At 68.4% G+C, this 111,100-nt stretch carries 111 protein-coding genes, 4 tRNA genes and 2 pseudogenes (1 of these 117 cut by a window edge); 70 read left to right on the forward strand and 47 right to left on the reverse strand.

The window, feature by feature from the left end; translation table 11 throughout:
• On the reverse strand, nt 1–1,641 hold a 1,641-nt coding region (locus ACWIBS_RS12010), incomplete at its 3' end, for an LVIVD repeat-containing protein (protein WP_454137023.1).
• Nucleotides 1,642–1,870: 229 nt separating this feature from the next.
• On the opposite strand from ACWIBS_RS12010, the gene ACWIBS_RS12015 reads away from it, so the two are divergent.
• Nucleotides 1,871–2,527, forward strand: coding sequence for a DUF305 domain-containing protein (locus ACWIBS_RS12015; RefSeq protein ID WP_376128869.1), 657 nt, complete (start codon nt 1,871–1,873; stop codon nt 2,525–2,527).
• Between the two features lie 33 nt (nt 2,528–2,560).
• Here the strand turns inward: ACWIBS_RS12015 and ACWIBS_RS12020 are convergent, their stop codons facing one another.
• Both ACWIBS_RS12020 and ACWIBS_RS12025 read right to left on the reverse strand, forming a co-directional pair.
• Nucleotides 2,561–3,193 (reverse strand): YoaK family protein, encoded by a 633-nt coding sequence (locus ACWIBS_RS12020; RefSeq protein WP_376128868.1) that lies wholly within the window; start codon nt 3,191–3,193, stop codon nt 2,561–2,563.
• A gap of 169 nt (nt 3,194–3,362) precedes the next feature.
• Nucleotides 3,363–4,082, reverse strand: coding sequence for a helix-turn-helix domain-containing protein (locus ACWIBS_RS12025; protein ID WP_376128866.1), 720 nt, complete (start codon nt 4,080–4,082; stop codon nt 3,363–3,365).
• An 84-nt stretch (nt 4,083–4,166) separates the two neighbouring features.
• On the opposite strand from ACWIBS_RS12025, the gene ACWIBS_RS12030 reads away from it, so the two are divergent.
• The 4 genes from ACWIBS_RS12030 (at nt 4,167) to ACWIBS_RS12045 (ending at nt 6,384) form a co-directional block, all read left to right on the forward strand.
• The gene (locus ACWIBS_RS12030; RefSeq protein ID WP_376128865.1) at nt 4,167–4,364 is read left to right on the forward strand and encodes a helix-turn-helix transcriptional regulator; all 198 of its coding nucleotides are present in this window, start codon (nt 4,167–4,169) and stop codon (nt 4,362–4,364) included.
• 212 nt (nt 4,365–4,576) lie between these two features.
• Complete coding sequence (locus ACWIBS_RS12035; protein ID WP_454137031.1) at nt 4,577–5,635, forward strand: DUF3631 domain-containing protein; 1,059 nt, start codon at nt 4,577–4,579, stop codon at nt 5,633–5,635.
• A gap of 93 nt (nt 5,636–5,728) precedes the next feature.
• Entirely contained in the window at nt 5,729–6,115 is a 387-nt protein-coding gene (locus tag ACWIBS_RS12040; RefSeq protein WP_376128861.1) for a plasmid mobilization protein, read from the forward strand.
• A 65-nt stretch (nt 6,116–6,180) separates the two neighbouring features.
• Nucleotides 6,181–6,384 (forward strand): ParB family protein, encoded by a 204-nt coding sequence (locus ACWIBS_RS12045; RefSeq protein WP_375137390.1) that lies wholly within the window; start codon nt 6,181–6,183, stop codon nt 6,382–6,384.
• Here the strand turns inward: ACWIBS_RS12045 and ACWIBS_RS12050 are convergent.
• Nucleotides 6,311–6,751: a hypothetical protein gene (locus tag ACWIBS_RS12050; RefSeq protein ID WP_376128859.1), complete on the reverse strand. Its 441-nt coding sequence runs from the start codon at nt 6,749–6,751 to the stop codon at nt 6,311–6,313. The two genes, ACWIBS_RS12045 and ACWIBS_RS12050, sit on opposite strands and share 74 nt — an antisense overlap.
• Before the next feature lie 108 nt (nt 6,752–6,859).
• A complete protein-coding gene (locus ACWIBS_RS12055) occupies nt 6,860–7,417 on the reverse strand; it encodes a recombinase family protein (protein WP_120227538.1) in 558 nt (185 codons plus the stop codon).
• 477 nt (nt 7,418–7,894) lie between these two features.
• On the opposite strand from ACWIBS_RS12055, the gene trpS reads away from it, so the two are divergent.
• Complete coding sequence (trpS, locus tag ACWIBS_RS12060) at nt 7,895–8,929, forward strand: tryptophan--tRNA ligase (RefSeq protein ID WP_330194026.1); 1,035 nt, start codon at nt 7,895–7,897, stop codon at nt 8,927–8,929.
• Between the two features lie 118 nt (nt 8,930–9,047).
• Here the strand turns inward: trpS and ACWIBS_RS12065 are convergent, their stop codons facing one another.
• Nucleotides 9,048–9,713: a hypothetical protein gene (locus ACWIBS_RS12065; protein ID WP_376128858.1), complete on the reverse strand. Its 666-nt coding sequence runs from the start codon at nt 9,711–9,713 to the stop codon at nt 9,048–9,050.
• Between the two features lie 100 nt (nt 9,714–9,813).
• Between ACWIBS_RS12065 and ACWIBS_RS12070 the strand changes: the two are divergent.
• From ACWIBS_RS12070 to ACWIBS_RS12090, 5 genes and pseudogenes are all read left to right on the forward strand, one after another.
• Nucleotides 9,814–10,681: pseudogene (locus tag ACWIBS_RS12070) on the forward strand (IS5 family transposase); the annotation flags it as partial.
• A gap of 179 nt (nt 10,682–10,860) precedes the next feature.
• Entirely contained in the window at nt 10,861–11,235 is a 375-nt protein-coding gene (locus ACWIBS_RS12075; protein ID WP_167255895.1) for a VOC family protein, read from the forward strand.
• A gap of 427 nt (nt 11,236–11,662) precedes the next feature.
• Entirely contained in the window at nt 11,663–12,253 is a 591-nt protein-coding gene (locus tag ACWIBS_RS12080) for a hypothetical protein (RefSeq protein WP_376128857.1), read from the forward strand.
• Nucleotides 12,250–12,792, forward strand: coding sequence for an RNA polymerase sigma factor (locus ACWIBS_RS12085; protein ID WP_376128855.1), 543 nt, complete (start codon nt 12,250–12,252; stop codon nt 12,790–12,792). Before ACWIBS_RS12080 ends, ACWIBS_RS12085 begins: the two co-directional genes overlap by 4 nt.
• Before the next feature lie 239 nt (nt 12,793–13,031).
• The gene (locus ACWIBS_RS12090) at nt 13,032–13,343 is read left to right on the forward strand and encodes a hypothetical protein (protein WP_029153956.1); all 312 of its coding nucleotides are present in this window, start codon (nt 13,032–13,034) and stop codon (nt 13,341–13,343) included.
• Between the two features lie 229 nt (nt 13,344–13,572).
• On the opposite strand, the gene ACWIBS_RS12095 is transcribed toward ACWIBS_RS12090, so the two are convergent.
• From ACWIBS_RS12095 to ACWIBS_RS12120, 6 genes are all read right to left on the reverse strand, one after another.
• Nucleotides 13,573–14,103 (reverse strand): signal peptidase II, encoded by a 531-nt coding sequence (locus ACWIBS_RS12095; protein WP_227991983.1) that lies wholly within the window; start codon nt 14,101–14,103, stop codon nt 13,573–13,575.
• Nucleotides 14,100–14,711, reverse strand: a complete 612-nt coding sequence (locus tag ACWIBS_RS12100; protein ID WP_187250588.1) for a cadmium resistance transporter — start codon at nt 14,709–14,711, stop codon at nt 14,100–14,102. The genes ACWIBS_RS12095 and ACWIBS_RS12100 overlap by 4 nt, the downstream gene beginning before the upstream one ends.
• Complete coding sequence (locus ACWIBS_RS12105; RefSeq protein WP_376128852.1) at nt 14,711–16,627, reverse strand: heavy metal translocating P-type ATPase; 1,917 nt, start codon at nt 16,625–16,627, stop codon at nt 14,711–14,713. The genes ACWIBS_RS12100 and ACWIBS_RS12105 overlap by 1 nt, the downstream gene beginning before the upstream one ends.
• Nucleotides 16,624–16,983 carry a Cd(II)/Pb(II)-sensing metalloregulatory transcriptional regulator CmtR gene (gene cmtR, locus ACWIBS_RS12110; RefSeq protein WP_319031555.1) on the reverse strand — a complete coding sequence of 120 codons (360 nt, stop codon included), beginning with the start codon at nt 16,981–16,983 and terminating at the stop codon, nt 16,624–16,626. The genes ACWIBS_RS12105 and cmtR overlap by 4 nt, the downstream gene beginning before the upstream one ends.
• A gap of 269 nt (nt 16,984–17,252) precedes the next feature.
• Nucleotides 17,253–17,774 (reverse strand): hypothetical protein, encoded by a 522-nt coding sequence (locus ACWIBS_RS12115; protein WP_376128850.1) that lies wholly within the window; start codon nt 17,772–17,774, stop codon nt 17,253–17,255.
• 280 nt (nt 17,775–18,054) lie between these two features.
• Nucleotides 18,055–19,656 carry an ORC-CDC6 family AAA ATPase gene (locus ACWIBS_RS12120; RefSeq protein ID WP_376128849.1) on the reverse strand — a complete coding sequence of 534 codons (1,602 nt, stop codon included), beginning with the start codon at nt 19,654–19,656 and terminating at the stop codon, nt 18,055–18,057.
• 359 nt (nt 19,657–20,015) lie between these two features.
• On the opposite strand from ACWIBS_RS12120, the gene ACWIBS_RS12125 reads away from it, so the two are divergent.
• Nucleotides 20,016–21,146, forward strand: coding sequence for a tyrosine-type recombinase/integrase (locus tag ACWIBS_RS12125; RefSeq protein ID WP_376128847.1), 1,131 nt, complete (start codon nt 20,016–20,018; stop codon nt 21,144–21,146).
• A 65-nt stretch (nt 21,147–21,211) separates the two neighbouring features.
• On the opposite strand, the gene ACWIBS_RS12130 is transcribed toward ACWIBS_RS12125, so the two are convergent.
• The 3 genes from ACWIBS_RS12130 to ACWIBS_RS12140 all read right to left on the reverse strand — a co-directional run bounded on the left by ACWIBS_RS12130 (nt 21,212) and on the right by ACWIBS_RS12140 (nt 21,528).
• A tRNA-Phe gene (locus tag ACWIBS_RS12130) sits at nt 21,212–21,284 on the reverse strand.
• Between the two features lie 69 nt (nt 21,285–21,353).
• Nucleotides 21,354–21,427, reverse strand: a tRNA-Asp gene (locus ACWIBS_RS12135).
• A 28-nt stretch (nt 21,428–21,455) separates the two neighbouring features.
• Nucleotides 21,456–21,528: transfer RNA gene (locus ACWIBS_RS12140), tRNA-Glu, on the reverse strand.
• Nucleotides 21,529–21,763: 235 nt separating this feature from the next.
• Between ACWIBS_RS12140 and ACWIBS_RS12145 the strand changes: the two genes are divergently transcribed.
• Nucleotides 21,764–23,131, forward strand: coding sequence for a peptidoglycan DD-metalloendopeptidase family protein (locus tag ACWIBS_RS12145; RefSeq protein ID WP_376128845.1), 1,368 nt, complete (start codon nt 21,764–21,766; stop codon nt 23,129–23,131).
• Nucleotides 23,132–23,473: 342 nt separating this feature from the next.
• Here the strand turns inward: ACWIBS_RS12145 and ACWIBS_RS12150 are convergent, their stop codons facing one another.
• A complete protein-coding gene (locus ACWIBS_RS12150) occupies nt 23,474–24,007 on the reverse strand; it encodes an inorganic diphosphatase (protein WP_376128843.1) in 534 nt (177 codons plus the stop codon).
• Between the two features lie 65 nt (nt 24,008–24,072).
• Between ACWIBS_RS12150 and tilS the strand changes: the two genes are divergently transcribed.
• The 10 genes from tilS to ACWIBS_RS12200 all read left to right on the forward strand — a co-directional run bounded on the left by tilS (nt 24,073) and on the right by ACWIBS_RS12200 (nt 33,898).
• Complete coding sequence (gene tilS, locus ACWIBS_RS12155) at nt 24,073–25,104, forward strand: tRNA lysidine(34) synthetase TilS (RefSeq protein ID WP_376128842.1); 1,032 nt, start codon at nt 24,073–24,075, stop codon at nt 25,102–25,104.
• Nucleotides 25,105–25,297: 193 nt separating this feature from the next.
• The gene (locus tag ACWIBS_RS12160; protein ID WP_376128840.1) at nt 25,298–26,749 is read left to right on the forward strand and encodes an iron-containing alcohol dehydrogenase; all 1,452 of its coding nucleotides are present in this window, start codon (nt 25,298–25,300) and stop codon (nt 26,747–26,749) included.
• The gene (locus ACWIBS_RS12165) at nt 26,746–28,245 is read left to right on the forward strand and encodes a xylulokinase (RefSeq protein ID WP_376128838.1); all 1,500 of its coding nucleotides are present in this window, start codon (nt 26,746–26,748) and stop codon (nt 28,243–28,245) included. Before ACWIBS_RS12160 ends, ACWIBS_RS12165 begins: the two co-directional genes overlap by 4 nt.
• Entirely contained in the window at nt 28,238–29,092 is an 855-nt protein-coding gene (locus ACWIBS_RS12170) for an HAD-IIA family hydrolase (RefSeq protein ID WP_376128837.1), read from the forward strand. The genes ACWIBS_RS12165 and ACWIBS_RS12170 overlap by 8 nt, the downstream gene beginning before the upstream one ends.
• A gap of 54 nt (nt 29,093–29,146) precedes the next feature.
• Entirely contained in the window at nt 29,147–30,130 is a 984-nt protein-coding gene (locus tag ACWIBS_RS12175) for a thiamine pyrophosphate-dependent dehydrogenase E1 component subunit alpha (protein ID WP_376128836.1), read from the forward strand.
• Nucleotides 30,131–30,135: 5 nt separating this feature from the next.
• Nucleotides 30,136–31,149 carry an alpha-ketoacid dehydrogenase subunit beta gene (locus ACWIBS_RS12180; protein WP_454137024.1) on the forward strand — a complete coding sequence of 338 codons (1,014 nt, stop codon included), beginning with the start codon at nt 30,136–30,138 and terminating at the stop codon, nt 31,147–31,149.
• 24 nt (nt 31,150–31,173) lie between these two features.
• The gene (locus tag ACWIBS_RS12185) at nt 31,174–31,416 is read left to right on the forward strand and encodes a lipoyl domain-containing protein (RefSeq protein ID WP_376128832.1); all 243 of its coding nucleotides are present in this window, start codon (nt 31,174–31,176) and stop codon (nt 31,414–31,416) included.
• 51 nt (nt 31,417–31,467) lie between these two features.
• Nucleotides 31,468–32,346, forward strand: a complete 879-nt coding sequence (locus ACWIBS_RS12190; RefSeq protein WP_376128830.1) for a class II fructose-bisphosphate aldolase — start codon at nt 31,468–31,470, stop codon at nt 32,344–32,346.
• A complete protein-coding gene (locus ACWIBS_RS12195) occupies nt 32,343–33,011 on the forward strand; it encodes a 2-oxo acid dehydrogenase subunit E2 (RefSeq protein ID WP_376128828.1) in 669 nt (222 codons plus the stop codon). Before ACWIBS_RS12190 ends, ACWIBS_RS12195 begins: the two co-directional genes overlap by 4 nt.
• 125 nt (nt 33,012–33,136) lie before the next feature.
• Entirely contained in the window at nt 33,137–33,898 is a 762-nt protein-coding gene (locus ACWIBS_RS12200) for a lipoyl protein ligase domain-containing protein (RefSeq protein ID WP_376128826.1), read from the forward strand.
• Between the two features lie 84 nt (nt 33,899–33,982).
• Here the strand turns inward: ACWIBS_RS12200 and ACWIBS_RS12205 are convergent, their stop codons facing one another.
• The 4 genes from ACWIBS_RS12205 to ACWIBS_RS12220 all read right to left on the reverse strand — a co-directional run bounded on the left by ACWIBS_RS12205 (nt 33,983) and on the right by ACWIBS_RS12220 (nt 38,813).
• Nucleotides 33,983–35,032: an ABC transporter permease gene (locus tag ACWIBS_RS12205; RefSeq protein WP_376128825.1), complete on the reverse strand. Its 1,050-nt coding sequence runs from the start codon at nt 35,030–35,032 to the stop codon at nt 33,983–33,985.
• Between the two features lie 28 nt (nt 35,033–35,060).
• Nucleotides 35,061–36,581 (reverse strand): sugar ABC transporter ATP-binding protein, encoded by a 1,521-nt coding sequence (locus ACWIBS_RS12210; protein WP_376128823.1) that lies wholly within the window; start codon nt 36,579–36,581, stop codon nt 35,061–35,063.
• A gap of 66 nt (nt 36,582–36,647) precedes the next feature.
• Nucleotides 36,648–37,655 (reverse strand): substrate-binding domain-containing protein, encoded by a 1,008-nt coding sequence (locus ACWIBS_RS12215; protein WP_376128821.1) that lies wholly within the window; start codon nt 37,653–37,655, stop codon nt 36,648–36,650.
• A 174-nt stretch (nt 37,656–37,829) separates the two neighbouring features.
• Nucleotides 37,830–38,813 (reverse strand): sugar-binding transcriptional regulator, encoded by a 984-nt coding sequence (locus ACWIBS_RS12220; protein ID WP_376128819.1) that lies wholly within the window; start codon nt 38,811–38,813, stop codon nt 37,830–37,832.
• Between the two features lie 172 nt (nt 38,814–38,985).
• Here ACWIBS_RS12220 and glpD point away from each other — a divergent pair, with 172 nt between their 5' ends.
• The 16 genes from glpD (at nt 38,986) to lysS (ending at nt 55,542) form a co-directional block, all read left to right on the forward strand.
• Nucleotides 38,986–40,608, forward strand: a complete 1,623-nt coding sequence (glpD, locus tag ACWIBS_RS12225) for a glycerol-3-phosphate dehydrogenase (RefSeq protein WP_376128817.1) — start codon at nt 38,986–38,988, stop codon at nt 40,606–40,608.
• Between the two features lie 18 nt (nt 40,609–40,626).
• The gene (locus tag ACWIBS_RS12230; protein WP_376128815.1) at nt 40,627–42,129 is read left to right on the forward strand and encodes an FGGY family carbohydrate kinase; all 1,503 of its coding nucleotides are present in this window, start codon (nt 40,627–40,629) and stop codon (nt 42,127–42,129) included.
• Nucleotides 42,130–42,200: 71 nt separating this feature from the next.
• A complete protein-coding gene (locus ACWIBS_RS12235) occupies nt 42,201–42,470 on the forward strand; it encodes a hypothetical protein (RefSeq protein ID WP_376128813.1) in 270 nt (89 codons plus the stop codon).
• Nucleotides 42,467–44,365, forward strand: coding sequence for an alpha/beta hydrolase (locus tag ACWIBS_RS12240; RefSeq protein ID WP_376128812.1), 1,899 nt, complete (start codon nt 42,467–42,469; stop codon nt 44,363–44,365). The genes ACWIBS_RS12235 and ACWIBS_RS12240 overlap by 4 nt, the downstream gene beginning before the upstream one ends.
• Nucleotides 44,366–44,368: 3 nt before the next feature.
• Complete coding sequence (locus ACWIBS_RS12245; protein WP_376128810.1) at nt 44,369–44,872, forward strand: hypothetical protein; 504 nt, start codon at nt 44,369–44,371, stop codon at nt 44,870–44,872.
• A gap of 9 nt (nt 44,873–44,881) precedes the next feature.
• Nucleotides 44,882–45,433: a hypoxanthine phosphoribosyltransferase gene (hpt, locus tag ACWIBS_RS12250; RefSeq protein WP_376128808.1), complete on the forward strand. Its 552-nt coding sequence runs from the start codon at nt 44,882–44,884 to the stop codon at nt 45,431–45,433.
• Between the two features lie 249 nt (nt 45,434–45,682).
• Nucleotides 45,683–47,692 carry an ATP-dependent zinc metalloprotease FtsH gene (gene ftsH, locus ACWIBS_RS12255; RefSeq protein WP_376128807.1) on the forward strand — a complete coding sequence of 670 codons (2,010 nt, stop codon included), beginning with the start codon at nt 45,683–45,685 and terminating at the stop codon, nt 47,690–47,692.
• Between the two features lie 9 nt (nt 47,693–47,701).
• The gene (folE, locus tag ACWIBS_RS12260; RefSeq protein WP_376128805.1) at nt 47,702–48,292 is read left to right on the forward strand and encodes a GTP cyclohydrolase I; all 591 of its coding nucleotides are present in this window, start codon (nt 47,702–47,704) and stop codon (nt 48,290–48,292) included.
• Nucleotides 48,289–49,125, forward strand: a complete 837-nt coding sequence (gene folP / locus ACWIBS_RS12265; RefSeq protein WP_376128803.1) for a dihydropteroate synthase — start codon at nt 48,289–48,291, stop codon at nt 49,123–49,125. The genes folE and folP overlap by 4 nt, the downstream gene beginning before the upstream one ends.
• The gene (folB, locus tag ACWIBS_RS12270) at nt 49,098–49,475 is read left to right on the forward strand and encodes a dihydroneopterin aldolase (RefSeq protein ID WP_376128801.1); all 378 of its coding nucleotides are present in this window, start codon (nt 49,098–49,100) and stop codon (nt 49,473–49,475) included. Before folP ends, folB begins: the two co-directional genes overlap by 28 nt.
• Nucleotides 49,472–50,002: a 2-amino-4-hydroxy-6-hydroxymethyldihydropteridine diphosphokinase gene (gene folK / locus ACWIBS_RS12275; protein ID WP_376128799.1), complete on the forward strand. Its 531-nt coding sequence runs from the start codon at nt 49,472–49,474 to the stop codon at nt 50,000–50,002. Before folB ends, folK begins: the two co-directional genes overlap by 4 nt.
• Nucleotides 49,999–50,490, forward strand: coding sequence for a DUF3180 domain-containing protein (locus ACWIBS_RS12280; RefSeq protein ID WP_376128798.1), 492 nt, complete (start codon nt 49,999–50,001; stop codon nt 50,488–50,490). Before folK ends, ACWIBS_RS12280 begins: the two co-directional genes overlap by 4 nt.
• 196 nt (nt 50,491–50,686) lie before the next feature.
• Entirely contained in the window at nt 50,687–51,187 is a 501-nt protein-coding gene (locus ACWIBS_RS12285; protein WP_376128878.1) for a PH domain-containing protein, read from the forward strand.
• Entirely contained in the window at nt 51,184–53,172 is a 1,989-nt protein-coding gene (locus ACWIBS_RS12290; RefSeq protein ID WP_376128797.1) for a PH domain-containing protein, read from the forward strand. Before ACWIBS_RS12285 ends, ACWIBS_RS12290 begins: the two co-directional genes overlap by 4 nt.
• Nucleotides 53,169–53,846 (forward strand): DUF2520 domain-containing protein, encoded by a 678-nt coding sequence (locus ACWIBS_RS12295; protein WP_376128795.1) that lies wholly within the window; start codon nt 53,169–53,171, stop codon nt 53,844–53,846. The genes ACWIBS_RS12290 and ACWIBS_RS12295 overlap by 4 nt, the downstream gene beginning before the upstream one ends.
• Nucleotides 53,847–54,018: 172 nt before the next feature.
• Complete coding sequence (gene lysS, locus ACWIBS_RS12300) at nt 54,019–55,542, forward strand: lysine--tRNA ligase (protein WP_376131237.1); 1,524 nt, start codon at nt 54,019–54,021, stop codon at nt 55,540–55,542.
• A gap of 12 nt (nt 55,543–55,554) precedes the next feature.
• Here lysS and ACWIBS_RS12305 read toward each other — a convergent pair whose 3' ends face one another.
• Nucleotides 55,555–56,691, reverse strand: a complete 1,137-nt coding sequence (locus tag ACWIBS_RS12305) for a DUF4192 family protein (RefSeq protein ID WP_376131235.1) — start codon at nt 56,689–56,691, stop codon at nt 55,555–55,557.
• Between the two features lie 135 nt (nt 56,692–56,826).
• On the opposite strand from ACWIBS_RS12305, the gene ACWIBS_RS12310 reads away from it, so the two are divergent.
• The 5 genes from ACWIBS_RS12310 to ACWIBS_RS12330 all read left to right on the forward strand — a co-directional run bounded on the left by ACWIBS_RS12310 (nt 56,827) and on the right by ACWIBS_RS12330 (nt 61,692).
• Entirely contained in the window at nt 56,827–57,063 is a 237-nt protein-coding gene (locus tag ACWIBS_RS12310; protein WP_376131232.1) for a hypothetical protein, read from the forward strand.
• A gap of 94 nt (nt 57,064–57,157) precedes the next feature.
• Nucleotides 57,158–58,579, forward strand: a complete 1,422-nt coding sequence (gene cls / locus ACWIBS_RS12315; protein WP_376131240.1) for a cardiolipin synthase — start codon at nt 57,158–57,160, stop codon at nt 58,577–58,579.
• Nucleotides 58,580–58,716: 137 nt separating this feature from the next.
• Complete coding sequence (locus tag ACWIBS_RS12320; RefSeq protein ID WP_376131230.1) at nt 58,717–59,457, forward strand: hypothetical protein; 741 nt, start codon at nt 58,717–58,719, stop codon at nt 59,455–59,457.
• A gap of 24 nt (nt 59,458–59,481) precedes the next feature.
• On the forward strand, nt 59,482–60,237 hold the full coding sequence (locus tag ACWIBS_RS12325) for a hypothetical protein (RefSeq protein ID WP_376131227.1): 756 nt from the start codon (nt 59,482–59,484) through the stop codon (nt 60,235–60,237).
• Nucleotides 60,238–60,696: 459 nt separating this feature from the next.
• Complete coding sequence (locus ACWIBS_RS12330) at nt 60,697–61,692, forward strand: hypothetical protein (protein ID WP_376131224.1); 996 nt, start codon at nt 60,697–60,699, stop codon at nt 61,690–61,692.
• Nucleotides 61,693–62,222: 530 nt separating this feature from the next.
• Here ACWIBS_RS12330 and ACWIBS_RS12335 read toward each other — a convergent pair.
• The 3 genes from ACWIBS_RS12335 to ACWIBS_RS12345 are packed head-to-tail and all read right to left on the reverse strand — an operon-like array spanning nt 62,223 to nt 63,695.
• Entirely contained in the window at nt 62,223–62,453 is a 231-nt protein-coding gene (locus ACWIBS_RS12335) for a helix-turn-helix domain-containing protein (protein ID WP_376131221.1), read from the reverse strand.
• 37 nt (nt 62,454–62,490) lie between these two features.
• Nucleotides 62,491–63,093, reverse strand: coding sequence for a hypothetical protein (locus ACWIBS_RS12340; protein ID WP_376131218.1), 603 nt, complete (start codon nt 63,091–63,093; stop codon nt 62,491–62,493).
• Nucleotides 63,093–63,695 (reverse strand): hypothetical protein, encoded by a 603-nt coding sequence (locus ACWIBS_RS12345; protein ID WP_376131215.1) that lies wholly within the window; start codon nt 63,693–63,695, stop codon nt 63,093–63,095. Before ACWIBS_RS12345 ends, ACWIBS_RS12340 begins: the two co-directional genes overlap by 1 nt.
• Nucleotides 63,696–63,878: 183 nt before the next feature.
• Here ACWIBS_RS12345 and ACWIBS_RS12350 point away from each other — a divergent pair, with 183 nt between their 5' ends.
• Nucleotides 63,879–66,404: an ATP-dependent Clp protease ATP-binding subunit gene (locus tag ACWIBS_RS12350; RefSeq protein ID WP_376131212.1), complete on the forward strand. Its 2,526-nt coding sequence runs from the start codon at nt 63,879–63,881 to the stop codon at nt 66,402–66,404.
• 124 nt (nt 66,405–66,528) lie between these two features.
• Here the strand turns inward: ACWIBS_RS12350 and ACWIBS_RS12355 are convergent, their stop codons facing one another.
• Together ACWIBS_RS12355 and ACWIBS_RS12360 are read right to left on the reverse strand one after the other, a co-directional pair.
• A complete protein-coding gene (locus tag ACWIBS_RS12355; protein ID WP_376129677.1) occupies nt 66,529–68,526 on the reverse strand; it encodes a metallophosphoesterase in 1,998 nt (665 codons plus the stop codon).
• Between the two features lie 112 nt (nt 68,527–68,638).
• A complete protein-coding gene (locus tag ACWIBS_RS12360; protein WP_376129674.1) occupies nt 68,639–69,670 on the reverse strand; it encodes a COG1470 family protein in 1,032 nt (343 codons plus the stop codon).
• Between the two features lie 198 nt (nt 69,671–69,868).
• Here ACWIBS_RS12360 and ACWIBS_RS12365 point away from each other — a divergent pair, with 198 nt between their 5' ends.
• The 3 genes from ACWIBS_RS12365 (at nt 69,869) to ACWIBS_RS12375 (ending at nt 71,796) form a co-directional block, all read left to right on the forward strand.
• Nucleotides 69,869–70,372, forward strand: a complete 504-nt coding sequence (locus ACWIBS_RS12365) for an amino-acid N-acetyltransferase (RefSeq protein WP_376129671.1) — start codon at nt 69,869–69,871, stop codon at nt 70,370–70,372.
• A 51-nt stretch (nt 70,373–70,423) separates the two neighbouring features.
• Complete coding sequence (locus tag ACWIBS_RS12370) at nt 70,424–71,113, forward strand: hypothetical protein (RefSeq protein WP_376129668.1); 690 nt, start codon at nt 70,424–70,426, stop codon at nt 71,111–71,113.
• Nucleotides 71,114–71,385: 272 nt separating this feature from the next.
• Nucleotides 71,386–71,796 (forward strand): dehydrogenase, encoded by a 411-nt coding sequence (locus tag ACWIBS_RS12375; protein ID WP_376129665.1) that lies wholly within the window; start codon nt 71,386–71,388, stop codon nt 71,794–71,796.
• Here ACWIBS_RS12375 and radA read toward each other — a convergent pair.
• Entirely contained in the window at nt 71,793–73,160 is a 1,368-nt protein-coding gene (radA, locus tag ACWIBS_RS12380; RefSeq protein WP_376129662.1) for a DNA repair protein RadA, read from the reverse strand. The two genes, ACWIBS_RS12375 and radA, sit on opposite strands and share 4 nt — an antisense overlap.
• Nucleotides 73,161–73,230: 70 nt before the next feature.
• On the opposite strand from radA, the gene ACWIBS_RS12385 reads away from it, so the two are divergent.
• Nucleotides 73,231–73,734, forward strand: coding sequence for an SRPBCC domain-containing protein (locus ACWIBS_RS12385; RefSeq protein ID WP_376129659.1), 504 nt, complete (start codon nt 73,231–73,233; stop codon nt 73,732–73,734).
• On the opposite strand, the gene ACWIBS_RS12390 is transcribed toward ACWIBS_RS12385, so the two are convergent.
• Together ACWIBS_RS12390 and ACWIBS_RS12395 are read right to left on the reverse strand one after the other, a co-directional pair.
• The gene (locus ACWIBS_RS12390) at nt 73,731–74,684 is read right to left on the reverse strand and encodes an L-lactate dehydrogenase (RefSeq protein ID WP_376129656.1); all 954 of its coding nucleotides are present in this window, start codon (nt 74,682–74,684) and stop codon (nt 73,731–73,733) included. The two genes, ACWIBS_RS12385 and ACWIBS_RS12390, sit on opposite strands and share 4 nt — an antisense overlap.
• An 88-nt stretch (nt 74,685–74,772) precedes the next feature.
• Nucleotides 74,773–76,143 (reverse strand): MFS transporter, encoded by a 1,371-nt coding sequence (locus tag ACWIBS_RS12395; RefSeq protein WP_376129653.1) that lies wholly within the window; start codon nt 76,141–76,143, stop codon nt 74,773–74,775.
• Between the two features lie 80 nt (nt 76,144–76,223).
• On the opposite strand from ACWIBS_RS12395, the gene ACWIBS_RS12400 reads away from it, so the two are divergent.
• Nucleotides 76,224–76,313, forward strand: a tRNA-Ser gene (locus tag ACWIBS_RS12400).
• A gap of 237 nt (nt 76,314–76,550) precedes the next feature.
• Here the strand turns inward: ACWIBS_RS12400 and ACWIBS_RS12405 are convergent.
• Nucleotides 76,551–77,762: a Fic family protein gene (locus ACWIBS_RS12405; protein WP_376129651.1), complete on the reverse strand. Its 1,212-nt coding sequence runs from the start codon at nt 77,760–77,762 to the stop codon at nt 76,551–76,553.
• Nucleotides 77,763–77,967: 205 nt separating this feature from the next.
• On the opposite strand from ACWIBS_RS12405, the gene ACWIBS_RS12410 reads away from it, so the two are divergent.
• From ACWIBS_RS12410 to ACWIBS_RS12425, 4 genes are all read left to right on the forward strand, one after another.
• On the forward strand, nt 77,968–78,321 hold the full coding sequence (locus ACWIBS_RS12410) for a hypothetical protein (protein ID WP_376129648.1): 354 nt from the start codon (nt 77,968–77,970) through the stop codon (nt 78,319–78,321).
• 72 nt (nt 78,322–78,393) lie between these two features.
• Nucleotides 78,394–78,969 carry a TetR/AcrR family transcriptional regulator gene (locus ACWIBS_RS12415; RefSeq protein WP_376129645.1) on the forward strand — a complete coding sequence of 192 codons (576 nt, stop codon included), beginning with the start codon at nt 78,394–78,396 and terminating at the stop codon, nt 78,967–78,969.
• 132 nt (nt 78,970–79,101) lie between these two features.
• Complete coding sequence (locus tag ACWIBS_RS12420) at nt 79,102–80,244, forward strand: ABC transporter permease (protein WP_376129643.1); 1,143 nt, start codon at nt 79,102–79,104, stop codon at nt 80,242–80,244.
• Nucleotides 80,241–80,930, forward strand: coding sequence for an ABC transporter ATP-binding protein (locus ACWIBS_RS12425; RefSeq protein ID WP_376129640.1), 690 nt, complete (start codon nt 80,241–80,243; stop codon nt 80,928–80,930). Before ACWIBS_RS12420 ends, ACWIBS_RS12425 begins: the two co-directional genes overlap by 4 nt.
• Before the next feature lie 73 nt (nt 80,931–81,003).
• On the opposite strand, the gene ACWIBS_RS12430 is transcribed toward ACWIBS_RS12425, so the two are convergent.
• Nucleotides 81,004–82,146, reverse strand: a complete 1,143-nt coding sequence (locus ACWIBS_RS12430) for a DUF1611 domain-containing protein (protein ID WP_376129637.1) — start codon at nt 82,144–82,146, stop codon at nt 81,004–81,006.
• A 264-nt stretch (nt 82,147–82,410) separates the two neighbouring features.
• Here ACWIBS_RS12430 and ACWIBS_RS12435 point away from each other — a divergent pair.
• The 3 genes and pseudogenes from ACWIBS_RS12435 to ACWIBS_RS12445 all read left to right on the forward strand — a co-directional run bounded on the left by ACWIBS_RS12435 (nt 82,411) and on the right by ACWIBS_RS12445 (nt 84,770).
• Nucleotides 82,411–84,153, forward strand: a pseudogene (locus ACWIBS_RS12435) (alkaline phosphatase family protein).
• A gap of 79 nt (nt 84,154–84,232) precedes the next feature.
• Nucleotides 84,233–84,568: a DUF7882 family protein gene (locus tag ACWIBS_RS12440; RefSeq protein WP_376129635.1), complete on the forward strand. Its 336-nt coding sequence runs from the start codon at nt 84,233–84,235 to the stop codon at nt 84,566–84,568.
• Nucleotides 84,555–84,770, forward strand: a complete 216-nt coding sequence (locus ACWIBS_RS12445; protein ID WP_376129632.1) for a hypothetical protein — start codon at nt 84,555–84,557, stop codon at nt 84,768–84,770. The genes ACWIBS_RS12440 and ACWIBS_RS12445 overlap by 14 nt, the downstream gene beginning before the upstream one ends.
• Before the next feature lie 8 nt (nt 84,771–84,778).
• Here the strand turns inward: ACWIBS_RS12445 and ACWIBS_RS12450 are convergent, their stop codons facing one another.
• The 5 genes from ACWIBS_RS12450 to ACWIBS_RS12470 are packed head-to-tail and all read right to left on the reverse strand — an operon-like array spanning nt 84,779 to nt 89,879.
• Nucleotides 84,779–85,084, reverse strand: a complete 306-nt coding sequence (locus tag ACWIBS_RS12450) for a metal-sensitive transcriptional regulator (RefSeq protein WP_376129629.1) — start codon at nt 85,082–85,084, stop codon at nt 84,779–84,781.
• Nucleotides 85,081–87,228 carry a heavy metal translocating P-type ATPase gene (locus ACWIBS_RS12455; RefSeq protein ID WP_376129626.1) on the reverse strand — a complete coding sequence of 716 codons (2,148 nt, stop codon included), beginning with the start codon at nt 87,226–87,228 and terminating at the stop codon, nt 85,081–85,083. Before ACWIBS_RS12455 ends, ACWIBS_RS12450 begins: the two co-directional genes overlap by 4 nt.
• Nucleotides 87,229–87,232: 4 nt before the next feature.
• On the reverse strand, nt 87,233–89,506 hold the full coding sequence (locus ACWIBS_RS12460; RefSeq protein WP_376129623.1) for a heavy metal translocating P-type ATPase: 2,274 nt from the start codon (nt 89,504–89,506) through the stop codon (nt 87,233–87,235).
• Nucleotides 89,503–89,670 carry a hypothetical protein gene (locus ACWIBS_RS12465; RefSeq protein WP_376129620.1) on the reverse strand — a complete coding sequence of 56 codons (168 nt, stop codon included), beginning with the start codon at nt 89,668–89,670 and terminating at the stop codon, nt 89,503–89,505. Before ACWIBS_RS12465 ends, ACWIBS_RS12460 begins: the two co-directional genes overlap by 4 nt.
• Nucleotides 89,670–89,879, reverse strand: a complete 210-nt coding sequence (locus ACWIBS_RS12470) for a heavy-metal-associated domain-containing protein (RefSeq protein ID WP_376129618.1) — start codon at nt 89,877–89,879, stop codon at nt 89,670–89,672. Before ACWIBS_RS12470 ends, ACWIBS_RS12465 begins: the two co-directional genes overlap by 1 nt.
• A gap of 152 nt (nt 89,880–90,031) precedes the next feature.
• Between ACWIBS_RS12470 and ACWIBS_RS12475 the strand changes: the two genes are divergently transcribed.
• Together ACWIBS_RS12475 and ACWIBS_RS12480 are read left to right on the forward strand one after the other, a co-directional pair.
• Entirely contained in the window at nt 90,032–90,727 is a 696-nt protein-coding gene (locus ACWIBS_RS12475) for an ABC transporter ATP-binding protein (RefSeq protein WP_376129615.1), read from the forward strand.
• Complete coding sequence (locus tag ACWIBS_RS12480; RefSeq protein WP_376129612.1) at nt 90,724–92,034, forward strand: FtsX-like permease family protein; 1,311 nt, start codon at nt 90,724–90,726, stop codon at nt 92,032–92,034. The genes ACWIBS_RS12475 and ACWIBS_RS12480 overlap by 4 nt, the downstream gene beginning before the upstream one ends.
• Before the next feature lie 199 nt (nt 92,035–92,233).
• Here the strand turns inward: ACWIBS_RS12480 and ACWIBS_RS12485 are convergent, their stop codons facing one another.
• Nucleotides 92,234–93,370 carry a hypothetical protein gene (locus ACWIBS_RS12485; RefSeq protein WP_376129609.1) on the reverse strand — a complete coding sequence of 379 codons (1,137 nt, stop codon included), beginning with the start codon at nt 93,368–93,370 and terminating at the stop codon, nt 92,234–92,236.
• 120 nt (nt 93,371–93,490) lie between these two features.
• Between ACWIBS_RS12485 and ACWIBS_RS12490 the strand changes: the two genes are divergently transcribed.
• Entirely contained in the window at nt 93,491–95,983 is a 2,493-nt protein-coding gene (locus ACWIBS_RS12490) for a tetratricopeptide repeat protein (RefSeq protein ID WP_376129606.1), read from the forward strand.
• Nucleotides 95,984–96,206: 223 nt separating this feature from the next.
• On the opposite strand, the gene ACWIBS_RS12495 is transcribed toward ACWIBS_RS12490, so the two are convergent.
• From ACWIBS_RS12495 to ACWIBS_RS12525, 7 genes are all read right to left on the reverse strand, one after another.
• Complete coding sequence (locus ACWIBS_RS12495) at nt 96,207–96,827, reverse strand: TetR/AcrR family transcriptional regulator (protein ID WP_376129603.1); 621 nt, start codon at nt 96,825–96,827, stop codon at nt 96,207–96,209.
• Nucleotides 96,824–97,462 carry a TetR/AcrR family transcriptional regulator gene (locus ACWIBS_RS12500; RefSeq protein WP_376129600.1) on the reverse strand — a complete coding sequence of 213 codons (639 nt, stop codon included), beginning with the start codon at nt 97,460–97,462 and terminating at the stop codon, nt 96,824–96,826. The genes ACWIBS_RS12495 and ACWIBS_RS12500 overlap by 4 nt, the downstream gene beginning before the upstream one ends.
• A gap of 82 nt (nt 97,463–97,544) precedes the next feature.
• Nucleotides 97,545–98,780 carry a M28 family peptidase gene (locus tag ACWIBS_RS12505; RefSeq protein WP_454137025.1) on the reverse strand — a complete coding sequence of 412 codons (1,236 nt, stop codon included), beginning with the start codon at nt 98,778–98,780 and terminating at the stop codon, nt 97,545–97,547.
• 14 nt (nt 98,781–98,794) lie between these two features.
• Nucleotides 98,795–99,553, reverse strand: coding sequence for an amino acid ABC transporter ATP-binding protein (locus tag ACWIBS_RS12510; protein WP_376129594.1), 759 nt, complete (start codon nt 99,551–99,553; stop codon nt 98,795–98,797).
• The gene (locus ACWIBS_RS12515; protein ID WP_376129591.1) at nt 99,550–100,518 is read right to left on the reverse strand and encodes an amino acid ABC transporter permease; all 969 of its coding nucleotides are present in this window, start codon (nt 100,516–100,518) and stop codon (nt 99,550–99,552) included. Before ACWIBS_RS12515 ends, ACWIBS_RS12510 begins: the two co-directional genes overlap by 4 nt.
• Nucleotides 100,515–101,444, reverse strand: coding sequence for a transporter substrate-binding domain-containing protein (locus ACWIBS_RS12520; RefSeq protein ID WP_376129588.1), 930 nt, complete (start codon nt 101,442–101,444; stop codon nt 100,515–100,517). The genes ACWIBS_RS12515 and ACWIBS_RS12520 overlap by 4 nt, the downstream gene beginning before the upstream one ends.
• A gap of 32 nt (nt 101,445–101,476) precedes the next feature.
• Nucleotides 101,477–102,163: a FadR/GntR family transcriptional regulator gene (locus tag ACWIBS_RS12525; protein WP_376129585.1), complete on the reverse strand. Its 687-nt coding sequence runs from the start codon at nt 102,161–102,163 to the stop codon at nt 101,477–101,479.
• Nucleotides 102,164–102,240: 77 nt separating this feature from the next.
• Between ACWIBS_RS12525 and ACWIBS_RS12530 the strand changes: the two genes are divergently transcribed.
• The 4 genes from ACWIBS_RS12530 (at nt 102,241) to ACWIBS_RS12545 (ending at nt 105,109) form a co-directional block, all read left to right on the forward strand.
• The gene (locus ACWIBS_RS12530) at nt 102,241–102,999 is read left to right on the forward strand and encodes a sulfite exporter TauE/SafE family protein (RefSeq protein WP_376129582.1); all 759 of its coding nucleotides are present in this window, start codon (nt 102,241–102,243) and stop codon (nt 102,997–102,999) included.
• A gap of 115 nt (nt 103,000–103,114) precedes the next feature.
• Nucleotides 103,115–103,360, forward strand: a complete 246-nt coding sequence (locus tag ACWIBS_RS12535) for a hypothetical protein (RefSeq protein WP_376129579.1) — start codon at nt 103,115–103,117, stop codon at nt 103,358–103,360.
• Nucleotides 103,361–103,416: 56 nt separating this feature from the next.
• The gene (locus ACWIBS_RS12540; protein WP_376129577.1) at nt 103,417–104,019 is read left to right on the forward strand and encodes a hypothetical protein; all 603 of its coding nucleotides are present in this window, start codon (nt 103,417–103,419) and stop codon (nt 104,017–104,019) included.
• Nucleotides 104,020–104,440: 421 nt separating this feature from the next.
• The gene (locus tag ACWIBS_RS12545; protein WP_376129574.1) at nt 104,441–105,109 is read left to right on the forward strand and encodes a hypothetical protein; all 669 of its coding nucleotides are present in this window, start codon (nt 104,441–104,443) and stop codon (nt 105,107–105,109) included.
• 41 nt (nt 105,110–105,150) lie between these two features.
• On the opposite strand, the gene ACWIBS_RS12550 is transcribed toward ACWIBS_RS12545, so the two are convergent.
• Nucleotides 105,151–106,179 carry an alcohol dehydrogenase catalytic domain-containing protein gene (locus tag ACWIBS_RS12550; RefSeq protein WP_376129679.1) on the reverse strand — a complete coding sequence of 343 codons (1,029 nt, stop codon included), beginning with the start codon at nt 106,177–106,179 and terminating at the stop codon, nt 105,151–105,153.
• Nucleotides 106,180–106,330: 151 nt separating this feature from the next.
• Between ACWIBS_RS12550 and ACWIBS_RS12555 the strand changes: the two genes are divergently transcribed.
• Nucleotides 106,331–106,921 carry a hypothetical protein gene (locus ACWIBS_RS12555; RefSeq protein WP_376129571.1) on the forward strand — a complete coding sequence of 197 codons (591 nt, stop codon included), beginning with the start codon at nt 106,331–106,333 and terminating at the stop codon, nt 106,919–106,921.
• A gap of 75 nt (nt 106,922–106,996) precedes the next feature.
• Here the strand turns inward: ACWIBS_RS12555 and ACWIBS_RS12560 are convergent, their stop codons facing one another.
• On the reverse strand, nt 106,997–107,329 hold the full coding sequence (locus tag ACWIBS_RS12560; RefSeq protein WP_376130793.1) for a DUF7882 family protein: 333 nt from the start codon (nt 107,327–107,329) through the stop codon (nt 106,997–106,999).
• A gap of 163 nt (nt 107,330–107,492) precedes the next feature.
• On the opposite strand from ACWIBS_RS12560, the gene ACWIBS_RS12565 reads away from it, so the two are divergent.
• From ACWIBS_RS12565 to ACWIBS_RS12575, 3 genes are all read left to right on the forward strand, one after another.
• Nucleotides 107,493–107,768: a hypothetical protein gene (locus tag ACWIBS_RS12565; protein WP_376130796.1), complete on the forward strand. Its 276-nt coding sequence runs from the start codon at nt 107,493–107,495 to the stop codon at nt 107,766–107,768.
• A gap of 24 nt (nt 107,769–107,792) precedes the next feature.
• Nucleotides 107,793–108,113 (forward strand): DUF7882 family protein, encoded by a 321-nt coding sequence (locus ACWIBS_RS12570; RefSeq protein ID WP_376130799.1) that lies wholly within the window; start codon nt 107,793–107,795, stop codon nt 108,111–108,113.
• A 68-nt stretch (nt 108,114–108,181) separates the two neighbouring features.
• A complete protein-coding gene (locus tag ACWIBS_RS12575; RefSeq protein ID WP_376130802.1) occupies nt 108,182–109,063 on the forward strand; it encodes an SDR family oxidoreductase in 882 nt (293 codons plus the stop codon).
• A gap of 3 nt (nt 109,064–109,066) precedes the next feature.
• Here the strand turns inward: ACWIBS_RS12575 and ACWIBS_RS12580 are convergent, their stop codons facing one another.
• Complete coding sequence (locus ACWIBS_RS12580; protein ID WP_376130805.1) at nt 109,067–109,531, reverse strand: CinA family protein; 465 nt, start codon at nt 109,529–109,531, stop codon at nt 109,067–109,069.
• A gap of 229 nt (nt 109,532–109,760) precedes the next feature.
• Between ACWIBS_RS12580 and ACWIBS_RS12585 the strand changes: the two genes are divergently transcribed.
• Both ACWIBS_RS12585 and ACWIBS_RS12590 read left to right on the forward strand, forming a co-directional pair.
• Nucleotides 109,761–110,786, forward strand: a complete 1,026-nt coding sequence (locus ACWIBS_RS12585) for a PLP-dependent cysteine synthase family protein (RefSeq protein WP_454137026.1) — start codon at nt 109,761–109,763, stop codon at nt 110,784–110,786.
• Nucleotides 110,783–111,100 carry the 5' end (the start) of a cystathionine gamma-synthase gene (locus ACWIBS_RS12590; RefSeq protein WP_376130808.1) on the forward strand. The gene runs 843 nt beyond the window's last position, so 318 of the gene's 1,161 nt are visible here — the first part of the coding sequence; it begins with the start codon at nt 110,783–110,785; its stop codon lies beyond the right edge, outside the window. The genes ACWIBS_RS12585 and ACWIBS_RS12590 overlap by 4 nt, the downstream gene beginning before the upstream one ends.

Genomic DNA, 111,100 nt, shown 5'->3' on the forward strand with positions numbered 1-111,100 from the left:
ACGCACCGTTGCCAGAGCCTCGCCCGACAGCGTGCCCGCACGCTCAGCCTGATCCACGAACGACTTCGCCACGTTGTAGCTGGCGTCGTGCGAGATCTTCGGCTGGTGCTGCGGGTTGAACTCGTCGATCTGGTACTCGGCAGCAGCCGCCAGCTCGTTCGCGCTCAGGTGCTCGCTCGGCGTGAGTGCGAGGCTGTCGAAGCCACGACCGATCTCGGAACCGAAGACGTGACCGTTGTACCAGTACGCCGACCAGTACCCGGCCAGCGTCAGGGCGTTGGGGTTGATCGGGCCGCGGTCGAAGTAGCCGATCTCGACCGGGTTGGAGCTGTCGGTGAAGTCGAACACCGAGAGACCACCCTGGTACCAAGCCTGGACCATGATGTCGCGACCCGGAACCGGAACCAGCGAACCGTTGTGCGCGACGCAGTTCTCCTGCGCCGTCTGCGGTGCGGGCATCTTGTAGTAGCTGCGGAACTCGAGCTTGCCGTCCACGATGTCGAAGATGGCGTTCGCGCCCCAGTTGAGCGGGTCGATCGCGCGGCAGCGAGCACCGCTTCCGCCGCCCCACTCGTCGGTGAAGACGACCTTGGTGCCATCGTTGTTGAACGTGGCCGAGTGCCAGTACGCGAAGCGCGGGTCGGTGACCGCATCGAGGCGAACCGGGTTGGCCGGGTCGCTGATGTCGATCAGGATGCCGTTGCCCTCACAGGCACCGGCAGCGAGGCCGATCTCGGGGTACGACGTGATGTCGTGGCAGGCGTCCGCCGCGGAGGTGGACTGCATGCCCTCACCGTGGCTGCCGCCGGGCCACAGGCCCGCGGGGCTACCCGTCGCCGGGTCGCTGAAGATGCGGGCGTGGTTGACGATCGCCGCACCGGCCGGGTTGGCCAGCGGAACCTTGATGACCTCGACGAGGAAGCGCGCGCCCAGGATGGGGTTGCCCTCGGCGTCGAGCTGCGACTCGATCGTGTTGCCGGCGACGTTCGTGCAGCCGCCCTCGACGTTCGTCGTCGTCGTGCGGACGCCAGCGGTGCCCGAGACGTAGACGTAGACGTTGTCGGCGTCATCGGCATCCTCGACGACCGTGTGCGTGTGCGAGCCGCGGCACGTCTGAACGGCCGTCACCTGGAACGGGTTGTTGATGTCACTGATGTCGAAGATGCGGACACCGCGGAAGTTCTGCGGGTCGGTGACAGGAGTGTTGCTGGCCGATCCGCAGTCGAGGCGGCCGGGGGCCGATTCGACCGACATGAACAGCAGGTTGCCGTAGACGGAGACGTCGCCCTGTCCACCGGGACACAGGAACGAACCCGTCAGCGTCGGCGCTGCGGGGTTCGAGATGTCATAGATCTGGAAGCCGTTGTAGTTTCCGTTGATCGCGTAGTTTCCGGTGTACGCCATGTCGGAGTTGTAGTTGCCGAAGCCTTCGGGCTTGGCCTGCGTCGAGAGCAGATCGACGTTGCTGGCGGCGGTACCGGCGTCGTACAGGCCGGGGGCCAGCCCCTCGCGGGGGTCTGTCGGGGTGTCGGCCGTTGCGACGGTGGCGGTAGCCGTCACCATCGACATACCGAGGGCGACGGCGCCCACGGTGGCCAGTGCGCGCGCCTTCCAGCGTGCGCGTTCGGGTCGTGTGTTCATGCGGAGAGTAGGCCTTTCAATCGTCATCGATTTGTTGCGTCATTGCGTTGGCCGAAGAGCACTCCGCAACCCGAGACCGGATCGCGGTGTGCGCTTCGCATACTTCACGAATATGCAGTTATATGTAGGGGAATCTATAGGTCTGCTGGGAACAGCGCTACCCACAATGCGATTCCCTGTCATATAACCGATGATGAATCGAACGCTCGAAGACGAGAGGTGCAGGACGATGGCGCGATGGACCCGGCTGATTTCGACGGGTGCGGCGCTCATGCTCGCGGTCGGCCTCACCTCCTGCACGAGCGAGGCTGAGGCGGCACCGACATCGACGGCGCCGGTCGTGCAACTGGGGGGTCCGGGCGAGCCGAACCGCACCCTCTCGCCCGAAGAGGCGGCCGCGATCCAGGGCCCGCCCTATGTTGAAGAAGACGTCGTCTTCGTCCGCGACATGCTGCACCATCACTCGCAGGCGATCATCATGACCGACCTCGTGGCCGAGCGCTCCGACGACGAAGAAGTCAGGATGCTCGCGCAGCGCATGGCCATCGGTCAGGAAGAAGAGATGCGCCAGATGGAGTCCTGGCTGCAGGACCGCGGCGAGCCGGCTCGCGATCCGGATGCCGGACACGATGCGCACGCCGGCATGCCGGGCCTGCTCACCGAGGCCGAACTCGACGCTCTCGCCACCGCCGAGGGCAAGGCGTTCGACCGGATGTTCCTCGAGCTCATGATCAAGCACCATGAGGGTGCCGTCACGATGGTCGTCGACCTCTACGCGTCGGGCGGTGGCCAGGAAGTCGCGATCGACACGATCGCCCGCCACGTCGAGGGCGACCAGAACATCGAGATCAAGCGCATGCAGGGAATGCTCGCCGACCGCTCCTGACGGGTCCGGCCAGGGCGCGGCATCCGATAACGCTCAGACGTGAAGCCAGGCTCGAGTCTGGGGAATGGCCAGCGCCACGGCGAGCGCGATGACCGGAAGCCACAGGGCGGTGGCGCCGGCGAGTGAGAAGGCTCCGGCACCCGCGACGGCGCCCAGAGCGATCGCCAGCCACAGCACCAGGTGACGCGCCCATGCCCACGGGGGTCCGCCCTTGAGCGCGGCGACGAGGGCGGTCGCGAACTTGACGAGTGCGCCGGTCATATAGGTGATCCCGAACGTGACTTCGCCGCCGCGGGCGAAGACGGTGTTGAGCGCGCCCATCGCCGCAGCGAGCAGCGCTCCGGTCACCCACGTCCAGCCGGGGATCGAGGTGGCAGCTGCCGCGGTCATCCCGACCAGCACGAGGATGAGCACACGGGTCTCGCCGCGCATCCGACCGCCCGGAAGGCTGGTGCCGATCATCGCACCGACGACGAACGCCGCGATGAGGAGGAGGGCGGTCCCCGCGGCGACGAGGCTCGCCCCGGCGAGGTCGACACTCGCGCGCGTCGTGTTTCCGCTCATGAACGAGACGAAGTAGCCGCCGAGGTAGACGAACCCGAAGCCGTCGACGAACCCCGCGAAAGCGGAGAGCACCGCGGCTGCCGTGAACGTGCGACGGCTCAACGATCGGACCATGCGTTCTCTCCCCACCGGGCTTCCCTCAGAGGGGAAAAGCGAAACCCCCGCCATGTAGAAGCTAGGCGAGGGTTTCTAGAGTGACTGTAATGATCACCCGTGTGGCTCCGACGGGCGTCGATCCCGTGACCTCACGATTTTCAGTCAGATTTGCGCCTCATCGCCTGGATTCGTCGGCGCTCACACTCGTGCAGTTCCGGTGATCTTTGTGATCTATGTGATCACCTCGATCGTCGTTCGCGCCGGGAGTTGTGGTCAAACTGTGGCCAAAGGGGTCAGCCGGCACGCGAACGCCACGTTGTTCCAGGAAGCTAGCCATGCGTCGAAGCTCAGCGAAGGATTCGGCCACGCGGTTGCGGAGATGCCCCAGATCGTTGAAGCCGGCGAACTTACGATTGATCTGAAGCGCCCTCGCTAGCGATTCCGTATGGTGCGCCACTTCCCGTCGTTGCATTTCATAGCTTCGAAGCGCGACCAGGGCAGCGGTTTCTTCAGGCGTCTCCGCGTTCACATCCATGAATAGTTGGTGCCCCTCGAACGGGAGGGACAGCCATTCGAGGAAGTCGATCGCGGACATCGTCGCGATCTCCTCACTGACTCCTGGAATCCCTGTCGGCTCGTAGGGACGGTGGTGGTCGACGAGGATCTGCTGTGGTGCAACGCCCAATGCTCTGGACAGCTCGAGAAGCTCGACGACTGTCAGATCGAGCTTGCGCCCCAGCTCGATGTTGCTGACGACCTTCGCGCTGAGGCGTGCGTTAGGGATAGCGGCAGCTAGCTCGCGAACGGATCGGAATCCGCGACGCAGACGCAGATCTCGGATGCGCTCACCGATCGAGCGCGCAAACGAATCTTTCCCCGATTCGGACCAATCCATCCCTCCATGGTGTCTCACACTTCAGACGTTGTCATCGTCGAAGCAAGTGCTCACAGAGAACGAGCACAACGAAACGAAGGGGACATGATCATGGATGACTCACTACTCACGCCCGCGGAAGCTGCCCTCATCGCCGGAATGACGACTGGCGCGCTGGCCCAGCTTCGCTACCTCGGCAAGGGGCCCGACTTCTACAGGCTGGGACCTCGAACGATTCGCTACGCGCGTTCTGAAGTCGTGGAGTGGATCCGCCAGAGCCGCACCACGGCGAGCGGCAGGTGACCCGGTTGGTTACTCAGATACCTGAGCTCGCGGACGCGCTCGATTCTGCTCAGCGGGCTATTCGCCGATACTGCGTCCTGCCGGACGCGGCGTCGTATGACGCAGTGACGCTGTGGGCGGCCGCATCCCACGTGGTTCCCGCCCTAGATGTTGCACCGAGGTTGGTGATCCGATCAGCCGAGAAACGATCGGGGAAGACGCGCTTGCTCGAGGTGCTGAGCCTGCTGGTCAACGACCCTGTGCGATTCGCAGACGTCAGCGTTCCGTATCTCTTCCGACGCATCGAGAAGGCAGGGGACACCCCGCCGACGTTGATGCTCGACGAAGCGGACGCGATTTTCTCAGCGGGACGGCCGAGTGAACGCTCCGAAGCCCTCCGCGGGATCCTCAACACCGGATTCCAGCGGGGTTTCGTATACGGCCGGGTCGAGAAGCCAAACAATCAGCTGAAGGAGTATCGAGTCTTCGCCCTGGCAGCGATCGCTTCGATCGGCGCACTGCCGGACACTATCGAAGACCGAGCGATAGTACTCACTATGCGTCGGCGTTCGGGAACTGAACCCGTTGAGCAGTTCCGGCTTAGGGACGCAGGGGAGTACCTCGCCGTAGTGCGCCATCGCCTGCATCGTCTGCTCACCGACCACCAAGATGAGATAGCCGGTGTCCGCCCCGAACTGCCGGTGGAAGACCGCGCAGCTGATCTTTGGGAGCCGCTCGTCGCAGTGGCCCATCTCGCAGGAGACGAATGGATCAATCGCGCCTGGGCAGCAGCAATCACCATGGTCGAGCAAGCGCGGGAGGACGAGAGTTCCGCGAACGTCGGCTTGGCGCTTCTGGAAGCCACTCGCGAAGTACTCAACTCGTACCGCGATGGCGCATGGATCGGCAGCGTCCAGCTGGTCGAAGCCCTCAGCACGGTGCCCGAATACCGCGATTTGGCGAGCGCGCTGGGAGTCGCGGGAGTCGCTCGGGTACTTCGTCCATACGGAGTCCGACCCGCCAACCATCGTGTCGGGGAGAGCGTGCGAAAGGGATATCGACTCGTCGATCTTCGTGACGCATGGATGCGGTACCTCCCCTCTGCGCTTTCGCCCGCTACAGGAGCTACGCCGCTACTTCCGCAGAGAGATCAGGAGGAAGCAGCCACGCGACAAGCTACACAGCCGCTACGCACCGCTACCCACGAAGCGAATCGAGGGCAAGGGAATGCGGAGCATCCCGCGGCAGCCTCTGTTTCCCACATCGAAGAGGTGACGCATGTGCGGTCATGAACCCTGCGGAGCAAGCTATACGGTTAGGGCCCCTAACTCGGCTTGTCTGTCCAGTCGAAGTTTCTCCCGTTCGCTGCGCTGGGCATGGAGAGCATGATGGTCGACCGCGCAAGCCAGAACCGCCGACGGCCGAACGCACCCGCCTCGCGTCAGATTGTTCACAAGGTGAAAGTTAACGAGGAGGAAGAGGCCGCACTGGTCGCTCGCTCCACGGAGCAAGGCGTGACCGTTGCCCGACTACTCGTCGAGTCGGCACTTTCACCCGAGCCCGGCGAGACGGCCACCGATCGAAGGAATGCTCTGGAGATGTTCTTCCGTATCGAGCGACTCATCTCGAACATCGCAAGCAACGTGAATCAGATCACGAGAGTAGCGAACACTACGGGCAGCACCGATCTGTCATCTCTACGCGAACACCTTCAGCAAGCGAAGGCAGCGTACGAATCCATTGATCGATGCGTCGAACGGTTCTCCTTATGACCGGGACTGGGCGACCGAAGCCCAGGAAGGTCTCTTTCTACGTCGATCTATCGCTCGATGAGCGTATGCGGGCGGCCATGCTCAACACGATGGTCGCAGAAGGACACCGCTCCCTGTCGGACTTCTTGAGCAACGCCGTGCTCTACGAGCTTGCTCGTCTTGAGGCGCGGTACAACTCGGGGGAGCCATTCGTGGTCACTGCTTCGGGCTCGGTTCCTCGGGGCCGACCGCCGGCGCTTCGGGCGCGGTCGAGAAGTGTCGGCGATTGAACACGGTCTCGTAGATGTCGTCACTGATGAGGCCGCGGCGCGCCGCGTCGGCGATCTCCGACCAGGTGCCAGGCGGATCGACGATCAGCGAGTCATACCCGTCGGTATGGCCGCCTTGCACGTAGGGGAACCGCGTGAGTTCGTCCACGAGCTGCGCCCGATCGATGAACCTGGCGGCATAGCGCTGGCATATCTCGTACGGCGTCGCGCCGGAGAATCCGTCCAGAGGCATTGTCACCATAGCGGCCGTGCGGAGTGCGCTGAGCACTGACGGCTGGGCCATCCCGAGCCATCTGGCGATCTCGCGTTGGCTGTATCCGTGCTGGTCGAACCGGCGCAGCTCGCGCCGGTAGTCCAGCTCAGCCATCTCTTTCCGATGGCGCGCGGACACCGCCGCACGGGCCCAGTCCGGAACCTCTGAGATCGCCATATCTATCACCCCTGATAGGGAATTCTATCTCGTCCATAGTGATCACTATCGGACGAGTGCTCGTCGCACGCTAGAAGTTCCGACCCCGAGCACGCGCGCGATGCTTGCCCAGCTCTGCTGCCCGGTACGCATGCGCTCGGCCTCAGCAATCCGCTCGGGCGTCATCACGCTCGGACGGCCGCCGACACGACCCTGACTGCGCGCGTAGTCGAGACCGCGGAGGGTGTTTTCCCGGATGGTATCGACGCGGAGTTGCGCGAACACCGCGACGATGCCGTAGAGAGCTCGGCCCATCGGCGTGGTCGTGTCGATCATGGGCTCGGTGAGGCTGACGAGGTTCACCTGCCGCGCGTCTAGGTCCTGCAGCGTCTCGATCAGGATGCGTTCACTACCGGCGAGACGGTCGAGACGTCGCACTTTGAGAATGTCGCCCGCTCGCAAATAGTTCAAGCACTCGAGCCATTGCGGGCGGTCCGTGGAGCGGCTCGATTCGCCGTGGTCGACGAATACCCGTTCACAGCCGGCGGCGCGCAGCTCAGCCTCCTGAGCGTCGGGGTTCTGCTCGCGCTTGGAGACTCGGGCGTACCCGACTTCGTGTGCCATGCCGAAAACGCTACAGCCGAGGTATCGGGGCGTTTAGGTTTCGGCAGGGGGTATCGGCAGGCCACGTGCCGGCGTGTCGCGCAGGTGATCGAAATCGGTGGCAAGACCGTCGAAATCGATCGATTTCGGCTGTCTCACAACTAAGGGTTAGTACCCGGCAAGTTGCGAGACATAGATGTGAGACACCGCACATCCCGGAATCCGGTCGACTGTCTCCTGATCCGATGAGACGCCCCGTAACCGTAGGGTTATGAGACATCGGCCGTGGCGCACATCGGGCGCGCGGCATCTTCGCCATGGGGTAACCGCGTTCTTAGCGGCGACAAGCGGGTCACGCTATGCTCTTTCCATGCGTTTCGCCGTTTCGTCCTGGTGGTGGCTGCACAAGCAGCCGTAACGCACACGCGCGGGCTGCACGGCAGCCCGCGAAATTCGCGGTACTAACGTCCGTGTAGCTCCCTGAGTATCGGAGCAGACATGGACTCATTCACCGCCACCGCCGAACGCATGCCGGAGTTGCGCGCCTCAATCTCGGCGCACCCCGAGCATTATCGGGTCCTTACGGGCGAACGACCCACTGGACAGCTTCATCTCGGTCACTACTTCGGGACAATCAGAGAACGAGTGCGGCTGCAGATCGCCGGAGTTGAGACTTTCGTCATCCTGGCTGACTATCAGGTCATCACCGATCGAGAGTCTGCGGGCAACGTTCGTGAGAATGTCTACGGAGCGGTCCTTGATTATTTAGCAGCGGGCCTGGATTCACAATCGACAACGATCTTCACTCACTCAGCGGTACCGGCGCTCAATCAGCTTCTGCTCCCGTTTCTGAGCCTGGTCACGGAGGCCGAGTTGCATCGCAACCCGACGGTCAAGGCTGAGCTTTCAGCCTCAGGCCGCGCGCTGAGTGGGCTACTTCTCACCTACCCGGTCCACCAGGCTGCGGACATCCTTTTCTGCAAGGGCAACCTCGTGCCAGTAGGGAAAGACAACCTTCCGCATGTCGAGGTCACGCGAACGATCGCGCGCCGATTCAACGAACGATATGGCGAGGTCTTCCCAGAGCCAGTCGCGCTCATCACCGATGTGCCCGAGCTGCCGGGACTCGACGGCCGCAAGATGTCCAAAAGCTACGGCAATGCGATCGCACTAGGTATGACGGCGGACGAAACAGCAACAGTAATCAAACGTGCCCGCACCGATTCTGAACGCACCATTGCCTACGATCCCGAGAACCGGCCCGAGGTTGCTGGCCTTCTCTCAACAGCGGCGATCGTGCTCAGCCGAACTCCGGAGGACATCGCCGCCGAGATCGGAAGTGCTGGTGCGGGCGCGTTGAAGGAGTTCACGATCGAGGCGGTGAACGAGTTCTTGCGGGAACACCGAGCACGCCGCGCTGCCCTCACGTACGCCGACGCTGCAACGGCGCTCCGCGAGGGCAACGCCCGTGCCCAATCGATCGCACAGAGCACTCTCGACGAGGTACGAGCGGTGATGGGGATGCTGTACTGAACCGGCCGCGCCTCGAATCTGCTCGCCGTCCTCGGTGAGTCCCCGACCGGGCGCATGTGTCTCGTAACCTCCCTGTCGCATAACCCATGCGCTATGAGACGCCGAAGCTTCGAGACGATCAGATGAACGTGCTCAACGCGTGCCGGTAACTGTCGCTGTTCTCACGTGTTGCAGCGGTCAGGAGAAGTGCGTTGTCGTTGATTCTGCGCGTGAATTCACCCGAACAAGGAATGGTCACGATCTTCGTCAAGCCTGCACGCCAGGCCGGTATTAGCGCTGGTAGATCGCGCCGCTCGGGTTGGGCTTGGAGTTGCGTCGTCATCCCGGCCAGGTGCGCGTCCATTCCACGTTGGAACCAGGTGCTGTGCGATTCGTCGTCGAACGCACTGTCTCCAAAGTGGTCGCGCCAGTCGGGTCCCATTATTCGGTGGAGGAGATCGGCGCGTTCGGTCGAACCGTCCGCGGTGTTGTGAAGCTCGTCGAACAGTCGGGGGTCACTATGCTGACCCGCGTGCATCACGGCGGCGTGCCAGATGCCGGGCCACGCTACCGCCCATTCGTCGCGAGTTTTGGCGGTGACCGCAGAATCCTGAACGGTCGCAGGCGTGTCCAACAGCCGCGGAGGGAGGTCTTCACCTTGTGGCTGCAATTCATGCGCCTCCCGGATCCAGAGCAGCTCCAGGAGGGTGTTGGGCCGATCCTCAACGGTGATCGACATATCGTGCGGCCACGGGTTGCCCGGCATCGGTGCGCTGGATCTCATAGTCCCCACTTTCAGTTCCACCCATCCTTGCCGTCTCACGATCGCGAAGCAACGAACCGCAGAATCGACCTAGGCCGTGTTGATAAACGCCTTCGGGTGCCTCGTGGGCGAATCTTGAACCGTGTTGCGTGATGTGATCTCGGATGAGGCGTGGGCTGTGATCGGGCCGCTGTTCCCGACTGCGAAGTCGACGGGTCGGCCGCCGGTGGATCGGCGCACGGTGGTCGAGGCGATGGCGTGGCGGTTCCGGACCGGGGCACCGTGGCGGGACGTGCCGGAGCGGTTCGGGAACTGGAACACGATCTACAAGAACTTCAACCGGTGGTCCGAGCAGGGCGTGTGGGCGCGGGTGCTGGAGAAGACGCAGTCGCTCGCGCAGCAGTCCGGTGATCTGGATTGGGTCGCGTCGATCGACTCCACGATCGTGCGCGTGCATCAGCATGGTGCGACCCTTCCGCGCACCACGGGGGGCATTGTCGAACTACAAGAAGTTCGGTGACGAGCCGCCCGATCATGCGATCGGCCGCTCCCGTGGCGGGTTGACGACGAAGAATCACCTGGTCTGCGACGGGAAGGGACGCGCTCTCGCGTTCATCCTCACCCCGGGGCAGGCGGCGGACACCAGCATGCTGCCCGCGACGCTGCGCGAGATCCGCGTCCCCGGCGCGAGGGGTAGGCCACGGTCGAGGCCGGACCGGGTGCTCGCGGACAGGGGCTACCCATCGAAGGCGAACCGGGCCGGGCTGCGCGAGCGCGGGATCGCGGCGACGATCCCGGAGCGTGAGGATCAGATCGCTCACCGACGCAAGCGGCGCGGCCGGCCGATCGACTTCGGTGACGAGCAGCGGGCCCGCTACCGCGGCCGTAACGTCGTCGAGCGGTGCTTCAACAAGCTCAAGCAGTGGCGCGGGATAGCGATGCGCTCAGACAAGCTCGCCCGCAACTACCACGCCGGCCTCTGCCTCGCCGCCACTCTGCACTGGCTCGGCAGCATGTCGGCTCCGGAGCGCATCGAGGGAGATCAACTCGCGGTCACGGTATCCTTGTGAGCATGATGACCAGCCAGGCCCGCGTCGGCCGCTCCCAGAACGGCGATCTGGTCGTGCGCTGATCCGCGCTCCTCCTTGTGTGAGTGACCCAAACTCACCCACACGACACAAGGAGAATCATGACAGCACACTTCAACCACACAATCATCGCCTCGATCGACGCTGCCGAAATGGCGGAGTTCTATCGTGACCTGCTCGAAGCCGACGACGCGCCCGCATGGGGCCCGTTCGTCAACGTCCAGATCGCCGGCGGGGTATTGCTGCAGTTCGCAGCCCCGCCGATGGAGTTCCCGCCGCAGCACTACGCATTTCTCCTCGAAGACCCGCACTTCGACCGTGCATACGCCAAGATCACTGACTACGGCTTCGATCACTGGGCAGACCCCCAGCGCTCCAAGCCCGGAGAGATCAACCACGAGCACGGCGGTCGAGGCGTCTACCTCCTCGATCCCTCAGGGCACTATCTCGAGCTGATCACCCAGCCGTACCTCTGACCCGCAGCGGGCGCGACGGAACATTCGCTCCGCCCACCCTGATGCTGACCGGGGGCGGGGCCGGCTCGAAACCCCGGCCCCGGTTTAGCAACACGGCCTAGTCCCGAAGCCGACACTTGTGTCTCGCAACCGACCTGTCGCATAAGGCATGGGTTGCGCGACACGACCTCTCAATCTGCCGGAAACCCTTGCCGTTTGATGGTTGTGACGACCGTTTGCGGCAGGCGTTCCGAGCCTTCGCGTTGGCTCGCGCCGTAAACGATCGTTTCTGGCAGGCGCCTGACTCATTCTGTCGTGTCGGCGATCCGATCCTTCCTCGCTGGCTCCGTGGCGCTATTCCGATAGCGGAAACGGAACCTCTCGTGGACAGTCGCACGTTCTGCGGACATGTACTGGGTAAAGCTTCTCTCAGAAAGGCGTCACCCTCATGAACGACCTCGATCTTGAAACCCGGCTGCGTGCCGCAGCACCGCCCGTGTCCAGTCCGATGGGGCTGGGAAGCCACACCACCCGCATCCTGCAGGAGGGCCGTGCACGACGGGCGCGTCGAATGCGCGTCTGGGCCGCAGGCGTTGCAGCGTCGGCCGTGATTGTCGGAGGTGGAACGGTAGCCGTCGCCGGCAATGGGATGCAGACACCTTGGGGCTGGACAGCGGACAACGTGTACCAGTTCCCCGGCTCGAACGGACAAACGTGCTTCGCCGGACTCCTAGTAAAGCCGGACGGTGTTGCCGATGATGCGGAAGTAGTCGTGGTCGCCCGCGAGTTCGTCGCCAGTCTCGACCTTGAAGCCCTTGACACCTCAGCAGCGACCGCAGAGTTTGAAGCGGAAAACGACCAGCCCTTCGACGATGGCACACCGGGCATCGCGCACTATACGGCAGAGGACATCGCGCAGTCGGCGATGCATCAGACGGTCGCGGAGCTTCTTTTCGAGGAGTTGGAGGACCGGGGACTGTCGACTTCGCAGGAGGAGGGTTCTGTGAGCCTCTTCAGCCAGACTCAAGGATGCCAGTGACCAGCAGGAGTGAGGCGGCGGTGATCGACGCACTGGTTCGAGACAATGCGGACGATCTGCTTCGATACTTCCAGCGCCGCCTCCTGAACGATTCCGACGCCGCTGAGTCTCTGGGTGAGCTACTGTTCACCGCCTGGAAGCTGCGGCGGCGAGTGCCCGCCGACCCGACACAGGGACGGATGTGGCTATTCACCACGGCCCACAACATCCTGCGGAGCTCCCGCCGCACGTTGGCACGTCGGTCCGCGGCGGTTGAACGCCTCGCGAACGACATGCGCCTTACGAGCACCCACACGCGGGACGACGCCGCTATCGAAGTCCGCGACGCAATCAACCGTTTGCCGGATGAGGACGCCGAACTCGTCCGGCTGATCTTCTGGGATGGGCTTGCCTCCCACGAAGCAGCCGCGGTTCTCGGAATCAACGCATCCACTGCCCGGTCCCGGCTCTCACGCGCAAAGCAACAACTGCGAGTAGCGCTGGAAGAAGACGAGCGCGAGGCCAAAGGAGTCATCGATGTACGAACCGCGCCCGTCTGATCTGAACCTGCCGGCCACTGAGCCGATCCCAATAGCAATGCCACAAGTGGCCGCCGACCCCGGCACCGTTGAGTGAGGCGTGAACTGGTGATCGCCGCCGAAAACGTCTGCCACTTCGCGGTTGTGACGACCGTTTGCGGCAGGCATTCTGCGCCCTGGCGCTGTCTCTCGCCGTAAACGATCGTTTTCGGTGGTAGCCCGGGCACGACATCAACAGCGAAGTCGAGGATGATTGAGTCGTGGAGATTGAGCTGCTTTATATCGCTGGTTGCCCCAGCTGGGTTGAGGCTGGCCGTCGTGTTTCTGAGGCGCTACGAGAAACAGGCCACGACGAATCGGAGGTTCACTACCGACTCATCCGGACGGAGGAGGACGCGGGCGCAGTCTCGTTCGCGGGCTCCCCCACGATCACCCTGGATGGCAACGATCTCTTTCCGGGGTCGGGGCGAAGCAATGACCTCGCCTGCCGTATTTACAGCACCCCTGCTGGGCTGGCCGGGATGCCAACGGTTGAACAGATTCGAGAGGCGCTCTCCGCTCATGGCGACTGACGAGGACGTTGCATGCACGTGCTGCGGGCGACATTTGCCACGCAAGAAGCTGCACTCACTCGGAGACGATCGCGCTTTCATCTGTCGACGATGCGGCTGGTGGGTGGCTCTGCGCCTACATCGCGACCGCCCGCCTGCCTAGGCGTGAACTCACTCAACGGCTGCCGACGGCGATCACGCCGAGGTAGAGGGCGAGTTGATGGGTGTCCCACCACCGCGCAACGGAATCTCACTCGGTGCTCTCATCCCCGTCGCGGATCATGAAAACTGCTCCGGTGATCGCTGCGGCGAAGATCACGATGTCGGCGATGTTGCCGATGAACCAGTTTCCGTAGGCGAGGAAGTCCACGACGTGACCCCGGGCGAATCCGGGGTCGCGGAAAAGGCGGTCGCCTGCGTGTGAGGCGGCAGCGCCGCCGAGCGCGCCGATGACGATCGCCCATCCCACGCGTTGCACTCGGAACGCGAACACGATCGCTGTGACCGTGGCGGCGACAGCGAGCAGCGCGAACACCCAGGTGAAGCCTTCCCCGAACGAGAATGCCGCTCCGGGGTTATAGGCGAGCTGCAAACCCAGCAGGTCACCGATCAGCGGGATGCGCTCACGCTCGGTGAGGGTCGCTTCGGCCCACACCTTCGTTCCCTGATCAATCAGCACGACAACCACGGCGATCAAGAGCGCTCCACCAGTGAGCTGCCGCCGCGTCGACGACAGCTTGCGCGCAGCGGGCGGATGAGCCTCTGCCTGGGAGAAGGTCATGCGAGCACCTCGAGCAGACGGACGATGACCCCAGATTCGATCAGGATGAACAGGCCCAGACCGATGAACACGGCCGGTACGAGCCAGTGCTCGACGCGCTCCAGCCCCTCCGTGACAGCCTTGTTGGTGCCGATCAGGCGGCCGGCCGCGCACCAGACCGCGACGAGGATCAGGAACACGACGATCATGATCGCGACGTCGCTGGGGGCGCTGGTGCGGAAGATCGGTGTGTAGAGGGAGATGTTGTCGGCCCCGTTGGCGATCGTGATCCCTGCGACGCCCCATAGTCCGACGGCGGTGATCTTGGAGTCATCATCATCATCGTCATCGCCGTTACGGCGCAGGCCGCGAATGAGCGTCCAGATGCCGATGCCGAGCGGGATGAGTCCGAGGAAACCGACCCATTCGTCCGGGACGATGGTGAGACCGAGAGCGGCGATCACGCTGATCACCACGAGGGTGATGAACCCGAGATACTGGCCCGCGACGATCTGCCACGGCCGGGGCTTCCCTCGACTGGAAGCGAGGAACAGCACGGTAAGCACGACAATGTCGTCGATGTTAGTTGCCGCGAACAGGCCGATCGCTGAACCGATGGTCGCGAGCATCAGCTTTCCAGTCGTGGCGTGCGGGTGCGTGCGGCACGCAGGCCGTTAAGGATCACGATGACCTCCGCGACCTCATGGACCAGGACGACAGCCGCCAGCCCCAGGACCCCGAACAGTGCCAGCGGGAGCAGTGCGGTAATGATCAGCAGTGACAGGATGATGTTCTGGTTGATGATCCGTCGACCGCGGCGGGCGTGATCGAACGCCCGCGGGATCAGGCGCAGATCATGACCGGTGAAGGCCACGTCGGCGGACTCGATCGCTGCGTCGGATCCGGTCGCGCCCATCGCGATGCCGATGTCCGCGGACGCGAGGGCCGGGGCATCGTTGATGCCGTCGCCGATCATCGCGACCGGCCCCGCCTTCGACAGTTCCCCGATCGCGGTCGCCTTATCCTCAGGACGCAGTTCCGCACGCACGTCGCTGATCCCGGCCTGCGCGGCCAGTGCACGAGCGGTGCGGGCGTTGTCGCCGGTGAGCATCGTCACGCCGACGCCTTGGTTGCTGAGTGTTCGGACAACCTCGGGGACTTCCGGGCGCAGTTCGTCGCGGACGCCGATCGCGGCGACGGGGGTTCCGTCGCGGTGGACGATGACGACGGTCATGCCCTGCTCTTCCAACTCCGCAACCCGCTCCGCGAGGTCGCCGGCGTCCATCCAGCGGGGACTGCCGACGGTGATTCTCGATCCGTCGACGGTGCCGACAATGCCGTGCCCGGCCTGCTCGGTCACATCTGCAGCTGCGGGAGTCCCCGGCGCCGCGGCAGTGATCGCTGAGGCGAGAGGGTGCGTGCTGTGCTGCTCCAGCGCGGCCGCCCATGCCAGCGCCTGCGCTTCGGTCACGCCGTTCGCCGTGAGCACCGCGGTGACCGCGGGCTCGTTGCGGGTGAGGGTGCCGGTCTTGTCGACCGCGACGTGTCGGACCGTGCCGAAGCGCTCGAAAACGGCGCCGGACTTGATGATCACGCCGAACTTGCTCGCCGCACCGATCGCGGCGACGACCGTCAGCGGTACCGAGATCGCCAGCGCACACGGAGAAGCGGCGACCAACACGACAAGCGCGCGGGTGATCCACACCTCCGGGTCACCCAGCAGCGACCCAATGATCGCGACGAGCGCAGCGAGAACCAAAACTCCGGGCACCAGCGGGCGGGCGATCCGGTCCGCCAGACGGGCACGCTCGCCCTTCTCCGTCTGCGCTTTCTCTACCAGCTCCACAATCGTCGTGAGCGAATTGTCGGTGCCCGCAGCAGTCGCCTCGACCTCCAGGGCGCCGGCGCTGTTGATCGCACCGGCCGACACCGCATCGCCGGGCTCGACCTCGACGGGGATGGACTCCCCGGTGATCGCGGAAGTGTCCAGGCTGGAGCGGCCAGAGCGCACGATCCCGTCGGTCGCGATCCGCTCACCCGGGCGGACCACCATGATCTGGCCGACCGTCAACTCTCTCGCCGGCACCTGCGCGGAGATACCGCCCTGCAGCACTGTCGCTGTCTCCGGCACGAGCTTCAGCAGTGCCCGCAGGCCACCGCGGGCACGGTCCATTGCCTTGTCCTCGAGCGCCTCAGCAATCGAGTACAAGAACGCCAGAGCTGCAGCCTCCTCCACGTACCCGAGGATGACGGCACCGATCGCGCTGATCGTCATCAACAGCCCGATGCCGAGCTTGCCCTTGAACAGCTTCCGGAGCGCACCCGGAGTGAACGTCGACGCACCCAGCAGCAGACCGACCCAAAACAGCACCAATGCCGGGATCTCGAGCCCAGACCACTCGAAGATCAGACCGGCCAGGAACGCAACGCCGGAGAACACCGGCACCATCACCCCGCGGTCTCTCCACCACGGCCGCTCGGCCTCTTCTATCTCTTCGCCCGCCGTCGCGGCAGGCTCGTGCTCGCAGCCACACGCCGCGCTCACGCGTCAGCCCCCGTCCCACAACAGCCAGCCACCGTGCACGATGAATCCACGCAGGGCGCGTGCTCATCGACCGCCAGCGTCACGTCCACAAGCGCGACGAGCGCAGCCGCAAGATGCGGGTCGGCGATCTCGTAACGAGTCTGGCGACCCTCCGGCTCCGCAACGACGATCCCGCAGTCTCGCAGACAGGTGAGATGATTCGACACGTTCGACCGTGTCAGCTCCAGCTCACGAGAGAGCACAGCCGGGTAGCTCGGTCCACCGAGCAGAGACATTAGGATTCGGGAACGCGTGGGATCGGCCATGGCCCGGCCGAGCCGGTTCATGACATCGAGGCGTGAGGCAATAGTCAGCACACACTGAACTATACAGTGATTGATGACCTATCGGAACGGCTTCACCCCAGTCCACATCTCTGGGGCCTGGGTGTAAGCACATCCGGCTCACACCCCACCGAATACGTCTACTGAAACCCGCTTACGGCGCACGTTTCTGGCATTCGATCTGGTGTGCCTTCACTCACCACGCCGCAAACGATCGATTCCGGCGGGTGCAGACCGATCAGCCCCACGCCATGCCTCGTCGAGGGCACGTTTGACGAGCCAGCAAGGGGCGAGGTCGACGGTTACTGTTGCGGAGAGCCCGGCGGCAACGACCAGAGGTAAGCGATCGCCAGATCAGCGACCTGACCTTTCACGCCCAGGATGCGTTCACCGTCGACAACGCGCGCGCGGAGTGCCGCTAGTTCTACCGGCCCGTCCTCGAACTTCCAATCTCGGGCGTCGAGCGTGTACTTCGAGTGGTCTTCGCCGAAGTACAGCCAGTGAGAGTGCACAAGATCGTGCCTGATTTCGCGGAACGAGGCAACGGTGTCTAGCCATTGGCTAACAAACTCTTGCTCTTCGGTCGCCCAGCCGCGACGTTGCATCAGACTTCGAATCGCCTTGAGCTTCTTGTCGAAGTACCTAGTCTTCTCATCGGAGTACTCCCAACCATCGAGGTCGGGTTGGTAGTGGTAGTGGCGGAGGTAGTGCAGAAACCACCAGACGCTCTTCTCAAGTGCGCTCGAGGTGACGGCAATCTTTCCGATGCAGAAGTAGAAGTCGATGCTTACCGGGAGTTCACTCGTTTCGGAGGAAGTAGTCATACTCGACCGTATCGAGGTCAACAACGAGTAGTCGGCTCTTGCCGACCCCGCTAGACGAGCAGAAGCCTGCCGTCCCGTCCCCTCCGGGGCGCCCACCGCGCAGCTGGCCGCTCGTCCCGACGCTGCGCGTTGCACGAACTCGTATTGAAACCGGGTTCCGATATGGCCGAGAGTCCCGGTCCGCGGTCGCACATACGCTGGTCCTTCTCCCGTGAACGATCGTTTCCGGATGGAATCCTGTTAGGTCACAGGAGCGTCTACCACTCGCGACTGGGCGCATCTAAGCGATTCTTGCAAGAATGCTGGGTAGATCGAGGATCGCGCGACGTATGGCGCGATAGTCGTCGTCCGGTACCTCAACCTCGCCCATGACGGTCGAGAACTCGTCACTGTCGTCTCCGCCGAGCAGGCCTTGCGGCGCGGACGTCGTGCCGAGCAGATGGACATAGCAACCGTAGTCGATCTGGAGAACATCGTACCTCTCGCCAGGCTTGTCCTTGCCGGACCATCCGCGCTTGATGATGTGGAGAATGCGCTCGTCCACGAGTCGTTGGATGAGAGGGTGCTCCGTCTGATCCTGTTTGATCAAGAATGCTCGCGCCTTGCGGCCGGAGATCACGTCGTTCAGGATGCGGTCGAGCAGGGCACGGGCGGTCGGAATGCCGTTGAGTTTAGATGCTTTAGTCGTCGTGTAGAGCTGCGACGCAGCTTCACGAACATGCGTCACACCGATCTTTGACCCACTTGCCCGAAGTCCGGCGCGTCCTACGATACTGAGCGCGTCACGGGGCACACCCTCAGCCGCGCGGATGACCTCCTGCAGCGCCGTAACTTGGGTAAAGAGAGAGCCAATTAGGTCCGCTTCAGACTCTGGCGGCTCCTCGTCCATGCTACTCAGTGCGGTTGATATGTGACGAAACAGCAGTGCCCTGAAGAAGGACAACGAGCGCTCGGTCTGTTCCTCACGGCTCCGCGCGGGGAAAACTACGAACTCGTCGAGGTCTAACAGCGGAAACAACTCGGCACCGATCTCCGCGCCGACGTAGCTGCCGCGTTCGCCAACGATGCGCCATTCAGAGCGGTGCGGGATGGCGGCAATGCGCACCGTCACCTTGGGGATGCCGAAGAACAGCTTCCGGAGCATCTCGGCGAGGTAAGGCTGGAGGTCGATAGGAACGCCGCTCCACTCGTCGATGAGTAGCCAAAACCGCCTAGCCGTATCCTCTTCAATGGCGGAGCGCATCGCCCGTGTGACGCCGCCGAAGTGGATCCGGTGTCGGATCACGCCCGTCTGTCGGGTTCGGGCCCCGTCTTCGCGGCCCGTCTCGTTCGTCGAGCTCGCACCAACTTTCAGTTTCGGCAACCCTCCCGGGGTCCACTCAGTCCCGGCGTCGACGGTCGATCCTTTAGCCGACCGATCAGTTCGGGTGTTCTCGTGCTCGGTCTCCTGGGCGATTAGTACCTCCTGGAAGTGATCGAGCATCCGATCGAGTACATCGATCTGCACTTTGATGTTGCCCGCGAATGCGGCTTCTAGCAGTTGTGTGTGAACGATGCTCAGCACGTCGACAACAAGGCGGGTCGCCCTTTCGCTGATGCTGAGGTTGGGGTCTGCATAGCGCCCCTCAGTGGAGCCGACGTCTTGCTCCATGTCGATGTAGACAACCCTGTTACCCTTGGTTCGCTCGGTTTCGGAGACGTATTTCAGTGCGTGAGTCTTGCCCGTACCCCGGCGTCCAAAGATGATTCCGTTGTCCCTCTGACCAAGGGCGGCGGTTAGCGAATCGACCTCAACGTATGTAGCGAGCACGTCGTTCTCGCTAACGAGCTCGGCGCGTTTCTCAACCTCTTGTAGCGCTCGAAGCAACGTCCTCGTATCCATATTGTGCCTCTCGCTGTGGTTCCGCCGCGGTCGCCGGGTGTCTCTTGAACTCTCTCACGAAGGCCTGGTTGTGCGGGGGAGCGCCGAGGGTTCGCGTTCCACTATTTCAGCCACGAGCAGGCTCTAGGTGACAAGGCCAGGATGGCTTCTGGCTTCTGGCTTCTGGCTTCTGGCTTCTGGCTTCTGGCTTCTGGCTTCCGGCTTCTGGCTTCTGGCGTCGAGAGCGAGAAGTGTGTGAGGGGTGTAGCGATTGAGTAGCGCCCTATCTTGCCCGCGGTTGCAACGATGTGGCGGCGTAGCGCCCGTAGCGGGTGAATGCGTCGAGCGCGTGAGCGTCGGTGGTTCGTGATCCTCTTGGAGTGGAGGTCGTCATGGGATCAGTGGAATCGTACGAGACGGCGCGAGGACGGCGATATCGGGTGAGGTATCGGCGTCCTGACCGGACGCAGACGACGAAGCGTGGCTTCAGCACGAAGCGCGAGGCGGACAACTACCTCGCAACGGTCGAGGTGTCAAAGATGCGCGGGGAGTGGCTCGACCCATCCCGCTCAAAGGTGAGCGTCGCAGACGTCGCCGGGGAGTGGATCGCCGGCCAGGTGCAGATCAAGCCGAGTACGCTCTCGGGATACCGATACACGCTTGACCGGCACATTCTGCCGACGTGGGGGAGTCGCCGGCTCGTCGAGATCGGGCATGGCGAGGTGCAGGCGTGGATCACGACCCTGGCGGAGGGACTGGCTCCGTCGACTGTGCGCCAGATCTACTTCGTTCTCGCGGCCCTCATGAAGTACTCCGTGAGGGATGGTCGGATCAATCGCGACCCGACCGATGGTGTGCAGATGCCGCGGAAGCGCGCTACCGACCGTGGGTACCTTTCCCATGACCAGGTGGCGTCTCTCGCGCGGGAGTGTGATGGACACGCGGATCTCATCGCCTTCCTCGCCTATACCGGGCTCCGGTGGGGAGAGATGGCTGCGCTAAAGGTCTCGTCGATCGACTTCTCCCGTAGGCGCGTCGATGTGAAGGAAGCTCTGACCGACGTGCGCGGAACATTAGTTCGCGGAACACCGAAGACGCATGAGCGCCGCTCTGTGCCCTTCCCTGCGTTCCTAGAGCCTCCGATGCGGGCAAGAGCCGCAGGGAAACAACCCCAGGAGTCGCTGTTCGTCTCTAGTCGTGGCCTGGAGATGCGCAACGGCAACTTCCGCAAGCGGGTGTTTCTCCCGGCGCTCAAGCGTCTTCAGGAGCGTGACGCGCGCTTCCCGACAGTGACAGTGCATGATCTGCGCCACACGGCCGCGTCGCTCGCGATCTCAGCAGGCGCAAACGTGAAAGCTGTGCAGCGAATGCTGGGCCACGCATCGGCCGCGATGACCCTCGACGTGTATGCCGACCTCTTCGACGATGATCTTGACGATGTGGCAGGTCGTCTCGACGATGCGGCTCAGCAGGGCGTGGCCAAAATGTGGTCAAGTCCTTCGCCGGGGTAAGGCAAAACCCCCGCCATGTAGAAGCTAGGCGAGGGTTTCTGGGGTGATTGTAACGATCACCCTTGTGGCTCCGACGGGCGTCGATCCCGTGACCTCACGATTTTCAGTCGTGCGCTCTACCAACTGAGCTACAGAGCCGAGTGGCATCCGAGAATGTCACTCCTGAGACGAAAGGCCCTCTCGTAAGAAAGGGCCCGTCGCTCAGAGCGACCCTGACGGGACTTGAACCCGCGACCTCCGCCGTGACAGGGCGGCACGCTAACCAACTGCGCTACAGGGCCATGCGTATTGAATTGTATGCGGAGTATGTGACCCCAACGGGATTCGAACCCGTGCTACCGCCGTGAAAGGGCGGCGTCCTAGGCCGCTAAACGATGGGGCCGAATGAACCTTGGACCGTTCAGACCCGCCGTTCACTTACCGACGCTCAAGCATACGAGATGATTCGGCAATGTGCCAATCGAAGGCGTGCCGTCACGGTCGCAGGGGGCGGGGAGGCGAGACTTGCCCGTGCGCGGCACAGATCCGACCGGCAGGCTGGGGTGCGGCATCCCCGTTGCGTCTGTGAATGATGTTGCTAGTGTGAACGAGGTTGTTTCTCTCGGCAGGAGGTTGCGGTGAACCCCGAGCAGGCCCACGACGAGTGCGGCTGCGCGCCCTCCGAGTCGGAGCGGCGCCGTCTGTGGCCGTCGCTCAGCCGGCGCTCCGCGCTCGGCCTCGGCGTGCTCGGCGCGGCCATCGTCGGCGGTCTTGCCGGACCCCTCGTCGCTCCCGCGTTCGCCGCGTCGTATCCCACGTGGGACGAAGTGCAGCGCGCCAAGGCCAACGAAGCGGCGAAGGCCGCGCAGGTCGCCAAGATCGAGAGCCTCATCTCGTCGCTCACCACAGAGGTGGCGCGCAAGAACGCCCTCGCCGAGCAGGCCGCCGACGAGTACTTCGTCGCGCAGCAGGAGTACCTCGAAGCCGCCTACCGTGTGGAGCAGCTGCAGGCCGAAGCCGATGCGCAGGCGGGTGTCGCGAAGGATGCCGCCGACAAGGCCGGCCGCGTCGCCGCTCAGCTGTACCGCAACGGCGGTGACGACACCTCGCTCGAACTGTTCTTCGCGGGCTCCGCAGCGTCCGCCGACGACCTCCTGGCTCGCCTCGGCACGATGGACAAGCTGCTCGAGCGCAACAACGACGTGTACGCGCAGGCCATCACGGCCCGCGACGCAGCACAGGGCATCAGCGACCAGGCCGAGATCCAGCGGCAGGAGCGCGATCGGCTGCAGGTGATCGCGGAAGAGAAGATGGCCGCCGCGCAGAAAGCCGCTGACGCGGCCGCGGCCGCCCTCGCCGAGCAGGAGCAGTACCTCGGCACGCTCGAGGCGCAGCTCGCCGCTCTCAAGGACAAGACCAGCAAGACGGTCGCGCAGTACGAAGAAGGCGAGCGGATCCGCAAGGAAGCCGAACGCCGCGCCGCCGAAGAAGCCGCCCGCAAGGCCAGGGAAGAGGCCGCCGCGATCGGTGGCGGCGGCGGTGGTGGCGGCGGCGGTGGTGGCGGCGGCGGCGGTGGCGGTGGTGCCGTCGGCGGCAGCGGTTGGGCGCGACCGTCGAACGGGCGCTTCACCTCGGGGTACGGTCCCCGCACGGGTCAATGCGGCCCGCAGGGCTGTGCGAGCACGTGGCACCTCGGAACCGACATGGCCGCAGGCTGCGGAGCAGGCATCTACGCCGCTTCGGCCGGCACGGTCTCGATGGCGCAGGTCTACAGCGGGTACGGCAACTACATCCGCATCGAGCACGGTGGCGGCATCGCCACCGGCTACGCGCACGCGGCGCAGCTGCTCGTCGGCCGCGGGCAGTGGGTCAACGCGGGGCAGCTCATCGCGCTCGAGGGCATGACCGGTCGGTCCTTCGGCTGCCACCTGCACTTCGAGGTCTACACCCCCGGCGGCACGACCAACCCGCAGAACTTCATGTCTGCCCGCGGCATCTGGCTCTGACCCCGGCCCCGGCCCCGGCCCCGCTCCCGTGCGCCCCGGCGCACTCCCGCCCCGTGCCTTGTGCCGCCGCCCTCTCGTTGACTTGCGTCCTATGTCGGCGACGCGCCGGGCGCCGCGCGCACAAGGCGCAAGTCGGGCCCGGGGAGGGCGGGAGGGGTGCCGCCGCCCTCTCCTTGACTTGCGTCCTATGTCGGCGACGCGCCGGGCGCCGCGCGCACAAGGCGCAAGTCGAGCCCGGGGGAGGGTGAGTGTGATCACACCCCGGAAACTGACTTGCGCCCTATGCTGACGACGCGCCGGGAGGCGCGGACATAGGGCGCAAGTGACCTCGAGGAGTGCGCGTCAGAGCGTGTTGGGCGCGACGCCCTCACCCTGGGTCTTGGTCTGGCCCTCGTGCTCGGCGAAGCGTTCGAACGCCTCGGACACGAGACGCTCGGCTTCGGCGGCGCCGGCCCAGTCGTCGACCTTGACCCACTTGTTGGGCTCGAGGTCCTTGTAGTGCTCGAAGAAGTGCGAGATCTCGTTCTTGGTCCACTCGTCGATGTCGTCGACGTCCTGGATGTGGGCCCAGCGCGGGTCCTTCGCGAGCACCGCGACGACCTTGTCGTCGCCGCCGGCCTCGTCGCTCATCTTGAGCACGGCGACGGGGCGCACGCTCGCGAGGATGCCGGGATACAGGTCGCGGTCGAGCAGCACGAGCACGTCGAGCGGGTCGCCGTCCTCACCGAGGGTGTTCTCGAAGAAGCCGTAGTTCGTGGGGTAGCCGAACACCGTATAGAGGATGCGGTCGAGGAAGACGCGGCCCGTGCCGTGGTCGACCTCGTACTTGACGCGGCTGCCCCGCGGGATCTCGATGACGGCGTCGTACGCGCCCATGCTTGTGCTCCTAGAGTCAGGGAAAAGGCCGCGACCAGCCTAGTCGCGAGGGTCCGCGGCGCAGAATGTGCACGCGGCTGCGCGGGTACCGTGGTGAGGTGACCGACCACAGACCGGGCCTGCACCCCGCCGTCGCCGACGTTCGCCGGGCCGTACGCGGCGCACTCGCGGCCGTGCCCGACGGCTCGGCCGTCGTCGTGGGGCTCTCCGGCGGGGCTGATTCGCTCGCGCTCGCCGCCGCGACGGCGTTCGAGGCCGCAGCGCGCGGGATCCGGGCCACGGCGGTCATCGTCGACCACGGGCTGCAAGAGGGATCGGGCGACGTCGCCGCCGCGGCGGCGGGTCAGGCCGAACGCCTCGGCCTGCGCGCACGTGTCGTGCGCGTCGAGGTGGGCGCCGACGGGGGGCCCGAGGCCGCGGCGCGCACCGCGCGCTACGACGCGCTGCGGGAAGCGGCATCCGAGCTCGGTGCCGGGGCGGTCCTCGTCGGGCACACCCGCGACGATCAGGCCGAGACCGTGCTGCTCGGGCTCGCGCGCGGCTCGGGGACCGCGAGCCTGCGGGGGATGGCGGTCAGCTCCGACCTCGGCGGGCTCTTGCTGCTCAGGCCTCTTCTCGGTCTGGCACGCGCGACGACGCGTGCCGCGTGCGAGGCGGAGGGGCTTCCCGTGTGGGACGACCCCCACAACGACGACCCTCGCTACGCCCGGATCCGCGTGCGCGAGACGGTGCTGCCGATGCTCGAACGCGAACTGGGCCCGGGGATCGCCGACGCCCTCGCCCGCACCGCCGCCCAGCTGCGCGAGGACTCCGAGGCGTTCGACGAGATGATCGCCGAGACGATCGAGGACATCGTCGAGCACGCCGAAGCCGGTATCGCCGTGTCCGTCGCGGCGCTCGCGGCCAACCCGGCGGCGCTGCGGCACCGCATCATCCGGCACGTCGTGGCCAGCGAGTTCCACGAGAGCCTGACGCGGGCGCAGACCCTCGAGGTCGCCCGGCTCGTGACCGACTGGTCGGGGCAAGGCCCGCTCGACCTTCCCGGCTGCACCGCGCGCCGCGAGGGCAGCCGCATCGTCTTCGCCGCGCGTATCTGACCGCCCCGGCTCCGCTGCGCCGGGTCTCCCCGGCGGATTCTCGCCGCCCGCGGTGGCGGCTGCGCGGCGACCCGCGGCAGCGGTCTTGACACCCGTGAGAGCCCCGACCTACACTCGCTGACACGCTCTCCATTCATAAGCTGAATGAATATGCAAAAGCGCGGCACGCGGTTCGACGGTGAAAGCAGGGTCCATGGGTGCGTTCTCGGAGATCGACGATCCGACCGATCTGGCGGCTATTCGATCGGCGATCGCGGCGGGGGAGCGGCCCGAGGCCCTGACGGAGCTCGGACTGAAGCGTCTTGTGATCGAAGACGACGCCTCGGCGCACGCGGCCGTCGAGATGGCGGGGCTCTTGCGCGACGGCGTCGCGCGGACCGACCGCCCGGTCGTGGCTGTGCTCGTCGACGCGACGCCGATCCTGTCGGACGGTCAGCCGCTCAAGCCCCGTGTGATCGAGCAGCTTTCACGCGAGTTCGAGGTGGCCGAGGTCGTCCTCGGCCAGCCGGGGCACCTGCACGTCGACGACGACGTGCTGCGGGTCGCGATCGATGCGGTGCGCGGTGCAGACGGCATCGTCTCGGTCGGCTCGGGCACGATCTCCGACATCGCCAAACTCGCGTCGGCGGGCGCTGGTGACCTGCCGCTCGTGATCGTCCAGACGGCGGCGTCGGTCGACGGCTACACCGACAACGTGTCGGTCGTGTTGCGCGCCGGTGCCAAGCGCACGATCGACTCCCGCTGGCCCGACGTCGTGCTCGCCGACACCACCGTCATCCGAACGGCGCCGCGCGAGCTCAACGCTGCGGGCTTCGGGGAGCTGCAGTCGCTCTTCACAGCCCCGGCCGACTGGTGGCTCGCCTCGCAGGTAGGCACCGACGCTAGCTTCCACACGACGCCTCGCGATCTGCTGCAGGAGTTCGCAGGCGATCCCGCCGATTGGGGCGCCGGGCTTGGCTCGGGTGCCCCTAGCGCCGTCGAGCAGCTCACACGCGTGCTCGCGATCCGCGGCATCGGCACGGGCATTGCCGGCTCGACCGCGTGCCTCTCCGGCGTTGAGCACCTCGTCAGCCACATGCTCGACATGCGCGCCGTCGCGACCGGCCGCGACGTAGGCCTGCACGGTGCGCAGGTCGGCGTCGCCTCCGTGGTCGCCGCGAGCGCCTGGGAGCACTTGCTCGACCAGATCCGCGCGGGGCGCGACATCACGGCACCCGGTGACGATGCACACGCCCGCGTGCTCCAGGCCTTTGCCGTGTGCGATCCGACCGGCGCTCTGGGCGCGGAGTGCTGGGAGGACTACTCCGCCAAGCGCGCCGCGTGGGCCGCCGCCGGCGACGCGCCGCTGCGGCTGCTCGACGATGCAGACGCGCTCACAGAACGGCTCGGCGGCATGCTGCCTGACCGGCGGGCGCTCGCGTCCGCCCTCGCGGTCGGTGAAGCGCCGCTGCGCGTCTCGGATCTCGGCGACTGGGTCACCTCCGACGTCTGGCGCTGGGCCGTCGCGAACTGCCTGTACATGCGCAACCGCGTGACGGTCATCGATCTGCTCGCCGAGGCAGGCTGGTGGGCCGAGAATGACGTCGCCGCCGTGATCGCCCGTGCCGAGGACGCCGTCGCGGAGGCCTCCGGAGCCACGCCGTGACCGACCTCGTGCTCGCCGTCGACTGTTCGACCACGGGTGCGAAGTGCATCGCGTGGGATCTCGACGGCCATGCGGTCGCGAGCGGTCGCAGCGAGCTGCCGCTGTCGATCCCGCATCCAGGCTGGGGTGAGCAGGATCCGCGCGACTGGTGGGATGCCACGGCCTCGGCCATCCGCGAATGCGTCGGACGGATCGACCCCGACCGCGTGAGGGCGCTCGCCGTGACGCACCAGCGCGAGAGCTTCGCGTGCATCGACGCGGAGGGCGAGGCGCTGCGCCCCGCGATGCTGTGGCTGGATGCGCGCGCGGGCGCGCAGGTCGACCGCTTCGGGTCTGCGCGCATCCACGAGCTCACGGGCAAGCCCCCGAACCCTACGCCCGCCCTCTACAAGCTGCTGTGGCTCGCCGAGCACGAGCCGGCAACGCTCGCCCGGACGGCGAAGGTCGTCGACGTGCACGGCTACCTCGTGCACCGCCTCACTGGGCGGTGGGCGACCTCAACGGCGAGCGCCGACCCGCTCGGGCTCATGGACTTCGTGAAGGGCTCCTACTCGCCCGAGGTGCTCGAGCTCGTCGGGCTCACGGAGGACCGTCTCGCCGACCTCGTGCCGCCCGGCGACCCGATCGGCACGCTGACGCCGAGCGCCGCCGACGAGCTCGGGCTCGCAGCATCCGTCGTCATCGTCTCGGGGTCGGGCGACGGCCAGTCTGCAGGTCTGGGCGCCGGCGTCACGGCACCCGGGGACGCCTACCTCAATCTCGGCACGGGGCTCATCTCGGGCATCTTCAGCCCCACGTACCGTCCGCGCCTGTCGCACCGCTCCATGGCCGGAGCAATTGCGGGAAGCGTCAACAACGAGCTCTTCGTGGGGGCGGGCACGTTCCTGGTGTCGTGGTTCCTCAACGAGATCGCGGCGGGCGAGCCCGATGGCGTTCCGCGCGAGCAGTACTGGCAGGCGCGGGCCGCCGACATCGCACCCGGTGCTGAGGGGCTCTTCGTCGTCCCTTATTGGAACGGTCAGCTCACGCCACTGTGGGACCACCGCGCGCGCGGTGTGATGATCGGTTTCGGCGGCGTCCACACGCGTGCGCACATTTACCGCGCCGTGCTCGAGGGGATCGCCTTCGAGCTGCGCTGGTGCCTCGAGCACGCCGAGCCTCACTTCGACGAGCGCGTGCGCGAGTTCGTCGCGATGGGCGGGGGTGCACGCAGCCCACTGTGGTGCCAGATCTTCGCCGACGTGCTGGGTCGGCCGCTCGTGCTCGCGGGACATGACGAGGCGACGGCGCTCGGGGTGGGGATCCTCGCCGCAGCGGGCGCGGGCCTGCACGCGAACGTGACGGATGCCGCGGCGCACATGACGCGCCGAGGGCACCGGTACGAACCCGACCCCGCGGCCGTCCGCCGCTACGACGCGCTGTACGGGGTTTATCGCGAGGTCTACCCCGCCGTTCGACCGCTCTTTCCTGCCATCGAGGAGGTGGTCGATGTCTGACATCGACGCGCTGCGCCGCCGCCCCGAGGGTTGGTTCGACGCCTACCTGTTCGACCTCGACGGCACCGTCTATCTCGGCGACGAGCTGCTGCCGGGTGCGCGCGACCTTCTCGATGAGCTGCGCGACCGCGGGGCGCGGCGGGTGTTCCTCTCGAACAACCCGACGCGCGACCCCGAGATGTACCTCGACAAGCTCACGCGCCTCGGCATCGCCGTCGAGCCCGCAGAGATCGTCAACACCGTCGTCAGCACGGTCGGGTGGCTACATGCGCAGCATCCGGGCGCCGTCGTCTATCCGATCGCCGAGGCGCCCCTCGTTCGTGCGCTCGCCGCGGCGGGCATCCAAATGAGCGACGATCCTGCCCAGATCGACATCGTCATCGCGAGCTACGATCGGTCCTTCGACTACCGCAAGTTGCAGACGGCGTTTGACGCGCTGTGGCAACACGGTCGTGCGATCCTCATCACGACGAACCCCGATCGATACTGCCCGTTTCCCGGCGGACGAGGAGAGCCCGATGCTGCGGGCATCGTCGCAGCCCTCGAGGCGACGACCGGAGTGCGGTGCTCGGCGAATATGGGCAAGCCCGGCCGGATCATGATCGACGCCGTCAGGGGCATGCTCGGCCCGGAGGTGGAGCGCGTCGTCATGGTGGGCGACCGCCTCGAAACCGACGTGCGGATGGGGATCGAAGCCGGTATCGGCACGGCCCTCGTGCTGACGGGCGACTCGCAGCTCGCCGATGTCGATCGCTGCGATCCGGGCCTTCGGCCGCAGTTCATCCTCGACCGTATCGACGAGCTCGTGCCCGTTCCGGCGCTTGCACGTCCGCAGATCGCGCCGTAGAATACCCATACACACGCAGAATAGATATTCCCACGACGGAGAGAAGGTCGACCGATGGACGGTTTGTCCGACGAGTTCCTGCTCGAGATGCAGCGCAGGATGTTGCGCATCCGCGCGTTCGATGAGCGCGCCTCCAAGATGGTCAAGCGCGGGCACATCCCCGGCACCGTGCACACCTCGATCGGCCAGGAAGCGCAGGTCGTCGGCGCCACGATGGCCCTGCGCGACGGCGACTACATGACGGGGAATCATCGCAGCCACGGACACCCCATCGGCAAGGGTTCGCCGCTCGGGCCACTCATGGCCGAGCTGCAGGGCAAAGCCACCGGCGTCTGCAAGGGCAAGGGCGGGTCACTCCACCTCGCCGACTTCGCCGTCGGCAGCCTTGGGGAGTCGGGCATCGTCGGCTCGTCGATCCCGATCGCGATGGGCGCCGCTCTGTCGTCGCAGGTTCTCGGCCGCGACTCGGTCGCGCTCGCCTTCTTCGGTGACGGCGCCGCCAATCAGGGGGTGCTCTACGAATCGATGAACATGTCCGGCGTGTGGAAGCTCCCCGTGATCTTCCTCTGCGAGAACAACCAGTACGCTCTGTCGACCCCCGCGCACACCGTCACGAGCGGCGTCATCGCCGACCGCGCCGCCGGCTTCGGGATGCCCGGTGTCCGCGTCGAAGAGGGCCAGGACGTACTCGCGGTGTATGCAGCTGTCGCGAGCGCCGTGGAGCGCGCGCGCAGCGGCGGCGGTCCGACGCTCGTCGAGGTCGTCACCTACCGCTACAACGAGCACTCCGAGGGACTGCGCCTGGGCACTGACTACCGCCCCGCCGACGAGCGCGAGGCCTGGCTCAAGAAGGATCCGCTCGTGCTCTTCCGCGAGCACCTCGTTGCGAACGGCCACACCGCCGAGGCGATGGACGCCCTCGAGGCCGACGTCATCGCCGAGGTCGACGAGGCCGTCCGGTTCTCGGAGGAAAGCCCCTACCCCGACCCTTCGGTCGCCTTCGAAGACCTCTACACCGAGACGGAGTACGCAGCATGAGCGTCATGAGCTTCCTCGGCGCGATCGGCGCCGCCCAGCGCGAGGCGATGGACGCCGACGAGCGCGTCATCATCATCGGCGAAGACGTCGAGGCCAACGTCTACGGCACGACGGGCGGTGGGAAATCCCGGGCTGAGACGGGTGACTTCGTCCAGATGTACGGGCGCAACCGCATCCGGAATACCCCCATCTCCGAGGAGGGCATCGTCGGTGCCGCGGCGGGTGCCGCCATGACCGGGCTGCGCCCGATCGTCGACCTGTCGTACTCGAGCTTCCTCTACATGGCGATGGACCAGCTCGTGAATCAGGTCGCCAAGAACCGCTACATGTTCGGCGGTCAGGCATCGATGCCCGCAGTCTTCCGTTCTGCGATGTTCTACGGGCTCAACACCGGCGCCCACCACTCCGACCGGCCATACCCGATGTTCATGAACGTCCCGGGACTGAAGATCATGGTGCCTTCGCGTCCCACCGACGCGAAGGGTCTTCTGCGCACCGCGATCGACATGGACGATCCGGTCCTCACCTTCGAAGCCTGCATCCTGTGGGGCAGCAAGGAGGAGGTTCCCGACGAGGAGTTCCAGATCCCGTTCGGTGTCGCCCGCACGGCACGCGAGGGGACCGACGTGACGATCGTCGCGATCTCGAGCTCGGTGCCCGAAGCGCTCGCCGCGGCCGAGCAGCTCGCTGCCGAAGGAGTGTCGGCCGAGGTCATCGACCCGCGCACCCTCGTTCCGCTGGACCGCGACGCGATCCTGCGCTCGGTGGCAAAGACCGGTCGCCTCGTCATCGCCGAGCCCGCGCACCGCACGTGCGGCGCCGCCGCCGAGATCAGCGCGATCGCCTCGGAAGAGGTCTTCGACGCCCTCCGTGCGCCGATCGTGCGCCTCACCGCGCCCGACATGCAGATCCCCTTCAGCCCCGCGCTGGAGAAGCAGATGTATCCCAATAAGGACGGGATCGCCGCCGCCGTGCGCCGTGTCACCGGCCTGACCGCGCCCGCGCTCGCGGACGCCTGAGCGACGAACGACAAGGAGAGAACCATGGCACGAGTGGAAGTCCTGCTCCCCCAGTGGGGCATGGGAATGAGCGAAGGCTCGATCATCGAGTGGCACAAGAAGGTCGGCGATCAGGTCACCGAAGATGAGCCGTTGGCCGAAGTCGAGGCAGAGAAGGTCGAAGAGACCCTCGAGGCCCCCGCGACCGGCACCCTGACCGAGATTCTGGTCGAAGAGGGCGACTCCGTCGAGGTGCGCAGCATCGTCGCGATCATCGAGACGGACTGACCCGCACGAGTGTGGATGGGCGAAGAAGCCCGAGAAGGAGATAAGCACATCATGGCTCGAGTCGACCCCCTAGGTCTGATCGCCGCCGCGCAGGCCGGCGGATACGCCGTCGGCGCGTTCAACATGCACAACCCCGAGACGACGCAGGCGCTCATCCGCGCGGCACAGGCCGCAGAGGCGCCGGTCTTCCTGCAGGTAGGCCGGGCCATCGTGCCACACATGGGTCTGCGCGCCGCGTACGAGATGACCCGCCGCGAGCTGGACGCGTCCGGCCTAGAAGCGCCCATCCACCTCGATCACGGAACCTACGACGAGGTGTTCGAGGCGATCCGGCTCGGATTCGACTCGATCATGTTCGACGGTGCCCACCTCGACTTCGAAGAGAACATCCGTGTTACCGCCGAAGTGGTCCGCGTCGCGCACGCCTTCGGGATTCCCGTTGAGGCGGAGCTCGGTCGCATCCCGGATGCCGCAGACGATATCCGCTGGGAGGACTACTACACGAGCGTCGAAGAGGCCGAGCGCTTCGTCGCCGAGACGCGTGTAGACCTGCTCGCGATCTCGGCGGGCGTCATGCACGGGGTGACCGGGATCGAGCCGCAGCCGCTCGACATCGATCGCATCCGGGCGATCCGGGATGCGACCGGGATCCCGCTCGTGCTGCACGGCGCGTCCGGCGTTCCGGTGGACCAGCTCTCTGCCGCGATCGAGGCCGGCGTACACAAGCTCAACGCCGACACCGATCTGCGCCATGCCTTCCGCGCTGGCGTCGAAGGTGTCTGGGCGCAGGGCGACCGGCAGTTCGAAGAGGCCATGGCGGCCGGCCGTGACCGGATGATCGCCGCGACGGTGCAGAAGATGCAGGAGTACGGTTGTGCCGGCCGGGCCGCCAGCTCCTCGACACCTGCCGAAACGGCGGTGCTGGTGTGACCGAGCTGGCCGAAGAGGGCATCGTCGAGCCGCTCAAGGGGATGCGCCGCACCGCGGCGCGCCGAATGGTGCAGGCGTGGGCGGCTCCGGTGTTTCACGTCTCGACCGAGATCGACATGTCCTCGGCACTGCAGGTTCGCACCGTCGAACCGACGGCGAACGTCACCGATGCGATCCTCCGGGCCGTCGCGCGGGCGCTGAAAGAAGTGCCCGACGTCAATGTGCACGTCGCCGAGGACGCGGTCGTGCGCTTCGAGAAGGCCAACGTCGGAATCGCCGTCGACACGCCCAAGGGTCTCGTCGTCCCCGTCGTGCACGATATCTCGGACGGACGTCTTGCCGACATCGCGCGGGCACGCGCCGACGTCGTGGCGCGCGCCCGAGATGGAGCCCTAACGCGCGACGACATCACTGGCGGCACGATCACCGTCTCAAACCTCGGCATGATGGGCGTCACTCGCTTCGACGCAATCCTCAATGTCCCTCAAGCGGCCATTCTCGCCGTCGGCGCGACGGTGCAGCGCTTCGTGCATCGCGACGGCGACGGCGTGTGGGCTCCGATCGCCGAGTTCACCCTCACGTGCGACCATCGTGCCCTTGACGGCGCGACCGGTGCCCGGTTCCTCACTGCACTCAAGAGCGCGCTCGAGGAGCCGCTCTCCTGACCCGCCGCGGCGAGTCTGCCCCGCTGCGCCCCGCACCGACGCGTTCCACGCGGCACCGGTGCGGGGTGCATGCTATTCACGGTGGCCCGCCGCCGGCATTGTCGGGCAACGAGTCGGAGACGCAGATGAATCTGGACGGCCTGCAGCACCCTCGGCTGCATGCGGCATCCACCACCGTGGTGCGCCAGCGACTCCCCCCGCGAGCCGGGGAGCGGGCCGCCGAAGACGAGGCACTGACCTCGCTCGACGTGCTTTATGCCCTTGCCGAGCACAGGGCGCCAGAACGTCTTGTGCGGGTCTTCCGCCCTGCCCCGACACTCGCCTTCAGCCGGCGCGAGAGCCTGCACCCCGGCTTCGCCGCCGCAGAGCGGGCCGCACGCAACGCGGGCTACGAGCCGATCATCCGGCCGGCCGGCGGGCGCGCCGTCGCCCTGGACCCCGACTGGGTCGTGCTCGACATCGTGACCCTCGAACCGCAGCGGCTCGACAACCGCGACGTGTTCGTCGAGCACGGCGAGGAGTTCGTCGCGCTCCTTCGTGAGTGGGGAGTCGACGCGCGGTTCGGTCCCGTTCCCGGGGAGTACTGTCCCGGTGACTACAGCGTCAACGCTCGCGGGAGCGTGAAGCTCGTAGGCGCCGCACAGCGGGTCGCGCGCGGAGTGCGCCTGTACAGCGCGAGTCTTCCGCTTCGTGTGACGGATGCCGCCGCCGACGTGCTCGCCCGGGTCAATCCTCTGCTCGAGCTCGACTGGGACCCCACGACGCTCGGCTCACTCGCCGACGAGATCGACATGACGGATGCTGCCGTCGAAGACGCCCTGCTCTCGCGCTTCGCCGGCAGCGATGTCGTCGAGCGACCCCTCGAAGCGATCCTGCGTGGCGTCTGATCCGGCCGCGCGCTGACACCGAGCACGCAAAAGGACGTCCCCGCCGGTTCCGGCGGGGACGTCCTTTTGCGTGGGGGAGCGGTGCTATCTTCCGCCGCTTTGAGCCTTCGAGGACTGGCGGTCGGTCATGACGGCCGCGACGATGACGGCACCGAGGACGACGGGCTGGAGGTTCGGCGAGACGCCCAGCAGCGACATCCCGTTGTTCAGCACGCCGATGATGAGCAGACCGACGAACGTGCCGAGCACCGAACCGGTGCCACCGGCGAGGCTTGCGCCACCGATGACGACGACGGCGATGACGTTCAGCAGGTCGGCGGTGCCGGCTGTCGGCTGTGCGGAGTCGAGGCGCGACGTGACCAGAAGACCGGCGACGGCGGCGAGGAATCCGGCCAGCGTGTAGACCACGAGCTTCGTACGGCGCACGTGGATGCCCGAGAGCCGTGCGACCTCTTCGTTGCCGCCGATCGCGTACAGCGCGCGACCGCCGGGGCGGAACCGCAGCCAGAAAGCGGCGATGAGGAAGACCGCGACGAGGATGATCCCCTGGATCGGGATTCCCAGGACGCTCATGCGGGTGATGGCGGTGAACCACGACGGGAAGCCGTTGACCGTGTTTCCGCCGGTGATGAAGACGGCCAGACCCGTCGCGGCCGACATCGTGGCCAAGGTCGCGATGAACGGTTGCAGCCTGCCATAGGTGATCAGGATGCCGTTGAGCAGACCGATTCCGGCGCCGGTCGCGAGCCCGAGCACGACGGCGAGCTCGAACGGCAGACCCGAATAGCTGTACAGGTAGGCCATCACCATCGAGCTGAGCGCGAGGACGGCGCCGACGGACAGGTCGATGCCGGCGACGATGATGACCATCAGCGCACCGACCGACATGACGCCGATCGCCGAGATCTGGGTCAGGATGTTCAGCAGGTTTCGCGAGGTCAGGAAGTACGGCGACAGGAACGACAGCAGCACGAAGATCACGACGAGGCCCACCAGTGGGCCGGGGATCTTCGACATCACGCGTCGGAAACGGCTGTCGCCGGAGCCGCCGTCGCTGGGAACGGTGCGCTGCGCGACCGTCGCTGGGCTCGGGCTCGCCGGATCGGTCGAGGTCGAGGGTTCGGAAACGCTCATCGTCTCATCTCCTGGAACAGGTTCGGGTTCAAATGTGGGCTGTCTCGGCGTGCTGGGGCAGCGCGAGACGCATGACGGCTTCGGGGGTGGCCGCTTCGCGGTCGAGGATTCCCTGCTGGCGCCCGCCCGACATGACGAGCACTCGGTGGGACAGCCCGAGGACTTCCTCGAGCTCGGACGAGACGACGATGACGGCGACGCCCTCTTCGGCCAGGCGACCGATGGCGGCGTAGATCGTCATCTTGGCACCGACGTCGACTCCGCGCGTGGGCTCATCGAGGATGAGCACCTTGGGCTTCTCGATGAGCCACTTCGCGAGCAGGACCTTCTGCTGGTTGCCTCCGGACAGGCGACCGACCGCGACGTCGGCCTGGCCGCGGATGTCAAGCTCGGCCCGGTGCTCGCGGTAGGTCTTGGCGAGCTCCTTGTGAGTGACGATGCCCCGGCGTGACAGCTGCTTCTGCCACGGGAGGGTCATGTTCTCGGTGCTGTCCCGGTCGAGCAGGAGACCCTGCGACTTGCGGTCTTCGGGCACCATCGCGATTCCGGCTTTGATGCCGTCGCGCGGGTTGCGGATGCGGACGACCTTGCCGTCGACGCGGATCTCGCCGGTGTCGGCGCGATCCGCTCCGGCGATCGCGCGGACCACTTCGCTGCGGCCGGCTCCGACGAGGCCGGCGATGCCGAGGATCTCACCGGCCCGGACTTCGAAATCGATGCCCTCGAAGGCGCCTTCCCGACCCAGGCCCGAGACCTGGATGACGGTCTTCTCGGCGGCGGGGGGAGGGGTGTCGTGGCCGTAGGTGAAGTCACGACCCACCATTGCGCGGACGATGTCGTCACGGGGCACGTCTCCGGTGTCCCAGCGTGCCGCCTCGTGCCCGTCACGAAGGCAGAGGATCGCGTCGGAGAGGCGGGTGATCTCTTCGATCCGGTGCGAGATGTAGACGATTCCTGCTCCGGCGGCCTTGAGCGCCTCGATCTGATCGAAGACTCGGGCCGTCTCGGACTTGCCGAGCGAAGCAGAGGGCTCGTCGAAGATGATGTAGCGCGGGTCACGACTGAGCGCACGCGCGATCTCGATCTCCTGCTGAGCGGCGATCGAGAGGTCGCCCACTCGCTGGCGGGGGCTCATTCGCGATCCGAGACGGCTGAGCACGGCTTCGGTGTCGGCGTGCAGGCGGTCGCGATCGATGGCGCCCCGCTTGAGCGGCAGGCGCCCGATGAAGATGTTCTCGGCGACCGACAGCTCGGGCACCATCCGGATCTCCTGGTGGATGAGGACCACACCCGACCGCAGTGCGTCACCGGGCGATCGCGGGTCGTAGACCTCGCCGTCGATCATCATCGAGCCCTCGTCGGGCTGGACGAGGCCGGCGATCATTCCCGAGGTCGTCGACTTTCCCGCACCGTTCTCGCCGACCAGGCCGAGCACGGACCCGGGCGTCAGGGTGATGTCGATGTCTTTGACGACGGTGACACCGCCGTAGCGCTTCGTCAGGCCCGTGCACACGAGACCCGTCGCGGGGGATGCTGCGCGTTCAGCCATGGGGTTGTTCCTTCCGGACGGGTGGTGCGGCGCACATTGCACCGCACCACCCGGTAGAAATACGGGCTACTTCGTGCCCACGTTCGGACCGTAGAACTTCGTCGGGTCGTTCTCGGCGACGTTGGCCTCGTTGACCAGCACGGCATCCTGGTACTGCTCGGCGGGGATGTCGTCACCCTCGCCCTCGAGAAGCGCGATGGCGTTCTCGACAGCGAGCTGACCCATCATGTAGGGCTGCTGGGCCATCGTGGCCTGAGTGAGCCCGTCGGCGATCGCCTGGAACATCGTCGGGAAGCCGTCGATGCCCACGAAGAACATCCCGTCGCGGCCGGCCTGCTGCGCAGCCTTGGCCGCACCCATCGCCATGGCGTCGCTCTCGCCGAAGATCGCCTTGAGGTTCGGGTGAGCCGTCAGGATGTTCTGCGACGCCTCGAATGCCTGGGTCTCGTCCCAGCCGGCGCTCTCCCACTGCACATCGATGACACCGGGGTTCTCGTCGAGTGCCTTCTGGCAGCCCTCGGAGCGCTGCAGCTCTGCCGTCGAACCGAGCGGCCCCTGCAGGACGGCGATCTCACCCTCGTTGTCGAACTGCTCGAACATCCAGGTGCACACCTCGTAGGCGGCCTTGACGCTGTCGGTGGCGATGAACGTGCGGATCTCCGCGTCCTCGGTCTCGGGCTTCTGGTCCACCGCGACCACGGGGACGCCCGCGTCGTTCGCGAGGCGCACGCCGGCGGCGGCAGCGGTGGCGTCCTGGGGAGTGTAGATGAGCACGCCGACCTGCTGGGTCAGCAGGTTCTGCACCTGGTTGACCTGGCGGTTGGCGTCGTTGTCGGCCGACTCGACGATGAGCTTGTACCCCGCCTCTTCGGCGGCGGCCTTCATGCCGTCGACGGCGGCGATGTAGAAGAGCGACTTCTGGTCGGCCACCGAGACGCCGATCACCTTCGAGTCGATGGGTCCGCCGTCCGTGCCTCCGCCGGATTCCGTCGTGCTGCATCCGGCGAGGCCGAGCGCGGCGATCGCGAGTCCTGCGAGGAGTGCGGCCCCGCGACGCTTGCTGTGAGTGGTCATTCGTTTCTCCTTCGAAACCTTGGTGAAGGTGGCATCTGAATAGCTATGCGAGTATCGAATGTAGATGCCGTTGGAGCGATGCTAAGCGCCGCCCCGCCGGGTGTCAAGCGTCTGGCGTGGCTGTGGGGAGGCGCGCCGAGTGGACCCCGATGGGGGGTGGTCGACGCGTAGGGATCAGGCCGCTGAGGGGCCTTTGGAGAGAAGGTAGCGAGCTGTCTCCTCGTCGGTCACGAGGACATTGATCCATCCGCCGCGGACGGCGGCGAGCACGGCGTCGTGCTTGCCGGCGCCGCCAGAGACGCCGATGCGCCGCTCGGCGCGGCGGATCTCGTCGAGGCTGACACCGAGCACGAGTTCGTCGAGCTCGCTCGCGATCGGCTGACCGTCGGCATCCATGAATCGAAGGTTGATCTCGCCGACGGCGCCGAGTGAGCGTACGTAGTCGAACTGCTCCTGCGTGAAGAAGTTGTCGCCGCCGACGAGCGGGGGCACGATGGTGCAGTTGCCGATGCCGACCAGGGCGATGTCCAGTTCGGGCATCGTCTCGAGCGCGCGGCGCGCATGCGGATCACTTGCCAGGATGGCGTCGCGCATCTGGGGTGTCGGGACGACGCCGGGAACGCGCAGGAACAGCGCTTCTGCATCGGTCAGCTGGGCCAGTCGCTCAGTGGCAACCGTTGCTTCGTGCTGAATGGCCGGTTGTCCGACGCCGCCGAGAAGCTCGACGACTGCCCGTGCCTTGGCCCGGGGGAAGCGCTGCAGGTTGGCCACGAAGCTGCGCAGCGAGCGGCTCCAGGATGTGAAGCCGATGGTCTTGCCGTCGATCGGCGCCAGCTGGAAGATCGGGGCGAGGGCCCGCCCGACGTGGTCAGTGCGTTCCCGCTCGGACTCGTCGATCGCGTCGACGATGTGCGCCTCGAGTAGACCGAAGGCCTGCTCCAGGCTCTGTTCGAGGTCGGCGTTGAGCCCCGCAGGTGGCACGACGATCGTGCGAACGATTCCGGCGTCTTCGGCTGATGAGAGCAGGCGTGAGACCCGCGCCTGAGAGAGGCCCAGTGTGCGCGCGATCTCCGTCTGCACCATTCCGCGCGTGTGGTAGAGGTGCGAGACCTTCGTCATCATGCGCTGGCCGTCGGGGTCGTTGCGGTCCTGGGGCATCGATCGCCTTTCCTGTCTCCGCCTGGGATCTGAGTCATTCTGTCAGACTGGAGCGGGCATCTCGGGTCCTCGCGGTCCCTTCGCCCCGTTCCCCTCGGCGGTTCACGCGCTACACTAGTGGAAGGTCATTCAGTTAACGACTGAATATTCACGCCATCGTCGAGGAGGCATTGTGACCAAGACTGGACAGCTCACGTACGACGTCGTCGTGATCGGCGCGGGGATCAACGGGCTCGGCATCGCCCGCGATGCCGCTGAGCGGGGCCTGTCTGTCGCACTGGTGGAGCAGGAGGACTTCTGCGCGGGCGTATCGGCCTGGTCTGGCCGGCTTGTGCACGGCGGACTGCGGTACCTCGAGCGCGGCGACATCGGCTTGGTACGCGAATCTCTTCGAGAGCGCGAGCTGCTGTTCCGGGTCGCGCCGCACCTGGTCAAGCCGGTCCGCCTCATCATGCCCTTCTACTCGCGCAACACGCGCCCGTCGTGGATGATCCGGCTCGGCATGCTCGCCTATGACGTGCTCTCGGCTGACAAATCGGTGCCGTGGCACCGCATCCTCTCGACCCGCACCGTCAAAGCCCGCTTCCGAGGAATGACAGAGTCGGGACTCAGCGGCGCCGCCCTGTTCACCGACGGACAGGTCGAATACGCCGAACGGCTGTGCACCGAGCTCGCCGTCGCCGCAGCCGATGCCGGCGCGCGAATCTTCATCCACACGAAGGCGGTCGGGGTCCTCCGCGACGGTACCGCGGTGACGGGCATCCGCGTCCGCTCTTCCGACGGTGTCGAACGCGACCTGCGCGCGCGGCTCACGATCAACGCGGGAGGGCCGTGGGTCGACGCGGTCTTGGCGGGCGACGGCGGTGCTCCGGTGGCATCCCCCCGTCTCATCGGCGGAGCGAAGGGCAGCCACATTATCGTCGATCCGTTCCCGGGCGCGCCCCGAGACGTCGTGTACTACGAGTCGCAGACGGACGGGCGCCTGGTGCTCGTCATCCCATGGATGGGGCGCTACCTCATCGGCACGACCGACATCAAGTACGACCTGGATCCGGATTCGGCGCGCGCGGACAGCTCGGAGATCGACTACCTGCTCTCTGAGGCGAATACGCTCATGCCCGAGGCCCACCTCACGGTCGACGACGTGCTTTACACCTACAGCGGTGTGCGACCGTTGCCGTACGCTCCCGACACACCGGAGTGGAAGGTGCCCCGCAGCCACATCGTCCGCGACCACGCGAAGGATGGATACCCCGGCGTCCTGTCCATCGTCGGCGGAAAGCTCACGACGTACCGGCAGCTCGCCGAAGACGCTACGGACATCGCCGTGAAGAAGCTTCGTGCGCGAGCACCCAAGAAGCCGATCAGCAGACAGCAGCCCTTCCCCGGTGCGCGTGCGGCGGATCTCGCGGCGTTCGAGCGGGCGTTCCTCGCCAACGACGTGCTCGACCGCGATACGTCGCATCGCCTATGGGCTCTGTACGGCACGCGCGCTCAACGCGTGCTCGAGATCGCGCAGGCCGACCCCGCGCTGGCCGAGCGCTTCGACCCGGAGAGCTCCGCGATCGCCGCCGAACTGGTTTTCGCGGTCGACCACGAGTTCGCCGAGACGCTCACGGACGTCTTCGCCCGCCGCACCCTGCTCGCATTCGAGCCGGGCCACGGCCTGGGCGGGGCGGAGCGCGCCGCGGAGATTCTGGCACCCCATCGTGGGTGGGACGATACGCGGCGCTCAGCCGAGATTGCGGGCTACCGTGAATGGCTCGATCACCTGCGCGTTCCCGAGCGCGCCTGACTCGAAATGGAGTCCGCCGTGACCGGCAGATATGTCGTCGCCCTCGACGAGGGATCCAGCAGCGCCCGCGCGATCGTCATCGACGACGCAGGTCGCACCGTCGGTGAAGCGTCGGCGCCGGTCGCCACGATCTTCCCGCGCGAAGGGTGGGTCGAGTTCGACCCACAGGAGATGTGGGACGCACCGCGCCGCTCGCTCGTCCTCGCGCTCGAGCGTGCCGGCATCACGGCGGCCGATGTCGCCGCTGTCGGGGTGACGTCGCACCGAGAAACCATCGTGATGTGGGACCGCTCGACGGGGGTGCCCGTCTACAACGCCGTGACCTGGATGTCGAAGCAGACCGACGACATCGTGCGAGAGTGGTCCGAGCGCGGCCTCGACGACGAGTTCCGCTCGCGCACCGGCGTGCGCAACGACTCCTTCTATTCGGCGCCGAAGATCGCCTGGCTGTTGCGCCACGTTCCCGGAGTGCGCGAGCGCGCGGAGCGCGGTGAGCTAGCCATCGGCACTCCTGACACGTGGATGCTGTGGAACCTGACGGGCGGCACGGCGCATCGCACCGAGCCCAGCGCGGCGTCCCGCACGGGGCTCATGAGCCTCGCGCGCGCCCAATGGGACGAAGAGTTCTGCGCGATGCTCGACATCCCCACGAGTCTGCTGCCCGAGATCGTGCCGTCCGCAGGCTGGTTCGGCGACGTCGCGCACGACGTGCTTCCGGCGCCGCATCCCGTTCCCGTGACCGCCGTCCTCGGCGACCAGCAGGCGGGGCTGTTCGGCCAGGCCTGCCTCGAAGCCGGCAGTGCCAAGAACACCTTCGGAACGGCTGGGGTGCTGACGGTGAACATGGGCGACGTGCCGCGCACTCTGCCGGGCATGTGCAGCAGCGTCGCGTGGCAGTTCGGCGACAAGGTGACCTACGAAGCGGAGGGCGTCGTCTTCCACAGCGGACAGACGATCCAGTGGCTCCGCGACCGTCTGGGCATCCTCTCGGATGCGGGCGACAGTGAGGCCGTCGCATCCAGCGTGCCCGACACGGGCGGGGTCTATCTCGTGCCGGGATTCGCCGGGCTGTTCGACCCGCACTGGGATCGCAACGCTCGGGGGGCCATCGTGGGCCTCACGCTCGAGTCCTCGGCGGCGCACGTCGTGCGTGCGGGGATCGAGGCGATGGCGTACCAGACACGCGACAACGTCGACAATCTGCGTCGCCATGGCGTCGAGATCCCGATGCTCAAGGTCGACGGTGGGGCGACACGAAACGATCTGCTGTGCCAGTTCCAGGCCGACATCCTCGGCATTCCGGTCTCGCGGCCGGTCGGTCTCGAGCGCACGGCGCTGGGCATCGCCCACCTCGCCGGCAGCGAAGTGGGCATGTGGGCGCGGGATGACATCCACGACCGGTGGCAGCTCGAGCGCATCTTCGAGCCACTCATGCCGGCTGAGCAGCGCGAAGAGCTGTACCGGGGCTGGTCCGATGCCGTCGCGGCGGTCCGAGGGCTGCCGCCCCGCGTCCGCGCCTAGATTGTCCGGCCGGAAGCGACATGGGCATTCCTCCCCATGGGACCGCTCGTGCGAATGAATAGTCTGGGCTCGTGCCAGATGTGCAGTACAGCGACTCCGACTTCACCACCGCGGTGACGGAGTTGCGCGCGGCGGCGGCCCGCGCAGCCGACGGAGCGCGCCCCGACAACGCCGTCGTGAAGTCCGACGTCGTCGAGGCGGCGCTCGGCGACGTCGACGAGCTCGTCCGGGCCGCGATGGACGCCCTGTCCGAAGCGGGCGACGAGCTCGCGACCGACACGGGCATCGTGCACAGCGAACTGCAGCGCACCGACGCCGAACTCGCGGGAGGTGGCGCATGAGCCTTCCCGGAATCGATCAGGATCCGGCGCAGGGCGATGCCGGCGGCATCCGCGATCTGGCGAGCCTGTTCCGCTCCCGCTCGACCGCGCAGCGCGACCGCAGCGCCGCCTCGGGCCGCGCGCTCGCCGCCCTCGGGCCCGTCATCGCCGAGAGCGCCGAGGCGCTTCGCCCCCGCATCACGGTGCTGTCCGAACGGTTCACCCGCACTTCGGATGCCGCCGATTCGGCAGCGGGGATCCTCGACGACTACGCCACCTCACTCGAAGACCTGCAGGCCCGCGCCGCCGCAGCGCTCGCCACGGCGCAGACCCGGTACGACGCGATCTGGGCGCGGCGCGGCGAAGCACTCAACCAGGCGTCCGAGACGATCGTCGGCTGGGCCCTCGGGTGGGACGACGTGTTGCCCGACTGGCTCTACCTCGACAAGCCCCACTACCTCGCACGCTGGCGGGGCGCGATCGAGTCGTACCGCACGGCGCAGTCCGCCTACAACGACCTGCAGGTCGAGCGCGACGAGCTCGACAGTGCGACCGCGGCTCGGCTGCGCAGCATCCACCTCGTCGCCGAACTTACGAACGACGGCCGGATCGGTCGCGGCGGCTATTTCGCGTCGGCGGCACTGTGGGCCGAGGACACCGACTCGATCACGGCCGAGCAGCTGGCGGGCCTCGGTGATCCGCACCTCATCCGTCAGGTGTGGGACAGCCTCGACCGCGCCCAGCGCGATGCGCTCATCGAGGCGTCGCCGAAGATCATCGGCAACCTCGACGGCATCCCGATCGCCGACCGGGTCACGGCGAACCACATCAACATCGAAGACGAGATCCGCGCCCGTCAGGCCGAGATCGAGCGCATCGAACAGATGCGCGCTGACGCGAAGGACCGCGCCTATTACGGTCACGACGGCATCGACGCCGAGTACGACAAGCTCGTCGCCGAGCAGCAGACGCTCATCGACTACTACGAGGGACTGCTGACACAAGAAGTGCGCTTCATCGACGAGAACGGTGTGCCGAGCTCGTACACGGGGTCGCGCGTCGTCGTCTTCGACCCGGCGCAGAGTGCGATCGCGACCTACCACGGGCCGATCGACCCCGAGACGGGGGACATCCCGTCGTGGGTCACGTCGGTGGCGATCTCGGTGCCCGGCACGGGCGCGAACATGACCGACTTCGCCGACGACCGTGCCGCCGATCTGTACCAGGCGGCGGGCTCGACATCGGCGGTCTTCCAGTGGGCGGGCGGGCCCTTCCCGCAGGACATCCCGGCCGCGATGGACCCCTCTTACTCCCACGCGCTCGCCCCCAGGCTGCGCGACTTCGCGGGGGGAATCGTCACACCGACGGGCTCGACCCTGACGGTGCTCGGCCACAGCTACGGCGGCGCGACCGTCGGACTCGCCGAGCAGGCCGGCCTCAAGGCCGACCGCATCCTCTACGTCGCGGCGGCGGGCATGGGCGACGGCGTCTCGGGCGTGAGCGACTTCCCGCACACCTCCGGCGTGCCGCACTATGCGCTGATGAGCCGCAACGACGGCGTCGTGGGCCTCATCCAGGGCAACGCCGGCGACCTGCACGCCCTGCACGGCCAGTCGACGCTCACCGCCGGCGGCGTCATCCGGCTCGAGACGGGCATGATCGACGGCAGCGACCTGGGCAGCACCGACATCGAAGACCACAACGTGCCGGGCAACTGGATGCCGCCCGCGATCGACAGCCACAGCTCGGTCTTCACACCGGGGTCGACGTCGTTCAATAACATGGTCGCCGTGATCACGGGCGGACAAGTCGAGCTCTTCGCCCCCGACGAGGTCATCGTCACGTCGGGTGGCGTCGTGACGATCGACGGCATCGACCTCAGCACCTACTCGCCCACCTATACACAGGTCGAGTGACGGATGCGACGACTCATCGCCGTCCTCGCGACGGCCGCCCTCGCCCTCATCCTCGGAGGTTGCAGCATGACGACGACGAGCAGACTCGACGAGTACGCCGCAGCGACCGACGCGCTCATGGCCGACACGGTCGCCGTGATCCCCGCCGACCTCGTCGACGAGGTCGGGTTCTCCGAGTCCGAACCGCGCTACGAGTCGCCCCTGGGTGCCGGGTCGGCAGAGGATGCCGCGTGGTGGCAGGCGCTCGAGAGCATCGTGCTCGTGTCGCAGTCCGACGCGTCGGCCGATGCCGCCGCCGCGATCACCGAGCACCTCGTCACCAATGGGTGGACGACGTCGCGCGTGCGCGAGACCGACGGCGGCCGCCGGATCGCCGACGGCTTCCGCCGCGAGATCGACGGGGGCGACTGGTACATCGAACTCACGTGGGTGATGACCGCGCCCGACAAGGCCGAGGTCGTCGAGGTGCTCGTCGTGAGTCCCCAGACCGTGCGCGGCGACGCCTAGACTCGTCGCATGCGGGCTGCGGACATCCAGAGCGAACTGACCGAGATCCTCCTCACCCAGGAGGAGATCCACGAGAAGCTGCAAGAGGTCGCGGATCGCGTCGCAGAGGATTACGCCGGCAAGGATCTGCTGCTGGTCGGTGTACTCAAGGGCGCCATCATGGTCATGGCCGACTTCTCGCGGGCGCTGCCGATGACGGCACCGATGGACTGGATGGCCGTGTCCTCGTACGGCACGGGCACGAAATCGAGCGGCGTCGTCCAGATCCGCAAGGACCTCGACACCGATCTGCACGACAAGCACGTGCTGATCATCGAGGACATCATCGACTCGGGCCTGACCCTCAGCTGGCTGCTCGAGAACTTCGAAGCTCGTGGTGCGGCATCCGTCGAGGTGTTCGCGCTGCTGCGCAAGCCCGAGGCCGCGAAGGTCGAGGTGCGCTGCAAGTACGTCGGGTTCGACATCCCGAACGAGTTCGTCATCGGCTACGGCCTCGACTACGCCGAGCGCTACCGCAACCTGCGCGACGTCGCGATCCTCGCGCCCCACGTCTACAGCTGACGCCAGTCGAGAGCGATGCGCGGGCCCGCGCATCGCGACCCTTCGACAAGCTCAGGGACCGGGCGGGCTCAGGGACCGGGCGGGGTCAGGGGCCGCGACAAGCTCAGGGGCCGGTGGGTGGGGTACGCCGTGGGCGAATGCACAGGATCGGCATAGCGTGCCCGCGATACCCTGAAAACACTGTCGCGGGGACACGTGCGCCCTTTTCGACGGTTCGTTCGACGAAAGGGACCGGCGCTCGCCGTCACCATGAAGGCCAAGAAGCTCACCCGCAATCCGTTCGTGTACGTCGTGCTCATCGGCGTGCTGCTCATCGTGGGCTTCACGCTCATCTCGAGTCTCGGCGGGGCGAAGCAGATCACGACGCAGCAGGGTCTCGAGCTTCTGCGCGGCAGCACCGTGACCGAGGTGACGACGACCGACGGCGACCAGCGCGTCGACATGGCGCTGTCCAAGCCCTTCGAGGGCGCGAACGACGTGCAGTTCTACTACGTCTCCGCCCGTGCCGACGAGGTCGTCTCGGCGATCAACGCCGCGAACCCCAAGGACGGCTTCAACGACGCCGTCCCGCGAGCGTCGTGGTTCGACGGCATCCTCTCGCTGATGATCCCGATCCTGCTGCTGGGTCTGCTGTTCTGGTTCCTCATGTCCAGCGCGCAGGGCGGCGGGTCGAAGGTCATGCAGTTCGGCAAGTCGCGTGCGAAGCTCGTGACGAAGGAGATGCCGCAGGTCACGTTCCAGGACGTCGCCGGCTCGGATGAGGCGCTCGAAGAGCTGCAGGAGATCAAGGACTTCCTCAAGGACCCCGCGAAGTTCCAGGCCGTCGGAGCCCGGATCCCCAAGGGCGTGCTGCTGTACGGCCCGCCCGGAACGGGTAAGACGCTTCTCGCGCGCGCGGTCGCGGGCGAGGCCGGCGTGCCGTTCTACTCGATCTCGGGCTCGGACTTCGTCGAGATGTTCGTCGGCGTCGGCGCATCGCGCGTGCGCGACCTGTTCACGCAGGCGAAGGAGAATTCCCCCGCCATCATCTTCATCGACGAGATCGACGCCGTCGGCCGTCACCGTGGCGCCGGAATGGGCGGCGGGCACGACGAGCGCGAGCAGACGCTCAACCAGATGCTCGTCGAGATGGACGGCTTCGACCCCAAGGTCAACGTCATCGTCATCGCGGCGACGAACCGCCCCGACATCCTCGACCCGGCTCTGCTGCGTCCGGGCCGCTTCGACCGCCAGATCGGCGTGGACGCCCCCGATCTTCAGGGCCGCAAGCGCATCCTTGAGGTGCACGGCCGCGGTAAGCCGCTCGCCGACAGCGTCGACCTCGAGGTCGTCGCCCGCAAGACTCCCGGCTTCACGGGCGCCGACCTCGCGAACGTCCTCAACGAGGCGGCACTGCTCACGGCGCGAAGCAACGCCCAGCTCATCGACAACCGCGCGCTCGACGAGGCGATCGATCGCGTGCTCGCCGGCCCGCAGCGGCGCACCCGCGTCATGAAGGACAAAGAGAAGCTGATCACGGCCTACCACGAGGGCGGCCACGCGCTCGCGGCCGCGGCGATGAACCACACCGACCCGGTCACGAAGGTCACGATCCTCCCGCGCGGCAAGGCGCTCGGCTACACGATGGTGCTGCCGCTCGATGACAAGTACTCGATCACACGCAACGAGCTGCAGGACCAGCTCGCCTACGCGATGGGCGGCCGCGTCGCCGAGGAGATCGTCTTCCATGACCCCACGACCGGCGCCTCGAACGACATCGAGAAGGCGACGGGCATCGCGCGCAAGATGGTGACCGAGTACGGCATGACGATGGACGTCGGACCGGTCAAGCTCGGACAGTCGTCGGGCGAGGTCTTCATGGGCCGCGACATGGGTCACGGCCGTGACTTCTCGGAGCGCATCGCCGAACGCGTCGACGCCGAGGTGCGCGCGCTCATCGAGCAGGCGCACAACGAGGCGTACGAAGTGCTCAACGCCAACCGCGACGTGCTCGACAAGCTCGCCCTCGAGCTGCTCGAGAAGGAGACGCTCGACCACCTGCAGCTCGCCGAGATCTTCAAGGACATCAGGAAGCTGCCGCCCCGCCCGCAGTGGCTCTCGAGCGAGCAGCGGCCCGTGTCGCAGCTGCCGCCCGTCGACGTGCCTCGCCGCCGCGAAGACGCGGGGCTCGCGGCATCCGTCGAGTCGGATCCGCAGGCCGCCGCCGAGAAGTCGGCGACGCGCCGTCCTGCCGGTCAGGCGCGTCCCGCGACCGCGTAGGCTCGCGGCGTGGCCGTCGATCGTGAGCGCGTCGCGGGTCTGGTCCGCGAGCTTCTCGAGGCGATCGGGGAGGACCCCGATCGTGCGGGCCTGCGCGTGACGCCGCAGCGCGTCGCCGACGCGTACGCCGAGTTCTTCTCGGGAGTGGGGCAGGATGCCGCCGCGCCGCTCGCGCACACGATCTCGGTCGCACGCGGGCCGGCACCGGACACCCTGCCGTCCGGTGCCGTGATGCTGCGCGACATCCGCTTCCGCTCGGTGTGCGAGCACCACCTGCTGCCGTTCCGCGGGCGCGCGCACATCGCGTACCTGCCCGGGGAGCAGGTCGTGGGCCTCGGCGCATTGCCCAAGGTCGTCGACATCCTCGCATCGCGCCCGCAGGTTCAGGAGCGTCTGGGCGAGCAGATCGCCGACACGATCTCGGGGTCGCTCGACACGCGCGGCGTGCTGGTCGTGCTCGACGCGTCGCACGAGTGCGTCACGATGCGCGGGGGGCAGCAGGCGGATGCCACGACCGTCACGATCGCGGCGCGCGGCGAGTTCGCCGATGCCGCGGCCCGCACCGAGATCATGGTGCTCGTGGGGGCGACGCGCGAATGACCCTCGTCATGGGGATCGTCAACGTGACCCCCGACTCGTTCAGCGACGGCGGGCGTCACCACGACGCCGATGCCGCGGTCGCGCACGGTCTGCGGCTGCTCGCCGAGGGCGCCGACCTGCTCGACGTGGGCGGCGAGTCCACACGTCCCGGCGCGGAGCGCGTCGAGGCCGCCCTCGAGCGCGAGCGCGTGCTGCCCGTCGTCGCGGCGCTCGCCGAGGCCGGCGCCATGATCAGCATCGACACCCTGAACGCGTCGACGGCGCTCGCGGCGATCGATGCCGGAGCGCGCATCGTCAACGACGTCTCGGGGGGCCTTGCCGACCCCGACATGCTCGCGGCCGTCGCCGCGACCGACACCGACATCGCCCTCGGGCACTGGCGCGGACCGTCGGCCGACATGTACGCGCGTGCGACCTACGACGATGTCGTGGCCGATGTGCTCGACGAGCTGCGCGAGCGGGTCGCGGCGGCCGGTGCCGCCGGCATCCCGCCCGCGCGCGTCATCGTCGACCCGGGCATCGGGTTCGGCAAGCGCGGCGCGCAGAACTGGACCGTGCTGCGCGCCACCGAGCGTGTCGCGGGGCTCGGGCACCGTGTGCTCATCGGCACGAGTCGCAAGGGATTCCTCGCCGAGACGCTCGCGACGGACTCGGACGCGCCGATCGGGCAGGAGCGCCGCGACCTCGCGACAGCCGTCACGAGCGTGCTCGCGGCACAGGGCGGTGCGTGGGCCGTGCGCGTCCACGACGCCGCGGCGACGCGCGATGCCCTGCGCATCGCCGCCGCGTGGGAAGGAGACGATCGATGGACGCCGTCGACGAGATCACGCTGACGGGAGTGCGCGCGTTCGGGCGCCACGGGGTGTATCCCGATGAACGCCGCGACGGGCAGGAGTTCGTCGTCGACGTCACGATGAGGGTGGATGCCGCGCGCGCGGCCGCGTCGGACGACGTGGCCGACACCGTGCACTACGGCGAGCTCGCCGAACGCCTCGTCGAGATCGTCGAGGGCGACCCCGTCGATCTCATCGAGACCCTCGCGAGCCGCATCGCCGACGACGTGCTGGCGCACGATCTCGTGCAGGGAGTCGTCGTCACGGTGCACAAGCCGAACGCGCCGATCACGGTGCCGTTCGCGGATGTCTCCGTCACGGTGCGCCGCGGAACGTCGGGATCACGATGAGCCGCCGTCTCGCGCAGGGCATCGAATCGGCCCCCGCCCCCGCCGGGCCGACGGTCGACGCCGTCGTGGCCCTCGGCGCGAACCTCGGCGACCGCGCCGCGACGCTCGCCAAGGCGATCGAGGGGCTCGCTCGCCTTCCGCTCACGGGCGACGTGCGGGCGTCTGCCCCCGTCGAGTCCGTCGCCGTGAAGCCCGAGGGTCCGGATGACGCCGCGCCCGCCTACCTCAACGCGGTCGCGCTGCTGCGCACCCGGCTCGCGCCCTCGGTGCTGCTGTCGTACCTGCACGCGATCGAGGCAGCGCACGGCCGCGAGCGTCGCGCGCGCTGGGACGACCGGACGCTCGACCTCGACCTGATCGCCTACGGCGACCTGGCGAGCGACGACCCGCAGCTGACGCTGCCGCACCCGCGGGCAGCCGAGCGCGACTTCGTGCTCATCCCGTGGCTCGCGGTCGCGCCCGATGCCGTCCTGCCCGGCCGCGGTCGCGTCGACGAACTGCTGGCACGCCTGCGGGGGCGGGCGTGAAGCGCACGGGCGCGGGCGTCCTCATCGGCGCGGCTGTGCTGGGCGCGGCGAGCGGATTCGCGCTCGACCAGGCGCTCACGGCCGCGGGCCGGCCGACCTTCACGCCCGCCGTGACGCTGCCGATCCTGCTCATCTGCCTCGCGGGGCTGGTGCTCGCCCTGGCGATCCCCATCCGCCGCGCGACGCGGGGGGCGACCGGGGTCATCGTGAATCCGTTCCGCGCGCTGCGCACCGCGATGCTCGCGAAGGCGTCGAGCATCGTCGGCGCCGCGCTCGGCGGTTTCGGCGCCGGTCTCGGCGTCTTCCTCGTGACCCTGCCCGTGACGCCCTCGCTAGGCTCGACGGGTACCGTCATCGCGACGGCCGCCTGCGGGGTGCTGCTCATGGCGGCAGCGCTCGTGGCGGAGCACCTGTGCACGATCCGGAAGGACCACGATGACGAACAGCCCGGAGGCGACGACCCCGGACTCGAACCCCGCGCACACTGACGCCGCACCCGCGACGCCGGTCGAGAGCGCGACGGCGGCGCCCGTTCCCGTCGCGGACGCGGAATCGGCTCCGAGTTCGGCGAGTGCTCCGGCCCCGGCGACCCGGGCCGAGCGGCGGGCTGCCGCCGCGGCATCCGAGGCCGAGAGTGTGCCGTACGGGCCCGACGCGACCCTCGACGAGGGCACGTTCGATCGCATCAAGGAGCCGCGCGCCGAGGGTCGGCTGCCGCTCGGCGACGGCACATGGCACCAGCTCGCACGGCAGTACGTGCGCGTGCAGCTCATCGTCACGGGGTTCTTCCTCGCGCTCGTCGTCGCCGCGATGCTCGTGCTCGGGCTCGTGCTGAACCAGGTCTGGGTGTGGATCCCGGGCGGCATCGGCACGGCGCTGCTGATCTTCACGCTCGTCATCACACCCCGTCAGGCCCGCTCGTACGGCTACCAGCTCCGCCGCGACGACCTCGTGTTCCGCCGCGGCATCCTGTGGCAGCGGGTCGTCGCCGTGCCGTACGGCCGCATGCAGCTCGTCGACATCACGCACGGCCCCCTCGACCGCGGATTCGGCATCGCCCAGCTCAAGCTCGTCACGGCCGCGGCCGCCACCGGCGTCACGATCCCCGGGCTGACGCAGGATGCCGCCGAGCGTCTGCGCAACACCCTGATCGACGTCGCCGAAACCCGCCGGACCGGACTGTGACGGGCATCCCCGCCGAAGGTCCGCCGCCCCCCGCCCGCCGCCTGGTGCGGTCGCCGCTGAGCGATGGCGAATGGCACCGGATGCACCCGCTCACGCCCCTGCTGCGCGGCGGGTTCGCCCTCGTCGTCGTGGCCGGCATCATCATCGCGAACTTCCGCGACCGGCTCATCGAGCTGTTCCTGCCCGCGATGGACGGCTACGGCGACTATTCCGGCGACCCCATCGACTGGGTGGTGTCCAACGACCTGCTGCTGGTGGCCCTGTTCGCCGTGCTCGGCGTCGTGATCCTGCTGATCGGGGTCTTCTACGTGTCGTGGCGGTTCCACACGTTCCGCATCACGGGCGATGACGTCGAGGTGCGCAGCGGCGTGCTGTTCCGCACGCACCGCCGAGCGCCGCTGGACCGCGTTCAGGGGGTCAACCTCACGCGCCCCATGATCGCTCGGCTGCTCGGGCTCGCCAAGCTCGAAGTCGTCGGCGCGGGCCTGGACTCCAACGTCAAGCTCGAGTACCTGTCGACGCCGAACGCCGAGGCCGTGCGCGCCGACATCCTGCGGCTCGCCTCGGGTGCGCAGCTCGGCGACGCCGCGCCGGATGCCGCCGGCCCGAGCGGATCGCGCGTCTCCGCCGCGGCATCCATCGTCAGTGCCGGCATCTCGGGGATCATCGACGGTGCGGACCAGTCCGACGTCGAACCCGAATCGGTCGTGCACATCCCCGTGGGGCGGCTCATCGGGTCGCAGCTGCTGAGCGGTTCGACCATCGCGCTCGTGCTCGCGATCATCGCGATCATCGTCGGATCGATCTTCGGTACGCCGTGGATCCTCTTCGGCATGGTGCCCGCCGCCATCGGCTTCGGGGCGTACTGGGCGCGCAGCATCACGCGGTCGCTGCGCTACTCGATCGCACCGACCTCGAGCGGCGTGCGCATCACGTTCGGGCTCTTCACGACCATCACCGAGATCCTGCCGCCCGGCCGCGTGCACGCCGTGCAGGTGTCGCAGTCGATCCTGTGGCGTCGGTTCGGCTGGTGGGCCGTCTCGGTCAACCGGCTGTCGGGCCGCAGCGCGACCGATGTCAATTCCGATCAGTTCGCGACGGTGCTGCCGGTCGGCACCCGTGCCGACGTCGAGCGCGTGCTCGGGCTCCTGCTGCCCGGGTTTCCGCAGGACGACTGGCCGCTCGTCATCGAGCAGGGGCTGCTGCGCCCGAGCGCCGACGACCCGTTCACCACGACACCCCGGCGGGCGCGTCTGCTGCGCCCCCTCTCGTGGCGGCGGAACGGCTTTCAGCTCACGCCGCACGCCCTCCTCGTGCGTCGCGGCGCCATCTGGCGCAAGCTCGGGATCTTCCCCCTCGCGCGTCTGCAGAGCGTCGCGATCGCGCAGGGTCCCGTCGACCGGCGCCTGCGGATCGCGAACCTGCAGCCGCACACGATCCTCGGCCCCGTCTCCGGGGCGCTCGGGATCATCGACCGCGATGCCGTGCTCGACGTGTTCGGCGAGGTGATCGCCGCGGCGAACGCGGCCGCCGCCGTCGACAGCAGTCACCGGTGGGCGGGGAGAGCGTCGGCCCTGGCGGACCAGGTCGCGGCGGAGTCGGCGGATGCCGGGCCCGGCACGTGGGCGCCCGGCGCCGGGGCGGGTGGACCGGTGGTCACGCCCGACGGCGGTGCGCCGACGTTCGCCGAGGCGGGGCCTGCCGCGGGTGCGGGGGCTGCCGCGGGTGCGGGGCCTGCCGCGGAGGCGGGGCCTGCCGAGGATGCAGGGTCGTCTCAGGGTGCGGGGCCTGCCGCGGAGGCGGGGCCTGCCGAGGGGGCCGGGTTGCCCCAGGCCGACGCGTGGGCGCCGGTCTCTGCCGTGGCGGCACCCGACCGCGTCGTGCCGGACTCCGCCGATGCCGCGGCTGTCGAGGTCAGCGCCGGCGAGGCCGAGGCGCAGGACGCGGCCGGTGCGGACGGCGAGGCCGAGGAGCCGCGCGCATGAATCGCGACGGCAGGCTCGGGGTCGGCATCATCGGCTCGGGTCGCGTCGGCCCGATCGTGGGACTCGCGCTCGCGGGCGCCGGTCACGCGCTCGTCGGGGTGACGCGCGGCTCGGACGACGCCCGCGTCGAGGCGCTCCTGCCCGGCGTGCCCCTGCTCGATCCGCTCGAGGTCGTCAGGCGAAGCGAGCTCGTCGTGATCGCCGTGCCGCACGACCAGCTCGCCGGTCTCGTGGCCGGTCTCGCCGACGTCGGCGCGTGGCAGGCCGGGCAGCTCGTGCTGCACACGGATCCGGCCGAGGGAACCGGCATCCTGGGTCCCGCTGTCGCCGGCGGCGCGATCCCGCTCGCGGTGCATCCGGCGATCGCGTTCACCGGCACGTCGATCGACCTGCGCCGTCTCGCGGGCGGCTTCGCCGCCGTCACGGCACCCGCGCCCGTGCTGCCGATCGGGCAGGCGCTCGCCGTCGAGCTGGGCTGCGAGCCCGTCGTCATCGCCGAGGCCGACCGGGCGGCGTACGCCGAGGCGATCGCGACGGCCACCGACTTCTCGCGCTCGATCGTGCGTCAGTCCACGTCGCTGCTCGCCGCCGTCGGCGTCGAGAACCCGGGCTCGTACCTCTCCACGCTCGTCCACGCGACGATCGACGACGCCCTCACCTCCGGCCCCGCCTGACCCCTTCCCGCGAGACTGCAACGGCGCGCCGAGACCGTGGGGTTCACCCGCAGTCTCGGCGCGCCGTTGCAGTCTCGCGGTCATTGGCCGGACGGGAGCGATGGGGGTCGGGCGGGACGGGGGCTTCGACGGCCGCGGATAGACTTGGCGGCGACTTCCGAGGAGCCCCGCCATGACCGAAACGCCCGTCGATCCGATCGACCCGGACGCCGAGCTCGCCGACGCGCACGAGCAGAAACTCGTCCGCCTCGCCAAGCGCGAGCGGCTCATCGAAGAGCGAGTGGATGCCGCGGGCGGGGCGTACCCCGTCGCGGTGCCCCTGACCGACACGATCCCGGCGCTGCGCGAGCGGTACGGCGACCTCGAGGCGGGTGCCGAGACCGGCGAGACGGCCGCCGTCGCCGGCCGCGTCGTCTTCAGCCGCAACACGGGCAAGCTGTGCTTCGCGACCCTGCAGTCCGGAGACGGCAGCCGCATCCAGGCCATGGTGTCCCTCGCCGTCGTCGGCGAGGACGAGCTGCAGCGGTGGAAGGAGCTCGTCGACCTCGGCGACCACGTCTTCGTCTCGGGAGAGGTCATCTCGAGCCGCCGCGGCGAGCTGTCGATCATGGTCGCCCAGTGGCGCATCGCCTCGAAGGCCCTCCTGCCGCTGCCGAACATGTACACCGAGCTGAGCGAAGAGAGCCGCGTGCGCAGCCGCTTCCTCGATCTCATCGTGCGCGATCGCGCGCGCGAGACGGTGCTCGCCCGGTCCAAGGTCAACGCGAGCCTGCGCGCGACGTTCGCCGGCCATGACTTCGTCGAGGTCGAGACGCCCATGCTGCAGGTGCAGCACGGCGGCGCCTCGGCCCGGCCGTTCGTGACGAACTCGAACGCGTTCGACACCGACCTCTACCTGCGCATCGCGCCCGAGCTCTTCCTCAAGCGCGCCGTCGTCGGCGGTATCGACCGCGTCTTCGAGATCAACCGCAACTTCCGCAACGAAGGCGCCGACTCCACCCACAGCCCCGAGTTCGCGATGCTCGAGGCTTACCAGTCGTACAGCGACTACAACGGCATCGCCGACCTCACACAGGAGCTCGTGCAGCAGGCGGCCGTCGCCGTCGCGGGCTCGACCACGGTCACCTGGGCGGACGGCACCGAGTACGACCTCGGCGGCGAGTGGGACCGCCTGCCGATGTACGGCTCGCTGAGCGAGGCGGCCGGCCGCGAGATCACGCCCGAGACGAGTCTCGACGAGCTCCTCGCGTTCGCCGCCGACGTGGGCGTCGATGAGCCGCCGCACGCGACCCACGGAAAGCTCGTCGAAGAGCTCTGGGAGCACTTCGTCAAGCCGAGTCTGACCCGCCCGACCTTCGTCATGGACTTCCCCGTCGACACGAGCCCCCTCGTGCGCGAGCACCGCACGATCCCCGGCGTCGTCGAGAAGTGGGACCTCTACGTGCGCGGATTCGAGCTCGCGACGGGCTACTCCGAGCTCATCGACCCCGTCATCCAGCGCGAGCGGTTCGTCGAGCAGGCCGTCCTCGCGGCGCGCGGCGATGTCGAGGCGATGCGCATCGACGAGGAGTTCCTGCGCGCTCTCGAGCACGGGATGCCGCCCACCGGCGGAATGGGAATGGGTATCGACCGCCTGCTCATGGCGATCACGGGTCTCGGCATCCGCGAGACGATCCTCTTCCCGCTCGTGAAGTGAGCTGACGCCGGTTCACGGCAGGGTGCGCCGGAACGCCCAATCCGGCAGGTGTCCCATCCCGACGAACGACAGCACGATCTCGGCGAGGCCGTGCTCGGGTTCGATGTCGGTCGCGCCGCGCGCGTAGCGGTCGGCGTGGGTCGAGTGTCCGAGCGCCCACGACAGCCATGCGGCCGTCGCGAGGGCGCCCGGCCGGTCGTGCAGGGGCGCCGTCGCGGCGACGCGGCGCACCACATCGAGCGCCCGAGAGAGGCGGGCCGGATCCGGACGCTCCCCCTCGCCCCACATCATCATCGCGAGGTGCGCCGGGTACTCCTCTCCGTCCTCCCACCGCAGCTGCGCGTCGAGCGCTTCGTCACCCGCCGACGGACCGCGGCACCACTGCACGAGCGCGATGTCCCGCAGGGCCGGCCGGCTGAGACACCACGCCAGGGTCGCGACCCGGTACGGCGCGAGGGCCGCGGCATCCCAATCGAGAACGTCTTCGAACAGCCCGGGCAGATCGTCGATCGCGCAGACGGCGGCGAGCGCCTGCGGATCGACGCGCGCATCGGCATCACCGGATGCCGCGGAGTCGGGTCCGCCCGCAGCATCGGGGCCGCACAGCACCTCGACGGCGCGCGAGAACGCGCCGACCGCCGCGTCGACCGCTTCGCGTTCGCCGTCGGCCACCGCGGGCAGCTCGGCGCCGCTGGACTGGTCGCCCGGTGCCACCGCGTCGGACAGATCGAGCTCGGCGAGGTCGCGGGGGTGGGCGTCGCCGTCGAGGTAGGGACACCACGCATCCGCGGCGACGCACAGCGCGTCGACGAGACGCAGTCCGCACGCGTCGGCGCGCCCCGCGAGCGCCGCGACGAGCCCGTCGTGCGGCAGCGCCGTGAGCGGGACGAGACGACCCACGTCCGCGTCGGTGTAGACGACGAGGGCGACGGCATCGGCGAGCGCGACGCGGCACGCCATGCCGATCACGGTCGCCGCGATGCGATCGACGTCTTCGTCGCCGTGGGGCAGGTCGAAGCGCATCGCTCCGAGCGTGCGGGATCGCGCGAACGGCACGACGACGAGGCTGAGCTGCGGCACGAAGCCGAGCATGCGGGGCACGAAGGACAAGAACTCCGCCGCATTCGCGGCTTTCACGATGGTCGTCATGCCGAGAGCCTCGCCACTCGGGCACACCGGCGGAGCCTCGTCGACGCATCTGTCGGCAACTCGCCCGCGGACCCCCGCTGTTGAGGAAGCGATGCCCGGGCCGCACGGCTGCGCGCGACGCGTATCCTGGACGGTATGGACAGCTACTGGAATGCCGTGATCTGGTCGCTGCTGCCCACGGTCGTCGTCGCGTTCGTCTTCTACGTCATCCTGCGCAGCATCATCCGCGCCGACCGCAACGAGCGCCGCATCTACGCGCGCGTCGAGGCGAAGGAACGCGCACGGCTCGGCCTGCCACCGCGCCAGGTCGTCGCCGAGCCCGCCGGGGCGGCGTCTGCGGTGCCCGGCGAAACGGCGCCGTCCGACCGCTGACCCACCCTCCCACTACGCTGGGCACGAGGCCGAGCGAAGGGGTGCCGTGGCGGTCAGCATCACATTCGACTGGACCTGGTGGGTCATCGCCGTCATGGTGATCGACATCAGCGTGCGCATCGCCGCGATCATCATCGTCCCCCGAAATCGCCGCCCGACCGCCGCGATGGCGTGGCTGCTCGCGATCTACTTCATCCCGCTCATCGGTGTCTTCCTCTTCCTCCTGATCGGCAATCCTCGGCTGCCGCGCAAGCGCCGCAAGAAGCAGGAGCAGATCAACGAGTACATCCGCGACACGAGCGAGTCGCTCGACTTCGGCACGCTGCGACCGCACGCCCCCGCGTGGTTCACCTCGCTCGTGACCCTCAACCGCAACCTCGGCGCCATGCCGCTGGCCGGCGACAACGCGGCGCACATCATCTCGGACTACCAGGAGAGCCTCGACACGATGGCCGAGGCGATCCGGGCCGCCGAGCGCTATGTGCACGTCGAGTTCTACATTCTCCAGTCGGATGCGGCGACCGACGACTTCTTCCGCGCGCTCGAAGAGGTCGCGGCACGAGGCGTCACGGTGCGCGTGCTGATGGACCACTGGGCCAACCGCGGCAAGCCCTTCTACAAGGCGACGATCCGACGGCTCAACGCGATGGGCGCGCACTGGCGGCTCATGCTCCCCGTGCAGCCGTTCCGCGGCAAGTACCAGCGCCCCGACCTGCGCAACCACCGCAAGCTGCTCGTCGTGGACGGCCGCGTCGCCTTCACCGGTTCGCAGAACGTCACCGATTCGACCTACAACCTGCCGAAGAACATCCGCCGGGGTCTGCACTGGGTCGACCTCATGGCCCGCATCGAGGGTCCTGTCGTCGCCTCGATCAACGCCGTGTTCCTCAGTGACTGGTACAGCGAGACCGACGAAGTCCTCACGGATGAGATCGACCTGTTCGACGTGCAATCCGGGCCCGGCGACCTCGACTGCCAGATCATCCCGTCGGGACCGGGCTTCGAGTTCCAGAACAACCTCAAGCTCTTCGCCGGGCTGCTGTACGCCGCGCAGCGCAAGATCATCGTCGTGAGCCCCTATTTCGTGCCCGACGAAGCACTGCTCCTCGCAATCACGACGGCGTGCCAGCGCGGCATCCATGTCGAGCTGTTCGTGTCCGAAGAAGGCGATCAGGCGCTCGTCTATCACGCGCAGCGCAGCTATTACGAGGCGCTGCTGCGGGCCGGGGTGAAGATCTGGATGTACCAGAAGCCGTTCATCCTGCATTCGAAGTCGATGACGATCGACGACGAGGTCGCCATCATCGGATCGAGCAACATGGACATGCGCTCGTTCGGTCTCAACCTCGAGATCTCGATGCTCGTTCGCGGCGAGGAATTCGTGCGCGAGATGCGCGACGTCGAGCAGCAGTACCGGGTACTCAGCCGCGAACTCACCCTCGAGGAGTGGATGCGCCAGCCGCTGCGTTCGACCGTCCTCGACAACCTCGCCCGCCTCACCTCGGCGCTGCAATAGGCACATTCCGGGTTTTTCGTGACCCGGGCGTTATGCACTTCCCTGAGATTCTTCGGCCGAGTGCGACACGATAGTGCTGACGGATGCCGCCGGTCGTGGCATCCGGAACTTCCCAGTCGCAGACGAAGGATCGTGTCATGACTCGCACCACCCGCGCGCTTTCCGCCCTTGGCACCGCCGTGCTCGCCGCCGGCCTTCTCGCCGGCTGCGCGACAGGGACCCCCGGCGGTGACGTGTCGGCGCCCGTCGGATCGGCGCCCTCCGCCGACGTCGACCTCGCCACCGACATCGAGGTGGATGCCGCCTGGCTCGACGGCGGACGCATGATCGGCATCGTGACGCAGGGCAGCTCGACGTGCGTGCCGACCGCAGAGGAGGCGACCTTCGCCAACGGCGTGATCGACGTGACCTTCGTCGAGCCCGACGCCGGCACACCGTGCACGCGCGACCTCGTTCCCCGCGTGACGCTCGTCGCGACGCCCGAGGGCGTCGACCCCACGCAGGATGTCGACATCCGCGTGACCGGTGAGAGCTACGTCGGCGACGCCGACCTCGACGGCGAGGCCGGGCTCGTCGTCGGCGGTGAGACCGACTACCTGCCCAGCGCCGGATGGACCGATGAGGACGGCCTGTTCGTCATCCTCACGTGGGGATCGTCGACGTGCGTGCCGGTGCTCGAGACGGTGGCCGCCTCGGGTCCCGCCGAGGTGACGGCGACCTTCGCCGAGCCCGAAGCCGACCAGCCCTGCACGATGGACATGGCACCGCGCGGGACCGTCGCCTACGTCGACGATCTCGACGAGGACGACGACATCTCCCTCGTGCTGCAGGGCGGCGAGTTCGACAACGTCCGCATCCCGATCATCGGCTCGGACTGAGCCCGTTCTGCAGAAGGAGCTTCCATGCGTCCCCTACGTCGTAGCCTGACCGCGGCCGGAATCGCCGCGATCGCCGCGCTCGCCCTCGCGGCGTGCGCCACCGGTGCGCTCGTCGAGCCCGACGGCGCCGACGAGTCCGTGCCCGGCGGCACCGAGACCGAGCAGGTCATGATCGAGGCCGCGTGGCTCGACGGCGGTCGCTCGATCGGCATCGTGACCGAGGGGTCGTCGACCTGCGTGCCGTCGGCGGGCGAGGTCACCCTCGAGACGAACGGCACGCTCGCCGTGACCTTCGAAGAGCCGGATGCCACGACCCCCTGCACGATGGACTACGCGCCGCGCGTCTCGCTCGTCGGCGTGCCCGACGGTGTCGACCCGTCGCAGAACCTGACGATCTCGGTCACCGGCGCCGGGTTCGACGGCGGCACGACGCTCACGGGCGTTCCCGGGCTGACCGTCGACGGTGAGTCGGACATGACGCCCAGCGCTGGCTGGACGAACGTCAACGGTACCTTCGTCGTGCTGCTGTGGGGCTCGTCGACCTGCACGGAGCACATCACCGCGACCGAGGTCACGGGTGCGGCATCCGTCTCGGCGTCTCTGTCCGGCATCCCCGCAGACAAGGCGTGCACCGCCGACATGGCCCCGAACCCCGTGCTCGCGTTCGCCGATGGGCTGCACGGCGTGGAAGACGTCGAGCTGACGCTCACGTCGCACTCCGCCGACGACCTGACGTTCCCGATCCTCGGCGTCAACGGCCCCAAGACCCCGATCGGCTGACCCCGGCGCTCGCCGCTGCGCCGGTGGGCCGCGCTGCGTGGCGGCATCCATTCTGCTCGTTTGCCTCAATCTGCCCGACCCTCGAGCGTGCAGCAGCAGGTTGAGGCAAATGAACTCGATGCGGCGATGTTCACTTGTCGCACTTCGTCGTGCACGGTGCGTGGTCCAGCAGAATGAGCCGAACGAAGGCCGGGCGCTGCCAGGCGTGCAGCACGATGTTCGTTTGCCTCACTTCGCGCTCCTCTCACGTGGAGCAGCGCAGTTTGAGGCAAACGAACAGAGAAGCTGAGCAGACACGCACGCTGAGCAGACACGCACGCTGATGCAGACACAGGAGCGCGCAACGGCGACCTTCACCGCCTCGGGCAGATGTCGTGCGGACCTGTGGATGGATCCGAACTCTCCACAGATCTGGCCACCGGCCACCGGGGAGCGCGTGGTCAGCCCCATCCTGGTTCCGTGTCTCCATCTCCGTTGCCCGAGGCCCTCGGCGACCCGTTCGCCGTCTCGTCCGCGCTCGCCCTGGGAGTCGGCGCCGGGCGCTTGCGCGGGCGCGATCTCGACACCCCGTTCTTCGGTGTCCGCAGCGGGACTCCTCCGCCGAATGAGAGGGGTGAGGCGAGCGTGCGCCGACGCGCCAACGCGTTCGCAGTCCGCATGCGCTCGACGGAGTTCTTCTGCCTCGTTTCGGCGTGTGCGCTGTGGGGCGCGCCGCTTCCGAACTGGATCTTTTCGGAACGGGATGCCGAGGGCTCGCACGCCGATCGCCCGCTTGATGTCGGCGTGCTCCTGCCCGCGCGAGCACCACGGGGGAGCGGCGTGCGTGGCCGATCGGTCAAGCCGGGCTTGGCGCATATCGTGACGGAACCGGCCACGGGGCTGCGCGCGACGAGTCCGGCTGCGACCTGGGCGATGATGGGCGCGCTGCTCAGCGTGGAGGACCTCGTCGTGCTCGGTGACTACTTCGTGCGCGAGCCGATGCGGCGGGAGGATCCGCCGGCGCTGACGACCGTCGACCAGCTGGCGGCGATGATGACGGCGGGCCGTCGGCGGGGAATTGCGGCGCTTCGCGAGTCGCTGCCTCTCATCCGCATCCGGTCGCGTTCCCGCCAAGAGACGCGCACTCGGCTCACCCTTGTCGACGGCGGCCTGCCCGAACCCGAACTGAACTGGCCGGTCGTCGTCGACGGGCGGATCGTCGCGCTCATCGATCTGGCCTATCCCGAGCTTCTCCTCGGGTTCGAGTACGAAGGCGAGCACCATCTGACAGACCCCGAGCAGTGGGCCACCGATATCACCCGGATCGAGATGCTCGCCGATCTGGGCTGGCGGATCATCCGCGTGGTCAAGAGCGACCTCAAGTCCGAGCGTGCGCCGTTTCTCGCGCGTGCGCGCGGGGCTTACCGCGCCCGCGCGAGCGCTTCCGAACGCGGCGGTCCTGCGGCATCCTGTTGAGTTGCCTGACTCTGCTCGTCGCGCGCTTGCGGGGGACAGTGTGGGGCAAGTGAGCGTCGGGGGCGTGCGTTCAGTTGCCTGAACCTGCTCATCGTGCGGTGCGGGGCAGCAGAGTGAGACAAGTGAACGTCGGGACGTGGGTCGAACTGCGAGCGTGCGCCCTTTCTCGCGCGTGCGCGCGGCGCGTACCGCGCCCGCGCGAGCACTTCCGGACGCGGCGGTCCTGCGGCATCCCCTTGAGTTGCCTGACTCTGCTCGTCGCGCGCCTGCGGGGGACAGAGTGGGGCAAGTGAACGTCGGGGGCGTGCGTTCAGTTGCCTGAACCTGCTCATCGTGCGGTGCGGGGCAGCAGAGTGAGACAGGTGAACGTCGGGGCGTGGGTCGAACTCCGAGCGTGCGGATGATCTGCGTCGGTGTGCGTTGGATTGCCTCAAGACGCTCGTTGTGCGGATGCGGGGCAGCAGAGTGGGGCAAGTGAACGCACGGGGGCGAGCCCGGGGATGCAAGGCAGCCGAACACCCGCGACGCCGTCAGTCGGCGCGGACCAGCAGGTCGCCGACCTCGCAGTCGAGCACGCGGCAGATCGCCGAGAGCGTCGAGTAGCGGATCGCGCGGGCCCGGTCGTTCTTGAGGATCGACAGGTTCACGACCGACACCCCGACGAGTTCGGAGAGCCGGGTGAGGGTCATGCCGCGCTCGGCGAGGAGCTCGTCGAGCCGACAGCGGATGCCGGTGGGGCCCTCGTCTTCGGCGGGGGTCATGCCGGCACCACCGCATCGCGTCGCACCACGCCCCGCATCAGACGAGCCCTGCCGTGTCGCGCTCGAGGCGCTGCATGTACCGGAAGACGTACGCGAGGATGATCAGCCCGAGCCCGACGAGGGGGATCGCAACGCCCCACGACGACATCGTCCACCCCGGCACGAGCACGTCGGGCACACCCGCATCCAGTTCGAACGCCGCCTGCATCGACCCGAAGCCCGTCGCCGCCGTCGCGAGCAGCGGGCCGAGCACGAGGGCGAACGCTCCCGCGAGGGTGACCCGGTAGAGCCCCGACGAGAACGGTCGACCCGAGGATGCCGCGAACATGAGCCATGCCAGCGCGCCGCCCACCGCGAGCGCGGTCAGCCCGAGCAGGGCGCTCCCGACGGCGAAGCAGGCCCGCGCGGCGGCGCTGAGCTGGTCGGTCGTCACGTCGACCGATGAGAACGTCGCGGCCGTGACGGGACCGGTAACGGCGGTCGAGGCGTCGGCGAGAAGGCTGAGGGTGAGCTCATGCGCCCAGATGAAGCTGCCGGCCGCGACGAAGGACTGCGCCGCGAGGGCGACGGTGAGAGCGACGACGAACCCGCCGACCACCTTCATGGTGATCCGGTCGACGCGGCTGGAGGTGACCGCCATCAGACGAGTCCTTCCGCATCGCGCTGCATGTGGTCGCCGCGCCGGAAGACGATGACGAGCACGCCGGCGGCCAGCGCTGCGATCAACGTGGGCGCACCCTCGACGAAGAGCGCGAACTGCTGGTCGAACGTGGAACCGAGCGCGGCGAACACCCCGTTGAGTCCCATCATCCGGAACCACGTCCCACCGAGGCTGCCGAAGAGAAGCACCATCGAGATCGCGAACAGCAGTCGGGTGTTGGTCCGGCTGAAGACGATGGCCCGCAGCAGGTTGCGGCACAGCAGGCAGGCCAGCACGATGGCGGCCAGCAGCGACGCCGAGAACAGCACGATGCCGGTCACGAGGACCGTGGCCGTGACCGGCGAGACACCTTCGGCGACGACCTGTGCCGTGGACACGACAGCGGGGATGCCGTCGGCGAGCGTGACGTCGCTCGCGGCGACGGGGGTGTCGGCGATGATCGCACCGGGCCGGCTGAACATGACGGTGATCGACTCCGAAGTGGCACGGACGACGAACACGGCGGCGAGGGCGGCGACGATGATCGCGGCCCACAGGTCGGACCGGTCGCGACGCGCCTGCAGATCGGGCTTCGTGGACATGACCTCTCCATATCGATAATCGTTGGTATCGAAAAACGATATGAAAGCGGATGCCGCGTGTCAAGGCCCGCCCGCGGCCGCGGCCCGCGCGCGCTATGCCTACGGCGAACACGGGCATGCGGCATCCGTGCCCTCGTTACCCTCGTGTGTAGGCGCCAGAGGAGCGTCTGTCCGGAGGAGACGATGTTCGAGAGATTCACGGACCGCGCCCGTCGCGTGGTGGTGCTCGCCCAAGAAGAGGCGAAGATGCTCAACCACAACTACATCGGCACCGAGCACATTCTGCTCGGGCTGATCCACGAGGGTGAGGGCGTCGCCGCGAAGGCCCTCGAGAGCCTCGGCATCTCGCTCGACGCCGTGCGCGAGCAGGTGCAGGACATCATCGGCCAGGGTCAGCAGCAGCCGACCGGCCACATCCCCTTCACGCCGCGTGCCAAGAAGGTGCTCGAACTGTCGCTGCGCGAAGCGCTGCAGCTCGGCCACAACTACATCGGCACCGAGCACATCCTGCTCGGCCTCATCCGCGAGGGCGAGGGCGTCGCCGCACAGGTGCTCGTCAAGCTCGGCGCCGACCTCAACAAGGTGCGCCAGCAGGTCATCCAGCTGCTCAGCGGCTACCAGGGCAAGGAGCCCGCGGGCGTCGCGACCGGCGCCGGCGAGCAGGCTCAGGGCTCGACGCAGGGCGGCTCGGCCGTCCTCGACCAGTTCGGCCGCAACCTCACGCAGGCTGCCCGCGACAACAAGCTCGACCCCGTCATCGGGCGCGAGAAGGAGATCGAGCGGGTCATGCAGATCCTCTCGCGCCGCTCCAAGAACAACCCCGTCCTGATCGGCGAGCCCGGCGTCGGCAAGACCGCCGTCGTCGAGGGCCTCGCGCAGGCGATCGTCAAGAACGACGTGCCCGAGACGCTCAAGGACAAGCAGGTCTACTCGCTCGACCTCGGCTCGCTCATCGCCGGGTCCCGCTACCGCGGTGACTTCGAAGAGCGCCTCAAGAAGGTGACGAAGGAGATCCGCACGCGCGGTGACATCATCGTCTTCATCGACGAGATCCACACCCTCGTCGGAGCCGGAGCCGCAGAAGGCGCCATCGACGCGGCATCCATCCTGAAGCCGCTCCTCGCCCGCGGTGAGCTGCAGACGATCGGCGCCACGACGCTCGACGAGTACCGCAAGCACTTCGAGAAGGATGCTGCGCTCGAGCGCCGCTTCCAGCCGATCCAGGTCGCCGAGCCCAGCCTCCCGCACGCGATCAACATACTGAAGGGTCTGCGCGACCGGTACGAGGCGCACCACAAGGTGCAGATCACCGACGGCGCGATCGTCGCGGCAGCCAACCTCGCCGACCGCTACGTGTCCGACCGGTTCCTGCCCGACAAGGCGATCGACCTGATCGACGAGGCCGGTGCCCGCCTGCGGCTGTCGATCCTGTCGAGCCCGCCCGAGCTGCGCGAGTTCGACGACAAGATCGCCGACGTGCGCCAGCAGAAGGAGCAGGCGTCCGAGGACCAGGACTTCGAGAAGGCCGCATCGCTGCGCGACGAGGAGAAGTCCCTCCTCGCCGAGCGTCTGCGCCTCGAGAAGCAGTGGAAGTCGGGCGACGTCGCGACCCACGCCGTCGTCGATGAGGGCCTCATCGCCGAAGTGCTGGCTCAGGCCACCGGCATCCCGGTCTTCAAGCTCACGGAGGAAGAGACCAGCCGTCTGGTCTTCATGGAGAAGGCGCTGCACCAGCGCGTCATCGGCCAGGAAGAGGCGATCGCGGCGCTCTCGCGCACGATCCGCCGCCAGCGCGCGGGGCTCAAAGACCCCAAGCGTCCGTCGGGATCGTTCATCTTCGCCGGCCCCACGGGCGTCGGAAAGACCGAGCTCGCCAAGGCGCTCGCCGAGTTCCTGTTCGACGACGAGGCCGCGCTCATCTCGCTCGACATGTCGGAGTTCGGTGAGAAGCACACCGTCTCGCGTCTGTTCGGTGCCCCTCCCGGGTTCGTCGGCTTCGAAGAGGGCGGTCAGCTCACCGAGAAGGTGCGCCGCAAGCCGTTCTCGGTCGTGCTCTTCGACGAGATCGAGAAGGCCCACCCCGACATCTTCAACTCGCTCCTGCAGATCCTCGAAGAGGGGCGTCTGACCGACGGTCAGGGACGCGTGGTCGACTTCAAGAACACCGTCATCATCATGACGACCAACCTCGGCGCGCGCGACATCGCGGGCGGCCCGGTGGGCTTCCAGGTCGAGGGTGACACGGCGACGTCGTACGACCGGATGAAGGGCAAGGTGCAGGAGGAGCTCAAGCGTCACTTCAAGCCCGAGTTCCTCAACCGCGTCGACGACATCATCGTCTTCCCGCAGCTGTCCAAGGTCGAGCTCGTGCAGATCGTCGACCTGTTCACCAAGCGCCTGTCCGAGCGCCTCCTCGACCGCGACATGACGATCGAGCTGTCGCAGTCGGCCAAGGAGAAGCTCATCGAGATCGGCTTCGACCCGGCACTGGGCGCACGCCCGCTGCGCCGGGCGATGCAGCAGGAGATCGAGGACCGCCTGTCCGAGAAGATCCTGCACGGCGAGCTCAACTCCGGCGATCACGTCAAGGTCGACACCGAGAACGGCGTCTTCCAGTTCGAGCACGGCCCGCGCGGCGAGAAGGTCGCCGTGGGCATCACCTCGGGCGGCGAGATCTCGGCGACGCCCGACCTCGCGATCGGGTCCTGACCTCCTGACGACAGAGCGGATGCCGCGTGCTCGAGCACGCGGCATCCGCTCTTCGTCGTCGGTGCCGACGCCGAAGGCCGGCCGTCTCGGGGGAGACGACCGGCCCCGGGTGGGTCGGACTTGGTCAGTCGACCGGGAAGAGCGAGACGTGCACGGCGCCCTGGTAGGTGCCCTGCTGTGCTCCGATGGGCGCCTCGAGCGTCACGTCGGCACCGAGGCGCGTCGTGCCCCAGCGCGCGTGGTCGTCGGCTCCGGCCAGCAGCTGCGCGCCGACGAGGCCTTCGCCGCCCGACAGCTTGCCGCTGACGGGCTGACCGGCGCGGGCGGTCGCCGCGTCGAGGACACGGGGGAACCAGCCGAGGTGCGACGACTCGATCGTGCCGCGGTGTCCGACGAGGTCGTCGAAGTTCACCGTGACGCTCCAGCCGGCAGCGTCGGTGCGCGTGTCCGTCACGCTCACGACGGGCAGCTCCGCGGCGAACGACCAGCGGTCGCCGTTGTTGACCGCCTCGCCGAGGGCGATCGTGTCGCTTTCGTCCGCGACGCTGAGGCTCAGCGCGCCTTCACCGAGGCTCGGGATCTCGGCCTCGACGACCATGTCGCCGCCGACCGGCTCGCCGCTGTCGCCGAGGCCCGTCGCGACGCGGCGCTGGATGCCCTCGGTGACGCTCTTCGAGCCGTCGGCGTGGCGGACGATCGTGAACGCGTCACCGGTGTCGCCGACCTGCAGGTCGGTGTTCGGGTTGGCGCCGCGACCGGTCTGGGCGACCACGGCCTCGTACTCGAGCGTCGTGGGGGTCACACGGATGCCCTGCGTGAGCGAGATGTGCTGGTACTTCGTCACCTGCGTCGCGCCGTTGTTGAGCCACACGTTCGTCTCGTCGGTCGCGAGGTTGTAGTGCTTCGGGCCCGAGTTCGACACGGCGAAGACGGGACCGTCGGTGGCGCCTTCGACGGCGTCCTCGTTCAGGTAGCCGCGACCGTAGGTGTGGTCGTGGCCCGAGAGCACGAGGTCGACGTTGTGCTTCTGGAAGATGGGCAGCCATGCAGCCCGCTGGAGCGGCTGGTTGCGGCCTTGCGAGACCGAGAAGGTCGGGTGGTGGAACGAGACGACGTCCCAGTTCGCCGTCGACTCCTCGAGCACGCGGTCGAGCCACTGCGACTGGACGCCCAGGTAGACCTGCTGCCACGCGGCGCTCTCGAGGTTCGGCAGGTCGACGCCGAGCGACGCCTCGACCGCCGACTGGCCGACGAGCTGCGAGTTCAGCTGGATGAAGCGCACGCCCTGGTAGTCGGTGTAGTACGCCTTGTCCTTGAGGTGGTCCACCGCGAGCTGCTGGTAGGCCTGCGTGCTCGCATCGGCCGCCGGGTCGACCGTCGGGCCGTTGTGGGCCGTGGTGAAGCTGGCGTCCCAGTACGACGCCGCGGCGTCACGCGAGTACTCGTGGTTGCCGGGCGCGACGAGCCAGTTCTCGCTCTGGCGTTCGCCGTCGGTGATCTCGAACCACTCGTCCCACTCGTTCTCGACCGAGTAGTTGATCAGGTCGCCCGACTGCAGCGTGAGCGCCGAGTTGGGGAACGCGTTCGAGGTGAAATCGACGATGGGGGTCCAGTACTGCGTCAGGTCGTTCTGACCGTCGGCGTACCACGTGAAGGTGTACGGGTCGGCGGCGGCGGACGCCGTCGTGAAGGTGTTCCACTCGTCGGCGATCTCGCCCGTGATGACGCGGTACGCGTAGCTCGCGCCCGGCTCGAGGCCCGTGAGCTCGGCCGCGAACGTGACGGCCGTCTTCGCGGCGTCGGCCGCGGCGGTCTTGACCTGGTTGTCAGCGCCGATGTACAGCACCTTCTTGGTGGCGGCGGTCACGGTCGTGACGTTGCCGGCGGCGTCGCGGACCTCGACCTTGGCGGGAGTGTCGGTGGCGACATCCACCGAGCGCCACGTCACCAGCTGCGACGTCGCGGGGTCGGCGGTCGGGTTGAGGATGACACGCTCCGGTGCGCCGATGACGGTGTCATCGGCTGCGACGGCGGCTGCGGCTCCGAAGGGGCTCGCGACGACGGCGGCGGTGAGGATGCCGGCGCACAGAGCGAGCGATTTCTTGCGGGTTCTGATGCTCATCGTGTTCTTTCGTAGAGGGCGGACCTTACGCACACGATGCTTGCGAGCGCGTGTGACCGGGCGCGGTCGCGACCGCGACCCCGCGTCGACGCCGAGATGAACGGGGGGTGACTCAGGTGCCGGGCCGGGGCGCGGCATCCGTCGACGGGGGTGCCGGGCGACGAGCGCGGACCCGACCGATGATGACCGCGACGACGAGTCCCGCGGCGACGAGGATCGCCAGGTGCACCCAGGGCACCGCGATCACGGTCGCCGACGCGATGCCCGTGGGCAGGACGGTCTCGACGAGGTCGTCGCCGACGACGCTGGGCGTCACGACCGTGTCGGCGGCGAGCGCGAACAGCGGCCACGCGTCGACCGTCGTGACGCCGGCGCGCAGGCCGTCGGGAAGGAGCTCGCGGAACTGCTCGAGGCGCTCGCCCTCGACCTGGGAGACCAGGCCCCCGAGGCCCGACACCGAGAGCGTCGGCTCGCCGCCCAGGCGCACGTTGCCGGTGTTCGCGACCTCCCACGTGATGCGCAGCTGCCCGGGTGCGAGCGGGTTCCAGCTCGGCTCGTAGTCGAGGGCCGTGACGCGCGGGGTCAGGGCGGGGGCGAGCTCGCCCGCGACACGCAGGTGCAGGCGCACGCCCGTGCGCGCGACGAAGGTGACGCCCTCCGCTGTCGCGAGATCCCGCGCGGGGGTGGCGACGATGCCGGCGGGGTGGTCGCCGGGCAGAGCATCGGCGGGCACCGTGATCGACACGGGGACGACGGTGTTCGAACGCGGCGGCACGGTCACCTCGGCGGGCACGTCGATCCAGAGCCCGGCCCGGGTCGAGGTCGCACCGTCGGCGAGCACGTCGAAGTCGCCCTCGGGGGTGATCGTGCCGTCGGCCCCCGCGAGGGCGAACGTGAGCGGCGCGTCCGAGAGGTTCGACAGCTCGACGTGCTCGGTGGCGACCGCGCCCGGGTCGAGGGTCGCGCGGATCGAGACTCGGCCGTCGGCGCCGACGGCCGAGGCGGGGGCGATGCCCCAGGCGAGGGCCGCGTCGCTCGAGGCGGGTGCGGCGCTGACGGCGGCCGCTGATCCGGCCAGAAGGCCCACCGCGACCACCGCCGCCAGCCGTGCCGCTGGATTCTTCGTGCCCTGTCGCCCGCGCATCGTGCCTCCTGATCGTGTCGCGCGACGGTACGGCGCCGGGGTGAACAACCGGCGACGTGCGGGTAGCCGTTTTCGGGCGCGGACGATGCGCAGGGAGCACGGCGGTGTCGAGCGGCGTGTCGCGTCGGCGAGGCGGCATCCGTCACATTTCCTGCACGCCGCACGGGTATCGCAGCGGTGCGCCCTAGGCTTGAGGGCATGGCCGAGTACATCGTGCGCGCCGCGCGCGCCGCCGACGTGCGCGGCATCCAGGACATGCTCGAGCCCTATGTGCAGCGCCGGATCCTGCTCGGCAAGGATCTCGTCGTGCTGTACGAGGCGCTGCAGCAGTTCGTCGTCGCAGAGGATGCGTCCGGCCAGCTGATCGGATGCGGCGCCCTCCATGTCATCTGGGAGGACCTCGGCGAGGTGCGTACCCTGATCGTGGCCGACGAATGGTTGCATCACGGCGTCGGACGCCGCATCGTGGAGCGGCTCGAAGAGAACGCTCGCGAACTGGGGCTCACCCGGCTGTTCTGCCTCACGTTCGAGGTGGAGTTCTTCACCCGGCGCGGCTTCGCGCAGATCGGCGAGCAGGTCGTCGCACCGGACGTGTATTCGCAGCTCGTGCGCAGCCCTGACGAGGGCGTCGCGGAATTCCTCGACCTCGCGCACGTCAAGCCGAACACGCTCGGCAACACGCGCATGCTGAAGCATCTCTGAGAAGGGCGCGCCGCGGCGAGCACGTCGCGGTGTCGTGCCTACCCTGGATCCATGAGCGGCACTCCTCCGCGCCGGCGACACTCCCCGGCGGTCTACCGACGACGTCGGCTCGTGCTGGTGCTCGCACTCCTCGTCGTCGCCGCGGTCGTGTGGCTGCTCATCGCCCAGCCGTGGCGCAGCAACGCCACGGTGCCCGCGCAGTCGTCGGCGACTCAGCACGCACCGGATGCCGCAACCGAACTGCCCATCCCGAACGCCTCGTCGCAGGAGGCGACCGGCGAGTCGACGCCGTCGGCGACCGAGTCTGCCGGAACGACAACCCCCGCCGGGGCGCCGGCGTGCCTCAAGGACGACATCACGGTCGAGGCGCTGGCCGACCAGGACTCGTACGGGTCAGGTCAGGACCCCGAGCTGTCGATCCGGCTCACGAACACCGGCGAGGTGGACTGCGCGCTCAACGTCGGCACGAGCACCCAGGTGTTCACCGTCAGCAGCGGCAGCGACGTGTGGTGGCGGTCGACGGACTGCCAGTCCGAGCCGAGCGACATGGTCGTGCTCCTCGCGGCCGGTCAGAGCGTGACCAGCGCCGCCCCCATCGTGTGGGATCGGACGCGCTCCGCCGTCGGAACGTGTGACGACGCGCAGCGCGAGGTCGCGCCCGGCGGCGGCGCGTCGTACCATCTCGCCGTCGAGATCGGCGGGATCTCCTCTTCGCAGTCCAAGCAGCTTCTTCTATACTGAGCACGTGTCGCGTTGACGCGCCGCCCACCCCCCGCCTCATCTGTGTCTGTCCCCCGAAATGGGGACAGACGCTTGTTGCGCGCTCCGGTATCCTTGAGTCAGCTCCCGTATTGGCTGCGGCACGTTGTCCCCAGCAATGTCTCGTCCCCCAGCGAGTTGTCGTGACGGCCAGTCTCGGAGAGCATCGTGGCCCTCTCTGGGTCGGCCCCGGCCAGGGCCGACCAGAGGGGGCCAGACTTTTCCGCACCGGCGGCGTGCGTAGGCTTGGAGCCATGGCATCCGGTAAGAAGCGCGGCAAGAAGAACGAGCCGCCCGAGTTCCGCAACACGCAGCTCGCTGACGCGCTGCAGACGCAGGACATGGCAGCCGTCGCTCTCGCCCTGCGGCATGGGCCCACCGTCGTCCCCCTCCTGAAGCCGGGCAACCGCGACAACCCGCTCGACGTAGGCGAGGTGTGGACGTACCGCGATCCGAACACCGGCGATGTCGCGTTGCTGCTGTTCAGCGACGCGCTTCACAAGCCCGCGTCGCTGCCGTCGGCTGTCGCGCTGCAGTCACCCGGCGCGCTGCGAGCGTTTCTGGGCACGCACGTGAACACGATCACGACGGTGTTCTTCGACATCGCGGGACCGCACCCCATGCAGGCGTCGCCGGACGATCTCATCGCCGCGCTGGACGCCTAGAACCTGGGTTCGTCGTCTCCGGGCACGCCCCGGATGCGCCGGCGCACATCACCGAGCGCGCCGCGGAGCGTGCCGGAGCGATTGTCGATGACGTCGGTATAGCCGAGGCGGGCCGCTTCGGACCGGCGCTGCGCCGCCTGGGTCACGGGCCGCACTTCGCCCGCGAGGCTCAGCTCGCCGACGGCGGCGAGCGTTCGAGGGGTGGCTTCGTTGCGCAGGGCGCCCGCGACGGCCACGGCGATCGCGAGATCGGCCGCGGGCTCGGTGAAGCGGACGCCTCCGACGGTCGAGACATAGACGTCTTTGTTGCTCGTGACGAGCTCGATCTTCTTCTCGAGCACCGCGAGCACCATCGCGACCCGGGCGCCGTCGACGCCGTTGACGACGCGGCGCGGATTCGGGCCGCTCGCCTTGATCGTCAACGCCTGAACCTCGACGGGAAGCGCTCGCCGCCCCTCGAGTGCGATCGCGACGCACGTGCCCGGCTCGGGCGTGCCATGCCCCAGGAAGAGGGCGCTGGGATCGGGGACCTCGGTGATGCCGGCGCCGGTCATGTCGAAGCATCCGACCTCGTCTGTCGGCCCGAACCGGTTCTTCAACGCGCGCACGAAGCGCAGCGACGTCTGCCGGTCGCCCTCGAAGTGGCACACGACGTCGACGAGATGCTCGAGAACGCGGGGACCCGCGATCGTGCCGTCTTTCGTGACGTGGCCCACGATGATGGTCGGGATGCTGCGATCCTTCGCGACGCGGATGAGCGTGGCGGCCACCTCTCGCACCTGTGACGGCTGACCCGCGATGCCGTCGGACAGGGCCGACGAGACCGTCTGCACGGAGTCGACGATGAGCAGGGATGGCTGGACGGCGTCGATGTGCCCGAGGATCGTCGCGAGATCCGTCTCGCTCGCGAGGTACAGCTCGTCGTGCAATGCGCCCGTGCGTTCAGCGCGCAGGCGCACCTGCGCCGTCGATTCCTCGGCGCTCGCGTAGAGCACGCGATGACCCGCGCGGGCGGACTGGGCGGCGACGTCGAGCAGCAGCGTCGACTTGCCGACACCGGGCTCGCCCGAGAGCAGGATGGCCGCGCCGGGCACGATCCCGCCGCCGAGCACGCGGTCGAACTCGCCCACACCGGTCGTGCGGCGCGGGGCGTCGCTCGTATCGATGTGCGTGATCGGGCGGGCCGTGCGCTCGGCGCCGGGGGAGACCGGCACCATGGCGCGCAGGATGCCTGTCGGCTCGGACGACTCGACGACCGTGCCCCACTGCTGGCACTCGCCGCAGCGGCCGGCCCACTTCGCGGTCGTCCACCCGCACTCCGTGCACCGGTACGGCGCGGTCTGCGCGGGTCGTCGTGTCGCCATGCGACCAGGCTATGTCGGGGGTGCGACATCGGCATGGCGGCGCGTCGCAGCCCTCTTCTAATGTGGGCGGATGCGAGTGGATCGTGCTTCCCGTTTCGTCGCCGCGTCGCCCGATGCGGTCTACCGCGCCTTCGTCGATCCGGCGCTGTTGGTCGCGTGGCTGCCGCCGGCCGGGATGACGGGCCACCTCGAGCGCTTCGACGCGATGTCGGGATATCGGATGCGGCTGGCGTATGGCGAGCCTCCGACGGGCGGGGGCAAGGCATCCGCCGATGAAGACGTCACCGAGGTGAGGCGCGTCGAGGTCGTGCCCGGAGAGAGGGTCGTCGAAGCGGTGGACTTTCCGTCCGACGATGAGGCCTATTCGGGCACGATGACCATGAGGTGGACGCTCGAGCCGGTGCCCGGCGGAACCCGCGTCGTGGTCGAAGCCGTCGATGTGCCCCGGGGCGTATCCGAGGAAGATCACGCCGCCGGTCTCGCGTCGTCGCTCGAGAATCTCGGGCGGCTCGTCGTGGCGGCGGGGAAGGACGGTTCACGCACAGCGGAGGGCGGTGCCGCGGCGGGCGGCTAGGAGCGCAGCGAGTCCGCGACCTCGCGCAGCGCTTTGGCCGAACGGTGGAAGAGCTCGAGCTCGTGCTCGTCGAATCGCGTCTCGCGGATCGGCACGGCACCGCGGGCGCTGACGATGGACGGCACCGACAGCGCGACGTCGGATACGCCGTGGAAATCGTGGAGCACGGGCGATACCGGCATGACCGCGCGCTCGTCGTTGAGGATCGCTTCGACGATCCGCGCGCTCGTCAGCCCGATCGCGTAGTTCGTCGCGCCCTTTCCCTGGATGACCTTGTAGGCGGCGTCACGCACATCGATCGCGATCTGGTCGAGCTCGTCCTTGGTCATGCGCGGGTGGCCCTCGGACTCCCAATCCAGGATCGGCACGGTGCCGATCGTGGCGCGTGACCACAGCGGGAACTCGGTGTCTCCGTGCTCGCCGACGATCGACGCGTGCACGCTCGAGGTCGAGACCCCGGCGCGCTCGGCGAGCTTCCAACGCAGCCGCGATGTGTCGAGCACCGTGCCTGAGGCGAAGATCCGCTCGGGCGGCAGCCCGGTCGCCTCTTGCGCGAGCACCGTGAGCACATCGCAGGGGTTCGTCACGAGCACATAGACGGCCTTCGGGGCCACGCTGAGCAGGTCGGGCATCATCGACGCGATGATCCCCGCGTTCACGCCCGCGAGCTCGATGCGTGTCTGGCCGGGCCGCTGCTTCGCGCCGGCCGTGATGACGACGACGTGCGATCCCTCGACGACCGACAGATCGCTGCCGCCCGTGATGTCGCTCGTGCCCGTGAACTGGGTGCCGTGCGCGAGGTCGAGCACTTCGGCTTCGACCTTCTCAGTGGCGATGTCGTACAGGGCGACATGCCGCGCGGATCCCCGGATCAATGCGGCGTAGGCGGCGCTCGAGCCGACGCTTCCGGCCCCGACGATGGTGACTTTCGAATTCTCGATGACTGCCATGCGGCCAGTGTGGCAGGCGGTGGATGCCGCGGGCCAGGGCCTGACGCGTCGGGGAGCGCGAGGTTGGCACAGAACCCGCGCTGCATGCTCAGGCGCTCTCGGGCCGCGATGGATTGCGGATGCCGGCGAACGAGACGACACCGCCGGCGATCATGAGCGCCGCGGTGACGACGGCGGCGCGATGGAACCCGCCCAGATCGAGAGCACCGCCCAGGATCGTGGCGAGGAGGGCGATCGTGAGCAGTCCTGCCACGCGGGAGACGGCGTTGTTGACCGCCGACGCGATGCCCGAGCGCTCGGTGTCGATCGCGCCCAGGATCGCCGAGGTCAGCGGGGCGACCGTGATCGACAGGCCGAGGCCCATGACGAGCATGCTCGGCAGGACCTGCCACCAGTACGAGAAGTCTTCGGCGACGGTGAGAAGAAGGAGCGAACCCGCGCCCATGAGCAACGGGCCGACCGTCATGAACAGGCGCGGCCCCCACCGCCCGGCGAGGTCGCCGACGCGGGAGCTGAGCAGGATCATGAGCACCGTGATGGGCAGGCTGGCCAGCCCCGCCAGGGTCGCGGACAGTCCGGCGCCCTGCTGCAGGTAGACCGCGACGACGAAGCCGTTGAGTGCGAGTGCCCCATAGATGAACAGCGTTGCGAGGTTGCCGGTCCAGAAATTGCGCACGCGGAAGAGATCGAGCGGCAGGATCGGAGCGGTCGCGGTGCGCTGACGGATGAGGAACCCCGCGAACAGGACGGCGCCGATCACGAAGGGAGCCCAGACAGCGGGGGAGTTCCACCCGAACCGGGGCTCTTCGATGAGCGCGAACACCATCGCACCGAGCCCCAGCGTGCAGAGCACGGCGCCCAGCCAGTCGATCGCGGCATCCGTTCGTCGTGTGTCGCGCACGTCGGCGCGCACCATGAGCCACAACGTCACGCCGATCGGCACGACGTTGATGAGGAACGCCAGGCGCCACGAGAGCAGGTCGACGAAGACGCCGCCGATGACCGGTCCGAGCACCATCGCGCCGGTGGTGAGCGCCGTCCAGGTGCCGATCGCGCGAGCCTGCGCTGCCCCGTGGAACGTCGAGGTGATGAGCGCGAGGGAGCTGGGCACGAGAAACGCGCCGGCGGCGCCCTGCACAGCGCGCGAGACGATGAGGAACTCGGCCGTCGGAGCCGCGGCGATCGCCAGCGATGCGAGCCCGAACCCGATCAGGCCGATCCGCAGCACGAGCATGCGGCCGAACGCATCGCTCACCGACCCTGCGACGAGGATCAGTGCGCCGAGCGTGATCAGGTAGGAGTCGACGACCCACTGCTGCGTCGTGAGCCCGCCTCCGAGTTCATCTTCGATCGCCGGGAGCGCGACGTTCACGACCGTGCCATCGAGGAAGGCGACGAAGGATGCCAGGACGGCGATGGCGAGCACGAGTCGCTCGTTCACGCCCGGGGTGGTCGCCATGAACACACGGTACGCCGGGGGCCGGACAACCGGTGAAGTTCGATTCGCGGCATCCGTCGGCGTGCCGTAAACTCTTCCGCGGTGACGTGTCCGAGCGGCCGAAGGTGCAACACTCGAAATGTTGTGTAGGTTCACCCCTACCGTGGGTTCAAATCCCACCGTCACCGCCATTGTCGAAGCCCCGCGATCCCTTGTAAACACTGGGATCGCGGGGCTTTCACTTTGCCCCAAAGGTGGTCCGTGCCCACATCCTGCCCACATCCGAAAGAGAATCAGGCGATGTGATGACTCAGGACATCGGTGACACTGTTGGGCTCCTAGGTGGTGACACTTCTCGTCTATCTGTGACGGATGAGCCGTGTTGTGGCCTGGCGGTGGCGGAAGGGACGAGGAGATCGGGAGGCGGGCTATTGCTCGGCCTTCATGGCGTCCTGGATGCGGCGGTCGAGGTCGTCGAGTTCGGCGAGCACTTCGGATGCCGCCCAGACGCGGTCCTTCTTGCGACCGGTGATTTCTTCGAGGAAGCCGGCTTCAACGAGCCGGTCGATGACGCGGTACGCCTGGCTGATGGTGGTGCCTGCGGTGGCGGCGTCGATTTCATGCACGGACATGACCGGGTGGTCATAGAACGCGTCGATGAGGATCCCGGCTGCCGAGCCGGCGCGGGGCTTCAGGTCCGCACGCCACTCGCCGGGCATGGCCGTGAGGCGTGCGATGGTCTCGCGGGAGGCGGTGGCAGCGACGCGGGCTGACAAGGCGAACAGGAGGATGAGCGGGGCCGGGTCGCCGAGGCGGTACGAGCCGAGCGCGGCGAAGTAGTCGTCGCGGCGGGCAAGGAGCCCACTGGCGAGGGGGACGACCGCATTCTTGGTGGCACCGCGACGTCGGAGCGCGGCAGAGACGAGCGCACGGCCGATGCGACCGTTGCCATCTGTGAAAGCGTGGATGGACTCGAACTGGGCGTGACCGATAGCGGCCTGGACGAGTGCGGGCACGTCGTCGCGGTTGAGGTAGGCGACGAGGTCGTCCATCAGTGCGTGCACGCGCTCGGGTGCGGGCGGGACGTGCAGGGCGCCGCGCGGCGAGTGGTCGCTGCCACCGATCCAGTTCTGCATGTCGCGGAAGCGCCCGGCGTAGTCGGCTTCCTCGGGGTCGTCGGCCATGAGTGCGCGATGCGCGCTGGTGAGAAACTCGAGCTCGAAGCGGCGAGCATCTCCGACCGTGGTGATCAGCTCGTGGAGGGAGTGGGAGGCGGCGACCATGCTGGTGGCCGACGAGTTGCCCTTGTTTCCAGCGATCGCTTTCGCGTAGTCGCGGGCGGTCGCGTTGATGCGCTCGATCTTGGAGGAAGCGGCCGACTCGGATCGGACCATGAAGCGACTGAGCGCGGCCGAGTGTCCCTCGGCATCGGTGTCGGCCTGAGCGACAGCGAGCAGAGCTTTCTCGGAGGCGATCATCTCCTCGAGCTGCGGGACGTAGTCGAGCTCGGCGATGAAGGGTGGGATGGTGGCGTCGACGGCGCGCGTCATCCGGTCCTCGCGAGTGCCACCGCGCACCTGCTGGCGCCACGGCAGCGTCTCGACGCCGTGCGTCGGCCACCGGGTGGTCGACTTGCTCATATCTGCGATTTTAGCGTCCCTAACTCGCATCCGTCATCAATGGATGCGAATTAACCGAGACGGAATCGTGGGCGCGGGGTGTGGTCAAGGTCTAGATCGTGTGCGGCGCGACACCGCGAGCGCGGCGGTCGACGGCCAGCCTGTGGGGTGACGTCGGTGAGGGGGCTGTGCAATTAAGCCGACAGCATGTCGGTAAGGTGGAGTCATGGAGATTCTCAAGAACGTCATCCTCGCTCTGCACATCATCGGCGTCGTGGCGCTGCTGGGAGGAGTCCTCTATCAGACCGCTGCGATGCGCAAGGGCAAAGCCCGCGTGCTTCCCGCGATGATGCACGGCGCGTGGACGATGCTGATCACCGGAGTGCTGCTCGTGGGGCTGCAGTATCCGCTGGGCAACGACGTGAACAACGCCAAGATCTCCGTGAAGCTCGCCGTCCTCGTCGCGATCATCGTGATCGCTCTCATCAACCGCAAGCGTGAGACCGTCGCGTCATGGGTGCTCCCGGTGATCGGAGGCTTGACCGTGGTCAACGTTCTCCTGGCTACCGTATGGCGGTAGGCCCGCGCCGCCCGAGTGGGGGCAGCGTGCCGAGGACTCGACCGGTGCGCGAGCGCCGACCATAATTGCGAGATGCCGAAGATCTCCGCGCCCACAGTGGCCGAGCACCGCGCGAATCAGCGCGCGGCGCTTATCCGTGCGGGCGAAGCGGTGTTGCTCGAGTCGGGGCTCGCGGCCGTCACGCCACGCAGCGTCGGTGAGCATGCGGGGATGGCGCGGTCGAGCTTCTACGACTACTTCGCGACCAAGGATGACCTGCTCGTCGCGATCGCCATCGATGCGATCGAACGGTGGGATGCCGAGATCGACGAAGAGTTGTCCGGGGCCGAGCCGGGCCTGGAAGAACTGCGCCGATTCATCGACGCGACGATGTCGATGACCGCGGCGGGCAAGCACGCGATCGCGGATGCGCTCCGTGACGCGAATCTGAGCCCTAGTCGCCGCGAGGATCTGATGACCTTGCATGACGCGCTCCTGAGGCCGCTCATTCGAGTTCTCTCGGACTTGGGGATGTCAGCGTCGAGATCCGCCATCATGCTCGTGCAGGGCGTCCTCAGTGCCGGTGTGCAGTTGGTTACCCACGGTGTGGATCATCGGACCGTCGCGGACGATGCTTTCCGCCTTCTCACGCGCGGTCTGACCGACTGAACCGACCCCCAATGCCGGCGCGACGGTGCCTCTTCGCGTCGTCGTGGTCAATTTGGCGATCGCCGATTCGCGACATAGTGTCGGAATGTTGTCGACACACTGTCGGCAAGATCCGCTCTTGGAGAGTCCCCCATGTTTCTTGCGTTGCGCGAACTGCGCTTTGCCCGCGGACGATTTACGTTGATGGGCGTTGTGATCGCCCTGATTTCGGTGCTCGTCGTTCTGCTCTCGGGCCTGTCGTCGGGCCTCGTCAACGACGGCGTCTCCGGCCTCAAGGCCATGCCGGCCAGCGCCTTCGCATTCGACGAGGGCACGATGAAGGACAACGCCTTCAGCCGCTCCGTGGTGGACGACGAACAGCTCGCCGTGTGGCAGGAGGCCGACGGCATCGCCGAGGCTGAGCCGATGGGCGTGAACATCGTCAACGGTGTGACCGATGACGGCACGCAGATCGACCTCACGCTGTTCGGCGTGGAGCCCGGCGGGTTCCTCGCGCCTGCGGTCTCCACCGGGGAGGGTTTGGGATCTCTCGGCGGGATCGTCGTATCCGAACCGCTGCGCGATGAGGGAATCGAACTCGGGACGGTGGTCACCCTGGACCGGCTCGATATCGAACTCACCGTCGTCGGATTCACCGAAGGGCAGGCCACGTTCGGACACGTCGACGTCGCGTACCTGCCGCTGGACACCTGGCGGCTCATGGCTGCAGGTCAGGCCCAGCCCGGTGAACCCACCGCCGCGCAGGTGGACGCGATGGACTTCCCGTACGCGAGCGTCGTGGCCCTCCTCGCCGAAGACGGCGCGAAGCCGGACTGCGAACTCGTCGACGCCGACGCCGGCACAACGACGATGACCCTCACCGAATCGTTCAACGCGTCGCCCGGATACGAGGCAGAGACCCTCACGCTGAGCATGATCCAGGTCTTCCTCTACGCGATCTGCGCATTGGTGGTCGGCGCCTTCTTCACGGTGTGGACGATCCAGCGCTCGCACGACATCGCCGTGCTCCGCGCCGTGGGCGCCTCGAGCAACTATCTGCTGCGCGACAGCCTCGCGCAGGCCGCGATTCTGCTCTTCGGGTTCACCGCGCTCGGCGTCGCAGCCGGGATCGGGCTGGGGGCTGCGATGCCCGCGGCGATGCCCTTCGACCTCGAACTGGTTCCGATCGCGATCGCTTCGGCGACGACGATCGCGCTCGGCCTGATCGGCGCCGCCATCGCCGTTCTCCGTATTGCCCGCGTCGACCCGCTTCGTGCCCTGGGAGGACAACGATGAGCTCTGCAACCACCCCCGCCCTGAAGATCAGCAACGCCGTCCTCGAACTCGGAGACGGAGACTCCCGCGTCCGCGCGCTCGACGACGTCTCGCTCGCCGCGATGCCCGGCGAACTGGTCGCCATCGTCGGCCCGTCCGGCTCAGGCAAGTCCTCCCTGCTCGCGATCGCCGGTGCCCTTGCCAGCCCCGACAGCGGCACCGTCGAGGTGCACGGCACCGACCTTGCAACGATGTCCAAGCGCGCGGCCGCACGCTTCCGGTTGCGCAACATCGGCTTCGTGTTCCAGTCGGGCAACCTCCTGCCCTCGCTCACCGCCACCGATCAGCTCCGGCTGGCCGGGAAGCTCGCGGGCAACCGCCACGTCGAGGCTCACGCACTGCTGGACTCCGTCGGTATGGCGCACCGGGCCGGGCACCGTCCGGGGGAGCTGTCTGGAGGCGAGCGCCAGCGGGTCGGTATCGCGCGCGCGCTCGTCAACGACCCGACGTTGCTTCTCGTCGACGAACCGACGGCCGCACTGGACCGTCGGCGCAGCCACGAAGTCGTCCAACTCCTCGCCGACCGCGCACACGACTCCGACGTCGCCGTCGTCATGGTCACGCACGACCGTGACGTGCTCGAGCATTGCGATCGCATCCTGGAGATGGTCGACGGACGCCTCGGAGCGCCAGTCCTCGCCCACTGACCTTCCGCGATGAAGCCTCGGGCGCCGATGCCGACGGGTCGACTCGCGCGACCGGACTCGCGGATACGAGGCGTCAGCGATCAGCGGCAGCTCGCGAAGCCGCCGCTGAGGCACACGGTGCCGCCAGCGTCGGGAACGCGAGCAGGACCATGTCCACGAGCCGGTCGAGCGGACGAGTGAGCGGATCGGTCGTGGGCAGGCCGAGGGCGAGCTCGTAATCGACGATGACCTCACCGACCTGATCGTCACTCATGTGCTCGTGGTTGATCGTGACGCCGATGACCTTGGTGTCGGCGAACGTCTCGATCAACGCGATCTCGCTGGCGACGGTCGGCATCGGGATCATCGGGAAGTCCCCGAGCGTCTCGCGGCCCGGAGCGTGCTGCACGATGACCGCGGACGGCCGGCTTCCGCGCAGGATGTAGGCAGAGGTCAAGTAGGCGGGGTGGCTGAGCGCACCCTGCCCTTCCACGACGATGATGTCGGGGTTCTCGCCTTCGTATGCTGCGACGACCTGGTTCTCCACCTCGCCTGAGCAGAACTGCGGGACCAGGGCATCGAGGGCGACGCCGTACTTGCCGCCTTGGATGAGACTCGTCTGGCCGGTGCCGACGAGGACAGCCTTGATCCCTCGCGCATTGAGGGACTGGACCAGGAGCGTCGCCGTCGTGCGTTTTCCGATGGCCCCGTCCGTGCCGAGGACGGCGATTCGAGGGCAGGTCACATCGAAGATCCGGCCGGAGAACTGGTGAAGATCCCTCTTCGCCTTGGGGCGGCGCACATCGGTGATCGTCACGTCGGCGCGGAGGCTGGCGGCCGCGAATTCGAGATCGTCGTTCAGGAATTCGTGCAGGCCGTTGATGATGTGCATTCCCCGGGCGACACCGTCGAGCAGCACGAGGCGCTGGGCCGCTGTGAGCAGGCCGTCGGCGGGCGCAACGCCGCAGATGAGGTAATCGGGCACGCGGCCGGCGTGGGCGATGGCTTCCTCGAGGCTCGCCAGCACGGGGATGCCGTTCGGGTCGCCGTCGAGCAGTGCGCCGGCGTCGGCTCCTGCCCGGGTGCTGTCGACGACGCTGAGGATCTCGTACTTCTCGGAATGGCGAACCAGCCCGTTCGCGGTCTTGCCGTCCTGTTCGCCGAACTGCCCTTCGCAATAGACGATGGCGGTCGTGCCGAGCGGCACCGGGCTGGAATCGGGATCGGTCAGGAGCATGTCATTCCTCTGAGTCACTCAGAGGAGGCGACGGAATCGTGGCCGGGCCGAGAGGCCCAACGGTCAACGAGAAGTCTTCCCTGATCCGACGTCTGCCGGAACCCCCACCATACGCTCGTGCTGCCGGCCGGGCGCGGCATCCCGCTGTGAATCGTCACGACAGTGGTAACGCGGCCGCCGCGCACGTGTCTGCCGCCCGGACGCACGGCGCGCGAAGCAGGGAGCGCGGCTGAGTATCTTTGTCTGAGTCGTGGAGGGACTCCCATGAAGCGTGACGATCACCCCGCGCCGGCGGACACGTCCCGGCGCGGTTTCCTGAAGCTCGGCGGTGTCGCAGCGGCAGGTGCCCTCGCCGGCGGAGGTGTGGGCGCCGGAATCGGCGCGGCAGCGGGCTATCGCAGCGGATTCGCCGCCGGGTCGGAGGACTTCGGAGCTCTCGAGCCGAGATCACGCCCCGGCTTCGATCACGTCGTGGTGGTGATGGGGGAGAACCGCTCCTTCGACAACCTGCTCGGCTACCTGTACACGCCCGAGGACCCGCCGCAGGGCGCATCGTTCAACGGCTTGGCATTCGGCGACTACGCCAACGCCGCGCCCGATGGCACGGCGATACCCGCTCACGTGTACGAGGGGCCGACCGACACCGTCATGGGCCTTCCCAATCCCGACCCGGGTGAGGAGTACCCGCACGTCGACACGCAGCTGTTCGACCGCGTCGAGCCGCCCGGCAACGAGCATCTGTGGGTCGAGCAGATGGCCTCGCCCTACAACGCCCCGAGGGCCGACGAGACTCCGACCAACGCAGGCTTCGTGCGGGACTACTTCATCAACTATCGACGGCTGAACAAGGGCACCGAGCCCTCGGCGGAGCAGCTGCGCCCCATCATGGGCAGCTTCTCACCCGGGATGCTCCCCGTGCTGTCGACGCTGGCGCGCGAGTTCGCCGTGTTCGACAACTGGTTCTGCGCGGTGCCGTCGCAGACCTTCTGAAACCGGTCGTTCTTCCACGCCTCCACGTCGCACGGATTCGTCACGAACAAGCACGGCGGCGGGTACGACAAGTGGATCGACGCGCCCGCGGCTCCCACGATCTTCAACCGCCTCGAAGACGCCGGGCTGGACTGGAGGATCTACTACGACGAGCTGCAGCTCATCGCGTTCACGGGGGTTCTGCACGCGCCCGTGCTGGAGAAGTACTGGAAGACGAACCACTTCGCGACCATGGAGCAGTTCTACGACGACGCCGCCAACGGAAACCTGCCGGCGTACTCGTTCATCGAGCCGCGGATGGCGTTCAATCACAACGACTTCCACCCGCCGTTCGGCGCGCTCCGCGAGAGCGACGTCGATGGTCTCGACGTCGTCGACAGCGCGGTGTCGGATGTGCGCGCCGGAGAGGCGCTGATCCACGACATCTACAGCGCTGTGAGGAACTCCCGCGCCGACACGGGGTCCAACGCCGTCAACACGCTGCTGCTCATCACGTTCGACGAGCACGGCGGCACCTACGACCACGTCGCGCCCCCGAGCGCCGTGCCACCCCACGCCGATGCCGCTCCCGGTGAGATGGGGTTCGGTTTCGACCGACTCGGATGCCGCGTCCCGGCGATCGCCGTATCGGCGTACACCCGCCGGGGAACCGTGATCAACGACGAGATGCACCACGGCGCGGTCATCAAGACGCTGAGCGAACTGCACGGCCTGGAGCCGCTGACCCGTCGCGACGCCGGGGCGAACGATCTCTTCTCGATCGTGAACCTCGATGCCCCGCGGCATCCGGATGACTGGCCGGTCACCGTGCCGCAGTGGCTTCCCGCCAATCCGCAGGAGGAACCGCCCCACCCGGCCCATGCGCACCGGACGAAGCCGCTCAGTCCGCCCGGACGCGGTCTGGTCGGCCTGCTGCAGGCGAGGTTCGGTGACGGCGACATGCCCGAGGCGGAAACGTATGCCGAGGCGTATGAGCAGCTGCACCGACTCGGCTACGGAATCATGGGGGCACGCTGAACGACGTGTACGCGACGTCACCGGCCCGCTACGCTCATCCCAGCAACACCCGAAGATCGCCCATTCTTGAAGGGGTTCCATGGGAAAGTTCCTCTACGACGGTCGGCTGAGCGTCGATTTCGAAGACCGTCTGCTCGCGCATCTGCAGGTCACGATCACGACGAAGCTGCGCCGGGGCGAGCCGTTCACCTTCGTGTGGAAGGACGACACCAGCATCGGCGACGGGCGCACGATGGTGTGGCTGCACCCGGGCCTGTCGATCGTCTACAAGTTCTATGGCAGCCGGATGCCGCAGCTGAACCGCGCTTGGCTCGAGGCGCTCATGTATACAGCGAACTCTCCGACCGGACTGTACGTCGTGCCGGAACCGCCAGACCCGGCGTCACAGAACGGCACCGCGAATGAAGCGCATTGATGTCTTCTATGGCGGCCGTCAGTACAGCATCGGCGGGCGGGATCTCGACGATCTGAAGCGCGAGGTCGCCGAGGGCATCACGTCCGACGTTCCGCGTTGGCTGGTCATCAACGACGGGGAAGGCGCGCATCGACCGGCGCATCTCCTGCTCGCCCCGGGCATCGACATCGCGCTGATCCCCGTTCCCGCCGAGGATGACTGACCGCCCGATCAGGAACGGACGAGTCGGGCGATGGCGTCGCTGGCCTCTTTGATCTTCGCGGCGGCCTGATCGTCGTCCTGCCGGGCGGCGTCGAGAACGCAGTGCGTGAGGTGGTCGTCGAGCAACCCGATCGCGACGGCCTCGAGGGCGCTCTTGAGCGCGCTGATCTGCGTGAGAATGTCGATGCAGTACTTCTCATCGTCGACCATCTTCGAGATGCCGCGCGCCTGACCCTCGATCCGCTTGAGCCGGTTGAGGTACCGGTCCTTGTCGGTGATGTAGCCGTGGGTGTGAGGGACGTCGACGGTGGTCATGCGGGCTCCTTCGGGTGGTGCTGCAGAACGGCGCGCGTGCTGCTTTCCGGGGTGAGGTCTATGCGGCGCAGCAGCTGTGCGTTCAGGGCGACGACGACGGTGGACAGCGACATGAGGATCGCGCCGACCGACATGGGCAGCACGAACCCGACGGGGGCGAGGACACCGGCGGCCAGCGGCACGGAGATCAGGTTGTAGCCCGCGGCCCACCACAGGTTCTGCGTCATCTTGCGGTACGCCGCGCGAGACAGCTCGATGACCGACAGCACACTGCGGGGGTCGGAGCCGGCGAGGATCACCCCGGCCGACGCGATCGCCACGTCTGTGCCGGCGCCGATCGCGATGCCGACATCGGCCTGCGCGAGGGCGGGTGCGTCGTTGACGCCGTCGCCGACCATCGCGACCTTGCGCCCCTCGCGCTGAAGGTCGGCGACGATGCCGGCCTTGTCTTCGGGGCGCACCTGCGCGAATACGCGATCGATGCCCAGCTCGGCGGCGACCGCGTGTGCGACGGCCTCGGCGTCGCCGGTGATCATGGCCACCTGCGCCCCGATCTCGTGCAGCGCGTCGACCGCCGCACGGGATTCGGGGCGGATCTCGTCGGCGAGCTTGAGGCCGCCGATCACCGCGCCGTCGCGGACCACGTGCAGGATGATCGCGCCCTCGGCGCGCCAGGCGTCGGCTTCGTCGACCTCGCCCTGACCGACTTCCTCGAGCAGGTGCGGTCCACCGACGCGGATCTGCGCGTCGTCGACCGTGGCCGTCACCCCGACCGCAGGAGACGACGAGAAATCGGTCGCCCTCGGCACGCGCAGGTCATCGTCCTGCGCGGCGCGGACGATGGCCTTCGCCAGCGGATGCTCGCTGTCGCTCTCCGCAGCCGCCGCGAGGGCGAGCACGTCGGCGGCATCCCACTGGCCGACCGGATGCGCGGCGGTCACGGTCGGCTCGCCCTTCGTGAGCGTTCCGGTCTTGTCGAACAGGACCGTATCGACGGTGCGCATGCTCTCCAGGGCGAGCCGGTCCTTGATGAGCACTCCGCCTCGCGCGGCACGCTCGGTCGCGATGGCCACCACGAGCGGGATCGCCAGCCCGAGCGCGTGCGGGCACGCGATCACGAGCACCGTGATCGTGCGCACGACGGCGTCGTCGGGACTGCCGACGAGCGTCCACACGATGGCGGTGACGGCGGCGGAGAGCAGGGCGAACCAGAACAGCCATCCCGCGGCCCGGTCGGCGATCCGCTGCGCCCGGGACGACGAGCTCTGTGCTTCGGCGACGAGTCGCTGGATGCCCGCGAGGGTCGTCGCGTCGCCGATCGCCGTGACCTCGACCCGCAGGCCGGAGTCCGTGGCGACGGTGCCCGCCGTGACGGCATCCCCCACCGTGCGCGCAACCGCCCGGGATTCGCCGGTGACCATCGATTCGTCTACATCGGCGCGACCGTCGACGATCGTCCCGTCTGCGGGGATGCTGCCACCCGGCCGGACGAGGACCACGTCGCCCACCCGCAGATCTGCCGGCGCGACAGCGACGACCTGGTCGCCCTCGACGCGCTCGGCTTCATCGGGCAGCAGTGCCGCGAGGCTGTCGAGGGCGGAGCTGGTCTGCGCGAGCGAGCGCATCTCGATCCAGTGACCGAGGAGCATGATCACGATGAGGAGCGCGAGCTCCCACCAGAACTCCAGCTCGTGGTGCAGCAGGCCCAGCGTCGCGCCCCACGACGCGAGGAACGCGACGGTGATCGCCAGACCGATCAGCAGCATCATGCCGGGTCTGGCCGAGCGCAGCTCGCTGACGGCGCCCGTGAGGAACGGCCATCCGCCCCACGCGTACATGACCGTGCCCAGGGCGGGGGCGACCCACAGTGCCCAGCCCGGCACCTCGTAGCCGAGGATCATCGCGAACATCGGCGAGAGCGCGACGACCGGCACGGCGATGATCAGGTTGATCCAGAAGAGCCGGCGGAACTGCCCGACGTGGTCGCCGTGCCCCGCATGGCCGTGACCGCCGTGCCCGTCGTGCTCGGCGTGGCCGTCGTGATCCGCGTGCCCGTCGTGATCCGCGTGCCCGTCGTATTCGGCGTGCCCGCCGTGTTCGGCGTGTTCCGGGGATGCGTGGTGGGGCGCGTGCGGATCGGTCATGCGTTCACTTCCCTTGCGGCCGGGCGGCGGTGCTCCGGAAGCCGCGCAGTCGCAGGCTGTTGCCCACGACGAACACGCTGGACAGCGCCATGGCGGCTCCGGCGAGCATGGGGTTGAGCAGACCCAGGGCGGCGACCGGGATGGCGGCCACGTTGTAGGCGAAGGCCCAGAACAGGTTCGACCTGATCGTGCCGAGTGTCCTGCGCGAGAGGCGGATCGCGTCGACGGCGCTGCGCAGGTCACCGCGGACGAGAGTGATGTCGGACGCTTCGATCGCGACGTCCGTGCCGGTGCCCATCGCGAGCCCGAGGTCGGCCTGCGCGAGGGCGGGCGCGTCGTTGACCCCGTCTCCGACCATCGCGACGACCTTCCCGTCGCGCTGCAGCGCCGCCACGACGTCGACCTTGTCCTTCGGCAGCACCTCGGCCGAGACATGCTCGATGCCGACCTCGGCGGCGATGCGGCGGGCGACGGCCTCGTTGTCACCGGTCAGGAGGATCGGGGTCAGCCCGAGCGCCTTCATCTTCGCGATCGCTTCGGCGCTCGTGGGCTTGACGGTGTCCGCCACGACGAGCACGCCGCGCGCGGCGCCGTCCCACCCGACGGCGACGACGGTCTTGCCTTCGTCCTCGGCCCGCGCCTTGGCGGCAGCGGTCTCGGCGCTCAGCTGCTGCGACCCCTCGCCCAGCAGCGACTCGCGGCCGACGAGCACGGCGCGCCCGTCGACGATGCCCTGAACGCCCTTGCCCTCGATGTTGGTGAAGCCCTCGACCGGGAGCAGGGTGCCGGTTCGCTGCGCGGCATCCTTCGCGATGGCCTGCGCGATCGGGTGCTCCGACGCGTCTTCGAGCGCGCCCGCCAGGCGGAGCAGCTCGTCGGGGTCGGTTCCGGGCTCGGCGATGACCTCGACGAGCGTCATCTTGCCGGTTGTGACCGTGCCCGTCTTGTCGAGGACGATCGTGTCGACCTTGCGGGTGGACTCGAGCACCTCCGGGCCCTTGATGAGGATGCCCAGCTGAGCGCCGCGACCTGTGCCGACGAGCAGTGCGGTCGGGGTCGCGAGGCCCAGCGCGCAGGGGCACGCGATGACGAGCACGGCGACGGCGGCGGTGAAGGCGGCGGATGCCGGGAATCCGGCGCCCAGCCACGCGCCGAGGGCGATGACCGCGATGACGATCGCGATCGGCACGAAGACACCCGAGATCCGGTCGGCCAGTCGCTGCACCTCGGCTTTGCCGGTCTGGGCGTCCTCGACGAGTTTCGCCATCTGGGCGAGCTGCGTGTCCGACCCGACCCGGGTGGCGCGCACGACCAGTCGCCCGCCGGCGTTCACGGTGGCGCCGGTGACGGGGTCGCCCGCGCCGACCTCGACCGGCACGGATTCACCCGTGAGCATCGACGCGTCCACGGCGGACGTGCCCGAGACGACGACGCCGTCGGTCGCGATCTTCTCACCCGGACGCACGACGAACTCGTCGCCGACCTGCAGATCGTCGGTCGGGATCTTCGTCTCGATCCCGTCGCGCAGCACCGACACGTCCTTCGCGCCCATCTCGAGCAGAGCGCGCAGAGCCGCTCCCGCCTGCCGCTTGGAGCGCTTCTCGAAGTACCGGCCCAGCAGGATGAACGTCGTCACCCCGGCGCCGACTTCGAGATAGATGTTGCCGGCACCGTCTGACGGGGCGATCGTGAGTTCGAACGCGTGGGTCATCCCGGGCATGCCGGCGGTGCCCAGGAACAGGGCGTAGAGCGACCAGAAGAAGGCGGCGAGGGTGCCCATCGAGATGAGCGTGTCCATCGTCGCGGCACCGTGGCGCAGGTTCGCCCACGCGGCCTTGTGGAACGGCCACGCGCCCCACACGATGACGGGCGCGGCGAGCGTCAGCGACGCCCACTGCCAGTACGGGAACTGCAGCGCCGGGATCATCGCCATCGCGATCACCGGCACGGTCAGGAGGGCTGAGATGACGAGTCGGGTGCGCAGCGATGTCAGTTCGGGATCGGCAGGCTCGGCAGCATCCGTCGCCGGTGTCTTCGGTGCGGGCAGCGCGGCGGTGTAGCCGGTCTTCTCGACCTCGGTGATCAGCTGCGCGGGGTCGTACCCGGCGGGCACGGTGACCCGGGCCTTCTCTGTGGCGTAGTTGACGGTGGCGGCGACCCCATCGAGCTTGTTCAGCTTGCGCTCGATGCGGTTCGCGCATGAGGCGCAGGTCATCCCGCCGATCGTGAGTTCGACGCGGTCACCGGCGGGCGTCGCGCGGGGATCGACGGCACTCATCGCGGGGGCTCCTCGGAGTGGGTGGGGGCCTGGTCGATCTCGGCCCGCTGGTTCCAGTCGGTGACGACGCTGTCGGGGACGACGGCCGCAGCGATGCCGTACGAGGCCGCGAAGGCGACCACCAGGCCGGCGGCGTAGAGGCTGAGTCGTCCCGCGGTGTTCATCAGACACGCACCGCCGTGTAGCCGGCCTCGTCGACGGCGGCCAGCACGGCGGCGTCATCGAGCGGCTGCGTCGCGGTGACCAGGAGCTTGCCGGTCTGGGCGCTGACCTGAACCTCGTCGACGCCGGCGATCTCAGCGACCTCTTCGCGAACCGACATCTCGCAGTGCCCGCAGGTCATTCCGGTCACCCGGTACTCGGTCGTCGCCATGATGCTCCTCCTTCGATACCCCCCGTGGGTATCCACGCAGGATAACGCATACCAGCGGCGGGTATTCCTGCGGGGCGGGATACATCGCGAGGATGACGCCGTTCACTCCCGAGGCCGATGGCACGGATGCCGCCCGCGACGAGGCTGGAAGCATGAACGCTCCAGTGCTGCACGCCCAAGGACTCGTCAAGACATACGGGTCGACCATGGCTCTCGCCGGTGTCGACCTCTCGATCCGCCGCGGCGAGTCCGTCGCCGTCATGGGGCCTTCGGGATCGGGCAAGACGACACTCATGCATGTCCTCGCCGGTATCACCGCCCCGGATCAGGGGGCCGTCACGTTCGCGCCGGCATCCGGGCCCGCCGCGCAGGTCACCGGCCTCAGCGAGACGCGACGCTCGAAGCTGCGTCGCGACAGCTTCGGATTCGTCTTCCAGCAGGGGCTGCTCATCCCCGAGCTGACAGCGATCGAGAACGTCGCCATCGCCCTCATGATCACCGGATGCGGGCGCGACGAGTCGATGAAGCGCGCGGCATCCTGGCTCACCGCCCTCGGGCTGGCCGGCATGGAGGAGCGCCGCATCGGCGAGCTCTCGGGAGGTCAGGCGCAGCGCGTCGCGATCGCCCGCGCGCAGGTCACCGGTGCCGAAGTGGTGTTCGCCGACGAGCCGACCGGCGCGCTGGACTCGCGCACGTCGGTCGAGGTCATGGACGCCCTGCTGTGGGCGACGACGCAGCAGGGGCGCACGCTCGTCGTGGTGACGCACGACGCCGATGTCGCTGCTCGCTGTTCGCGCACGCTCTCGGTGCGCGACGGCCGCCTGATGCCCGAGGGGGTCTCGGCATGAACCCGCGCGTCTTCCTGCTGCTGATGCGGCCGACGCGCGGGCAGTACGACGTGCTGGCGCTTCCCGTCTTCGCGTTCGCGGTCGTGAGCACCCTGGTGCTGACGGTCGTGGGCGGCGCCCAGTCGTTCTGGGCATGGCAGGACCCCGAAGCGCCGATCTACCACGCGCTCGCCGCGATCGCGCTCGTGCTGCTGGTCGTCCCCCTCGTCACGCTGGGTGGAGCGGCGGCGCGGCTGTCCGCACGCCGCCGCGACGAGCGCCTCTCGACGCTTCGACTGCTCGGGGTCTCTCCCGCGGGCGTCGTCGGGGCGACGGTCGCCGAGTCGGCCCTGGTCGCCGCCGTCGGTGCCGTCGCCGGGTTCCTCCTGTACCTCGTACTCGTGCCCCTCGTGGGACTCATCCCGTTCCGCGGCGAAGCTCTCGGAGCGGGGTCTGTGCTGCTGCCCGCGGGCGCGGTGCTGGGCATCATCGTCGCGATCGTGCTGCTGGCCGCCACGAGCGCCGCCATCGGACTGCGCAAGGTCGTGATCTCGCCCCTCGGCGTCCGCACTCGGGCAACCGCGGGCACATCGCACTGGATCCGCGCCGTCATCACCGTCGTCGCGCTGGTGGTGGCCTACGTGCTCATCTCCGCCGTTCCGAGCGCGGCCGAGATGCTGCCGACCATCATCGTGCTCTCCGCCGTCTTCGCCATCGCCTTCGCCGTGCTCAACGTCATCGGTCCCTGGGCGATCCGTCTGCAGGCGCGCCGGCGGCTGCGCCGTGCGACGCGGGCCGATCAGCTGCTCTCGGCGCGCACCGTGCTCGAAGCGCCGAAGGCGGCGTGGCGTCAGGTGGGCGGCATCGCTATGGCGAGCTTCATCGCCGTGTTCGCCGGAACGGGCGTCGCCCTGCTCGATGTCATGGGCAACGGCTCGATCGAGGACATCCAGCTCGCCGTCGACATCCGCACGGGCGTCGTGATCACCCTCGTCGCATCCTTCCTCATGGTCGCCGCCTCGGTCGGCGTGAACCAGGCCGCAGAGATCCTCGACCGGCAAGAGCTGAACGCGAGCCTGCACCGCCTCGGGATGCCGATGGAGACGGTGGAGCGCGCGCGCCGCAACGCCATCATGCGCCCTCTGCTGCTCACGGCGGTCGGCTCGGCGCTGTGCGCCGGTGTGATGATCTTCCCGCTGCTGGGCATCGCACTGATCACGGCTCCGGTCTCGCTGCTCACGATCGCGACGGTCATCGCCGTCGGCTTCGCCGTCATGTGGCTCAGCACCCGCGTGACGCGGCCGATCCTGGGGCGGGCGTTCGCCTGAGTTGGGGCGGCGTGGTCGAGGGCGCGTGCACCGTGTCGGGCCGTGGGGGCGACACGCCGGTGTCGGGATGCCCCGGCCCGGCGTGTCGGGGCGGGGGTCCGACATCGTGCCCAGGGCCTGGGCCCTGGACCCAGACCCCGGGCCCAGACCCCGGACCCAGACCCCGGACCCAGACCCCCGGACCCCCGGGGCGCGGCCCTCAGCAGTACACGAGCACGAGGCTTCCGCCGCCGCCGGGGGAGGGGCGGTACCGCGAGCAGAGCCGCGACTTCTTGCCGCCTCCGCCTCCCCCGCCGTTTCCGCCCACCGACGCCTGCCGGCGCGAGGCTTCGGCGCGGGCGGCTGCCTCGGCGGCTTCGGCTTCCTCCTTCTCGCGCTGCACGACGGCGGCGTGATCGGCCTGCGCCTTCTTCGTCGCCTCGACGTAGGCCGCAAGGCCGGTGAGGATCCGGTCGGCGTCGTCGGTCGAGGCCTGCTCGTTCACCTGCTGCGCCGCCGCGACCGCGACACCCGAGGCATCCGGTGCCTTCGCTGTCTGCGCGGTCACTTCCGCCGCCTGCGCCGATGCGCCCTCCGCGACCGCCTGCAGCACGGGCATGGCCGACTCGATGGCGGCGTCGAACTCGGCCATCCGCTTCTCTTCTGCCTGGATCAGCGCCAGCAGCTCGCCCGTCTCTGCTCTGATGGATGCCACCTGGGCACCGGTCTCGTCGATGATCTCGGGCGTGACGTCTTCATCGGCCACGGTCTGCGCTTTGCCGGGCGCCCGCTCCGCGCTGATCAGCTCGACCGCATCGCTGACTCCGATCGTCAGGAAGGACGCGGGAGAGGCCGGCTGCGGGGCTTCCTCACCCGCCTCGGTCGCGGCGACGACGGCGGCTTCGTCTTCGGTACGCAGCGCCTCGACCGCGGCCACGAGCTTCTCGTGCATCCGCGCGTCGGCGTCGGCCGGCTCGGTGGCCTCGCCGACCACCTCGCCCACGGCGCTGCCGGCCTCGGTGAGCTGCTGCACCTGCTCTGCCGTCAGGATCGGCGCGGGGGTCTGCCCGAGGTCGACCATGCGCGATCCGAGCGAGCGCGCCTCGCCCTCCTGTGCGAGGCGCAGGGCGATCGCCGCCTCGAGGTGCGACTCGGCCTCGGCCTTGTCGGCCAGAGCAGTGTCGCGCTCGTGCACGAGCGCTGAATACTCGTCGACGCGCTGAGCGTGCACGATCTGCGGCACCGCGATCCCGGCCGCCACGAGCACGAGCGCGAGGCCGCCGCCCACCCAGGCGAGCGTGCGCTTGGACCGCTTGCGCACGGGTTCGGCGGTGGGGGAGGCGGTGTTCTCGCTCATGGTCTTCAATCTGCCCGTGCGGCGTTCGCGGCGCACATATCCCCAACAACCCCGGACACGGCTCCGACGCGCGAAGCGGGCAGAATCTGAAGGACGGATGTCCCGACGACGAGGAGCGAGATGATCACCCCGCCGCTGCGCATCGACGACGTTCCCGAACAGCTCCGGGCGATGCGCGCACAGGCGGGCGAGCCCTCGTACGCCGAGATCGCCCGCCGGGTCACCGCTCAGCGTGCCGCGCGAGGTGCGGCATCCGTCGTCTCGCGAGCCACCGTGTACGACTGCTTCCGCGAGGGTCGCAAGCGGTTCGACGTCGAACTCGTGCTCGCGATCGTGCGCGCCCTCGCACCCGCCGAGGCGACCGTCTCGGCGTGGACGGCGGCCCTGGCGGCGCTGGGCCAGCGCACCGCGGCGGCGGGCCTGGTCACCGTCACCGACGAACTGCCCGCCGCGGTCGCACCGTTCGTGGGACGCACGCGCGAGCTCGCGCTACTGACGCGGGGAACGAGCGCGCACTGGATCCACGCGATGCCCGGCGCAGGCAAGACCACCCTCGCCATGCAGGCGGCGCGCACGGCGCGGGCCTCAGGTCACGTCGGGGGTGTCATCGTCGTCGACCTGCGCGGGCACAGTCCCGTCGGGCCTCCCGCCGCCCCGCACGCGATCGTGCGCGCCGTGCTGCGACACCTCGGCGACAAGAACAACGGTCTGTCGGTGACAGCGGCCCGACGCCAGCTGCGCGACCGACTGCGTGCGACCCGCACCATGCTGCTGCTCGACGACGCCGCGTCACTCGAGCAGGTCGAGGCGATCGTCCCGCACCCCGCCGGGGTCTCGGTCATCGTGACGAGTCGTATCGTGCCGCGGTCGACGACGTTCCGTCCGCTCGAGCTCGCGCTGTTCGCGCCGTACGAGTCCCTCGCCCTGCTCGACGCCGTCGCCGGGCGGGCGACGATCGAGCGCGACCCGGCGGCGGCCGAGGCGCTGCTGCAGCTCACCGACCACCAGCCGCTCGCGGTCAGCATCACGGCGGCGCGCGTCGCCGCGCGCGACACCTGGACCCTCGCCGAGCACCTCGAGCTCGCGCGCACCCGCCGCGCCAACCTGCGCCTCGACGAGCCGGTCAGCCGGTCGCTCGACCTCACCTACGGGCTGCTGCCCGATTCCGCGCAGCGCCTGCTCCGTGCGCTTGCCGCGCACCCCGTCGAGCTGCTCGATCGCGAGAGCATCGTGGCGATAGCGGATGCCGCACCCGACGTCGACGCGGATCTCGACCTGCTCGCCCGGCACAGCCTCATCGCGCGCACGGGCGACGGGCGGATCCGGATGCACGAGGCGGTGCGCATTCACGCCGTCGATCTGGGGCTCGAGGTCGATCCGTCGTCGCAGCGCCGTGCCGCGGCGGACCGGCTGCGGCAGAGCGTCGTGTCCCGCGCGTGGGCGGCGCACGCCGCGCGCAGTCGGTCGCGGCGGGCTCCCGGCCGTGCGCCCCGATGGCCCGTCGGCGAGGTCGAGCTCACCGCGCGCGAGGCCGAGGCGTTCTTCGCCGACGCCATCGACCTGCTGCTGCACATCGCGCTCGAGGCGTCCGCTGACGAGACGTCTCCCACCGTCACCCTCATCGCAGAGACGATCGACGACGCGCTGCACCGCGCCGGGCGCGCCGACGACGCCGTCGGGCTCTTCCGCGAGGCGCTGCGCGTGGCTCGCGCCGGCGGCGACCGCGAAGGCGAGCTGCGTGCCCTCGTCGACGTCGGATCGACGCTCACCCTCACGGGGCGTGCCGCCGAAGCGGAGGCGATGCTGTCGAGCATCGACCGGGAGGCGCCCGGATGGCCGCTCGAAGCACCGCTCGTGGGCAATGCCCTGGGGGCGAGCCTGCTCGCGCAGGGCCGGTTCGCCGAAGCGCGTGCGTCGTTCGAGGGCGGCCTGGTCGCCGCACGGGCGGCAGGTGATCTCTGGCGCGAGGGGATGCTCTGGAACAACATCGCGCTGCTGCACCTGCACACCGGCGAGCTCGACGAGGCGCGCACGGCGCTCGGCCGATCGATCGAGATCAGCACGCAATGCGGTGACGCCAGCGCCGCGGCCCGGGGCCGGGTCAATCTCGCGAAGCTCCTGCTCGATCTGGGCGACGATTCCGCCGCCGAGACACAGGCGCGTCAGGCGCTCGCCGACATGCAGGAGCTCGAGCATGTTCCCGGCGTCGTCGTCGCGTACTCGAACCTCGCCGCCGCCGTGTGTGCGCTCGGCCGGTTCGACGAGTGCGCCGAGATCGCCGAAGCGGGCCTGGCAGTCGCCCGCGAGGCCGGCATGAAGCGGTCCGAGTTCGAGCTCTTGCGCACGATCGGAGCGAGCCTGCTGGGCGAGGGGCGTCTCGGCGAGGCACGTGAGGCCTTCGAGCGGGCGCGCATTCTGATCGAGTCGATCGGCGACCGGCTGGGTGTGGCAGAGGTGGCCGAAGACCTCGGCGACTGCGCACACGCCGCGAACGACATCGCCGAGGCGCGGCGGCGGTGGCAGGAGGCCGTCGACGAGCACGCCGCGATCGACTCGCCGTGGGGCGCTGAGGTGCGCGACAAGCTCGAGTCGCTGCTCGCACCGCGGACGTGAAGCCGCCGGGCGCGGGTCGAATGAGCAGGTAGACCCTGTCCAAAGTTGTATGCTGTCTACTGCGTCCTCCCGTGCCCGACGGGGTAGGGAAACGCGGTGTGATTCTGGGGAAGAACGCCGACTCGCAGGGGATGCCCGGGGCGCTGCGAGGTACTGGGGAATCGATGGTGGCGGATGCGGGTGTGGGGCCCAGGCATCCGCCGCCTCGTCCGGTTCTTCCCGGTCAGTGGCCCGCCACGCGGCGGAGGTCGTCCAGCGCGGCATCGAACTCCTCCGCGCTCGCCGTGATGTCACCGGCTGCCGCCATCCACCCGCCCGCCATCGTCGAGATCGCCGCGTAGGCGGCATTCGTCGCGAGGGATGCCTCGGCGGTGGGGTCGTCGGGAAGCCGCGCGTGCTGGGGGTGCTCGATGAGCCAGTCGCGGACGCCGGACATCAGCAGGGCGGCGGAGTCGACCAGGATGAGCGTGCCCACGGCGCGTGCGTCGGGCTGGGTGCGGGTGAGTTCTTGACGTGCGCGAGCAACGTCGGTGTGGACGTGGGCGTGCCCGACGGAGGCGAAGATCAGCTCGAACACCCCGCGCGGAAGAAAGCCCGCGTGCGCGCTCAACACGGCCGAGGCGTCCTCTCCCTCGAGGATCTGCAGCTCGCGTCCCAGGATCGCGGCGTCGCGCGACGAGAAGTACTTGAAGAAGGTGCTGCGCGCGACGTCGGCACGATCGCAGATCTCGTCGACCGTGACATCGTTGAAACCCTGCTCGAGGGCGAGCGAGGTCGCGGCAAGCTCGATGCGGTTCTCCGTGTCGCGACGGCTGCGCTCGCGCGGGGATGGCGCTGCGCTCACGGGGTCGTCCCCAGGACGGTGCGCAGCTGTCCGAGTCGACGGATGACCTCGGATGCCGGATCGGTCAAGGCCTCCACGGGCACGCGCCATCCCTCGGCCGCGGCATACAGGACACCGTACGCCGCCGTGACGGCGAGGGTCGCCTCGCGCAGCGGATCGCGCGCGAGGCGCGCGGACTGCGGGTTCGCGCTCAGCCACCGGAAGGCGGCATCCGTGAGGTTCGCCTGTGACGTCACGAGGGCCGCGGAATACTGCCGCACCGCGACCGGCTCGTCGGCCAGCAGCCGCGTGCGAAGTGCGGTGACTCGGCTGTCGGACGCATCGGATGACGTCACGTGCGACACGGCGAGGGCGATGACGCCCATGACAGGATCGCCCCGGTACGCGCCGAAGGCCGCGGTGATCGCGTCGTCGTCCAGCACGGGCACGCTCCGGCCCAGGATCGCGGCATCTCGTGAGGGGTAGTAATTGAAGAAGGTGCTTCGCGAGACGTCGGCACGCCGGCAGATCTCATCGACCGTCGTGTGGTCGTAGCCGCGCTCGATCGCCAGCTCGACGCTCGCGAGGGCGATCGCGTCGTCCGTCTCGCGGCGCTTGCGCGCCCGGCGGCCTTCGTTGCTCAGCTCCGCACTCATCGTCCCCTCCAGCCCGTGTGGCCTGGCCAACCCTAACCCCGAGCGCGCATGTCCAGAGGACGTGCATCTGACGCCGTGAAGGTCAGGCCTGCATCGCCGACAGGGTCACCAGTGCCGTGACGATCGCGCCGTGCTTGAGGTCGAGCGGCTCGATGCGGTGGCGGGTGTCGGCGGCCGTGAGCAGCAGGCGGCTGCCCGCGGACTCGTCGTTGTAACCGCCGATGAGCCGGACGGCGGGAATGCCGGCGGCGAGGAAGTTCGCGTGGTCCGAGTTCGTCGTGTGGGCGTAGATCGGATGCACCGGGGTGCCGCCCAGCCGGCTCGCGCGCTGCAGCAGATCGAGGATGACCGGGTTGCCGGCGGTGAGCCCGTAGAGGCGCGGGTAGCCGACGGGGGTGTCGACGTTGACGTTGCAGTGGATGCGGCCGCGCTCGGCCTCGTCCAGGGAGGCGACGTACTCGGCGGAGCCGGTCAGAGCCCACTCCTCGAAGGTGAAGAGGGCGACCAGCAGCCCGCGCTCGCTGTCGGCGGCGCGCGGGCCGAGACGCCTGGCGACCTCGAGCACTGTCGCGAGGCCCGCGCCGTTGTCCATGGCGCTCTCGGCGAGGCCGTGACCGTCGATGTGCGCGCTCAGCACGACCACGTCGTCGGTCCGGCCGGGGAAGCGAACGAAGATGTTGCGACCGGTCCACTCGCCGGCGGTGGCCTCGTTGACCAGGTGCACCTCGGCCGGACCGAACGCGAGTGCTGTCGCGAGTTCGCTCGTCGCGTCGTGACTCAGCCCGAACGCGGGGATCTCGCCGGGCTCGCCGGTGCCGCCCGATCCACTCACGGCGCCGGCACCGGGCTGGTTGTTGCCGATGAGGAACGCGGCGGCGCCGTATTCCCGCGCGAGGGCGAGCTTCACGCCACGGTGCACGTGGTTGGTCGAGAACGGGAACTCATGCCGCACGAGCACGGCGTGACCGGGGATCAGGTCGCGGGCACCCTCGAAATCGGAGGGGGTTCCGCGCCCGAGATCGATGACGGGGAGAACGTCGTCGACCGCGGCGCAGTTGAGCAGCGGGTAGCTTTCGAGCTCGCGTCCACTCGCGATCAGGCGCACGGAGTGCCCCTGGCTGCGCAGTCCCGTGACCGTGAACGTCTGCTCGCTGTACTGGCCGCCCAGGTCGCGTGCGCGTCGCTCGAGCAACGCCTGCGCCGCTGCCTCGCTTGCGGTTCCGGCCACCCGACCGCCCGTGTCGCAGATCGCGGTGAGGTCGCCCATGAGCTCATCGCTCAGCCAGATGTCGCCGATGATGTCGCGGATGTCGGTCATGAAGGTGTCTCCCGTCACAGGACGCTGTCGAGGAATGCCTGGGTGCGCGGATGCTGCGGTGCCGCCATGATCCGCTTCGGGTCGCCTTCTTCGACGACCTTCCCGTCGTCCATGAAGATGAGGCGGTCGGCGACTTCGCGCGCGAACCCCATCTCGTGCGTGACGACGATCATCGTGGTGTGCTCGGTCGCAAGACCCCGCATGACGGCGAGGACCTCGCCGACCATCTCGGGATCCAGGGCGCTCGTCGGCTCGTCGAACAGCAACAGCTTCGGCCGCATCGCGAGCGCGCGGGCGATCGCGACGCGCTGCTGCTGACCGCCGGAAAGCTGCTTCGGATACGCGTCGCGCTTCTCGGCGAGGCCGACTCGCTCGAGCAGCTCGAGTGCGTACGCGACGGCGGTGGAACGCTTCTCCTTCTTCACGCCGACGGGCGCTTCGATGATGTTCTCCAGCACGCTCAAGTGCGGGAAGAGGTTGAACGACTGGAAGACCATGCCGATCTGCTCGCGCTGCGCGCGCACGGTGCGCTCGGGTGCCTCGTGCAGGCGACCGCCGCGCACGAGGGCGCCGATCGGATCGCCGTCGATCGCGATGAGTCCCTCATCGATCGTCTCGAGCCGGTTGATGCAGCGCAGGAACGTGCTCTTGCCCGAGCCGCTCGGGCCGATGACGCAGACGACCTGTCCGCGATCCATCTCGAGGGAGACGCCCTTGAGGACCTCGACACCGCCGAAGCTCTTGTGCACGTCACGCACGCTGACGAAGCTCATCGGTTTCCTCCTGTCACGGTCGCCGTCGCCGCGCGGCGACGGAACCGGATGCCGGTGAGGCGCTGCAGCGACCCCGTTCCGCGTCCACCCGAGCGCGTGCTTCCGCGCGAGTAGAAGCGCTCCAGGGCCTGCTGGCCGACCATGAGGATCGACGTCACGATGAGGTACCAGATCGTCGCGACCATGAGCAGCGGGATGGTCTCGAAGGTGCGGCTGTAGACGACCTGCACGGAGTAGAGGAGTTCGGGCAGGGCGATCACCGACACCAGCGATGTCGATTTGAGCAGCGACAGCACCTCATTACCCGTCGGCGGGATGATGAACCGCATCGCCTGTGGGATGACGATGCGGCGCATCGCGCGGCGTCCGCTCATGCCGAGTGCGCGCGACGCTTCGAGCTGGCCGTTGTCGACCGACAGCAGTCCGCCGCGGATGATCTCGGCCATGTAGGCCGCTTCGTTGAGCGCGAGTGCCGCTACTGCGACGACGTACGGCGTGACGATCTCATTGACGCTGCCCTCGAAGAACGTCGGCCCGAAGGGTATGCCGAGCGAGATCGAGGGGTAGAGCGCCGAGATGTTGTAGAGGATGACCAGCTGCACGAGCAGCGGTGTGCCGCGGAAGAACCAGACGTACGCGCCGGCGACGGCGTTGAGCACTCGGTTGTCCGAGATGCGCATGAGCGCGATCACCAGACCGATGACGATGCCGATCACCATCGACACGACGGTGAGCTCGATCGTCTTCCACAGGCCGTTGAGCACCGAGGTCGAGAAGAAGTACTCCCCGACGACGTCCCACTCGAAGCGGGGGTTCGTCACGATCGAGTACGCCACGAGTGCCGCGAGCGCGATCACGACGGCCGTCGCGACCCACATCATCGGCCGCGGACGGCCGACGATGCGGTAGTCGCTCACCTCGGCGAGTGCGGGCGGTGCCGCCGTCTGCTCTCCGCGGCTGCTCATCCAGCGGCCTCGTTGTTCTTGCCTGCCATCGGCACCGCGAGCTGCTGCAGACCGTAGACCGAGAGCATCTCGTCGTACGTGCCCTCATCGATGAAGGTCTGGAACACCGCCTGGATCACGGGGAGCAGTTCGCTGTCCTTCGGGAACGCCATGCCCGACAGTCCGCCCTGGAACGGCTCTCCGCTCAGGGTCAGCTGCTCATCGTCGGTCTGCGCGATGTAGCCGGCCTGGGCGGCAGCCGTGCCGTACGCGTCGATGCGGCCGCTCGTGAGTGCCAGGACGCCCTCGTTGTTCGTCTTGAACGCCATGATGTTGATCGGCTCAGCGCACGTCTCGTTCTTCTCGGTCAGCGAGATCTCTTCGACCGAGCCGGCCGCGACGCCGATCGCCAGGCCGCACGCGGTGTCGGGCGACAGGTTCTCGGGTGCATCCGCATCGTCGCGCGCGACGATGAACTGCGAACCGCCGCGCAGGAAGTCGATGAAGTCGACCTGCTGCTGACGCTCTTCGGTGTCGAGCATCGGGGCGAGCGAGAAATCGTAGCGGTCTGCCGCCAGACCGGGGATCAGGTTCGCGAAGACGACCTGCCGCAGCTCGATGTCCAGACCGAGCGCGTCGCCGAACGCGAAGGCCAGATCGGGGGCGATGCCCACCATCGTGGCGCCGTCGGCGTCATACGATCCGAACGGCTCGCCGATCGTGGCATCCGTCGCGATGACGAGCTTGCCGCTTTCGGCGATCGATTCCGGAAGCTGTGCGACGAGGTCGGCGATCGGCTCACCCGAGGCGACGTGGTAATTGACGTCGGCCGTGTTGCCGGGTGCGCTGTCGCCATCGGCGCCTGTCGACCCGCCGCCGCACGCGGTGAGGGCGACCGTTGCCGCAGTGAGGATGCCGACGGCGAGCAGGGGGCGAAGAGACTTCATGTGAGTGCTTTCTGAACGGTGAGCCGGTCGCGTCAGATGCGGCCGACGATGGTCACGTGCTCACGCATGTGTCGAGCGGCTTCGTCGGAATCGCCGTTCTCGATCGCCGCAAGGATGGCGCGGTGACCGGTCAGCGAAGTGGCGCGTCCGGTGGGACTCGCGTGGGAGATGCGACGGAAGTCGCTCACCCATTCCGACGTCGCCCGACTGAGCGAGACGATGAGGTGGTTGTGCGTCGCGGCGGCGATCGCCTCGTGGAAGCGCTGGTCGTGCTCGAGGGATTCCTCGGTCGACACCGTCGCGGGGTCGAAGTCGCAGTGATTCGCCAGCACGAGCAGGTCGCTGTCGGTGCGCCGCCCCGCGGCGAGCCCCGCGATCTGCGGCTCGAAGGTCGTGCGGAAGTCGATCACTTCGGTGGCATCCCGCTCGGATGCCGACATGTCGCGAAGCAGGGATGCCGCCGCGCTCGAGGTGTCCAGAAGCACCGTGCCCGATCCCTGGCGACGCCGCACGACGCCCTTGAGCGTCAGTTCGTGGATGGCCTCGCGGATCGTCGTACGCGAGACGCCGAGCTGCGTTGCGAGGTCGCGCTCGGGAGGCAGAGCGGTGCCCGGTCCGACATCACCGCGCTCCGCGAGTTCGAGGATGCGAGCGGCGATCGCGCTCGAGGTCGCCATGCGCGGCACAACGCCGAGCGAGGCCCATCCATCGGTTGACATGCGTTGTACAGTAACAGAATTGGTCCGACCACCACACCACCTGTTCGGCCATCCGCACACGTAGAGAGCGAGCAGGCATGGACCTCATGAGCCCCTTGGGCCTCGGTGTCCTCGCGCTCGCCGCCATCGCAGCCGGCATCATCAACACGGTCGTCGGGTCGGGGACGCTCATCACGTTCCCTGCGCTTCTCGCCCTCGGGGTGCCTCCCGTCACCGCGAACATGACCAACACCGTCGGCCTCGCGATCGGCAACATCGGCGGGGTGATCGGCTACCGCCGAGAGCTCCGGGGCCTGTTCGCGGCCATCGTGCCACTCGCAGTCCTCACGGCGATCGGCGCCCTGATCGGGGCGCTCGCGCTCCTCGTGCTGCCGGCCGACGTCTTCCGCATCGTCGCCCCCGTGCTCGTCATCGTCGGCTGCGTGCTCGTCGGCATCCAGCCGCTGCTGCGGCGGCGCGCGACACGCACCCCCGGACGCACGTCGGCACCGGCGTGGCTGCGGTTTCCGCTCACGGCGGCGACGGGTGTCTACGGCGGCTACTTCGGAGCAGCTCAAGGCGTCTTGATCGTCGGCGTGCTCGAGATGACGATGACGCAGGACATCCAGCGCATCAACGCGATCAAGAACGTGTTGCAGACACTCGCCGGCGGCGTCGCAACGGTCGTCTTCGTCTTCGCCGCGTCCCTTCCGTGGGTCGCGATCGCGACGCTCGCGCTCGGGTCACTGGCCGGCGCGGTCATCGGCGCCGCGATCGGCCGGCGCCTGCCTGCGTGGCTGCTGCGGACGCTCATCATCGTGATCGGCGTCGTCGCGGTGTACTTCCTCGTCATCTGACGACGCCGGGTGGCCGGGCGGCACACGGAGCACCTGGATAAGAGTGAGGACGTGTGCCTGTCGCTCGGGCCGTCGCATCCCCGAAGATCGTGTCATCGCGCGATCGGGAGGAACCATGCGCAGTGACCCGGGCGGAAAGCCGAGTCGCACGTTCGACGCGGCGCATCGTCGCGTCGGGGGCGTCGCCATCGTCCTCGTGGGCGGCGTGACGACCGTGGCCGCCGTCGGCACCTTCGTGGGGGTTCTGAGTACGGGCGTGCCGGGGCTGCCGGGTGTCTTCATGCCGGCGTGGCTCGTCGTCGCGGGCATCTGGCTCGCGGTCGGCCGCAGCCGCGTCACCCGCGCCGAGAACGCCCGATGACCGCGCCCACGGGTGCCGTCTGCAGGACCGATAGTGACGGGTGTCGACGCGCGGGCGTGATCCGCTGCCAAGGGCGCCCCTCTCTCCTGCGCCGGGCACGCCCGCTCCGTCGTCCGCGCGTCCTGGCTGCGGGGGTCGCCATCGCGGCACTCGCGCTGCTCGTCGGCTGCGCCGCCGACGAGCGAGGCCTCGTCGACCCCGGCCCCGCGACCGACGTGCTCGATGAGCCGCTGCCCGCCGGTGATGTCGAGGAGCCGCTGCCCGCCGGTGATGTCGAGGAGCCGCTGCCCGCGGGTGACGTGCCGGACGAGTGCCGCGACGCCTTCCCGCTCGCCGTCTTCCCCGCCGACATCACCGATGTCGAGATGCAGCCCGCGAACTGGGCGGCGCCGCCGGCGGATGCCGTGCTGTGCATCACGGCATCCGCAATGGACGGCTCGAGCGAGACGCTGTCGTATGCGACGGATGCCGCGATCGGCGACGTCTTCGCACACTACGAAGCCTCACTCGGCGGGTACGACATGTTCCGCACGCCCGGCACCGACAACGGGACGGGCTATGACACGCTCGACGGTACGAGCGCTGAGGCGACCTTCCATATCCGCGAGCACGACGGGGGTTTCGTGCTCGTGTTCGCACGCGGTGACGTAGGGGGCTGATCACCGCGTGACGGATCGGCTTCGGGCGCCGATCCGATCCGGCGCCCGTGCTGTGGCGCGGCCAGTGCCGGTCCGACGTCGCTCGGGCCGGCACTCGCGACGCGTCACCGAGAACGGGCGATCCCCCGGATGCAGGCGAATGTCGCTGGATGCCGCCTGCATCCGGCCGTTCGCCTGTTGCGGGCCCGTCCGGGGTGGGGTCTGATCCGCGCATACGTGCGCCTCGCCGCCGCGGCGGTGACGTTGCAGACGCCGGGCGGACACCGTGGGGTGGACGAACAGGGAACTCCAGGGGCGGCGGCCGGCCCACATCAGCGCCTGCGACGATTCTGAATCGCCCATACTCGAAGTCCCCGCGTGGCGCGAACCATTGCGCGATCATCGCGGGTCGGGCATCATCACCGACATCGCGAATCGCGCCGTGCCACTGACCGTGGTCTTCGCCGTCCGATCCGCCGACGCGATCGACACGATCGACCTCGCGCCCGGCCCATCGGCGCCGGACGTGACCATCGCGAGCGGAAATGCGTATGCCGACGCGGTCGTGCCACCGTGCGAGGAGCACCTCATGTTCAAGCAGGACTTCTTCCATCCGACCGACCTCGTGCTGTTCGTCTGGCCGTCACGGATCCATGCCGAGCCGTCGCAGAGCGAGGCCGTCTGGAGAGAGGATGCCGCGGGCACAGCGTGGGCGATGGAGCGCGCCAAGGCCGACCGCGTGCGGGTGCTCGTCTCGGTCGCCGTCGACACGATCGTCGGCGCGTGGCACGTCACCGGCAGCGAGAGCACGCTGACGGCGCGCGAGGGCAAGACGCGACGCGTCAACCGCTCCCGCTTCGACATGCGCGACGACGCCCGTCTGCACTACCTCGTGGGAAAGCGCTCGCAGGTGCCGCGGCGGCGAAATCCCCAGACCACGATCGAACTGCGCGACCTGTTCGGCGGCGAGAGCCTGCTCGAGCCGCGCCCGGATGCGCGTCGCCACGGCGTCGTGCGCATCGGCGATTACACGCTGACCGTCGGCGAAGACGGCACGGCCGACCTCGTCTACCCGGCGCGCGCCGTGGTGACGCTGCGGCCCGAGAACTGAGGTCTCCGTTCTCGATCGGCGGCACCTCGACGGCGCCGGTGTCACGGGATGGCGACGACGATGCCCGATCCGGTGCTGCGGGCGTCCATCGCGACGAGCGCCGCGCCCGCGCCCGCCAGGTCGGTGCGGGCCCCGATCAGCAACTCGGGCCGCAGCCGCCCGTCGGCGACCATCTCGATCATCGCCGGATAGTCCACTGCCGGCATGCCGTGCGAGCCGAAGACCGAGAGCTCCCAGGCGATGACCCGGTCCCAGGGCAGGGGTGCCCGCGCGTTGTCACCCAGCATGAGGCCGATCTGCACGTGCCGCCCGCGGCGGCGCAGTGACAGAACAGCCGCCGCCGAGGTCGCGGGTGAGCCGAGCGCGTCGATCGTGACGTGCGCGCCGCCTCGGGTGGCGTGCAGCACCTGATCGACCGGGTCGGAGGAGCGGATCGTCGTCGTCGCGCCCAGGTCGCGGGCGTGCGTGAGAGCGTCCTCCGACAGATCGACCGCGGTGACGCGGGCCCCGAGCGCAGCGCAGATCATGACCGCCGAGAGGCCGACTCCGCCGCATCCGAAGACCACCACCTCGTCACCCGCAGAGACCTGGCCGTGGGTCGTCGCGGCGCGGAACGCCGTCGCGAAACGGCAACCGAGAGCCGCCGCCGTGGCGAAGTCGACCGCGTCGGGCAGGGCGACGAGATTCGTGTCGGCGGCGTGCACCACCACGTATTCCGCGAAGGATCCCGCGTGGGTGAACCCCGGCTGCGTCTGCGCGGGGCACACGTGCGCGTCACCGCTGCGGCAGATGTCGCAGGCGCCGCATCCGCACACGAACGGCGCCGTGACACGGTCGCCGACGCTCCAGTGGCGCACGTCCGCTCCCACTTCGGCGAGCGTGCCGGCGAACTCGTGACCGGGGATGTGGGGCAGGGCGACCGGGTCGTGACCTTGCCAGGCGTGCCAGTCCGATCGGCACACTCCCGTCGCGCCGACCCGCACGATCACACCGTCGGGCGGACAGATCGGTCGGGCGACGGTCGCCACGCGGGGGAGCGCGGCGGTGGCGTCGTAGACGACGGCCGACATCAGGGGGCGATCAGGCAAGGGGAACTCCAGGGGCCGGAGCCACACTAGCCGACAGTGCCGGCGCGGAGCGGAGGCGCGGGGGCTGCAGAGGGCGGATGCCACGAGCCGGCCGCCGAACGGAGGGTCCCGCCGGGCCGGTACTGTCGAACGCGTGATTTTTCTGCGCCGAGCCGCTCTGCCCGCCGTGCTTCTGTTCACTCTCACCGGCTGTGCCGCCGGTCCAGCAGAAGCCGAGCCCGCCCCGCCCGCCCCGATCCAGGAAGAGGCACCCCCCGCGGAAACGACGGCGTTCGACGGCGGCGCGGCCGTCGCATCGATCACGAGCTGCGATCAGGTGGAAGCTGTTTTCGGCACGTACATCGCGGGGCTCGACCCGGTCGAGAGCAACTCCGTCGACGAGTGGGGTGCCTATTGTCAGTGGGAGACGCCCGAAGGCGCCGTCGACCTGCTCGAGATCCGCTCGGTCGGGGTGCAGGTGTCGCCGCAGGAGGGTGGCGAAGCGCCGCCACTGGACCTGCTCGAGCAGATGGACGGCTTCTCCCGCATCGACGACGCCGCGATCGCGCGCCACGGTGGTCTCGCCTACTCCCTGACGGCCGAGATCGCCGTCGCGGCGGTCACCGTCACGACGGTGTGGCTGCCAGGGGCCGAGGTCACGGTCACCGGGGGCAAGTGGGGCGAGCACCCCGCGCTCGACGGCCCCGCCGCCGTCGCGGCGACGGTGCAGCTGCTGGGGCTCTGACGAAGGTTCCCGCGTGCATCCTCGATGCATGCGGGAGGCCGCGCCGTCGTGACGGCGCGGCCGGCGACTCGAGACCTACTGCTCGACGGGGGGAACCTCGACGGCGCCGGTGTCGAAGTGCTCGGAGATGAGCATGATGCCGCCCGACGAGTGCGCCGAGCTGGCGAGCTCTTCGAGCCATTCGCGGCTCAGCTCGGGTGCTTCGGGCTCGTCGAACGTGAAGCGGAGCGGGATCGACGGATGCAGCCAGATGGTCGAGCGCCCGCCGGGCTGATCGTCGGGGTGCTTCCACGACAGCGTGAAGCTCTCGCCTCGCCGCAGCTTCGTCGCGATGACGATCTTCAGGTGCGCGAGCGCACGGTCTTCGATGTCGATCGGCTCGGAACCGCCGTAGTAGATCGTGCCCACGGCATCAGCGTATCGGGTCGCCGCTCGACGAGCACGTCACGCGGCTATCAAACGCCCTTGATCGCGTCAACGGGGTGCGCCGCGGACGGTGCCGGTGTCACTCTGGCTTGACTGACTGCGGGCCGATCCGACCCGGTACGGACCATCATCGAGGTGAGCGCGAATGAAAGACCTGCTGATCAACGGCACGCGCTTTCTGACGACGGATGCGATCGCCGATGCGGCGCTGGCCTATGTGACGGTGCTGAACCAGTACCACCGCTCGGACACCGTTCGCTTTCCCGCCGTGGTCGAAGGCCGCGCCGCGAAAGCGGCCGTCGTGCTCGGCCCGAGCACGCACCTCGTCGTGCTCGACGCCCCAGACGTCATGCCGGCGGGCCTGGACGGCGCCTCCGAAGCGGTCGACGATCTGCAGCGCCGGCTCGCGGACTTCCTCTGACCCGCGGCGGGGTAGGCTCGCGTCGTGGGCAGGTTCATCTACGACACGGCGGGCAACTCGATCGAACTCGAGGACCGCACACTCGCGCACCTTCGGATCGTCATCATGAACAAGCTCCGCCGGTCGGAGCCCTTCATGTTCGATGTCGACCTCAACGACGGCACGGGCCGGCGCAGCTTCTGGATCCACCCGTCGATCCCGCTTCAGATCCAGTTCTACGGAACGCGCCAGCCGCGCATCAACCGGTTCTGGGTCGAAGATCTCATGAAGTCGGCGAGCGGGCCCAACGGGCTGACCATCACTCCCGAACCCCCCGAAGAGGAGCCCCTCCCTCCCGAGGAGTGAGTCCTGTCAAGGGGATGCCGCCTCTCGGGGCGCGTGCCTAGCCTGAGAGCTCCGCGAAAGGAGATCTCATGGCATCCATCAACGACCCGCGCGACAAGCACCGCGAAGAGGGCTTCCCCGCCCAGGAGCAGAAGCAGCCGGGCCTGACCGACGAGACGACACCGGCCCCGGACCACGGGGAGGACTCCTATCGGGGCTCGGGACGGCTCGAGGGACGCCGCGCGCTCATTACGGGCGGAGACTCGGGGATCGGCCGCGCCGTCGCGATCGCGTTCGCGCGGGAGGGAGCCGACGTGGCGATCTCGCACCTTCCCGAAGAGCAGAAGGACGCCGACGAGACCGTCCGGCTGATCACCGCCGAGGGTCGTACCGGCACGAGCCTGGCAGGTGACGGGCGCGAGGAGGAGTTCGCGGCATCCATCGTCGATGACACGATCAGCGCTCTCGGGGGTCTGGACATCGTCGTGCTCAACGCCGGTTACCAGAAGGACCGGGAGAGCCTGGCGACGCTCGAGACGGCCGAGATGGATCGGGTCTTCCGCACGAACCTGTACGGCCTGATGTTCACGGCTCGCGCCGCCGTGCCGCACCTCGAGCCCGGCGCGTCGATCATCGTCACCTCGTCGATCCAGGCGTTCGTGCCCTCGCCCTCGCTCATCGACTACGCCATGACGAAGGCGGCGCAGGTCGCGTTCGTGAAGGCGCTCGCCGAAGAGCTCGGCCCGAAGGGCGTGCGCGTCAACGCCGTCGCGCCCGGCCCCGTCTGGACGCCGCTCATCCCCGCGACGGGCTGGGACGCCGACCGGCTCGCGTCGTTCGGGCAGGACACGCCCCTGGGCCGCGCGGGTCAGCCCGCCGAGCTCGCGGGCGCGTACGTCTACCTCGCGTCCGAGGATGCGTCCTACGTCTCCGGCGCCGTGCTGCCCGTCACAGGCGGAAAGCCGCTGTAAGGGTCAGGGGCGCTCACCGGCGACGAGCCGCGTGAGCGCCTCGACCGCACGGTCGACCGTCGCCTCGAGCACGGCGGCGGGATCGCCCGGCAGCTTCAGCGCGAGGCTCCCTACGTCGTCGCGCGTGGCCCAGCCGATGTGCACGGTCCCCGGCGGGTGCCCGCCGTCGATGTCGGGGCCGCCCACCCCCGTCGTCGACACGGCGATGTCGGCATCCATGAGTTGCTGGACGCCGCGCGCCAGCTGCTCGGCGCACGCGCCCGAGCACGGGTCGACGCCCGGCTCGACGCCCAGCACGGACTCCTTGACGGACGTGAAGTACGCCACGACGCCGCCTGCGAACCACTCCGAGGCGTTCTCGCCCGCGCCGACGGTGCCGGCGAGCTTTCCGCTGGTGAGCGATTCGGCGACGGCGAGGGTGACCCCCCGGTCGCGGGCGAGCCTCGACAAGCGATCGATGTGCGGCATCCCTCTCCTTCGCATGCGTGACTTCGTGACTATCGCGAGACGGATGCCGGTGGCAACCCCTTTCCCCGCGCACGGGGCCGTGCACCTCTGACACACCCGAGCGGCCTCCCCGCAAGTGGGGTACCGTGGATCACGTGCTGACCTGTCGCTGTTGTCGCTGAGCGCTTCGCGCTCGCCTCAGTCGACCCCTTCAGCCCGCGCGACCCGCGCTCAACCGAGGAATCCATCCGTGCGATACGCCCGCAGCGTCGCCGACCTCGTCGGCAACACCCCTCTCGTCCAACTCACCCGCGTCACCGACGGCATCGCGGCCACCGTGCTGGCCAAGGTCGAGTACTTCAACCCCGGCGGCTCGGCGAAGGACCGCATCGCCCGCAACATCATCAATGCGGCGGAACGTGACGGGCAGCTCCGTCCCGGCGGCACGATCGTCGAGCCGACGAGCGGGAACACGGGAGTCGGGCTCGCGCTCATCGCGCTCGAACGCGGCTACCGCATGGTCTTCGTCGTGCCCGACAAGTTCGACGGCGAGAAGGTCGCCGTGCTGCGGGCCTACGGTGCCGAGGTCGTCGTGACCGAGACGAACGTGCCTCCCGAGGACCCCCGCTCGTACTACAGCGTCTCGGACCGGCTCGCGCGTGAGATCCCCGGCGCCTTCAAGCCCAACCAGTTCGCCAACCAGAACGGACCGCGCGGTCACTACGAGACGACGGGCCCGGAGATCTGGCGCGACACCGAGGGTCGCGTGACGCACTTCGTCGCCGGCATCGGAACGGGCGGCACGATCTCGGGCACGGGACGGTACCTGCGCGATGTCTCCGACGACGCCGTGCGCGTCATCGGCGTCGACCCGGCGGGGTCGATCTACTCGGGAGGTCCGCTGCACGGCTACCTCATCGAGGGCGTCGGCGAGGACTTCTGGCCCGAGACGTATGACACGACCGTGGCCCACGAGATCGAGCGCGTCGACGACGCCGAGGCGTTCGCGATGACCCGACGCCTCGTGCGCGAAGAGGGGCTGTTCGTGGGCGGTTCGAGCGGCATGGCGGTCGTCGGGGCGCTGCGCGTCGCGCGCGACCTGCCCGCCGACGCCGTCGTGGTCGTGCTGCTGCCCGATCACGGGCGCGGCTATCTCAGCAAGGTCTTCGACGACGGGTGGATGCGCGAGCGCGGCTTCGACGTCACCGCCTCGACCCCCTCCGAAGCTTCGACCCCCTCCGAAGCGTCGACCCCCTCCGAAGGAGAACCCGCATGACCGACCACACCGACAACACCGGATTCGCCACGCGTGCAGTGCACGCCGGCCAGGCGTTCGACGAGGCCACGGGCGCGGTCATCCCGCCGCTGCACTTCTCGACGACGTACGCCCAGGACGGCATCGGCGGACTGCGCGGCGGCTACGAGTACGGTCGCGCCGCCAACCCGACGCGCACCGCGCTCGAAACCCAGCTGGCAGCCCTCGAGGGCGGCCCGCGCGCCCTGTCGTTCGCGTCGGGCCTCGCCGCCGAAGACGCCCTGCTGCGCGCCATCCTCAAGCCCGGCGACGAGGTGCTCATGGGCAACGACGTC

The sequence above is a fragment of the Microbacterium sp. NPDC055442 genome (genome assembly GCF_053644215.1).

What these genes read in the sequence shown, in the direction of transcription:
- ACWIBS_RS12015 (WP_376128869.1), top strand. Translation starts at nt 1,871, where the DNA reads ATGGCGCGATGGACCCGGCTGATTTCGACGGGTGCGGCGCTCATGCTC.
- ACWIBS_RS12025 (WP_376128866.1), bottom strand. Translation starts at nt 4,082, where the DNA reads ATGGATTGGTCCGAATCGGGGAAAGATTCGTTTGCGCGCTCGATCGGT.
- ACWIBS_RS12030 (WP_376128865.1), top strand. Translation starts at nt 4,167, where the DNA reads ATGATCATGGATGACTCACTACTCACGCCCGCGGAAGCTGCCCTCATC.
- ACWIBS_RS12040 (WP_376128861.1), top strand. Translation starts at nt 5,729, where the DNA reads ATGATGGTCGACCGCGCAAGCCAGAACCGCCGACGGCCGAACGCACCC.
- ACWIBS_RS12045 (WP_375137390.1), top strand. Translation starts at nt 6,181, where the DNA reads ATGCGGGCGGCCATGCTCAACACGATGGTCGCAGAAGGACACCGCTCC.
- ACWIBS_RS12050 (WP_376128859.1), bottom strand. Translation starts at nt 6,751, where the DNA reads ATGGCTGAGCTGGACTACCGGCGCGAGCTGCGCCGGTTCGACCAGCAC.
- ACWIBS_RS12055 (WP_120227538.1), bottom strand. Translation starts at nt 7,417, where the DNA reads ATGGCACACGAAGTCGGGTACGCCCGAGTCTCCAAGCGCGAGCAGAAC.
- trpS (WP_330194026.1), top strand. Translation starts at nt 7,895, where the DNA reads ATGGACTCATTCACCGCCACCGCCGAACGCATGCCGGAGTTGCGCGCC.
- ACWIBS_RS12075 (WP_167255895.1), top strand. Translation starts at nt 10,861, where the DNA reads ATGACAGCACACTTCAACCACACAATCATCGCCTCGATCGACGCTGCC.
- ACWIBS_RS12080 (WP_376128857.1), top strand. Translation starts at nt 11,663, where the DNA reads ATGAACGACCTCGATCTTGAAACCCGGCTGCGTGCCGCAGCACCGCCC.
- ACWIBS_RS12095 (WP_227991983.1), bottom strand. Translation starts at nt 14,103, where the DNA reads ATGACCTTCTCCCAGGCAGAGGCTCATCCGCCCGCTGCGCGCAAGCTG.
- ACWIBS_RS12100 (WP_187250588.1), bottom strand. Translation starts at nt 14,711, where the DNA reads ATGCTCGCGACCATCGGTTCAGCGATCGGCCTGTTCGCGGCAACTAAC.
- ACWIBS_RS12115 (WP_376128850.1), bottom strand. Translation starts at nt 17,774, where the DNA reads ATGACTACTTCCTCCGAAACGAGTGAACTCCCGGTAAGCATCGACTTC.
- ACWIBS_RS12120 (WP_376128849.1), bottom strand. Translation starts at nt 19,656, where the DNA reads ATGGATACGAGGACGTTGCTTCGAGCGCTACAAGAGGTTGAGAAACGC.
- ACWIBS_RS12150 (WP_376128843.1), bottom strand. Translation starts at nt 24,007, where the DNA reads ATGGGCGCGTACGACGCCGTCATCGAGATCCCGCGGGGCAGCCGCGTC.
- tilS (WP_376128842.1), top strand. Translation starts at nt 24,073, where the DNA reads ATGTGCACGCGGCTGCGCGGGTACCGTGGTGAGGTGACCGACCACAGA.
- ACWIBS_RS12160 (WP_376128840.1), top strand. Translation starts at nt 25,298, where the DNA reads ATGGGTGCGTTCTCGGAGATCGACGATCCGACCGATCTGGCGGCTATT.
- ACWIBS_RS12170 (WP_376128837.1), top strand. Translation starts at nt 28,238, where the DNA reads ATGTCTGACATCGACGCGCTGCGCCGCCGCCCCGAGGGTTGGTTCGAC.
- ACWIBS_RS12175 (WP_376128836.1), top strand. Translation starts at nt 29,147, where the DNA reads ATGGACGGTTTGTCCGACGAGTTCCTGCTCGAGATGCAGCGCAGGATG.
- ACWIBS_RS12180 (WP_454137024.1), top strand. Translation starts at nt 30,136, where the DNA reads ATGAGCTTCCTCGGCGCGATCGGCGCCGCCCAGCGCGAGGCGATGGAC.
- ACWIBS_RS12185 (WP_376128832.1), top strand. Translation starts at nt 31,174, where the DNA reads ATGGCACGAGTGGAAGTCCTGCTCCCCCAGTGGGGCATGGGAATGAGC.
- ACWIBS_RS12190 (WP_376128830.1), top strand. Translation starts at nt 31,468, where the DNA reads ATGGCTCGAGTCGACCCCCTAGGTCTGATCGCCGCCGCGCAGGCCGGC.
- ACWIBS_RS12200 (WP_376128826.1), top strand. Translation starts at nt 33,137, where the DNA reads ATGAATCTGGACGGCCTGCAGCACCCTCGGCTGCATGCGGCATCCACC.
- ACWIBS_RS12205 (WP_376128825.1), bottom strand. Translation starts at nt 35,032, where the DNA reads ATGAGCGTTTCCGAACCCTCGACCTCGACCGATCCGGCGAGCCCGAGC.
- ACWIBS_RS12210 (WP_376128823.1), bottom strand. Translation starts at nt 36,581, where the DNA reads ATGGCTGAACGCGCAGCATCCCCCGCGACGGGTCTCGTGTGCACGGGC.
- ACWIBS_RS12215 (WP_376128821.1), bottom strand. Translation starts at nt 37,655, where the DNA reads ATGACCACTCACAGCAAGCGTCGCGGGGCCGCACTCCTCGCAGGACTC.
- ACWIBS_RS12220 (WP_376128819.1), bottom strand. Translation starts at nt 38,813, where the DNA reads ATGCCCCAGGACCGCAACGACCCCGACGGCCAGCGCATGATGACGAAG.
- ACWIBS_RS12240 (WP_376128812.1), top strand. Translation starts at nt 42,467, where the DNA reads ATGAGCCTTCCCGGAATCGATCAGGATCCGGCGCAGGGCGATGCCGGC.
- ACWIBS_RS12245 (WP_376128810.1), top strand. Translation starts at nt 44,369, where the DNA reads ATGCGACGACTCATCGCCGTCCTCGCGACGGCCGCCCTCGCCCTCATC.
- hpt (WP_376128808.1), top strand. Translation starts at nt 44,882, where the DNA reads ATGCGGGCTGCGGACATCCAGAGCGAACTGACCGAGATCCTCCTCACC.
- ftsH (WP_376128807.1), top strand. Translation starts at nt 45,683, where the DNA reads ATGAAGGCCAAGAAGCTCACCCGCAATCCGTTCGTGTACGTCGTGCTC.
- folP (WP_376128803.1), top strand. Translation starts at nt 48,289, where the DNA reads ATGACCCTCGTCATGGGGATCGTCAACGTGACCCCCGACTCGTTCAGC.
- folB (WP_376128801.1), top strand. Translation starts at nt 49,098, where the DNA reads ATGGACGCCGTCGACGAGATCACGCTGACGGGAGTGCGCGCGTTCGGG.
- folK (WP_376128799.1), top strand. Translation starts at nt 49,472, where the DNA reads ATGAGCCGCCGTCTCGCGCAGGGCATCGAATCGGCCCCCGCCCCCGCC.
- ACWIBS_RS12295 (WP_376128795.1), top strand. Translation starts at nt 53,169, where the DNA reads ATGAATCGCGACGGCAGGCTCGGGGTCGGCATCATCGGCTCGGGTCGC.
- lysS (WP_376131237.1), top strand. Translation starts at nt 54,019, where the DNA reads ATGACCGAAACGCCCGTCGATCCGATCGACCCGGACGCCGAGCTCGCC.
- ACWIBS_RS12305 (WP_376131235.1), bottom strand. Translation starts at nt 56,691, where the DNA reads ATGACGACCATCGTGAAAGCCGCGAATGCGGCGGAGTTCTTGTCCTTC.
- ACWIBS_RS12310 (WP_376131232.1), top strand. Translation starts at nt 56,827, where the DNA reads ATGGACAGCTACTGGAATGCCGTGATCTGGTCGCTGCTGCCCACGGTC.
- cls (WP_376131240.1), top strand. Translation starts at nt 57,158, where the DNA reads ATGGTGATCGACATCAGCGTGCGCATCGCCGCGATCATCATCGTCCCC.
- ACWIBS_RS12320 (WP_376131230.1), top strand. Translation starts at nt 58,717, where the DNA reads ATGACTCGCACCACCCGCGCGCTTTCCGCCCTTGGCACCGCCGTGCTC.
- ACWIBS_RS12325 (WP_376131227.1), top strand. Translation starts at nt 59,482, where the DNA reads ATGCGTCCCCTACGTCGTAGCCTGACCGCGGCCGGAATCGCCGCGATC.
- ACWIBS_RS12335 (WP_376131221.1), bottom strand. Translation starts at nt 62,453, where the DNA reads ATGACCCCCGCCGAAGACGAGGGCCCCACCGGCATCCGCTGTCGGCTC.
- ACWIBS_RS12340 (WP_376131218.1), bottom strand. Translation starts at nt 63,093, where the DNA reads ATGGCGGTCACCTCCAGCCGCGTCGACCGGATCACCATGAAGGTGGTC.
- ACWIBS_RS12345 (WP_376131215.1), bottom strand. Translation starts at nt 63,695, where the DNA reads ATGTCCACGAAGCCCGATCTGCAGGCGCGTCGCGACCGGTCCGACCTG.
- ACWIBS_RS12350 (WP_376131212.1), top strand. Translation starts at nt 63,879, where the DNA reads ATGTTCGAGAGATTCACGGACCGCGCCCGTCGCGTGGTGGTGCTCGCC.
- ACWIBS_RS12355 (WP_376129677.1), bottom strand. Translation starts at nt 68,526, where the DNA reads ATGAGCATCAGAACCCGCAAGAAATCGCTCGCTCTGTGCGCCGGCATC.
- ACWIBS_RS12360 (WP_376129674.1), bottom strand. Translation starts at nt 69,670, where the DNA reads ATGCGCGGGCGACAGGGCACGAAGAATCCAGCGGCACGGCTGGCGGCG.
- ACWIBS_RS12365 (WP_376129671.1), top strand. Translation starts at nt 69,869, where the DNA reads ATGGCCGAGTACATCGTGCGCGCCGCGCGCGCCGCCGACGTGCGCGGC.
- ACWIBS_RS12370 (WP_376129668.1), top strand. Translation starts at nt 70,424, where the DNA reads ATGAGCGGCACTCCTCCGCGCCGGCGACACTCCCCGGCGGTCTACCGA.
- ACWIBS_RS12375 (WP_376129665.1), top strand. Translation starts at nt 71,386, where the DNA reads ATGGCATCCGGTAAGAAGCGCGGCAAGAAGAACGAGCCGCCCGAGTTC.
- radA (WP_376129662.1), bottom strand. Translation starts at nt 73,160, where the DNA reads ATGGCGACACGACGACCCGCGCAGACCGCGCCGTACCGGTGCACGGAG.
- ACWIBS_RS12385 (WP_376129659.1), top strand. Translation starts at nt 73,231, where the DNA reads ATGCGAGTGGATCGTGCTTCCCGTTTCGTCGCCGCGTCGCCCGATGCG.
- ACWIBS_RS12390 (WP_376129656.1), bottom strand. Translation starts at nt 74,684, where the DNA reads ATGGCAGTCATCGAGAATTCGAAAGTCACCATCGTCGGGGCCGGAAGC.
- ACWIBS_RS12395 (WP_376129653.1), bottom strand. Translation starts at nt 76,143, where the DNA reads ATGGCGACCACCCCGGGCGTGAACGAGCGACTCGTGCTCGCCATCGCC.
- ACWIBS_RS12405 (WP_376129651.1), bottom strand. Translation starts at nt 77,762, where the DNA reads ATGAGCAAGTCGACCACCCGGTGGCCGACGCACGGCGTCGAGACGCTG.
- ACWIBS_RS12410 (WP_376129648.1), top strand. Translation starts at nt 77,968, where the DNA reads ATGGAGATTCTCAAGAACGTCATCCTCGCTCTGCACATCATCGGCGTC.
- ACWIBS_RS12415 (WP_376129645.1), top strand. Translation starts at nt 78,394, where the DNA reads ATGCCGAAGATCTCCGCGCCCACAGTGGCCGAGCACCGCGCGAATCAG.
- ACWIBS_RS12420 (WP_376129643.1), top strand. Translation starts at nt 79,102, where the DNA reads ATGTTTCTTGCGTTGCGCGAACTGCGCTTTGCCCGCGGACGATTTACG.
- ACWIBS_RS12425 (WP_376129640.1), top strand. Translation starts at nt 80,241, where the DNA reads ATGAGCTCTGCAACCACCCCCGCCCTGAAGATCAGCAACGCCGTCCTC.
- ACWIBS_RS12430 (WP_376129637.1), bottom strand. Translation starts at nt 82,146, where the DNA reads ATGCTCCTGACCGATCCCGATTCCAGCCCGGTGCCGCTCGGCACGACC.
- ACWIBS_RS12440 (WP_376129635.1), top strand. Translation starts at nt 84,233, where the DNA reads ATGGGAAAGTTCCTCTACGACGGTCGGCTGAGCGTCGATTTCGAAGAC.
- ACWIBS_RS12445 (WP_376129632.1), top strand. Translation starts at nt 84,555, where the DNA reads ATGAAGCGCATTGATGTCTTCTATGGCGGCCGTCAGTACAGCATCGGC.
- ACWIBS_RS12450 (WP_376129629.1), bottom strand. Translation starts at nt 85,084, where the DNA reads ATGACCACCGTCGACGTCCCTCACACCCACGGCTACATCACCGACAAG.
- ACWIBS_RS12455 (WP_376129626.1), bottom strand. Translation starts at nt 87,228, where the DNA reads ATGACCGATCCGCACGCGCCCCACCACGCATCCCCGGAACACGCCGAA.
- ACWIBS_RS12460 (WP_376129623.1), bottom strand. Translation starts at nt 89,506, where the DNA reads ATGAGTGCCGTCGATCCCCGCGCGACGCCCGCCGGTGACCGCGTCGAA.
- ACWIBS_RS12465 (WP_376129620.1), bottom strand. Translation starts at nt 89,670, where the DNA reads ATGAACACCGCGGGACGACTCAGCCTCTACGCCGCCGGCCTGGTGGTC.
- ACWIBS_RS12470 (WP_376129618.1), bottom strand. Translation starts at nt 89,879, where the DNA reads ATGGCGACGACCGAGTACCGGGTGACCGGAATGACCTGCGGGCACTGC.
- ACWIBS_RS12475 (WP_376129615.1), top strand. Translation starts at nt 90,032, where the DNA reads ATGAACGCTCCAGTGCTGCACGCCCAAGGACTCGTCAAGACATACGGG.
- ACWIBS_RS12480 (WP_376129612.1), top strand. Translation starts at nt 90,724, where the DNA reads ATGAACCCGCGCGTCTTCCTGCTGCTGATGCGGCCGACGCGCGGGCAG.
- ACWIBS_RS12485 (WP_376129609.1), bottom strand. Translation starts at nt 93,370, where the DNA reads ATGAGCGAGAACACCGCCTCCCCCACCGCCGAACCCGTGCGCAAGCGG.
- ACWIBS_RS12490 (WP_376129606.1), top strand. Translation starts at nt 93,491, where the DNA reads ATGATCACCCCGCCGCTGCGCATCGACGACGTTCCCGAACAGCTCCGG.
- ACWIBS_RS12500 (WP_376129600.1), bottom strand. Translation starts at nt 97,462, where the DNA reads ATGAGTGCGGAGCTGAGCAACGAAGGCCGCCGGGCGCGCAAGCGCCGC.
- ACWIBS_RS12505 (WP_454137025.1), bottom strand. Translation starts at nt 98,780, where the DNA reads ATGACCGACATCCGCGACATCATCGGCGACATCTGGCTGAGCGATGAG.
- ACWIBS_RS12510 (WP_376129594.1), bottom strand. Translation starts at nt 99,553, where the DNA reads ATGAGCTTCGTCAGCGTGCGTGACGTGCACAAGAGCTTCGGCGGTGTC.
- ACWIBS_RS12515 (WP_376129591.1), bottom strand. Translation starts at nt 100,518, where the DNA reads ATGAGCAGCCGCGGAGAGCAGACGGCGGCACCGCCCGCACTCGCCGAG.
- ACWIBS_RS12520 (WP_376129588.1), bottom strand. Translation starts at nt 101,444, where the DNA reads ATGAAGTCTCTTCGCCCCCTGCTCGCCGTCGGCATCCTCACTGCGGCA.
- ACWIBS_RS12525 (WP_376129585.1), bottom strand. Translation starts at nt 102,163, where the DNA reads ATGTCAACCGATGGATGGGCCTCGCTCGGCGTTGTGCCGCGCATGGCG.
- ACWIBS_RS12530 (WP_376129582.1), top strand. Translation starts at nt 102,241, where the DNA reads ATGGACCTCATGAGCCCCTTGGGCCTCGGTGTCCTCGCGCTCGCCGCC.
- ACWIBS_RS12535 (WP_376129579.1), top strand. Translation starts at nt 103,115, where the DNA reads ATGCGCAGTGACCCGGGCGGAAAGCCGAGTCGCACGTTCGACGCGGCG.
- ACWIBS_RS12550 (WP_376129679.1), bottom strand. Translation starts at nt 106,179, where the DNA reads ATGTCGGCCGTCGTCTACGACGCCACCGCCGCGCTCCCCCGCGTGGCG.
- ACWIBS_RS12565 (WP_376130796.1), top strand. Translation starts at nt 107,493, where the DNA reads ATGAAAGACCTGCTGATCAACGGCACGCGCTTTCTGACGACGGATGCG.
- ACWIBS_RS12575 (WP_376130802.1), top strand. Translation starts at nt 108,182, where the DNA reads ATGGCATCCATCAACGACCCGCGCGACAAGCACCGCGAAGAGGGCTTC.
- ACWIBS_RS12580 (WP_376130805.1), bottom strand. Translation starts at nt 109,531, where the DNA reads ATGCCGCACATCGATCGCTTGTCGAGGCTCGCCCGCGACCGGGGGGTC.